Origin of the sequence: Lonepinella sp. BR2271 (assembly GCF_051851515.1) — a bacterium.
Classification (GTDB): domain Bacteria; phylum Pseudomonadota; class Gammaproteobacteria; order Enterobacterales; family Pasteurellaceae; genus Lonepinella.
This window is the reverse complement of the sequence record NZ_JBPDVF010000010.1, coordinates 1-108,594: the sequence shown is the minus strand read 5'-3', so window position 1 is coordinate 108,594 and position 108,594 is coordinate 1. Positions and strand designations below refer to the sequence as shown.

Genomic DNA, 108,594 nt, shown 5'->3' with positions numbered 1-108,594 from the left:
AGACTTCAAGTTTTATTTAATTTTTTAAAACAAGTCAATCAACAAGTGCCCACACAGATTGTCTGATAAATTGTTAAAGAACAAATCGCTATCTTTAAGCGAAAATAAAACGACGCACGTTAGAAAGTTTAAGGTTTCACAACAGTGCGTCGTTGTGTGGAGCGTATTATAGTGATCTAAAGATTCTTTGCAAGTATTTTTTGCAAAAAAATCTAAAATTTTAACTAACTGTTTATTTTTCCAACTTTACCGATTATTTTTACGTCAACTGCCGATATACTTTTAACGCATAAGCATCTGACATGCCTGCCATATAATCACAAATAATCCGTTTTTTGCCTTGCGGTTCGGCATTTAACCAACGATTTACTGTATTTCGTGGCAATAAACGTTCTGGATCACTGGCAAAAATTTGGAACATTTCAGTTAAAATGCGTTGCCCTTTATATTCAATGCGTTGAGTTTCCACATCACGAATCACATATTTAAACACAAAGGCTTTAAACACGTTTAACACGTCTTCCACTTCGGTGGGTAATTCGGCATTATAACGTAGCAACGGTTCGGCAAAATCCGCCGTTAATTTCCACCGTACATTGGTAATAAAGAAATTCACCAATGCCCCAATGGCATTTTTACGTTCATAATGGTATTCTGAAAATAATTTGGTCGTTAAGGCATCAATATTTTTGACAATCCATTCTGATGAACAGGCTTTTAACTCTTGTAACGCAATTTGCCACAGATTTTGATCAATCATGCCCACCACGATGGCATCTTCAAAATCATGTACGCCATAAGCAATGTCATCCGCCAACTCCATAATGCTACAATCTAAGGACTTAAAACATGTTTTCAAAAATTCGCTCGGTTCCGACCGCACTTTTTTTAATGAAGTAAATAACTGTTTATCTTGTGTAGATAAAGGTTGCAATAACCAATCAAACACTGGCAAATCATCACGAAAAATACCTTTCCCTGGTCGCCAATCAAAGGCCCTAAAATCTTGCTCCGAAGAAGAAAGTGCGGTGTATTTTGGTGAAGTTTCATCTAAAATCGCCGGATATTTCACGATCCCCAACAGCGTCCGGCGAGTCAAGTTCATTCCCGCATTTTGCGTATAAGGCTCTAATTTGGTTAATAAACGGAACGTTTGCGCATTGCCCTCAAAGCCCCCCACATCATACATCATTGAATTTAAAGCCGTTTCGCCACCATGCCCAAAAGGTGGGTGGCCAATATCATGAGCAAAACACAGACTTTCAATCAAATCTGCTGTAGGCAAAAGTGGCTTGATTTCTTGTTGTAACAAGGCTTTGTCTAGCTGTAATTGGTCCGCCAAGGCTTTGTAAGTATCAATTAATTTTAATTGAGAAACAAGGCTACTGCCAATTTGCGCCACCTCTAAAGAATGGGTTAATCTTGTACGGAAAAAATCATTTTCACCCACGGCGTGAATTTGCGTTTTCGCCTGTAAACAACGAAATGCCGCACTGTGCAAAATTCTCGCACGATCACGTCGAAAGGGGGGACGATGATCTTTCTCTCTGGGTTTATCATTAATAAAGCGTTCAAGCCAAATGGGATCTAACGTATTTTTTAACATTTATGCCACCATATACAATAAGTGAAAAACCAAAGGTGCAAGCACAGAACTCAAAATACCGCATAGCACCAACGCAATGGAGCTATACGTCGAGGCGGTCACATCATGTTCCATTAAAGCGGCCGTACCAATCGCATGGGAAGTGGCTCCCACCGCAATACCAATGCCCTCGGAACTGGTCAGGCGAAGTTTACGCAAAATAACATACCCCACCACGGCACCTTGCACCCCCGCCACTACTACGCCCACCGAGGCCATGGACGGAATGCCACCTAAATGGCCTGAAATCGCCATGGCAATCGGCATGGTGACCGATTTAGACATCACGGTTGCCACGATTTCTGGGTTAGCACCTAACCACAACGCAAACCCACCTGCCGTCAACATGGCAATTAATGAGGCCAATGTGGTCACAAATAAAATGCTTTTCCAAAACGCCGCAATGCGTCGTAATTGTTCATATAACGGCAAGGCTAACGCCACAATACTGACGGCCATTAAATTGTTTAAAGGGGCATTGCCGTCCATATAATTTTCATAAGGCACGTTGGCGAGCAACAAAGCACCAATCAAAATAGACGCCGTCAACACAAAGGTATTTAACAACACCGATTTTAAGCGTTTATTAATTTTCACCGCCAAAAAAAAGCTGGCAATGGTTAACAAAGAATAGGCGTAAATCATGCTTGCTCCTTAATTCGACGCTGTAATACTTTTTTGCGTAAGCGAGTAAAAGAACGTCGCATAAATAAATAATCCGTCAAGGTTCCCACAATAATCAAAGTAATTAATGAACTCAAAATATTCGGAATTAACAAGGCTTTTGCTTGTGAAATAAGCATATCAAAATGTTGCATAATCCCCACACTAATCGGCACAAACAGCACCATCATATACCGAATAAGTAAATTGGCCCCGAAAAAAATCCATTCTACTTTAATCACTTGCGTGGTTAAACCCAAGAAAAGTAACAATAATCCCACAATACTCCCCGGAATGCCAAGTGGAACCCAATAGACAATCCCATTTCCGAGCCAAAGAAAAGCATATAAAATCGCTAAAGAGCGAACTAAATCAATTATTTTTTGTTTCATCTTCTCTCTCGTTTTTATTCAACTTTTTTGATAAATTTTATCAATTTATTTTACGCTTATTTTTTTCACTTTTGTGTTTTTTTCGGTAAAATGTCATTCACCTTTGATTTATACCAAAAAATAATGAAAAAAATAACCTTTTTATTCACCGCACTTGTCTTTTTTCTATTCAGTCACAACGCCTTAAGTGCAGAACGTTGGGTCAACTGTCGTGCGGTTGGCATTAGTGACGGCGACACCATCACCTGTTTATTAGCCAATAATAAGCAACTCAAAGTACGTTTGGCCGAAATTGACGCCCCCGAAAAGGCCCAAGCCTTTGGCAATCGTGCTAAACAAATGCTAGCACAACTTATCCATAAAACCCAAGTCACCTTGCAAATTTCTGACTATGATCGTTACGGTCGCACCGTGGCAACGATCTACAAAGATCGGGAAAATATCAATCTTAAAATGGTACAATTAGGCATGGCTTGGGCTTATACAAAATATATGCGTCACCCAGAATATCTCCAAATGCAACAAATCGCTCAACAACAACGTATCGGCTTATGGCGTGATCCCAATCCCATGCCACCCAGTGAATTTCGCAAACTCAAACGACAAGGTAAAAAATAATGTTTAATGCGATCCCATTTCGTCAAGATTTCCCTTATTTTAACCAAACAGATGCCGTCGTCTATTTGGATAACGCCGCCACCGCTTTAAAACCGCAAGCGTTGATTGATGCCACCGTGGCATTTTATCAATCTGCAGGCTCCGTCCATCGCAGCCAATATGATGAAAAAAACACCGCACTTTATGAACAAGCTCGCAGCCAAGTGAAACAGCTCATTAATGCAGAAAGTGAACAAGCGGTGGTTTGGACATCCGGCACCACCCAAGCCATTAACACCGTGGCCAACGGCTTACTTCCCCATTTTCAACCTGATGATGAAATTATCATCAGCGAGGCCGATCACCACGCCAATTTTGTCACGTGGCACGCTATTGCCGAAAAGTGCGGTGCAAAATTACATATTTTACCGATCTTAGATAACTTTTTAATTGACGAACAAGCTCTCGTTTCCGCCCTAAACGCACGCACAAAATTGGTAGCCTTAAATTTCATATCTAACGTCACAGGCACACAACAGCCCATCCAACAACTGATTGAAAAAATTCGCCAATTTTCCACCGCACTGATTTTAGTGGATGCCGCTCAAGCCATTAGCCATCTCAAAATCGATCTGCAAAAATTGGATGCAGATTTTATCGCATTCTCCGCTCACAAAATTTACGGCCCAAGCGGCTTAGGCGTGTTAAGCGGCAAACTGTCCGCCTTAGAAAAACTGCAACCGCTACAATACGGCGGAAAAATGGTAGCCTTTGCCTCAAAACAAGAAATTCGCTATGCGGAACTCCCCTATCGTTTAGAGGCTGGCACGCCGAATATTGCCGCCGTAATCGGCTTTAATGCTGTGTTAACATGGTTAGAAAAATGGGATATTGAACAAGCAGAACAGTACGCTTTACATCTCGCCGAACAAACAAAAGTGCGGTTAAAAACTTACCCAAATTGTCGTTTATTTTCTGCCCCACAACCTAGCTCCGTAATTAGCTTTGTGTTTGACAATATCGCCTGCTCTGATCTTGCCACCCTGCTTGCCGAACAACATATCGCCTTACGCACTGGCGTACATTGTGCCATGCCTTATCTCGCTCGTTTAGGTGTACCTAGCACATTACGCCTCAGTTTTGCTCCTTACAACACCGAGCAAGATGTACAAGCCTTTTTTACTGCCTTAGATAAAGCACTGGAATTATTGGACTAAAAAATGGACATTATTGAACAAATTCAACAAGCTAACAACTGGGAAGAACGCTATCGCTTGCTGATTCAAGCAGGAAAAAACCTCACCAAACCCAGTGACGAAGAATTGGCCCAATGGCAAGAAATTCAAGGTTGCGAAATCAGATTATGGTGTAAAATCTCACCAAATTTAGACCGCACTTTACAGTTACAGGCTTATAGTGAGGCACGGATTATGAATGGTTTGCTGTATGTGTTGATTAACCACGTCAATAACAAACCGACAGAAGAAATTCAACAATTTGATTTAACGAGATTTTTCACCGACTTGGGAATTGCACAACGATTAAGTAGCACAAGGTTAAATGGCTTGAAACAAATTGAGCAAAAAATCCAAAATTTATGCTAAAGTGCGGTGTAAAAAATTCCAAAAGAATTTTCAACATGGCTTGCAACGAGGAAGCGACGCCCTAAACAATCTTGTCAGGGATGATGAGTAAATTCAGATAATTTTTAACTATAAGGAATAAATGATGGCTACAAGTATTCAACAACGTGCCGAACTACAACGCCGCATTTGGCAAATCGCCAACGAAGTGCGTGGCTCAGTCGATGGCTGGGATTTCAAACAATATGTACTCGGCACATTATTCTATCGTTTTATCAGTGAAAATTTTTCCGCTTATATTGAAAATGGCGATGACAGCATTTGCTATGCCGAATTATCCGACGATATTATCACGCCTGAATTAAAAGAGGACGCCATTAAAACCAAGGGCTATTTTATTTACCCGAGCAAATTATTTTGCAATATCGCTAAAAGCGCTTACCAAAACACTGAACTCAATACAGAATTAGCGGAAATATTTAACGAAATTGAGAGTTCTGCCAACGGCTATGAATCCGAGCGAGATATTAAAGGCTTATTTGCTGATTTTGATATTACCAGTAATCGCTTAGGCAATACGGTAGCGGATAAAAATAAAAGACTCGCTGCTGTATTAAAAGGTGTAGCAGATTTAAATTTTGGTCATTTTGAAGATAACCATATTGATTTATTTGGTGATGCCTACGAGTTTTTAATTTCGAATTATGCCGCCAATGCGGGCAAATCAGGCGGTGAATTTTTTACCCCACAAAATGTGTCTAAATTGATTGCACAACTTGCCTTACACAAACAAATTAGCGTAAATAAAATTTACGACCCTGCTTGCGGTTCGGGTTCACTTCTCTTACAAGCGAAAAAACACTTTGATAGCCATATTATTGAAGACGGTTTCTGGGGGCAGGAAATTAATCACACCACCTACAACCTTGCCCGTATGAATATGTTTTTGCATAACGTCAATTACAACAATTTTGATATTTCACTGGGCGATACCCTATTAAATCCGCAATTTAAAGACGACAAGCCTTTTGATGCCATTGTGTCTAATCCGCCTTATTCCATTAACTGGATAGGTTCGGACGACCCGACTTTAATTAACGATGAACGCTTTGCCCCAGCGGGCGTAGTTGCCCCAAAATCGAAAGCCGATTTTGCTTTCATTATGCACGCCCTGTCTTATTTATCACCTAAAGGAAAAGCAGCGATTGTTACCTTTCCCGGAATATTCTACCGTGGCGGTGCGGAGCAGAAAATCCGTCAATATTTGGTGGATAATAATTTTGTGGAAACCGTGATTTCCCTTGCCCCGAATTTATTTTTCGGCACAAGCATTGCGGTGAATATTTTGGTTCTAGCCAAAAATAAGCAGGAAAATAAAACCCAATTTATTGACGCCAGCGAATTATTTAAAAAAGAAACCAATAATAACGTATTAACCGATGAACATATCGCCCAAATTATTGCTGCTTTTGATGAGAAAAAAGACATCGCTCATTTCTCGCAACTCGTAGATAACAGCAAAATCGCCGAAAATGATTATAATTTGGCAGTAAGTAGTTATGTGGAAGCGAAAGATACCCGAGAAGTAATTGATATTCAGGTGTTAAATTCACAATTAAAAACGATTGTGGCGAATATTGATAGTTTGCGTGAGCAGATTGATGAAATTGTGGAGCAAATTGCGGCGTAAAATGACAAAATTTTTGAAATTTTTACCGCACTTTTGCAATCATTTCAGTTATTCGAGATTTTCGAATAACTGAAATGCAGCAATGAAAGGAGATGAAAATGACCGAACAAAATTTTTTAATTTACAGCTTGCCCGATGATAGTTTGCAAGTTAATGCCTTAATGCAAGATGAGACTATTTGGTTGACGCAAAAGGCGATGGGCGAGCTGTTTGACGTGGCAAAATCCACCATTAGCGAACACCTAAAAAATGTGTTTGAAAGCGGTGAGTTAGATGAAAATTCAGTTGTTCGGAATTTCCGAACAACTGCCGCAGACGGCAAAAATTACAGTACTAATTTTTATAATCTTGATACGATTATCTCCGTTGGCTATCGGGTTAATTCCAACCGTGCGACAAAATTCCGCATTTGGGCAACCAGCGTTTTGCGTGAATATATGATTAAAGGTTTCGCCCTTGATGATGACCGTTTGGCACAAGGCAAAACGCTGTTTAATCAGGATTATTTTAAAGAGCTGTTGGGGCGTGTTCGCTCCATTCGTGCCAGTGAACGGCGGATTTGGCTACAAATTACCGATATTTTTGCCGAATGTGCCAGCGATTATGTGGCAAACTCTGCCGAAGCCAAAGACTTTTTTGCCACCATACAAAACCGCTTTCACTATGCCATTTCAGGCAACACGGCTGCGGAAATTATTTATCAATCTGCCAATCACACCCAGCCAAATATGGGCCTAACCACTTGGAAAAACGCTCCAGACGGACGCATTTTACAAAGCGATACTTTAACAGCTAAAAATTATTTAAGCGAAACCGAAATCCGCCGTTTGGAACGTGCGGTATCTGGCTTTTTTGATTATGTGGAAGATTTAATCGAAAACCGCCACGCTTTTACAATGGCAGAATTTTCGCAATCGGTGAATAAATTTTTGGCGTTTAGAGAATACAAAATTTTAGACGGCAAAGGCAACATCTCGCACGAGCAAGCAGTAGAAAAAGCCAAAGCCGAATATGCGATTTTTAACAAAACCCAAAAAATTAATTCGGATTTTGAACGCTTTTTGCAAAAATCCTTGAAAAAATAACCGCACTTTCAAAAACCAGAGAAAACCAAAATGAGCAAACTGTTAGATCAAATTAGAAATTGTAATGTGGAATGGAAACCGTTGGGGGAAGTTATTCATTCTCTCAAAACGGGGCTTAATCCAAGAAATTTTTTCAAGCTGAATACTGATGACGCTAATAATTTTTATGTAACTATCCGAGAATTAAAAAGTCATACAATTATTTTTAACGAAAACACTGATAAAATAAACAATGAAGCATTAAGACTTTGCAATAATCGCTCAAATCTTGAAGTTGGGGATATATTGTTCTCAGGAACTGGAACTATTGGAAATGTTGCAATTATTGAAAAACAACCAATGAATTGGAATATAAAAGAAGGTGTTTACGCCATAAAACCCAAACAAGATATAATTGACTCTAAATTTTTACTTTATCTTTTTGAAAGTGAAAATATTCGCAAAGACTTTCTTTCTCGGTCTGCTGGCGGGACTGTTAAAAGTGTGCCAATGAAAGAGTTGGCAAAAATCTTAATCCCAATCCCCCCGTTTTCCCTACAATCCGAAATTGTGCGGATTTTAGACATATTTACCGCGATTACCAGCGAGCTTACCAACGAGCTTAGCCTACGCAAAAAGCAATATCAATACTATCGCGATAAATTGTTGTCTTTTGGCGATGATGTGGAATGGAAGACGTTGGGGGAAGTGGCGAAATACGAGCAACCGACAAAATATCTCGTACAATCATCAGATTATCACGATGATTTTGATACGCCTGTATTAACTGCTGGAAAGACCTTTATTTTGGGTTATACCGATGAAACCGATGGTATTTATAAAGCATCGCAAAATCCTGTTATTATTTTTGATGATTTTACCACTGCAAATAAATGGGTAGATTTTGATTTTAAAGCAAAATCATCAGCTATGAAAATGATTACATCAGCAGATGAAAACAAGGTTCTCTTAAAATTTATTTATTACTGGCTAAATACTTTACCGAGTGAATTAGCGAGTAACGATCATAAACGTCAATGGATTAGTAATTTTGCTAAAAAACTAATCCCAATCCCCCCACTTGCCGAACAACAACGCATTGTGGAAATTTTGGATAAATTCGATACGCTAGTAAACTCACTCACTGAAGGCTTGCCGAAAGAAATTGAGTTAAGACAGAAGCAGTATGAATATTATCGGGGATTGTTGTTGGATTTTCCGAAATCGTTTTGCTAATCAAAAATAAAGAAATATGATTGACAACATAATTTGTTGCTCATAAATGTGGGACAAACCACTTTGTTAATCACAAAATGAAAAATTTGATTGACAAACTTGTTTGTAAATCACAAAGTGCGTGTTTAATCATGAATTTAGGAGCGTAAATAATGACCACCGAAACCACCCCCATCGCCGAAACCAGCAATTTCATCGTGTTAGACAAATACGTCAATATTGAAAAAGGCACGAGCTATCAAACGGAAAAAGAACTGGAGCTAGAACTCATTGCAGATTTGAAAGCACAGGGCTATGAATATTGTCCTGAATTAAATCAGCCCGCAAAATTGCTCGCTAATTTGCGTGAACAGTTGAGCAAGCTGAACAATATTCGTTTTTCTGATGGGGAGTGGCAACGTTTTTTAACGGAATATTTGGATAAACCATCCGATGATTTGGTGGAAAAAAGTCGTAAAATTCACGATGATTATATTTATGATTTTGTGTTTGATGATGGGCGGATTCAGAATATTTATTTACTCGACAAACAACAAATTCAACGCAATTTTTTGCAAGTGATTCATCAGGTGACACAAAAAGGCACGCATAAAAATCGCTATGATGTGACGATTTTAGTGAATGGTTTGCCGTTGGTGCAAATTGAATTGAAAAAACGGGGCATTGCCATTGCCGAGGCGTTTAATCAAACTCATCGTTATAGCAAAGAAAGTTTTAATGCGGAACGCTCATTGTTTAAATATCTGCAAATTTTTGTGATTTCCAACGGCACGAATACTCGCTATTTTGCTAACACCACCAAACGAGAGAAAAATAGCTTTGATTTCACCATGAACTGGGCGAAATCCAATAATGAACAAATCAACGATTTAAAAGATTTTACCGCCACATTTTTACAAAAACATACCTTGCTGAATGTGCTGATTCATTATTCCGTATTTGATGCCAGCAATACCTTGCTCATTATGCGACCTTATCAAATTGCCGCCACCGAACGGATTTTGTGGAAAATCAAATCATCATTTAATGCAAAGAAATGGAGTACAACCCAAGGCGGTGGCTATATTTGGCACACCACAGGGTCAGGCAAAACCTTAACCAGTTTTAAAGCTGCTCGCTTGGCAACAGAACTGGAATTTATTGATAAAGTGTTTTTCGTGGTAGACCGAAAAGATCTGGATTATCAAACCATGAGAGAATATCAACGTTTTAGCCCTGATAGCGTAAACGGTTCGGAAAGCACCGCTGGATTGAAAAAGAATCTTGAAAAAGATGATAACAAAATTATTGTGACCACCATTCAAAAACTGAATAATCTGATTAAAAGCGAAGAAAATTTGCCCATTTATCAAAAGCAAGTGGTGTTTATTTTTGATGAATGTCACCGCAGTCAATTTGGTGAAGCGCAGAAAAATATCAAACGTAAATTTAAAAAATATTATCAATTTGGTTTCACCGGCACGCCAATTTTTGCGGGTGTCAATTCCCTTGGCGATAAAGGTACAGCGGATGTGTTTGGCGCGGAATTACATTCCTATGTGATCACCGATGCCATTCGGGACGAAAAAGTATTGAAATTTAAAGTGGATTACAATGATGTTCGCCCGACATTTAAAGCCATTGAAAACGAACAAGATCCGCAAAAATTGAATAATATCGACTTCAGCAAAGCCTTTTTACATCCAAATCGGATTGAAGAAATTGCTCAATATATTTTAGCCAATTTTGCTCGCAAAACCCACCGCACTTCGTCAAGTATGGGCTTTAATGCGATATTTGCGGTGAGTTCTATTGAGGCGGCGAGAAGCTATTACGACACCTTTAAGCGATTACAACAAAATAGCGAAAAACCGCTCAAAATTGCCACTATTTTCTCTTTCGCCGCCAATGAAGAACAAGATGCCATTGGCGAGATTGTGGATGAAACCTTTGATCCGAGTGCGATGAATGAGAGTGCCAAGGAATTTTTAGCGGGCGTGATTAACGATTACAACGCTTATTTTCACACCAATTACGGGGTAGAAAATCGTGAATTTCAAAATTATTACCGTGACTTAAGCCAACGGGTCAAAAACCGAGAAATTGATTTGCTGATTGTGGTCGGCATGTTCTTAACGGGATTTGATGCGCAACGGTTGAATACGCTGTTTGTGGATAAACATTTGCGTTATCACGGCTTAATTCAAGCCTACTCTCGCACCAATCGCATTTATGATAAAACCAAAACCTTTGGCAATATCGTCACGTTCCGCAATTTAGAAAAAAATACCGTGGATGCCTTAACGCTGTTTGGCAATGCGAATACGCAATCTGTGGTGTTAGAACGTCCGTATCGTGAGTATTTGTATGGTTTCACTGATGATAACGGCGAAACGCACCGTGGTTATGTGGATGTGGTGAAAGCCTTGCAAGAAACCTATCCTGACCCGAGCAAAATTAGCCGAGAAGCCGACAAAAAAGCCTTTGTAAAATTGTTTGGTGAATATTTGCGATTAGAAAATATTTTGCAGAATTATGATGAATTTGACACCTTAAAAGCCTTTCAGACATTGGATTTAAGCGATCCTGTGGCGGTAGAAAATTTTAAAGCCGATCACTATATCAAAGCAGAACAAGACATCACAGATATGGTCACCATTCCTGTCCCGACAGAGCGACAAATACAGGATTATCGTTCTACCTATAATGATATTCGTGATTGGCTACGCAGACAAAACGGTGGAGAAAGTGGCGGGAATGATACCCCCGTTGATTGGGGCGATGTGGTGTTTGAAGTGGATTTATTAAAATCCCAAGAAATTAATTTGGATTATATTTTGCAGCTTATTTTTGAGAAAAATAAACATAATCCTGACAAAACCGAAATGGCGGAAGAAATCCGCCGAGTCATTCGTTCCAGTGCCGAAAATCGTGCTAAAGAACATTTGGTGATGGATTTTATTCATCAAACGGATTTAAACCGTATTTCAGATAAAACCAATATTATTGAAACCTTTTTTACGTTTGCTCAAACCGAACAACGGCGAGAAATTCAAGATTTAATTGATAGCGAGCAATTAAATGAAGAGGCGTTAAAACGCTATTTGGCGGCATCGTTGAAAAATGGGCAAGCCGTTGAAAGTGGCACGGCATTAAATGATTTACTGCCAAAAATGAGTCCGCTCAATCCGCAATATTTAAGCCTAAAACATCGAATTTTACAGAAGATCAACGATTTTGTGGAAAAATTCAAAGGGGTTGGGGGAACACTCTAAAACAGCACGCCAAAAACCGCGGTGTAAAAAACTCGACTTTTTTACACCGCACTTTTTTCTACACAAACACCCCTTGCACCAACCCCATATACAATACCGTCCCCACCACCATAGAGAGAAACATATTTTTCTTCCAAAGGTGTAAGGCTAAGGTCACCATACCAGCGAGAAAGTCAGGGATGCCGTGATAGCCTTGCAAGAGATCAATGTTTTTATAGCAATACACCACCAACATACCAAACATAGCCGCAGGCAACACTTTGCCTAAATAACGAATATATTCAGGAATCGGGCGGTTGGCGGGGAAGATCCAAAAAGGGATTAATCGGCTCAACTGTACGCCAAGTACGCCCATAGCAATGGTGATAATTTGTTCGGTTAAGGTCATGGATTTTCTCCCGTTAAACGAATAATTTTGCTTTCCAGTTTCGCTCGGCGTAAGGTCAATACGCCCCAAATGGTGAACAAAGTCGGGATAAGAAAATGTTCCTTTCCAACGGTCACGAGGAAAAATAAGGTAATGCCTAAGCCCAATAAACTGCTTTCGTGGGATTTTTCTTTCAGCCAATTTTCCGCAAAAATCACGATAAATAAGGCGGTCATGGCAAATTCAATGCCTTTTAAACTAAGGGGAAGAATGTCCGTTGCCAAGTTGCCAGCCACTGCCCCAATCACCCAATAGACTTGTAAATAAAGGCTAACAAAGAAGTAATACCAACCCTTATCTAAATGTTCTGGCACCTTGGCCATATAATTTAATGAAAAGGCTTCGTCTGACATGGTTGAAATTAAATACCAACGTTTTTTACCCAACTGTTTGCCGTATTTTTCTAACATGGAAATGCTGTAAAACACTTGGCGACCGCTCACCATTAATGTCACCAACAGCACGGAAAGAGGGGAAAAAATAGCGGTCAAGGAGGTGGCAACAATAAATTCCACAGATCCCGCATAAATCAAGGCTGCCATAAAAAACGGAAACCATACGCCAAAGCCGAGCACTTTCATATAAATACCGTAAGCCACGCCGAGGAAAAGATAGCCGATAATCATGGGGACAGAATAAGGAAAAGCCGCTTTGGCAGCCGCCCAAACTGCGGTGCTTTTTGGCTGATTTTTCATGATTACTCCAAAATCGACAACCCAGGTAACGTAGAAAAACTTTGCGACTTCACCGTGTCATAAAAATCATCAATAAAGGCACTGTCGCCATCAATTTCTCGGTAAGCACAATAAAGATTGCTATAAAGTCGTTGTTCAGTGATTTGACGTGCCACCACATAACCCCGATCTAAATAAGGTTTCACCGCCCAAAATGGCAATGCGGCTATGCCTCGTTTACTGGCGACTAATTGAATAATCGCAATGGTCAATTCACTGGTACGGCGTGTGGGATTAATCCCCGCCGGACGCAAGACTTTTCGCAGTAAATCCAACATATCATCGGGTACAGGATAAGTAATCCACGTCTGATCAGCAAAATCTTCCGCTTGCCAGATTTCTTTTTGAGCTAAGGGGTGATCTTTGGCACACAGCCCCACCATTTCGTAGGAAAATAACGGCTTATAAATAATCCCGTCAGTGGGTTCAATTTCCGACACAATCGCCCAATCCGCACGGTGAGTAAGTAATAAGCCGACGGTGTCCGTATGAAAACCCGATACAATATCCAATTCAACCAACGGCCAATGGGTACGGAAACTGTCCATCGCCGGCATGAGCCAGTCAAAGCAAGTATGGCATTCTACCGCAATACGTAACTCCCCCGCCTCGCCCTGTTTGACGCGAGAAAGATCTCTTTCCGCCTCAATAACTTTAGGTAGCACATCGTTGGCTAATTTAATTAATCGTTCCCCTGCAGGCGTAAAATGTAAAGGGGTGGTTTTGCGTTCAAATAACGGCAAACCATATTGATCTTCCAATAATTTAATCTGATGCGATAAGGCGGATTGTGTGAGATAGACCCGTTTCGCTGCTAAAGAAACCGACCCCGTTTCTTTTAAGGCTAATAAGGTTTTGAGATGTCGTAGTTCAAGGAAAATGGGTTTCATGAGCGTAATTCATACAAAGCAACAAAAGAATGAATTATATTCTACATTAAAATGTACCACAGTTTAACTTAAAAATAGAGGATTCATTTCAAATCTTATTTTTCATCAAAAAAAATGCTTGCAAATTTCAGTAAATACAGTTATTTTTCTGCGCGAATTATTTATATAGGGAAATAACAATAATGAAATTGAAAAAAATAAGTTGGGCGATCATGCTCAGTTTGGGAATCATTCCCTCTGTCAGTGCGGTGGAAAAAACAGAAGTTTTAGAGATCATTCAAGTTACTGAAACAAACCAAAGCCCCATGAAAACGGTTCAGCAAACTGAACTCAAAAACGGGCCAACGTCGTTGGGGAATGCTTTAGCGAAACAAATGGGCATTCAATCTAATCACTTTGGTTCGGGGGCCTCGACGCCAGTTATTCGGGGACAAGAAAGTTACCGCAACAAGGTTGTGCAAAATGGCGGAGATGTGGTGGATATGGCCAATATGTCGCCCGATCATGCGATTATGGTGGATCCAACATTAGCAAAAGACATCAAAATTATTCAAGGTGTGGATACGCTATTATATGCCTCGGGAATTACGGGCGCCGTGGTGAATGTGGAAGATGATAAAATTCCTACACAACGTCCAACACGCACGGTGGAGGGCAGCTTAGATGCGCATTATAACGCCAATAATCAAGAGCAATTATATAATCTCGCCACCAATGTCAAATTATCTGACCATCTGGTTTTGCACCTTGAGGGCCTACACCGTCAGGCTAAAAATTACAAATCAGCGGGCTATACGGAACGATACACGGTGGAAAACCCTTGTAATAATTCCGATACACCAGAATGTATTGAGGCTATTTTCGCTGATGACTATGAAGAAAACATTGAAGAATCAAAAAATTATCGTTATATCAATAACTCTGAGGCCAAATCGAAACAAGGGGCGATTGGGTTATCTTGGATTGGTGAAAAAGGCTATTTGGGTATCGCTTACACCGACAGACGTGATCGCTATGGATTAACCGGACACGAACATAAAGCCCATTTTTGTCATATTCACACCCATGAAGAAAATGACGAATATTTGGAGGGGATTAACCTGCATTGTGAGCATACTAGCGTCAATATTGATGAAGATTTCCACAATCACGATCCAAGTCAACCAGAGCAATATGCCAAACTTAGATTACACTTGAAACGGGTCGATCTGCGTGGTGCATTAAATCAGCCAATAAAAGGCATTGAGCAAATTCGCTTTATGGCCAATGATAGTCGCTATGAACATAAGGAAATCGAGGGGCAATACACCATGTCGAGTTTCCGCCATAATGGTCAATCTTTGCGAATGGAAATGGATCATCAACCCACTGCACAATGGTCGGAAACCGTCGCTTTGCAATACAGTAAAGATCTGATCGACAGTGCCGGTTATGAGGGGATTTTAGATAAAAATACCACGCACTTATACGGCTTATCTGGCGTTGAACGCTATCAATGGCAAAATCTCACCTTTTCGTTATCAGGGCGAATTGATCATCAAAAAATTCAACTTGCCGACGATAAACAGCTACACCGAGGTAAACGCATGGATCCGTTACGCAGCATGCAATATGAAACCACCACGTATTCTTTTGCTACGGGAATAGACTGGCAACTCACCTCAGAATGGAAAAGTGGCTTGACCTTTTCACACCAAGAACGTGCGCCAAGTGTACAAGAACTCTATGCCCGAGGTACCCATGTGGCCACCAATTCCTATGAATTTGGCGATGAGCAATATGACCGTACCATTAATAATTTGTTGATTGATACCCAAGTTTACGATCAATTTGGCATTCATGAACGGCTGAAAAAAGAAAAATCCAATAATTTGGATATCAGCCTACAATTTAACAATGACCAATGGCAAAGCTATGTGGGCGTTTATTATAAACATTTTAGTAACTACATTTACGCCCACACCATGGATCGTTTTGCGCATTTCCGCCTCTTGCGTTATGCTCAACAACCGGCTCGTTTTTATGGCGCCGAGGGCAATATCAGTTATCGTTTTCACCCCAAATATCGCCTGAGCTTATTCGGTGATTATGTGCGAGGGAAATTGGACAATGGCAACGTGCCTCGTATGCCTGCCGCCCGTTTAGGCAGTCGCTTTAATGCGGATTTAACCGATAATTTATCCGCTAGCCTTGAATATACGCATACGTTCAACCAACACAAAACCGCACATAATGAATTACCCGTCGGCGGACATAATATGCTGAATGCAGCCTTGAGTTATGTCGGCGATTTGGGTCAACGGGTTAATTATCGCTTGACCCTTGATGTGAATAATATTCTTAATCAAAAAGTGTATGCGAGTACCTCGTATCTCTCGCATATTCCATTAATGGGACGAAATGTTGCCATGGGCGCCAGTGTGTTATTTTAAGCTGACAAAAAAATGCCCCGTTTTCAACAACGGGGCATTTTTTATTATCTTCTTTTTTTCTTCATTCCCTGACGGGCTTTAAAGCGAGGATTTTCCTTACAAATCACATACACCACGCCATGACGGCGGACGACTTTACAGCCTGGGTGACGTGTCTTAGCACTTTTTAATGAGGATAATACTTGCATGCTGACTCCTTATTTTGATTTTAATGCGCCGAATTTGCCATAACGGTTGGTAAAGTCACTGGCTCGGCCCTCATTACCAATTTGACGTGTTTTACCCGTGTAGAACGGGTGTGAGGCAGAAGATGTATCACACATAAATACAGGATATTCTTTGCCATCTTCCCATTTCATGGTATTGGTGGTTCTGGCACAAGAACGGATTAAAAAGCCTTGTTTGGCGTTGCTATCATAAAATAACACGGTACGATAATTATCGGGATGGATTCCTTTTTTCATATTTACACCTTATTTTTTATTGAAAAATAACTAGACTGCGAATATTACCCTAAATAGGCGTATTTCGCAAAACTTATTTTTCAAAAACAAAAAAGATTTTCACCGCACTTTTGTTTATCTATTTTTTATCCAATATTCAATCATTAAAATTATTCATACAAAAAATGAAAATTATGAGTTTGCTTAATAAACTAGAATTCGGCATTATCTCAATCAAGCGGACGTTTAGCCGTCTAAATAGAAATTTATTATTCCCATTATAATAGGAGCAAGATGATGACCACATTTCATGTATTAGGATTCCCTCGTGTTGGTGCAAAACGTGAACTTAAATTTGCACAGGAACGCTACTGGCGTAAAGAATTAAGCGAGCAAGATTTATTAGAGTTAGCCAAAGCCTTGCGTGAAAAAAATTGGCAACACCAAGCGGATGCCAATGCCGATTTCGTGGCAACCGGCGATTTCACGTTCTACGATCACATCTTAGATTTACAAGTGGCCACTGGCGCCATTCCTGCACGTTTCGGCTTTGATAGCCAGAATTTAACCTTAAGCCAATATTTTGAATTAGCACGGGGTAACAAAGATCAATTTGCGATTGAAATGACCAAATGGTTTGATACTAACTACCATTATTTAGTGCCTGAATTTGCCAAAAACACCCAATTCAAAGCAAATCCCGCCCATTATGTGAATCAATATCGTGAGGCAGTAGCGAAAGGACATAAAGCCAAACCTGTGATTGTTGGCCCATTGACATTCCTTTGGTTAGGGAAAGAAAAAGGTGAAACCTTTAATCGCTTTGATTTATTGAAAGATTTAGTACCAGTTTATCAACAAATTTTAACCGCACTTGCCAACGAGGGCGCCGAATGGATTCAAATTGATGAACCTGCGTTAGCCTTAGATTTACCACAAGCATGGATTAATGCGTTCCAATCTGTGTATGCGGAATTAAGCCAAGTTAAGGCGAAAATTTTATTAGCCACTTACTTCGGTTCTGTGGCAGAACATGCGCCATTATTGAAAGCCTTGCCAGTGGCAGGTTTACACCTTGATTTAGTACGTGCGCCAGAACAATTAGCCGCTTTCACCGATTATAACAAAGTGCTTTCTGCGGGCGTAATTGACGGTCGTAACATTTGGCGTGCGAACTTAAATAGCGTGCTTGATGTGTTAGAACCATTAAAAGCAAAATTAGCGGATCGTTTATGGATTGCCCCAAGCTGTTCATTATTGCACACGCCTTATGATTTAAGCGTAGAAACCCAATTACAAGCGAACAACCCTGATCTTTATTCTTGGTTAGCGTTCACGTTACAAAAAGTGGAAGAATTAAACGTATTAAAACAAGCGTTAAACCATGGCCGTGCGTCAGTGCAAGCCCAATTAGACGCTAGCCAAACGGCGGCTGATGCTCGTGCGAACAGCAAAGTGATCCACAAAGCGGAAGTGGCAGCACGTTTAGCCAACTTACCAACAGGCGCCGATCAACGTAAATCACCGTTTGCAGAACGTATCGCTAAACAAAATGCGTGGTTAAATTTACCCTTATTACCGACCACCAACATCGGTTCATTCCCACAAACTAGCGAAATCCGTCACGCACGTGCCAGTTTCAAAAAAGGCGAATTGTCTTTAGCCGATTATGAAACAGCAATGAAAAAAGAAATCGAATATGTGGTGCGTAAACAAGAAGAATTAGACTTAGATGTGTTGGTGCACGGTGAGGCAGAACGTAACGACATGGTGGAATACTTTGGCGAATTATTAGACGGTTTTGCATTCACTAAATTCGGTTGGGTGCAAAGCTACGGTTCACGTTGTGTGAAACCACCTGTAATTTTCGGTGATGTCACCCGTCCAGAGCCAATGACCGTGCGTTGGTCGCAATATGCGCAAAGCCTCACCAAAAAAGTGATGAAAGGCATGTTGACAGGTCCAGTTACCATTCTGCAATGGTCATTCGTGCGTAACGATATTCCACGTTCAACGGTATGTAAACAAATCGGCGTGGCGTTGTCTGATGAAGTGTTAGACCTAGAAAAAGCAGGCATCAAAGTGATTCAAATTGACGAACCTGCGATTCGTGAGGGCTTGCCACTCAAACGTGCGGACTGGGATGCCTATTTACAATGGGCAGGCGAGGCGTTCCGTTTAAGTTACATGGGTGTCGCAGATGATACGCAAATTCATACGCACATGTGTTACTCTGAATTTAACGACATCTTGCCAGCCATTGCCGGCTTAGATGCAGACGTGATCACCATTGAAACCTCACGCTCTGATATGGAATTATTAACCGCATTCGGCGATTTCCACTATCCGAACGACATTGGTCCGGGTGTATACGATATTCACAGCCCACGTGTGCCAACAGAGGCAGAAGTGGAACACTTGTTACGCAAAGCATTAAACGTAGTGCCAAAAGAACGTTTATGGGTCAATCCAGACTGCGGTTTAAAAACCCGTGGTTGGCCAGAAACTATCGCGCAATTAGAAGTGATGATGAACGTGACGAAAAAATTGCGTGCTGAATTAGCGTAATATGAAATAGGCTATTTAGCCCCGTATGCAAAATACGGGGCTTTTTTTATGGTTGATTTTTTGCTACACTCAAAAACCTAGTCGGGGTGCTTTTTCATCAAAAGCTGAGAAGATACCCGTTGAACCTGAAACAGATAAGGGGCTGAGAGTGTGTTATTATTTTCCTGCGTTGTTGCTTAAAAAAGCCACAGGCAAGGAAAAAAATGCAGAAAATAGTGGTTCTATTTTCAAATTTTTTGACGCAGAATGTGGCTTTTTTAAGCACAACCCCACGGGACGGGACAAATTTTAGCCTACTCTGCGTTGAAAGACGCTTGTTTAGAATGACTAAACTACTCGTCTTTCGCCTTGATTAGGCTAAAATTTGTCTCCGTCGCAGAAAAATAATAACACACTCTCAGCCCCCAACTGCCGTAGGAAACTAAATTATGATCTATAAAACTCATTTTATTCAAACCCTTATCCAACAAGCTCAACCTCACTGGCATGATTATGTTGAACACGATTTTGTGCAACAGCTCGGGCAAGGTACACTACCAATCAGCCGTTTTCAATATTATTTAAAGCAAGATTATTTATACCTTTTCCACTACAATCGTGCCTTAGCCTTAGCGATATTTAAAGCGGAAAATTTTGAGCAAATGCGAGAAATTCATCAGGCCATTACAGTTTTATTAGAAGAAATTCAATTACATATCGATTTCTGTCAAGAATGGGAAATTGCTGAACAAGACTTACAGAATCTTGCTGAAGATCCCGCTTGCGTGGCCTACACTCGCTATGTGTTAGATTGTGGTATTACAGGAGGACTTGCGGAACTTTATGCAGCGATTGCCCCTTGTGCCATTGGCTATGCGGAAATTGGCTTGCGTTTAAAACAGCAAAGCGCGCCCAATAATCCTTACCAAAAATGGATAGATGCTTACGCCGATGAAAGTTTTCAAACGGCGGTGGAAAAATATCAAGATTTTTTAACCGCACTTTGCCAAGATTTAAACCCAAAACAATTAGCCAATATTCAACATATTTTCACCACAGCGACCCGAATGGAAGTGGCATTTTGGCAAATGGGGTTAGATCATTAATTTTTTTATACTTTGCTGATGAAATTATTGCTATAATTCACACAATATTTTATTTCAGCACGGTTCATTCAATGAAATTTAAACTGATTTTAGGCTTATTATTAGGATTATTGCCCGCTGTTGTGTTGGCACAATGGAAATCTGTCGGCAAGGCAGATTATAACTGGGGGCCGTTTTTGGTGTATAGCATTACGCTGTCAACCGAAACGGGGCAATATCAAGAAAATCAACGCCCGTTAATGCTGACGTTTACTTTCGATAAGCAAGTTGAAGGGAAAAATTTCGCTGTGACGTTGGTGCGGGAAATGGAAAGTTTGAAACTGACGCAAACGGATACGTCCGTTTGGTTAAAAGCGTTGCAACGTATTTTCCCTGACTTTTCGCCACAAGACCAACTGAGCTTTATTGCGTTAAAGGATAAAAGCTATTTTGTGCTAAATGATACGGTGTTAGATTATGAATTTGAGCCCGAATTTGCCCCAATTTTAACCGCAGTTTGGCTGTCTGATAAAACGAATTTTAGTAAAATGCGTGACATGTTGTTAAATCAACAAAATCTCGACAACGAAGAACCCAAAATAGAACGAGAAAACATTCCGTTAGATGAAGAAAACATCAATCCGCAGTTGCCTCCGGAATACCCGTTAGATGAACAACCCGAAGTGGTGTCTTAATTTTGCTATCAGCCCTGTTTAACAGGGCTTTTTCATGGCATGATGATATTTTCGTTCTAACTGCATGATCATGGCTAGAGCAATATCCACACCGCTTGTTTTTTCAATTAATTCAAGGCCTGGGCTAGCATTGACTTCTAGCACCAATAAACCTTGTTCAGAACGAATTAAATCCACCCCTGCTACGTCTAACCCCAAGGCTTTGGTCGCTTGAATAGCGATACTTTGCTGTAGTGGTGTGAGGGTGATTTTTTCGGCCAGTCCACCACGGTGGAAGTTGGCCCGAAACTCGCCTTGTTGTCCTTGACGTTGCATGCTAGCAACGACGGCTTCGCCAACAACAAAACAACGGATATCCGCATTTTCTGCCTCTGACACAAAATCTTGTAACAACGCCACCACATTGGCCTCTTTCAATGTTTCCAAAATACTCACCGCACTTTGTGCTTTTTCCGCCAACATCACGCCGATCCCTTGTGAGCCAGTGAGGGTTTTTAAAATCGTTGGGCTGTCCATTTGTGCCACTGCTTGCTTGGCGGAAAATTCACAGCCAGCTAAACCGCTACTTGGTACTGCCACACCCGCTTGTTGCAATAATTGCAGACTTTGCCATTTATCTCTAGCACGTAAAAAGGCCTGATCCTCATTTAAACACACCGCCCCCTGTGCGGTAAAATGACGTAACACGGCACAACCCATTTGAGTGCTTGCAATACCAAAACGAGGTAACACCGCCTCATATTGAGGCAGTAAACGAGGGGAGGCTTGCGCTGAATCTTGATAGTAAATAGCAAAGTGCGGTGCATTTGCGCTGAGTTTTAATAAACAACGATTTGGGTCGAGAATATCCATGGTATGTCCTCGCTGTTCTGCGACTTCTTTTAAGCGTTGGCAACTGTATAAACGAGGTTCTCGGCATAGCATTAAAATATTCATAAGATTTTGGCGACTTAAGTGTTAGAAAAAAACAATTTATATTTTTACTTAATTTCACGTAAAATACCACCACATTTAGTCAAAAAGGAAAAAACGATGTTTGTTAAAATTTATGGTCGTATGACTTGCCCATTTTGTGTGCGTGCAAAAACCTTAGCCGATAAACTTTCAACGGAAGTTGAGGGATTTAGCTATGAATTTATTGATATTATCGAAAAAGACATGAGCAAAGAGGATATTGCCAAAGCCATTGGTGTCGCCGAAGTCAAAACCGTTCCACAAGTGGTAGTGGATAATCAACCGATTGGCGGTTGCACAGATTTCCAAGCCTTTGCGCAACAAAAATTTGCGATTAGCCTGTAATTTTTCCACAAAAAACCTAGTGCATTAACACCGCACTAGGTTTTTTATTTAAACAATTTGCGACTATTATTTAGATAACACTTTTTGTAGCGCTTGATACAAAGTTTGCGCTTTCTCGCCACTCAAGGCAAATTTATCTTCATCGCTGATTACCACGGCACTTTCATTGCCATAAGCACTGATTTGCATGGAATATTCGCCCTTTTCAAGATCAGGTTTCGTTAAGCCAAAACGTGCCCACTCGGTATCATCAAGCGGTTTATATTTTAACAACGCATAACCTTTACCTGCCGTGGATTCTTTATATTCAAAGCCAAGTTGCGGTAACGCTTGTTGTAATTTTTGCCATGCTTGACGGAAAGTAATATTCATTGCCAAAGCTGTATGTTGATTGCTGTCGGTCACAATAGCAGATTGCACTGCACCGGCGGCCACATCAGCGGTCGCAACTTGTTGCTGCTGTTGACGATAAGCCGCATTGAGTTCACCGACTAATTGATTTAAACGATCTGAAGTATAACGTTCTTTATCTTTTACGGTTGGGGTAAAAATCACTTCATCACGTTTCATTTGCGCCAATGCCACCACTAACGCATTGGAATCGCTCGTGCCGACTTCCTCAATGATATAACGTGCTTGTACATCACCGATATCATCAGCACGCCCCGTTTTCGCCCAATCAGTTTGCACCTGATTGCCCGAAGTGGTGAATGGAATGCCTTGCTCGGTTAACAAACGTTTCACTTGCTGAATATTATAAACCGTTTTTTTCTCGGCAGGATAAACAATAGAAGAACGCTCACCATCAAATTGTGCCACGGAATTGCCAATAATCGCCATCGGCGTAGATGGCGGACGAATATCCGTACCATCCGTTTTCACCGTCACATTGGTTGGCAGTTGATAAGTATTTTCTTGCCCTAAAATCGTGACGCCCCCCGTATCTAAGGTGGTGAACACGGGAATAATGCCACGTTTTTCATAACTGTCATTCGCCGTTTGCTTACTTTCATTACTGGTTGAGCAAGCTGTCACAGTGGCTAACACGGTGAATGCTAAAAGCCATTTTTTCATCATCAATCCCTTTAAAAAATTTTGTAAAATAGACCGCACTTATAGACCACAAAAACGGTAAAAAGTTTAGGGCTAATCAAATAGCCCTAAAGTGCGGTGAAAATTAAAGTAATTTTGCTTGTTGTAAGGCGGCTAATACTTTTGGTTGTGCCGTTTCACTCAATACGGTTAATGGTAAACGTAAAACAGGTTGACTAATCAAGCCTAATTTATAGGCCGCCCATTTCACAGGAATTGGGTTGCCCTCTACAAATAGATCATGATGTAAAGCCATTAAACGTTGATTAATTTGCTCCGCTTGTTCAAATTGGCCGGCTAATGCCAGTTCGCACATTTTCGCCATATCGGCAGCCGCCACGTTATTGGTCACGGAAATCACACCTTGACCACCTAATTTAATACTTTCTAAACCGGTCGCATCATCACCACTCAAGAAAATAAACTCTTCACCGGCTAATTCTTTAATTTTACGTACTCGGCTCACATCACCTGTGGCCTCTTTAATCCCGACGATATTTTTAATTTCCGCCAAACGTCCCACGGTTTCTGGTTTCAAATCGCTCCCCGTTCTGCCCGGTACGTTATACAAAATTTGCGGTAAATCCGTGCATTCAGCAATGGCTTTAAAATGTTGATACATCCCCTCTTGGGTCGGTTTATTATAATAAGGCACCACGGATAAACAACCGGCCACACCGCTGTTATTCAATAATTTGGTCATAGTGATGGCTTCTGCTGTGGCGTTGGCGCCAGCGCCCGCAATCACAGGAATACGGCCCGCAGCAAATTCGACGGTTTTCAAGATGGCTTTCAAATGTTCATCAGGAGTTAAGGTAGCAGATTCTCCGGTAGTCCCCACCGATACGATGCCATGGGTGCCTGCCGCCACATGAAAATCCACTAATTTTTTTAACTCAGGATAATCCACTTCGCCGTGGCTATTCATGGGGGTAATGAGTGCAACAATACTGCCGTGAAATAAAGGTGTTAAAGACATAAAAACCTCTCGTGATATTTTGTTGATGTTTGCTTGATAAATTTCCTTTATCATTGCTAAAATAATCACAATTTGCAAGTAAGTTTTATTATTTTTGTGCAAAAATAATAAAATGAATCAAGATAGTAGGAATTTATTGATGAATTTTTTAAAAATAGGTGCCATTGCACCGCAGTTTGCATTACAAAATCAACACGATGAAACCATTTGCCTGAGCGATTTTAAAGGTCAAAAAGTCTTGGTGTATTTTTATCCTAAAGCACTCACCCCAGGTTGTACCACGCAAGCCTGCGGTTTACGTGATGCAAAAGCAGAACTGGATAAACTCGGCGTGGTGATTTTTGGCATTAGCCCTGACAGCCCGAAAAAACTGGCGCAATTTGTGGAAAAGAAAGCACTTAATTTTGATCTGCTCGCCGATCCTGATCATCACATTGCTGAACAATTTGGCGTTTGGGGCGAGAAAAAATTTATGGGGCGGACCTATGATGGCATTCACCGCATTAGCTTTTTAATTGACGAACAAGGCAAGATTGAACAGGTGTTTGATAAATTCAAAACGGGGGAACATCATCAGGTGGTGTTGGATTATTTATTAGCACATTAATTGCCTAAAATGGGGTAAAAAAATGGATAACACATCATGAGGTTATCCATTTTTCTTTATTGCTATTTAAAAAACACTCTCGCATTTCTAAACAACCGCATCCAAGCACCGTCTTCGTTCCAGTCTTGTGGATACCAAGAGTTGCTCACGGCACGGAATACCCGTTCTGGGTGAGGCATCATAATCGCGACGCGTCCGTTGGCATTGGAAAGGGCGGTAATACCGTCTACTGATCCGTTCGGGTTGGCTGGATAGACTTCCGTTGGTTGAATATTGTTGTCCACATATTGGGCAATAATCAAGCCTTGATCACGCAAGCCTTGTAATTGGTTGGCGTGTTTAAATTCGACCCGACCTTCCCCGTGGGATACGGCAATTGGCATATGGGATCCTGCCATACCAGCAAACCAAGGGGAATTATTTTGGTTAATTCGCACTAATGCTGCACGAGCTTCAAAACGTTCAGAGGTGTTACGCACAAAACGTGGCCAGTTTTCTGTGCCTGGGATAATCTCGGAAAGCGTGGAAATCATTTGGCAACCGTTACAAATCCCTAATGCTAGTGTATCTTCACGTTCAAAGAAGGTTTGGAATTGATCACGAAGTGCGGTGTTAAATAGAATAGATTTTGCCCAGCCACCGCCTGCACCGAGAACATCACCATAAGAGAACCCACCACAAGCTACTAACGCATTGAAATCTTTGAGGTTATGGCGTGCATTATGCAGATCGCTCATGTGTACATCAATGGTCGCAAAGCCTGCACGATCAAAGGCGGCTGCCATTTCAACATGGCTATTCACCCCTTGTTCACGCAAAATTGCAATACGTGGTTTTAGTCCTTTCGCAATATAAGGTGCAGCCACATCTTTATTAACATCATAGCTTAAATGGGCTGAGAATCCTTTATTATCGGCATTTTTCTTGGCTGCAAATTCTTGATCCGCACATTCAGGGTTATCACGTAAACGTTGCATTTGGTGGGTTAATTCCGCCCAGATACCTCGTAATTCAGAGCGTTTTTCACTAAGTAATAGTTTATTGCCACGGTAAATCTCAAATTCATCATTTTCTGTCACATAGCCCAGTTCTTTGGTTAGATGAAGTAGCCCGTGTTGGTTTAACACATCACGTACGGCATTAAGCTCACTTTCTCGCACTTGAATAACCGCACCAAGTTCTTCATTAAATAGCACGCTAAGATCGTTATCGCCTAAAGTGCTAATATGCACTGATACACCACAATGTCCTGCGAACGCCATTTCAGCCAAAGTGACAATTAAACCACCGTCTGAACGGTCATGATAGGCTAACAAGTTACCCTTTTGAACCAGAGTTTGCATCGCATTAAAGAAGTTTTTCAATAAGCTCACATTGACTACGTCCGCTGGTTTGTCGCCTAATTGTTTATAAACTTGTGCTAATGCCGTTGCACCAAGGCGATTTTTCCCTTCACCTAAGTCAATTAACAATAAACGAGTTACCCCTTGATCGGTGCGTAATTGTGGGGTCACGGTTTTGCGTACATCTTCCACCCGAGCAAAAGCACTGATTACTAACGATAACGGAGCTGTCACGGATTTTTGTTCGCCGTCTTCCTGCCAAGTGGTTTTCATTGACATGGAGTCTTTGCCCACAGGAATGGTTAAGCCTAAAGCAGGGCAAAGTTCTTCACCCACGGCTTTGACTGCTTGATATAAACCTGCATCTTCGCCTTTGTGTCCTGCCGCTGACATCCAGTTGGCAGAGAGTTTAATGCGTTTAATATCGCCGATATTGGTGGCAGCGATATTGGTGATACTTTCCGCGACCGCTAAACGAGCAGAAGCGGCGAAATCTAATAATGCCACGGGAGCCCGTTCGCCAATGGTCATGGCTTCGCCGTGATAGCTGTCTAAGGAAGCTGTTGTGACTGCCACATCAGACACAGGAATTTGCCACGGACCGACCATTTGATCACGAGCCACCATTCCCGTGACAGAACGGTCACCAATAGTAATTAAGAAGGTTTTTTCTGCCACCACAGGTAAGCGTAAAACACGGTGCAATGCTTCTTTTAATGCAATATTGCTTTGCGAAACTGGCGAATTTTGCACCGCAGTTGACTGCACATCACGGGTCATTTTCGGGGTTTTGCCTAATAACACATTCATTGGCAAATCAATGGGTTTGTTACCAAAATGGCTGTCGTTAAGAGTTAAATGAAGTTCCTCGGTGGCTTCACCGATTACCGCATAAGGGGCACGTTCACGCTGACAAAGTGCTTCAAATAACGGTAATTTTTCAGGCGATACCGCTAACACATAGCGTTCTTGTGATTCGTTACACCAAATTTCTAACGGCGACATGCCCCGTTCATCACTTAAGATTTTGCGTAATTCAAAATTACCGCCACGACCGCCGTCATGTACAAGCTCAGGCATTGCATTAGACAAACCGCCAGCACCCACATCGTGAATAAACAAAATCGGGTTGTCATCCCCCAACTGCCAACAACGGTCAATCACTTCCTGACAACGGCGTTCCATTTCAGGGTTATCTCGTTGTACGGAGGCAAAATCTAAATCTTCTTTGGATTTACCTGATGCCATAGAAGATGCCGCACCGCCACCTAAACCGATATTCATGGCAGGACCGCCCAACACAATTAATTTTGAGCCAACGGCAATCTCGCCTTTTTGTACGTGTTCGGCACGGATATTACCGATCCCGCCTGCCAACATAATCGGCTTGTGATAACCACGCACTTCTTCACCTGCAAAGCTGTTCACTTTTTCTTCATAGGTACGGAAATAACCCAACAAGGCAGGGCGACCAAATTCATTGTTAAATGCCGCACCGCCTAAAGGTCCATCTATCATAATGTCTAACGCCGAAGCAATGCGATTTGGTTTGGATAACGGATTTTCCCAAGGTTGCTCAAAACCTGGGATCGCTAAGTTAGATACGGAAAAACCCACTAACCCTGCTTTTGGTTTGGCCCCCCGTCCCGTCGCCCCTTCATCACGAATTTCACCGCCCGAACCTGTTGCCGCCCCTGGGAATGGTGAAATGGCGGTTGGGTGGTTGTGGGTTTCCACTTTCATCAAAATATGAGCATCTTCATTGTGATAGCAATATTGCCCGTCTGCATCAGGGAAGAAACGCCCGACTTTTGAACCATTCATCACCGCCGCATTGTCTTTGTAAGCGGACAGCACATAATCGGGGGTTTTCTCAAAGGTATTTTTGATCATTTTAAACAAGGACTTTTCTTGTTTTTCGCCGTCAATCACCCAATCCGCATTAAAGATTTTATGGCGGCAATGTTCCGAGTTGGCTTGTGCGAACATATACAATTCAATGTCCACGGGGTTACGCCCAAGTGCGGTGAAATTTTCCACTAAATAATCAATTTCATCGTCCGCCAACGCCAAGCCTAAATTCACATTAGCCTGTTCTAAGGCGTGACGACCACCGCTTAAAATATCTACAGTAGTAAAGGCTTTCGGATCTTGCTGTTCAAATAATTTTGCTGCATCTTGTGGATCACGCACCACATTTTCCATCATTCGGTCGTGAATATGGGAAGTCAACGCAATTTGTTCATCTTCCGTTAAGCTACGCTCAAATGCAAAATAAAACGCTAAACCACGCTCTAACCGCAACACCTTATCTAAACCGCAATTATGAGCAATATCGGTAGCTTTCGATGACCAAGAAGAAATGGTGCCAACCCGAGGAATCACGACAAAGCATTCGCCCTGCGGTTCGTGTTGTGCCAGTGTTGGACCATAATGCAGAAGTTCTTCTAATTCTGTGGTTTCTTCGGCTGTCAATTCAGCAGACAAATGAGCAAAATGCACATACTCGGCATAGCAGGATTTGACAGGTAAATGGGCTTTTTGAAAGCGAGTCGCTAATTGATTTAAACGAAATTCAGATAAGGCTGGTGAGCCACGGAAAATTTGGAACATTGGTTTTTCCTTCGAAAATAGTGGGATAAATAAAACACGCTTATTATAAAGGAAAAAACGTTTAACGAAAACGTTTGCGTAAGAAATTCAAAGAAAAAGGGAGAAACGTAAAAACCGATGTCAATTAAAATAATCAATACCATCGGATTTCATTTCGCCAAAAAGCAAGATAATGTTATAATCCTCCCTTTCATTTTAAAGGAAAGACAAGATGACTGCACCATTAACCTACTGGCAACGTACCAAGATTGCCTTTCAATATGTCATGCCACAACTTTATTTAACCCAATTGGCGGGCTGGTTTGCCAAGCAAAAATGGGGCGCCGTGACGCATTTTGCCATTAAGTTATTTGCGAAAAAATATCAGGTGAATATGCAAGAAGCGGAAAAAACAGCGTTTACCGCTTATGCCAGTTTCAATGAATTTTTTATCCGCCCGTTAAAAGCAGACGCACGAGAAATTAATCAAGAAAGCACCGCACTTTGTCTGCCCGCAGACGGACGAATTAGTCAATGTGGGCAAATTGCCGACAATTTATTATTGCAGGCCAAAGGGCATTTTTTCAGCCTTGAAGATTTATTGGCTGGCGATCAGGCATTAGTGGCTGATTTCAAAAATGGTACCTTTGCCACCACTTACTTGTCGCCTCGGGATTATCACCGTGTGCATATGCCTTGTGATGGCACACTCACTAAAATGATTTATGTACCGGGCGAGCTGTTCTCGGTCAACCCATTTTTAAATACCCATGTGCCGAATTTGTTAGCACGCAATGAGCGGGTAATTTGTGTGTTTGATACCGCTTTTGGCAAGATGATTCAAATCTTAGTCGGCGCCACCATCACCGCCAGCATTAGCACCGCTTGGGCGGGCGTGATTAATCCACCTCGAGCCAAAGAAGTAAAAAGCTGGGATTATTCTGGTGGCAATGCACCAACCTTGCGTAAAGGGCAAGAAATGGGCGCTTTCCAGTTGGGGTCAACGGTGATTAATTTATTCCAAGCCAATCAAGTGCGTTTAGCAGATAATTTGGATGTCGATACGGTCACGCAAGTCGGCCAAGTATTGGCTTACAAAAAATAATTTATTAACCAAAAAGGAAAAATCATGTCAATTTTTGATACAGTAAAATTAGAAAGCACCGCCGAAAAAGGCGGTTACGGAATCGGTTTACAAATCGGTCAACAGCTCGCTGACAGCGGCATGCAAGTGTCCGCTGAAGCCGTGGCGAAAGGGATTTATGATGTATTAAACCAAAATAAACCCGCTATCGCCTTAGAAGAAGTGAGCAAAGCCTTACAACAAATTCAACAAGAGGCTCAAGCGGCGGCGCAAGCACAATTTCAACAAATTGAAGAAGAAGGCCGTGCGTTCTTAGTGGAAAATGCGAAAAAAGAGAGCGTGAAAGTCACTGAAAGCGGTTTGCAATATGAAATCATTACCACCGGAACAGGCAATAAACCAAGCCGTGACAGCAAAGTGCGTGTACATTATACGGGTAAACTGATTGACGGTACGACTTTTGACAGTTCTGTGGTGCGTGGCACGCCGGCTGAATTTCCAGTTAGCGGCGTGATTGCCGGTTGGACTGAGGCCTTACAATTAATGCCTGTGGGTTCCAAATGGCGTTTAACCATTCCACATAATTTAGCCTACGGCGAACGCGGTGCCGGTCAATCTATTCCGCCATTTAGCGTGTTAGTGTTTGACGTGGAATTGTTAGGTATTCTTTAATCACAAAAAAGTGCGGTGTTTTCCACCGCACTTTCTCTATCTTTTTTCTGAGTTAACTCACTTCTTTAATCCGTAACTCTTTCGGCACTTCAAACACAATATCTTCTTCTTGCCCTGCCAGTTCTTCGACGTCGGTCACGCCCAATGCTTTTAGGCGATCAATCACCGATTTCACTAATACTTCAGGAGCAGATGCACCCGCCGTTAAACCAATGGTTTCAACCCCATTTAACCATGCAGGATCAATATCTGCTGCATCGTCAAGCAATTTGGCTGGCGTTCCCATACGGTTAGAAAGTTCTGCCAAGCGATTTGAATTAGATGAATTTTTAGACCCCACTACAATGACTAAATCCGATTGTTCCGCTAAATCTCGCACCGCTTGTTGACGGTTAGTGGTGGCATAACAAATATCATTTTTGCGTGGCCCTTGGATACTTGGGTATTTCTGTTTCAAGGCTTCAATCACATCTGCCGTATCATCAATGGATAGCGTGGTTTGGGTCATAAAGGTGAGATCTTCGTCATCTCGTAATTTGAGTTTAGCAATATCTTCCACATCTTCCACTAAGAAAATACCGCCGTCATCATTACTATATTGCCCCATAGTACCCTGTACTTCAGGGTGACCATTATGACCAATTAAAATGGCTTTGGTGCCTTTTTTACTGGCTCGGGCCACCTGCATGTGGACTTTGGTCACCAATGGACAAGTGGCGTCAAATACTTTCAATTCCCGATCTTTGGCTTCTTGTCGCACCGCTTGTGACACACCGTGAGCAGAGAAAATCACAATCGCCCCATCAGGCACTTCGCTTAATTCTTCCACGAAAATTGCCCCACGTTCACGCAAACCATTCACTACAAAACGGTTATGCACCACTTCGTGACGCACGTAAATAGGGGCGCCATGAATTTCTAAGGCAAGCTCAACAATGCTAATAGCACGATCGACACCGGCACAAAATCCCCGAGGGTTGGCTAAAATAATTTTCACTATTTTTTCTCCACCTTATTTTTATCACCGTTTTTTAATGCGTCTAGCACTAATAAACCGGCGCCCACACAAATGGCAATATCGGCCACGTTAAACACCGGATAATGCCAATCTTGCCAATAAAAATCAAAAAAATCCACCACAAAACCGTGGTACATGCGATCCACCATATTACCTAATGCACCGCCGATAATTAAGGCATAAGCGGTGTTTTGTAGCTTTTGAAGTGCGGTGTTTTTTTTCAAAAAATAAATTAATACGGCGGAAATGGCCAAAGCTAAGATAATAAAAAAGTATTTTTGCCAACCGCCGTGATCAGCGAGAAAACTAAAGGCTGCGCCAGTGTTGCGGGCGTAGGTGAGGTTGAAAATGGGGAGGATGTTAATGCTTTCGTAGAGTTGGAAGTTTTCTACGATAAGGTATTTGGTCGCAAGATCGGCGATAAAGGCGATAAGGGCGAGCCAGAGGTAATGTAAGCCGTTTTTGTTTTGTTTTGATGTCATTTTTTGTTTTTTATAAAATGGGTTGATTTTAATTTAAATCGGGTTTCGCCGTTGGCGACTTACTTTTTCTTTGCTTTTAGTAAAATCGTATTTCGCCCAATGGGCGACCATACTTTCTTTTGCTTGTAGCTAGAACGTATTTCGCCGTTGGCGACTTACTTTTTCTTTACTTTTAGTAAGATCGTATTTCGCCCGATGGGCGACCATACTTTCTTTTGCTTGTGCAAAAGAAAGTAGGCAAAGAAAAGCACACCCCGACTTCACCGCTTTTCTTGGCTTGGTTGAAATTTTTTAACGGTAAAATCGCAACTCGCTACGCTCACAAACGCTTTAGCGTTTGAACGTTGCTTTAGCAACGACCCGTAGGGCGAACGCAGTGAGTAAACATGGCGATTTTACCTAAAAATTTCAAGTCGCCAAGGCGGTTCAGACGGGGCCCCGTTACGTCCGTATCTATTATATTTACTACAAAAATTATGCTCATTATTCCCTCTCCCTTTGGGAGAGGGTTAGGGTGAGGGTTTTCACCTACGCAAATTTCCGCACTTCGCCATTGCCATTGACATTTTCTTCGCAGCGTGAACACAAGGTGTTTTCTGCTGGGCTGTCGGAATAGTGCCAGCAACGTGGGCATTTGTGGTGAGCAGAGCGAATCACTTTGATCGCTAAGCCTTTTACTTCGCCCTCGGCCACGTCGGCTGTGGCCAATGGTTTTACATCCGCTTTGGATGTGATTGTCACAAAGCGTAATTCATTGCCTAATTTTTCTAATAAGGTTTGGTATTCTTGATTAGCAAAAATGGTGACTTCTGATTCTAAGCTACCACCAATCACTTTGTCATTACGTGCGGTTTCTAATACACGGTTGATCTCATCACGTACGGTTAACACTTGTTGCCAGTAAGCGTCATCAAATTGTGTATTTGAGTCTAAGGCAAATAAACCGTCGTAAAATTCTTCGGTAAACACAAATTCACTGCGTTCACCTGGGATATAATGCCAGATTTCATCGGCAGTAAAGGATAAAATCGGGGCGATCCAACGCACTAAGGCCTCGGCAATATGCCATAAAGCGGTCTGACAGCTACGGCGTGCAAGGCTGTCCGCTTTGGTGGTGTATTGACGGTCTTTGATAATATCTAAATAGAATGACCCCATTTCGATAGAACAGAATTTCATCAAACGTTGCACCACGGCGTGGAATTGATAGTTGTCGTAATTATCTTTAATTTCATTTTGTGCCTGTAATGCACAATCCACGGCCCAACGGTCTAAGGCGATCATGTCTTCTGGTTTGACAAGATCACGTGTCGGATCAAAACCGTTTAAGTTCGCCAATAAGAAACGTGCGGTGTTACGAATACGGCGATAGCTGTCAGCAGCACGTTTTAAGATTTCATCTGAAACCGTCATTTCACCGGTATAGTCTGTGGAGGCCACCCAAAGGCGTAAAATATCACCACCGAATTTATCCATCACCTGTTGTGGGGTGACGATATTGCCGATAGATTTTGACATTTTGCGACCTTGACCATCCACCGTGAAACCATGGGTCAGCACTTGTTTATAAGGGGCTTTATTGTCCGTTGCCGTGGAAAGCATTAACGATGACATAAACCAACCACGATGTTGATCGGAACCCTCTAAATACATATCCGGTTCATTACCACCAAATTCAGGACGATGTGGCGCTACCGCAGAATAGGTGGATCCCGAGTCAAACCACACATCAAGGGTGTCTGGTACTTTGTGGTAATGTGCTGAATCGTCACCAAGCAAGTCTTTTGGATCGAGATCCCACCAAGCCTGAATGCCGTTTTGTTCCACTAATTTTGCCACTTGTTCAATTAATTCTTGCGTGCGTGGGTGTAATTGTTCGGTTTCGTTATGAATAAACAACGCCACCGGCACACCCCAAGTACGTTGACGTGAGATACACCAGTCTGGGCGGTTTTCCACCATTTTTTCAATACGCGCTTGACCCCAATCTGGGATCCAACGGACTTTTTTAATTTCGCTTAATGCCTGTTGACGTAACCCTTTGGTTTCCATACCAATAAACCATTGTGGGGTGGCACGGAAAATCACTGGGGTTTTGTGTCGCCAGCAATGTGGGTAGCTGTGGCGGATTTTTTCTAATTTGAGTAATGCCCCCACTTCGTCTAATTTTTCTAACACTTTGCCGTTGGCTTCAAACACGCCAAGACCAGCAAAAAATTCTGTTGAACTGATAAATTTACCGTCATTGCCAACCAATCCAGCCATGCCAATATCATATTGACGCGCCACCACATAGTCGTCTTGACCATGATCTGGTGCAGTATGCACTAAACCCGTACCGCCGTCTAAGGTAACGTGATCGCCTAAAATAAACGGCACTTGATAGGCATAAAATGGGTGATTGAATGGCAATAATTCCAGATCGGCACCTTTGGCAGAACCAAGTACTTTCCAACTTTCTACGCCAATGGCTTTCGCCACTGATTCCACCAGTTCTTTGGCCAGAATCAAGCGTTCGTCACCGAATTGCACGATTTGATAGTCAAATTCTGCATTCAACGCAATGGCTTTATTAGACGGAATGGTCCAAGGGGTTGTGGTCCAAATCACTGCGGATAATTTGCCTTGCCCTTTTTCAGTTAAATTAAAGGCTTTTTCCACCGCACTTTCATCGGCGGCTTGGAATTTTACATAAATAGACGGTGAGGTTTTATCTTCATATTCGACTTCCGCCTCGGAAAGCGAAGAGGCACAATCTAAACACCAATATACCGGTTTTGCCCCTTTGTATAAGTGTCCATTCGCTACCGCTTTACCAAACGCACGGATAATATTCGCCTCGGTCGCAAAATTCATGGTTAAATAAGGATTATCCCAATCCCCAATCACGCCCAAACGGATAAAATCTTTTTTCTGACCTTCTACTTGTTCAGTGGCATATTTACGGCATTCCGCACGAAATTCAGCCGCCGTGACATTCTGATTCGGCTTACCCACCAAGCCCTCGACTTTCAACTCAATCGGCAAGCCGTGACAATCCCAACCCGGCACATAAGGCGAGTCATAACCTAATGCGGTTTTGGATTTGACAATCATATCTTTTAAGATTTTGTTCACCGCATGACCGATATGAATTGTGCCGTTTGCATAAGGAGGGCCGTCATGCAAAATAAAGGTTTTCTTGCCTTTGCCTGCTTGGCGAATTTTGCTATAAAGATGCTTATCGTACCAATTTTTTAACATAGCGGGTTCACGTTTCGCCAAATCCCCACGCATTGGAAAACCTGTTTCAGGTAGGTTTAAGGTATTTTTGTAATCAACTTGTTCTGACATATTTTTACCAATTTATAAATTTACATAAAAGAGAGCGTATTAACCAAAATTAATACAAAGGAATGCACGCATTATACGCTGAAATAAGGAAAGATTAAACCTAAATTACATACTTAAAAGAAAGGGATATAGTGCATTTACTTGCTAAGTAAACTGCAAATCTATGCGAAGATAACAACACATCAACTCGCCAGCAACATCACATTACGAATTAATTCATTAACCTGATGAATTTTAGTAGCTGGTTGACGCTGTAACCAATCGCTAACATCTTTCTCTAGTAACTGTGTTGGCAATGTAGTTTGTACTTTTGCCACTAAAGGGTGCTGAATAATAGTCGCATGTTCAATATCAAAGTCATCAAAATAGCCTTTATCTATTTCTGTATTTTTGCTCATATCTTTTATCTGCCTTTATTGCTGTAATTAAACGAATATGGTTTTCTCTTTCGGCCCAAGCTACCACTAATAATCGAGCCTTAACGCTTAATCCGATGGTGATATAACGGTTCTCATCATACTTAAAGCGGTTATCCTCAACCGTCACACAATTCACATCATTAAATACGGTGATACATTCTTCAAAGTGAATATCATGTTGGTTGAATACCAATTTTTCTTTATCGCTATCCCATTCAAAGACAACACCATTCACAATTTTCCTAACGGTAGCCACGGTTTGAAACCCTACAATTTATATTTATTCTGATTCTAAGTTATTTTCTTTAGTTTGACAAGCAGAGTAAAATCTAAACAATTTTTCTTAATTATCTAGTTGTAGCAATTTTTGCTGTTTTTTCTGCTCACGTCTTTGCTTAAAAAAATCACTCAATTTTTCACCGCACTTTTCCGCTAAAATGCCCCCTGTAATTTCTAAAACATGGTTCATTTTATAATCATCAAAGAAATGAAAACGTGAACCTACAGCCCCAGTTTTGTAATCGTATGCACCAAAAACAAGGCGTTTAATGCGACTGTGTAAAATGGCACCGGCACACATGGTACAGGGTTCGAGAGTGACATAGAGTGTGGTGTTGAGTAAGCGGTAATTTTGGATAGTTTCTGCCCCTTGACGTAATGCGATGATTTCGGCATGAGCGGTGGGATCGTTGTGGGTGATGGATTGATTCCAGCCCTCGCCGATGATGTGGTTGTTTTCGTCAACGAGGACGGCACCCACGGGGATTTCGCCGAGATCTTGGGCTTTTTGGGCGAGATCGAGGGCGTGTTGAATGAAATGTTGATCGAGTTGGTGTTGGGTTTGAATTTGATTTTCTTTCATCATTTGTCTTTGTATTTTAAATCGGGTTTCGCCGTTGGCGACTTACTTTTTCTTTACTCGCTACGCTCGCCCTTCGGGCCGTTGGCATAGCCAACGTTCAAAATCCTTTGGATTTTGTGCTCGTGCAAAGCAAAAGTAAGCAAAAAGAAAGCACGCCCCAACTTTGCCTTGTTTCCTGAAAATACTTTAATTTGCTTAACGGAAAATGGCTGAACTCGCTTCGCTCAGACAGACGCCATTTTCCTACAAATTAAAGTATTTTCAGGCGGCAAACATGGGGACCCCATTGGTGAAATAACAAAATTCAGTGCAAGCTACGGAGTAGCTTTACTGTATTTAACCTAGTACGCAAGGGCTAGGTGTATTTCGTGGTAGAACCTAGTACTCTCGTACTAGGTTAAGCATGGAAACGCTACTCCGTAGCCCGTAGCTTAAAAAATACCTATTTTCTCACCGCACTCTTACCTACGCTCGATCAAAAACTGGGGCCCCGTCTGAACCGCCTGAGCGTTTTGGTATTTTTAGCTAAATTTTGCCTGTCTGAGCGTAGCGAGTTCAAAATTTAGCGTGAAGAAAATACCAAATAAGCTCAGAAAAGCGGTGAAGTCGGGGTGTGCTTTTCTTTGCCTACTTTCTTTTGCACAAGCAAAAGAAAGTACGGTCGCCAACGGCGAAATCCGTTAAACACTGAACGGATATTTAATCGCCCCATGACTCTCATACCCCACCACTTTAAAATCATCCATCGTCACCCAAGTCTCTAAATCTTCAAGGCTTTTAATCTCTGGATTAATCTCTAACTTAGGTGATCGAAACGGCTCACGTTTTAGCTGCACATCACGCATTAATTCAAGCTGATCTTCATAAATATGCGCATTTACAATTTTATGATAGGCTTTGCCGGCTTTTTTACCGGTAATCTGTGCCATTAATGCTAAGAACGTAAACACTTGAATTTGATTAAAATTCAAACCCAATGGCACATCACAAGAACGCTGATAGCTAGTTAAATAAAGAGTATCCCCCAACAAAGAGAATGTGTGACTGTACATACAAGGACGTAAACAGCCAAGCTCAATTTCACCAGGGTTTAAAAAGGTCAAAATCTCACCACGGTCATCAATGCCTTTACTTAAATTATTGACGATTTTACGTAATTGATCCACAGTTTCGCCGTTTGGCTTTTGCCAACGTCTGCCTTGCACACCATAAACTCGGCCCATATCGTCGGTACCTTTACGATTCGGATTAGTTAACCAAGCCTGATTTTCATTGGCATTGGCGTCCCAAGTTTTTGTACCCAATTGACGAAAATCGGCGGCATTATCATAACCACGAATATAACCTAAAAATTCAGCAATGGCGGCTTTCCAATAGCTTTTTCTTGTGGTAATAATCGGAAATTGGTTATTCGCTACATCATATTCCAGATCGGCATTGATCACGGTTAAACAACGTTTGCCTGTTCGTTCGTTCTCAATCCAAGTGCCTTTATCAATGATACGTTGGCATAAATTTAAATATTGTCGCATAAAAATTCCTTACTTTTTCACCGCACTTTTACGGTACGCCCACCATATAATCATCAGCCCGCCGATAATCATCGGTAAACACAACAACTGACCACGGGTAATCAGATCTTGCGCCGTATTCACGTGATGATCGATTTCTCGCACATATTCCACCAAGAAACGGAAACAGCCATAACCAATCAAGAATAACCCTGACACGGCGCCCATTGGACGTGGCTTACGAATAAATAAATTTAAAATCACAAATAACACCACGCCCTCTAATATCGCCTCATATAATTGTGAGGGGTGCAAGGGAATGTCACCTTGATAGCCATAGGGGAACATGGCCCAAGGCACGGCGTCCAGATTTTCAACGGGGCGACCCCATAATTCATTGTTAATAAAATTGCCTAAACGGCCTAAGCCTAAACCAAATGGCACGAGCGGTGCAATCAGATCGGCGGTTTGCCAGAAGCTGCGTTTTTGGCGTATGGATATGAGTATCATGGCTACAATCACCCCGATTAATCCACCATGGAACGACATGCCGCCCTCCCAGATTCGGAATAAATACAGCGGATCTTGTAGGAATTTGTCAAAACTATAAAAGAACACGTCGCCAATACGACCACCTAAGATCACGCCGGCAAAACAGCCATAAAGCAGTTGATCGAATTGATCGGTATTCCACGTGTGTGGCGACTGTTTAACCCGTCGCATACCGAGCCAATAGGCAAAGCCAAAGCCCAATAAATACATCACACCGTACCAATGTAAATGGATCGGACCCAGTGAAAGGGCAACGGGGTCAATATAAGGTAAATGAATAAAATCGTGCATAAATTCCCTTTTGAATTAGCTAATTAACATTTTTAATGCCACAAAAATTAAAAATACCGCAAAACAACGTTTTAAGGTCGCCACCGGTAAGCGATTGGTCACCATCACACCTAATTTGGTGGTAAACATAGAGGTTAACGTAATGCCTAACACGGCGGGTAAATACACATAACCAAGTGACCAATCAGGCATATTCTCTAAGTGCCAACCACTGGAAATATAACTTAAGGATCCCGATGTTGCGAGCAACATACCACAAAAAGAGGAAGAGCCAATGGCTTGTTTCATTTCATAGCCTCTTGCATTTAAGAATGGCACAATAAAACCACCGCCACCAATGCCCGCAAAACTGGAGGCAATGCCAATCAGGCCACCGCCAATAATCGCAGATTGCGTGGTTAAGGGTTTATTTTGCATTTTGGATTTCGCAGACAAGATCATTTTGATCGCTAAATACACGACCAAACAAGCAAAAATTTTACTGGAATAGGCTTTAGGCAGCTGGCTCACAAAAAAGCTGGCTAAATAAGTGGCTACCATAATAGCGGGCGCAAAAATCTTTAAGGATGGCCACACAATGTTACCCGATTTGTAATGATTATAGGCGGAGGAAGCACCTGTAATAATGATCGTAGTGAATGATGTTCCCAAAGCCACTGACATCAACATCGGATCAGGAATCCCCATCATGGGCAATAAATACACCAACACCGGCACAATCACTAAGCCACCGCCAATCCCAAATAAGCCAGCGAGAAAGCCGACCACACAGCCCACGGCGAGGCAAATCAGTAAAAATGATAACATCTTAATATCTCCGTTTTTTCTTGGTTTTTTGTTGAGATTTATGGTAATAAGGCGACCGATTTGGCATGCCTTTTGCTCTCTCTTTCGGGTTGTCTTTTGCGGTTTCTTTCGGCATCTCTTGCACGCTGTCTGACGCCTTTTCTTTTGCTGTCACTTTAGAATTAACCAACAGCACATCCGTTTTATGTGGATCAAATAACGCCAAAGCAAATTCTTTCATGGCTTTACGATACACTTCACGCTTAAAAGACACCACTTGACGCACCGGATACCAAAAACTCACCCAACGCCAACCATCAAATTCAGGGGTTTTACTGCAATTCATATTAAGTGCTTGTTCATCACTCATTAACTGCAACAAAAACCACTTTTGTTTTTGTCCAATGCAAATCGGCTTACTGTCATGACGTAACAAACGTTTCGGTAGCTTATAACGTAACCAGTGCCGAGAGGAACAAACAATACGAACGTCTTTTTTGGTTAATCCCACTTCTTCATATAATTCACGGTACATGGCCTGCTCAGGCGTTTCATTATCATTGATCCCCCCTTGCGGAAACTGCCACGAATTTTGTCCGTACCTTTTTGCCCAAAGCACTTGCCCTTTTTGATTACAAATGACAATACCCACATTGGGACGGTAGCCATCGCTATCGATCACTATCGTTTATCCTTAAAATTAGCTAATCTGAATGTATTGTGTTGGATTATGGCACAATCTGTGATTTTAGCCAATACTCTATCTCTTTTTATCTTCATCAGCGCATTTTCTTGGCCTTGTGTATAACGCGGTGTATAACATGGGGAAAAGCCTTGAATAAAAAAAGATAAATTCATTTATCGCACAAAAACATTTTATTAGACAAGGCATTTGGGCTTTTTGCTTAAAGATCCAGCATAAAAAATCAGGCGTAAATGACACCGCACTTTTCCACAGAATCATACACAATTCCACCTGTACAGGTTGACAAAATCGGTTAAATTCAAAGAAGATGGCACATTTATTCTCTCTGGCTGTGGATAAAATTGTGACAGTTTCAATGATAACCTAAAAGAAAAATTAACTGCGGTGCAAAATAACAAAATTTATCTTTATTTATTAATCAGATAGAAAAACAATATGAAGAAAATAAAATACCGCACATCCCGCCGTCTATTTTTTAGACAAGACAATTCACCGATAAAAAGAGGCATAAACGAACATTTATGCCTCTTTTTCTTATCGGATACTCACCGAAAATGTTATACACATTCATTGACCTGACGATCGCCCAAGGTGCCATCATCAATAATCGCTTTTTCTACGCCAATAATTTCTTTCACTTTTGCGCCATCTTTGAAAAACACAAAACCGCCACTCAGCATTTTTGTCCATTTTTCATCTTTGGTTAATGGGAAAGTGGTAATAATTGTGACCTTATCGCCCTCTTTGGCGTAATCATTAAAGTCAATCACGCCCTCGTCATCAATACGTTGTGCCTTACCAAAAGGTGCTTGACGGGTCAAATAATGGAGGTTGGTAGAACAATGGCCAATCATCCATTCGCCATTCGACAGGATAAAGTTAAAGGTGCCGTGTTGAGATAAAAATTCCGTCACTTCTTGCACTGCTGAAAAAATTTCTTGTTCAGAGGGTTTACGCTGAAAACGTGTTTTTAACACTTCCGCCATATAACAAAACGCTGCTTCAGAATCAGTCGAACCTATCGGCTGACAAAAACTGCCCGTCATATCGGGCAAATCGTGCAAATTGCCGTTATGCGCAAACACCCAATTTTCGCCCCAAATTTCCCGAATAAACGGGTGCGTGTTTTCAATATCCACGCTGCCTTGGGTGGCTTTGCGAATATGGGCAATTACGTTTAATGACTTTATGTTATATTGTTTAACACAATCCCCAATCGGCGACAAGGCGGCGGGACGATTATCACGAAAAATGCGTACGCCTTTGCCCTCAAAAAAAGCAATCCCAAAACCGTCAGAATGACTGTCTGTCAGTCCCGCACGACGCCGAAATCCCTCAAAGGAAAACACGATATCCGTTGGCGTATTACAATTCATTCCCAACAATTGACACATAGAAAAAAACCTAAAAAATAAACCCTTACATTTAACAGTGATTTAACACGATAATTTGAACATTTACAATATTTTTTGAAAAAATTTTTTAGATCAAATTCGAATTAAAACACCGAAAAATACATAAGATCATGCTATCTTCATTTGAAATAACACCGCCTCCACTTCACAACAAAATTGCATTTGCATGGTTAACACCACCCCATTTTCATTAGGTTGAATGTTGCTTTGTATTTCACAAGGCTCGCTTTCTACCGCTCTCGCCTGTTGCGTGAAATAAGCTAAGGTTTGTTCTGCTGCTTGTTGATTAGTAAAATCTTGTGAAATTTTCACCGCACTTTCTGTACCATCAAAAAAGCCGTTGGCTTTTGTTTTTGAACCACAGCGACTGGTTTGTTCAATTCGTTGGGTTAAATTGTTCGACATTGTTTTTCCTCTTTATATTCACAAACATTAATCGTTTCAGCTAAGTTTATCACTAATGATTTACGCTGTAATGCGTTTTCTGACGACTGGTCGGAACAGCTACGTTATGGGCAAAAAAGATTGAACTATCTTGTTGAGTTAATTAGAATTCGACTAATTTTTACAGAAATGTTAACTATTTACTAGGAAAATCCATGAAAAATCTTTTTACTAAAACCTTATTATCCTCTGCTTTATTGGCCGCTACAGGCGCAGCCAATGCCGCAGCATTCCAATTAGCGGAAATTTCAACCTCTGGTTTAGGCCGTGCTTATGCGGGTGAAGCGGCGATTGCGGATAACGCGGGTGTGGTAGCCACCAACCCAGCATTAATGAGTTTATTTAAACGCACTGAACTCTCTTTAGGTGCAATTTATGTGGATCCAAATATTGATATTGAGGGTACTACATTATATGGCACAGGTGCCGATACTAATGCGAACGCAAAAGACATTGCGAAAGGTGCGCTCGTGCCTAACATTTATTTTGTTGCCCCGATCAACGATAAATTTGCAATCGGTGGGGGATTAAATGTGAACTATGGTTTAGCAACAGAATATGATGATAACTATTCTGCTGGCTTTATCGCAGGAAAAACCGATTTAACTGCCTTAAACTTTAATTTAAGCGGTTCTTATAAAGTATTAGATAGTTTAACCTTAGGTTTAGGTGTCAATGCCGTTTATGCAGATGCCATCATTGAGCGTCGTTTAGGCTCATTAACCGCTGCACCTTATCTTGTTGCGGCCCAAACCAATGCAGCCTACGCCACAGCCGCTGCACAAGGGGGCGATTACGCTGCGGCAGCAGGCTACAAATCGGCAGCACAGCAAGCCATTGCATCCGCCCAAACAGCTGCAGCCAATCCATCTTCTGCTACCTTACGTAAAATCGAAGGTGATAAATGGGGATTTGGTTGGAATGCCGGTTTAATGTGGCAAGTCACTGAAAATAGCCGTTTTGGTTTAGCTTACCATTCTAAAATCGATATTGATTTTACCGGTGAATATAGCGATGGTGGCGAAGCATTAAGAATTACACCAGATTACACGTTATCTCAAGGTAATCAATCAGGTTCATTAACTTTACCATTGCCAGCGTACTGGGAATTATCAGGTTTCCATCAAGTGACGGATAAATTTGCTTTCCACTATAGCTGGAAATACACTGAATGGTCTAAATTTAAAGAATTACGTGCGGTAGGTTCTTCTGGTAACGAATTATTCCAAAAAACCGAAAAATATCGTGATAGTTCTCGTTTAGCCTTGGGTGCCACCTATAACGCAACTGACGCATTAACTGTACGTGCGGGTATTGCCTATGATGAAACCGCGGCAAATGAACATCATTCTATCTCAATTCCAGATACTAACCGTGTATGGTACAGCCTAGGAGCAACCTATCGTTTTACCCCGGATCTTTCTGTTGATGTTGGTTTTGCTCACTTACGTGGTTCAAACAATAGCTTTAAAGAAGAACTTATCACTTCTGCTGGTAAAATCGTGACTGATGTGAAAGTAAAAGCCACTGCCAACCTTTACGGCTTAAACGTAAACTATCGTTTCTAATTGATCACAAATTAGCATATAATCGGGCGTAATTTTTACGCCCTTTTTTATTGAATCACCATGATCGACTATTGCTATTATGCTTCTCCCATTGGTAAGCTATTAATCTTAGCGGAAAATCATCAGCTCACTCATTTAGACTTTGAGCTTGAACAAATTGCCCCCAATCCACGTTGGCAATATCAACCTGATTTAGCGATTTTTCAACAAATTTGCACCGCACTTGACCGCTATTTTCAAGGCGAACCGGAAACCTTTGCGGATATTCCCTTTGCGCCACAAGGCACGCCATTTCAGCAACGGATTTGGCAAGCGTTACGTCAAGTTCCCTATGGTCAAACCTTAAGCTATGCGGAACTCGCACAACAAATCAATCAGCCTAAAGCGGTACGTGCCGTGGGCGGGGCTGTGGGGCGTAATCCGATTAGCATTATTATTCCTTGTCACCGAATCCTAGGCAAAAATCGCCAACTCACGGGGTTTGGTGGCGGTTTACCGACAAAACGTTATCTCTTAGATTTAGAACAGATCCCTTATGTGAATAAGGGCGTGGAATATGTGAAACAAAAATTATTGAAAAAATACACCGCACTTTGATATGAAAAAAATCAGCTCCCCACTCACCGAACAAGCCCTATTGCAACGTGCCAATGCCATTGCCGGCTTAACCTTTGCCGAATTGGCAGAGGAATTGGGCATAAGCGTGCCTGCAGATTTAAAACGGGATAAAGGTTGGGTTGGTCAGCTAATTGAAACCGCTTTAGGGGCCAAAGCTGGCAGTAAGCCCGAGCAAGATTTCGCACATTTGGGCATTGAGTTAAAAACCATTCCCATTAATGCACAAGGCTATCCGTTAGAAACCACTTTTGTTAGCCTTGCGCCGTTAGTACAAAATTCTGGTGTGGACTGGCAACATTCACATGTAAAACATAAACTCAGTAAAGTGTTATGGATTCCTGTGCAAGGCGAACGGTCTATTCCACTGGCCGAGCGTTATATTGGTCAGCCGATTCTATGGCAACCGAACCCACAACAAGAACAACGACTTCGACAAGATTGGGAAGAATTAATGGAATATATTGTTCTTGGTCAAGTCGAACAGATTAATGCCACCTTGGGTGAAGTGTTGCAGCTACGACCCAAAGGCGCCAATAGCCGAGCGCTCACAAAAGGCATTGGCAAACATGGCGAACTGATCGACACTTTGCCGTTAGGCTTTTATTTACGCAAAGCCTTTACTGCAGAAATTCTGCAGAATTTCTTACAAGCCAGATAAAAAAATGCCCTGTTATTCCACAGGGCATTGCTGTCGATTTCAGCTTAATTAACTGACTTTTTTCATGGCTTCCGCAATAAATTCTGCCTCTAAACCGAGAATCACTTGCAGACCATTTTCACCCAATTTAACCACACCTTTCGAACCTAGCGCTTTAAGTTGGTTTTCATTGATTTTTGTCATATCTTGCACGGTTAAACGTAATCGGGTGGTGCAATAATCAATATTGCTGAGATTTTCTTTACCCCCAAGGGCTTGCACGAACAATACGGCTTGTTGGTCATGATTCGCATGTTGATCCCCTGTTGTCACCACGTTTTCTGCCACCTCATCCTCTTCACGACCCGGCGTTTTGAGGTTAAACATTTTAATCACGGCACGGAATAACACATAGTAAATACCAGCAAAAACCAAACCTTGCACGATTAACATATACCAGTTCACCGCCAACGGATTGCGTGAAGAAAGCACCATATCCACTAACCCCGCACTGAAACCAAAACCGGCAATCCAGTGCATGCTAGCCGCGATATAGACCGACACGGCAGTTAATAAGGCATGCACCACATAAAGCACAGGCGCCACAAACATAAAGGCAAATTCAAGGGGTTCTGTGATACCGGTGAAGAAAGAAGCCAAAGCCGCCGCAAACATAATGGAGGCAATTTGTGCTTTTTTGGCCGGTTTAGCGCTGTGATAAATGGCCAAGGCAGCAGCAGGCAAACCGAACATCATCACAGGGAAGAAACCGGCTTGATACATCCCCGTTACCCCGACAACCGCTTTGCCGTCGGCTAAGGATTGTGCGCCACCTAAGAAATTCGGAATATCATTAATACCGGCCACATCAAACCAGAACACGGAATTTAACGCATGGTGTAAGCCCACAGGAATGAGCAAACGGTTAAAGAACGCATAAATACCCGCACCCGTTGCACCCATATCTTTAATGGATTCCCCGAAAGACACTAAACCACCGAAAATCACTGGCCAGACGTAAAGTAGCACAAAGGCCACCAGAATCATCACCAATGACACCACAATCGGCACTAAGCGTTTACCGCTAAAGAATGCCAAGGCTTTCGGCAATTCGACGGTGTGGAAACGATTATACAATTCCGCCGAAATGACCCCGACTAAAATCCCAATAAATTGGTTATTGATTTTATTAAAGGCGGCTGGCACTTGATCCGCTGGAATACCCTGTAATTGGGCCACCGCACCTGGGGAAAGCAAGGTCGTTACCACTAAGTAACCGACTAATCCTGACAATGCCGCTGAACCGTGTTTATCTTTTGACATACCAAAGGCCACACCAATGGCAAAGAGGAACGGCATTTGATCGATAATGGCGCCGCCCGATTTAATCAACAATGCCGCCAGTTGACTATTGCCGCCCCAACCATCAGGGTCAAGCCAATACCCCACGCCCATTAACAATGCTGCAGCTGGCAATGCCGCCACTGGCACCATTAAGGCACGTCCGATTTTTTGTAAATAATTGAGAGTACTCATAATAATCTCCTTAATATTTGAAGTTTTAATTTATTCCCTTACAGCAAAAGAAATTTTACTCCAAATTTTATTAAAAAAATGTGATCTCTGTCATATTTTTAAAAAAAGTTGGGCTATTTTTACAAAAAATTTACAAAAAAAGTGCGGTCAAAAATTGAAATATTTTTAACCGCACGCTCTTATCTTTAACAAAAAAGCGAAATACCCTAATCTCGGAAATTATTAAACTGGAACGGTTGTCCTAGCTCGGCCCCTTTGACTAATTGAATGGCAGATTGTAAATCATCACGAGATTTTCCGGTAACACGCACTTGTTCGCCCTGAATTTGGGTTTGTACTTTGATTTTGCTGTCTTTAATTAATTTCACCAGTTTCTTCGCCATGTCGGTTTCGATACCTTGTTTTAATTTAATCTCTTTGGAATACAATTTGCCGTGGTGTTCGCTTTCCGTTGGCACATCTAACGAAGTACTGTCAATATCTCGTTTCACGCAAGAACCGATAAGAATTTCTAACAACTGTTCCAGTTGGAAATCCGATTCTGAGGTAATTTTGATACTTTCGTTTTTTTCATTCAGTTCAATAACGGCCTCCACGCCACGGAAATCATAGCGTGAGCTTAATACACGGTTGGCATTTTCCACCGCATTACGCACTTCGTGCATAGTGAGTTCAGATACAATATCAAATGATGGCATTTTTTATTCTCCTATTGATTTAAATTAGCAATATGATCGTTGGCACTGAGTAAACACAGTAACCCTGTTAAATCCGCAAAGTTTACCACAACTTGCGCCTGTTGTTGTACTTTTGGTTTGGCATGAAATGCGGCGCCAAGATCCGCAACGCTCATCATGGCAAGATCGTTGGCACCATCACCAATGGCCACGGTATTTTGCGGATCAATCTGAAATTGTTGGGTTAATTGTTGTAACACATTGGCTTTATATTGGGCATGCACAATATCGCCTTTAACCTTGCCAGTCAGCACGCCATCCACAATCTCAAATTGATTCGAGACCGCATAATCTAAACCGAGCAAGTCTTTTAAATAATCCGCAAAATAAGTAAAGCCACCAGAGGCAATCGCTGTTTTCCAGCCCTGTTTTTGTAATTCAGTGAGGGTGGTTTTTAACCCCTCCATTAAGGGTAAATGGCGGCGAACTTCGCTTAAAATGCTTTCTTTGGTGCCTTTTAAGGTACCTACTCGACGGCGTAAACTTTGTTCAAAATCCAATTCACCTCGCATGGCGGCCGCCGTAATGGCAGAGACTTCTTCCCCCGTGCCGGCCAGTTTGGCAATTTCATCAATACATTCAATTTTAATCGCCGTGCTATCCATATCCATCACCAACAAGCCCGCTTGGCTTAATTTAGCATGAAAGTTGATCACCGCTGCGTCTAGTTGTAATTCATGGGCATAAGCAATAAATTCAGGCTTAAATTCGCCTTGAATTAACAGCACGCTATTGCCGGCGATTTCCCAACCGTCAAAAATCTGAAAATTTTCACCGCACTTTTGTTGCCATGCCAGTAATTTTTCATGGCGTAAATCAGGGCTAAATAAAATAGAATAACCGCTTTTTTCTGCCACCGGTTGATCGCTTAAAAGTGCGGTGGGAAAAGGCGACAATTTTTCAAGAACTGTTTGCATAAGAAATCCTGTTAATTTTTTATTGGAATGTTACAATCATACAATATTCTACATTATTTTGGGTAAATAACTTGCAAATCGTTAAACAGAAACTGGTCAAATCAAGTTTACTCTTGCTAATTGTTGGCTTGTGCCTCGGCGTGGTGGGGGTGATTTTATTTGGCGTGAAACAATTTCAAATCGGCTCACAATTAGCCAGTGTTAATCAAGTGGCCAATTTGTCGCATTTATTGGTTCGCCAACAAACCAACTTCTTTTCCATGCTGTTAGTCAATAATGCGAATACAGACAAATTAAGTGAAAATTTGGATAATCTCACCAAAGAAAATTTTGTCCTTGATGCCTCATTATACGCCACCAATGGCGCATTATTGGCGCAAAGTAACCATGGCCCAACCTTCACCGACAAATCGAATGATGACAAACTCACCCAACAAATCGTGGAACCCATTTATTCCGCCAATGGCTTAGAGGGCTTTTTACGGGTGACCTTTGATGCGAAATACAGACAAACCACGCAAAGCAAAATTAACCAGATTTTTCACCAATTATATGGCGAATTATTGATTATTTTCTTAGCCGGCGTGATTCTCGCTAGCTCCGTACATTATTTTTTAGGTCATTTTCGCCGTGTTAAACGCCTTGAACATTCTGCCGTGACGTTGCCTGTAAAAGCAACCAAAAGCAAGGCAAGCCAGAATTTCCACCGTCGTCGCAGAAGAATTTAATTCTTAATTATATTGTGATGATCAATACAATATATTATTAGCTTATCAATATTTAGCGATTAATTTCAGAATTTGTGATCTACTTCACATTAATTTCTCTTTTGACGTTTTATAATGTTACTCAGATGTTAAGAAAATATGACATCCTTATTTAAACTATTTGTCAGTAACATTCCGTTCAGGAGGAAATTATGATTATTGGTTGTCCAAAAGAAGTCAAAGTACAAGAATACCGTGTGGGCTTAACCCCCGCCAACGTACAAGCCTATGTAGAGGCGGGTCATACGGTTTACATTGAACATAATGCGGGGGCTGAAATTGGTTTTAGCGACGCAGATTATCAAGCTGCCGGTGCCACATTAACGGATAAAGCCACGCTCTTTGCCAAAAGTGAGATGATCATTAAGGTGAAAGAGCCGATTGAAAGTGAATTCCACTATTTCCGTGAAAATCAAATTCTTTATACCTATCTTCACCTTGCCGCAGATCGTCCGCTAACAGAAATGTTACTTGCGAAAAAAATTCAAGCCATTGCCTATGAAACCATTAAAACCCCAACCGGTTTGCCTTGTTTGGCGCCAATGAGTTCCATTGCAGGCCGTTTAGCCACCTTAGAATCCGCCAAATATAGCCAAAAAACCTTTGGCGGAAAAGGGATTTTATTAAGCGGTACGGCGGGTACGCCAAAAGCCAAAGTGGTGATCCTCGGTGGCGGCGTGGTGGGCTTAAATGCTGCTCAAATTGCCGTGGGCATTGGTGCAGATGTGACCATTTTAGATATAAATGCGGCGCGTTTAGCCTATATTGATCAAATTTTTTCCATGAAAATTAAAACATTGACCAGTTCTCGTGGTAATATTCTTAGTTTATTGCCAGAGGCAGACGTGGTAATTGGTGCGGTGTTAATTCCGGGGGCAAAAACACCGCACTTATTAACCCGTGACGATCTGAAATTAATGAAAAAAGGTTCTGTGTTAGTCGACGTTGCGATTGACCAAGGCGGTTGTTTTGAAACATCCAAAGCCACCACCCACGTTGATCCGATTTATGAAGTAGATGGCGTGATCCATTATTGCGTGGCCAATATGCCAGGTTGCGTCGCACGCACCTCTACGCTCGGTTTAACGGATTCCACCTTACAATACGGTTTAGAAATTGCCAAACTCGGTGTTGCGAAAGCCTGTCTTGCCGATCCCGCCTTGTTACAAGGCCTTAATACTTACGGCGGTCACTGTACTTTCAAAGGGGTGACGGATGCGTTAGATTTAGACTATGTGGATCCAAAAACAGCTTTAACCCATTAATTTTTAATTACATTTTAACCGCACTTTCCGCTATGTTTATCACATCGTGGAAAGTGTGCTTTATCTAGGAAAGAGGAATCTTATGTCGGTAAATGGAACAGAAAAACGTCAAACATGGTCAAGTCGTTTAACCTATGTGCTAACGGTGGCGGGCGCTACTGTGGGCTTTGGAGCGACTTGGCGTTTCCCGTATTTAGTCGGGGAAAACGGCGGTGGTGCTTATGTCTTGTTGTTTTGCATTGCCATGATTGTCATTGGTATTCCCATGATTTTAGTGGAAAATGTGATTGGTCGCCGCATGCACAAAAATGCGGTGGATGCGTTTAGTGGCACTGCGAATGGTAAACCCATTCATGCGGGTTGGAAAATCTTAGGCTATATGGGATTATTAGGCTCCTTTGGTATTTTGGCCTATTACATGGTATTAGGCGGTTGGGTACTCACTTACATTGGGAGCATTATTAACGGTTCCTTGGATTTATCCTCGCCTGTGACACCAGACACTACAGCACAATTTTTCACCACCTACATTCACAACAGCCCGTTGACCATTTTAGGTTATACCGCCCTGTTTGTGTTGGCGAACTATATCATTCTAGCCAAAGGGATTATGGACGGGATTGAACGTTCGGTGAAATATTTAATGCCCATCCTGTTTATTTTCTTGTTGGTCATGATTGTACGCAACATCACCTTGCCGGGCGCCGGACAAGGGATTGAATTCTATTTGGTGCCTGATTTTTCCAAAATCACCAAAGAATTATTTGTGTTTGTGTTAGGGCAAGTTTTCTTTGCCTTAAGCCTTGGTTTTGGTGTGCTAATTACCTTATCCAGCTACTTAGATAAAAAAGAAAATCTGGTCAAAACCGCCTCGATTACGGCAGTAATGAATACGCTGATTGCGTTAGCAGCGGGCTTTATGATTTTCCCCTCATTATTCACCTTTAACGTAGCGCCAAACTCAGGCCCAACCTTGGTATTCCAAAGTTTGCCAATCGTCTTTTCCCACATGTGGAGCGGTTCCATCTTTGCGGTGATTTTCTTTGGCTTATTAATCATTGCGGCATTAACCACCTCATTAACTATTTATGAAGTGCTAATCACCGCATTACAAGAAAAAACCCGCTTAGGCCGCAAAATATCCATTGCGTTAGTATTAGGCGGGACATTCTTATTGGGCAATGTTCCCTCTGTGTTAGGCGATAATGAATGGAACAATGTCACCATTATCGGACGCAGTATTTTTGACGCTTTCGATTATATCAGTGGCAATATTCTGTTTATTTTAACCGCACTTGGCTGTGCTTTATTTGTGGGTTTTGTGTTAAAAGACGAAGCCAAACAAGAGTTAAATGCCGGCGAAAAACTCACCACGATTTGGTTTAACTATGTGAAATATGTCATTCCAATTTTGATTTTGGTGATTTTTGTGTATTCCTTATAATCTCTGTTACGTGCTTTTCATCAAAGCACGTAAAAAATCACATAAAAAAACCGCACTTTTTAAAAGTGCGGTTTATTTTTCATTAATTTTTAAATCAACAATTACGCTAATTTTTTAATTTGAGCTGCTAATTTAGATTTGTGGTTAGCTGCTTTGTTAGCGTGAATTAAGCCTTTAGATGCCATACGATCTACGACTTTTTGCATCTCAACGAAAGCGGCTTCTGAAGCTGCTTTATCGCCAGTTGCTACTGCTGCATAAGTTTTTTTGATGTAAGTACGCATCATTGAGCGTTGACTTGCATTGTGTTGACGGCGTTTTTCAGATTGAACCGCACGTTTTTTTGCTGACTTGATATTAGCCAAGGTCAAACTCCTAAGAATTTCTGTTAATTAATCAATATTGCTCTTTCATTCAACATTAGAATGAGCTGTCTGTAAATTTGTTGTTTTCGGTGAGACACAACCGAATCTTGGCACCGTTTTTCGGTTGCTATAAGCCGTTAAGCAACGCTTTAAACAATGTAGGGCAAGATTTTATCAGTTTTTTTTGTTTTAATATAGCATTAATATGAAATTTCTATAAAATTAAGCTAATTTTTTCCGATTTCTACATTGAGAACACCTATTTTGAGTAAACGACTTTTAAAATCAGGCATTATCGTCAGCAGCATGACATTACTTTCACGGATACTCGGTTTAGTGCGAGATGTGGTGATTGCCAATATTATCGGGGCAGGAGCTGCCGCCGACGTGTTTTTATTTGCTAACCGTATTCCGAATTTTTTACGCCGTTTGTTCGCAGAAGGGGCGTTTTCGCAAGCCTTTGTGCCAGTGTTAGCGGAATATCAAAAATCAGGCGACATCAACAAAACTCGTGAATTTATTGCCAAAGTGTCGGGAACCTTAGGCGGTTTAGTGACTCTTGTTACTGTATTCGCTATGATTGCTTCGCCGATTGTCGCCGCCATTTTCGGGACAGGTTGGTTTGTGGATTGGCTTAACGATGGACCCAATGCGGAAAAATTTAGCCAAGCGTCATTATTGCTTAAAATTACTTTCCCTTATTTATGGTTTATTACGTTTGTGGCGTTATCAGGGGCGATTTTAAACACCATTGGCAAATTCGGCGTGATGTCTTTCTCGCCTGTATTGCTGAATATTGCCATGATTTGCACCGCACTTTTATTAGCGCCACATTTAGATAGCCCTGATCTTGCGTTGGCAATCGGTATTTTTGTCGGTGGTTTGCTACAATTTCTGTTTCAAATTCCCTTTTTGCGTCAAGCTGGCTTATTAGTTAAACCTCAATGGGCGTGGAATGATGTGGGTGTGAAAAAAATCCGTACCCTGATGATTCCTGCGTTATTCGGCGTTTCCGTCAGTCAAATTAATTTATTGCTTGATACCTTTATTGCCAGTTTTTTAATGACAGGATCGATTAGCTGGCTGTATTATTCCGACCGTTTACTGGAATTTCCGCTCGGTTTATTTGGCATTGCGATTTCTACCGTGATTTTGCCCACATTAGCTCGTCATCATGTGAATCGTAGTGATGATGCACAAAAAAGTGCGGTGGATTTTCGTCAAACTATGGATTGGGGCGTTCGTATGATTTTATTACTCGGCGTACCAGCCATGATCGGTATTACGGTATTAGCAGAACCCATGTTACTCACGTTATTTATGCGTGGGCAATTTTTGCTCAATGACGTGCAAGCCGCTGCCCTTTCATTGTGGGGATTTAATGCTGGTTTATTGAGTTTTATGCTAATCAAAATTCTGGCGAACGGTTACTACGCCAGACAAGACACCAAAACGCCGGTGAAAATTGGGATTATTGCCATGGTCAGTAATATGGGCTTTAATCTATTGGCTATTCCGTTTAGTTATGTGGGTTTAGCCATTGCGTCTGCCATGTCAGCTACGCTCAATGCTTATTTGCTTTATCGTGGTTTAGCCCAAGCCGATGTGTATCATTTTTCGAAAAAAAGTGCGGTATTTTTTAGCAAAGTTTTGCTTTCTGCCGTGGTAATGGGATCGTTGGTGTGGTATTTTAGTCCTAATTTAATGGAGTGGAATGCTATGAGCTTGTTTATGCGTATTCACTGGTTGATTTGGTTAATTGCCGTGGCAGCGGTGAGCTATTTTGCTATGTTAATGTTGTTTGGTGTGCGACAACGGGATATTTTGGTGAGAAATTAAGTTTTGACCCTCCCCCTAACCCTCTCCCAAAGGGAGAGGGGACTGGAACTGACATAGATTAATTAACACCCAAAATCGTTCCCTCTCCCTTTGGGAGAGGGCTAGGGTGAGGGTTCGAGGATTTAAGAAACATAATGATTTATTTACTATTAGCTGCCCTTATTTGGGGAAGTTCATTTATTGCAGGAAAATACAGTTATGACATGTTTGACCCTGCCATTACCGTGCAATTACGTTTAGCCATTGCCGCCATTTTTTCTTTGCCTGCGTTTTTTCCTGCTTATCGCAAAATTCCAAGCCATTTAGTCAAAAAAATGTGGCTAATTGCATGTTTGGTGTTTCCAACGGTATTTATGTTGCAATTTATCGGGCTGTCTTTCACCTCCGCCGCCAGTGCCGTCACAATGCTCGGAGCAGAACCCTTAATTACCGTGCTAGTTGGCGTATTATTCTTCAAACAACGGCTTAAATTAATTGATATTATTTTCGGCGTCATTGCCTTTATTGGAGTGGCTTTAGTGGTATTGGGATCAGAAGAACAGGGCGACGTCAGTTTATTAGGCTGTTTAATGGTGTTATCCGGTGGGTTTATTTTTGCGTTCTGTTTATATATGAGCAAAAGCGTAATGAGAGAACTTAAACCCGTTGAATTTACCAATATTTTAATCGTACTCGGTACGGTGACTTGTTTGCCAATGACGCTATTATTCACCCAAAACTGGCAAATCACCCCAAGTATTGAGGGTATTTGGGGAATTCTCTATTTATCTATCGGTTGCACATGGTTAGCCTATATTTTATGGAATAAAGGCTTACAAGATGTCAGTGCCAATATTTCCGCTATTTTCAGTGCCTTAGAACCTGTGTTTGGGGTTTTTCTTGCTTTGCTGATTTTAGGCGAACATCTTTCTTTGGTCACAGCAGTCGGTGTCGCTTTGGTTATTTTCTCCGCCATGGGATCCACGCTATTACCTGTTTGGTTTAGAAAATGGACAAGTCCGAAGTTACAATGAGCAAATGGGATATGTATAGAAAATAGCACTTTTCTATACATATTAAAAAAACATGTATAGAAAAGTGCTATTTTCTATATATATCGATTAATAAAAGAACAATTATTGACTAAAAAAGAGATAAACCATGCAATTTCTTCCCTTTCCAAATATAGAGCAACTTGAAACAAAGGCAGTATTAAAAAAAGCCATGTTAGCAAATCGTGCTTTGGCAGAGTTAAAAGGGGTGGTAGGGACAATTCCCAATGAAGCGATTTTAATTAATACCCTTGCACTACAAGAAGCTAAAAATAGTTCTGCTATTGAAAATATAGTGACAACACATGATGAATTATTTAAAGCCGAATTATCTGATGAACACTTTGTTAGTCTTGCCACAAAAGAAGTACAAAACTACAATCAGGCTTTAAAGGCAGCTTTTGAACATGTCCGCACACAAAGGATTATTTTATTACGGGATATTTTAGCCATTCAAGAAATTTTAGAGCAAAACAAAGCGGGCTTAAGACGATTACCAGGAACATCACTAAAAAACAACCTCGGTGAGATTATTTATACGCCTCCACAACATGCTGATGATGTACAAAATCTTATGAGTAACCTCGTTGAGTTTATTAATAACAATGCGCTTAGTGACCTTGATCCACTGGTTAAAATGGCAATTATTCATCATCAATTTGAAAGTATTCACCCATTTTATGATGGCAACGGTAGAACAGGGAGAATTTTAAATATTCTCTATCTGGTTGCACAAGATTTATTAGATCTTCCTGTACTGTATTTAAGCCACTATCTTATTAAAAATAAACAAGATTATTATCGTTATATACAAGAAGTACGTGATACTGGTAATTGGGAGAATTGGTTAATTTATATGCTAGACGGCGTTACTCAAACGGCTCAATCTAGTATCATATTAGTGAATGAAATTAAAAAATTAATGCAACATTATAAGCATAAAATCCGTACCGAGTTACCCAAAATCTATCAACAAGAATTACTCAATAATTTATTCAATCACCCCTATACCAAAATTGAATTTATTATGAATGAGTTAAATGTTTCTCGGCTCACTGCCACAAGTTACCTTAATGAATTAGTGAATATTGGTGTACTTGAAAAAGAAAAAATAGGACGGAGTAACTACTATATCAATCGCCCATTATTTGAGTTATTTTTAAATCGGGATTAGCGTCCATGAATATGTATAGAAAAGTGCATTTTTCTATACATATTCTTCAATCTCACCAGAAGAAATGCTTACCAACAACCCCAACACTTCATAATGACTAGTATGTGGAAACATATCAAATAGCTGAATTTTGCGAAGTTGGTAATGACTTAATTCGGCTAAATCTTTTCCCATACTCACCGCATTACAGCTGGAATATAAAATAAATGGCGGTTGCATTTGATTGAGAAATTGGGCTAACGGCTTGCCAATACCTCGTCTTGGGGGATTGATGATCACTAAATCAGGCTTTTCTTGTTGATCCTTTAAGGCAAAATTAGCGGCATCTAAGGATTGAAAATTGACATTTTTTAGACCGCACTTTTCCGCTGATTTTTTCGCCGCTTGAATGGCAGACGGTGAAATTTCAATACCAGTTAATTCAACATGCGGATTTTTCTCGCTAAGTGCTTTCGCACAATGTAAACCAAATCCGCCTACGCCACAAAACAAATCCCACAGCGAATTAACGGGGAAATCTTTTATCCACTGTTGAGCTGTCGCATAAAGGTTTTCTGCCACGGTTGGATTGGTTTGGAAAAAACCTTGTGGACGGATAAATAGCGGAATGTGGTTAAATTGCTCTTCTAACACTTGCTGTTCAGTAAGGAAAATTTCTTTTTCGCCCTCTAAAATCGCCGCATGCTGGGGTTGAATATTCGCGGTAATTACCTTTAACTGCGGTAATTTTGCTTGTAATTTCGCTAATTCTCGTTGAATTAACCCAATCTTGTTTTCAGATCGTAATACAAAACGCAACATCAATTCGCCGTTATAACGGCTTTCCGTGAGTAAAATAAATTTCAGTTCGCCTTTTTGTTTTGCTATGTTGTATGGCACTAACCCTGCACGTCCAATAAAGTCTTTGAGAATAGGGAAAACATCAGCGAAATGTGGGGGATAAAGTTCACAATCGGTTAAATCCACTGCTTGATTTTGCTCGTTGATAATACCTAAAATCGGGCGTTCCACCGCTCCCGACACCACCATTTTGGCTTTGTTGCGAAAAGCCGTCAATGGAGACGGAAAAGGATCAAACCACTGTAATTGCGATTGATCCAAGTGGGTGATTTGTTGTTTTAAATGAGCCTGCTTATCGACTAATTGCAACGGATAGGCTTTTTCTATCCATTGGCAAGATTGACACTGCAGGGTTTGATAATGTTGACAATTTATCATTAGGCGTTACGTGCTAACCACAGCTGTTGAACGGCCGTTAAGTCTTTATGATTTTTTAACCAACGTTCGCTTTTCATCAGTTCATTCCATGAAAAAGAACGGCGTTTAAACAAGGAACGTAAACGTCGTTGACGTTGCTCAAAGTGCGGTGCATTTTCTTGCAATTTTAAGTTATCCAACACTTGCACCACGCCATCAGGTTCGTTACATAACAAGAGTAAATCACAACCGGCTCGCAAGGCTTTTTCGCTACGCTCTACAAAATCGCCCATAAATCCGGCCCCTTTCATGCCAAGATCATCAGAGAAAATGGCGCCGTTAAAGCCGAATTGTTGGCGAAGAATAGTTTGTAACCAGTAACTTGACCCACTGGCTGGTTGGTCATCACATTGCGTATAGATCACATGAGCAGGCATAATCGCATCAAGCAAATTGTTGGCAATCAACTGTTGAAACGGCTGAATATCTTGCTCAAAAATCACCGCACTTGGACGCTCATCATAAGGCGTTTCTAAATGACTGTCGGCTATCACATGACCATGCCCTGGGAAATGTTTGCCTGTGGTCGCCATGCCTGCTTGTTTCATGCCTTGAATAAAGGCGGTGGCAAGACGAATGGTAGGTTCAATCTCGCAGTGAAAACTACGATCGCCAATGGCTTTACATTGATGACCCAAATCCAACACTGGAGCAAAACTGAGATCAATATCCAAAGCCGTCATTTCAGCGGCCATTTGCCAACCGCTTTCTAAGGCCAGATGTTGTTGGGTTTCCTGATTGAAACCGATTTCCGCAAAAGACTGCATAGCAGGCAGTTGGGTAAAACCGTCACGAAAACGTTGTACTCGACCGCCCTCTTGATCCACGGTGATCAATAAGGGCTTTTTCACTCGTTGCCGAACCGCTTTAATCAGGGCTTGAATTTGTTCCAGGTCGTAAAAATTGCGACTGAATAGAATTAAGCCTGCGACGAGGGGATGTGCTAATTTTTCGATTTCTTCTTGCTCGAGTTGTTGACCTTTAAGATCGATTAATAGGGTTGACATAATTTGCCTTATTCGTATGTGTAGGGGCGTATTGCATACGCCCTTAGTATTAACCTTTGAGTGAGATAGGGCGTATGCAATACGCCACTACGATAGTTTTGCGATAGTTTATTGTTTCAACTGCAAATACAACCGATAATTCACACTTTCCGGTGTTGGCTTACTCAAATGAATGGCTTGCTGTTGTTCAGATGCAAGCAATAAAGTTGCCCGATATTGATCTTGTTGTAAGCTCACCGGTTGCGTCACGCCATTTTGGTCGTACCAAAAAACATCATATTGCACATTAATCTGTTGGCTTGATTTATTTTTAACCCAAGCGGACTGTGCCGTCACACTGGCTTCAATCAGCGGATGGAGTTCCGCTGCAATATTTAAAATCGGCTTGTGCGTATAGGTTAACGACGGCACGGAGCTACATGCTGCCAGAAAAAGTGCGGTGCAAATAAGGAGAATTTTTTTCATATTATTTCGCCAACATTCTGCCTAAAGGTTCACCACCGACAAGGTGCATATGCAGATGAAACACTTCTTGTCCGCCGTGTTTATTGCAGTTCACAATCAAGCGGTAGCCGTCTTCTGCAATGCCCTCTTGTTGTGCGAGTTTAGCCGCCACAGTAAATAAACGGCCGAGCGTCTGTTCGTCTGCTGCGGTCACATCATTCACCGTGGGAATAATCTTATTTGGAATGATTAAAATATGGGTGTTGGCTTGCGGTGAAATATCACGAAATGCGGTCACCAAGTCATCTTGATACACTATATCGGCGGGAATTTCTTTACGGATAATGTTACTGAAAATGGTTTCTTGTGGCATGGCCTTGTCCTTTATAAAAATTGGAAAAATCTTACCGCACTTTTTAGCAGAAATTGAAAGAAATTGCAATTTTTAAGGGCATTTGTTAATGCCTTGTTACGGGTCTGTTATGCTTTTTGATCTAAAACAAGTTTTCTGCGGAGTTTGATGAAATTTCTTTGCTTTTGGGGCGAGTTTATCCGTATAATTAACAAAATTTGTAAATTTTCAAAAAATGTTTAGCTTATACGTCGCATAGCAAGAGACGTAGCATAGCAATATAAAAATTAAAAATGATGAAATCTGAAGAAAACAGCTCAACAGTTATGGCAAGCCCAACGCAAATGGCACAAATTGGTGAAGATGCAGGGGCCTATAAAGCCAGTAAAAATCAATTCTACTCTTTTCTATCGGCCATTTCTGCTGGGGCGTTTATTGCGTTGGCATTCGTTTTTTATACCACCACACAAACAGGCAGTGCCGGTGCTGCTTGGGGATTAACCAAATTAGTGGGCGGTTTAGTGTTTTCCGTGGGCGTGATTATGGTGGTGGTTTGTGGCTCAGAATTATTTACTTCCTCCACCATGACATTGGTCGCCCGTGTCGGGGGGCGGATTAACACCGCACAAATGCTACGTAACTGGGTGGTGGTGTATTTAGGCAATTTTGTTGGGGCGATTTTTATTGTCAGTTTAATCTGGTTTGGTGGTCAGTTAATGGCTGCAAACGGTCAATGGGGCTTAACCATTTTGCAAACCGCTCAACATAAAATTCATCACACTTGGAGCGAGGCGTTTTGCTTAGGTATCTTGTGTAACATTATGGTGTGCATTGCGATTTGGATGAGTTATGCCGGTAAAACCTTAACCGATAAAGCCTTTATTATGATTTTACCGATTGGCTTATTCGTGGCCTCGGGCTTTGAGCATAGCGTGGCCAATATGTTTATGATTCCGTTAGGTATTTTAACCGCACAGGGATCTTCGCCAGAATTTTGGCAATTAATTAATGTGGATCCGGCACGTTTTGCGGATTTAGATGTCTATCATTTTATCGTCAAAAATTTAATTCCCGTTACCTTAGGTAACATTGTGGGTGGTGGGGTTTGTATTGCGTTAATGCAATGGTTTACGAACCGACCGCACGCACATTAGGTTAGTCGTAAAAGCAAGTTCGCTTGTTTTTATATCGTGAAAAGTTTATTAATTAAAGAGGGGAAGTATCCAAATGACTCAATTAACAGAAACTCAACAACAAGCATGGCAAGGTTTCACTGCGGGTGATTGGCAAACTGAAGTCAACGTACGTGATTTTATCCAAAAAAACTATACGCCGTATGAAGGTGACGAATCTTTCTTAGCGGAAGTGACCCCTGCCACGGCGACCCTTTGGGCCGATGTAATGGAAAAAATCAAAGTGGAAAATGCCACGCACGAGCCGTATGATATCGACTGTGACACACCGTCCACCATTACTTCACACAAACCAGGTTATATTGACCAAAAATTAGAAAAAATCGTGGGTTTACAAACTGATGCACCTTTAAAACGTGCGATTATCCCTTACGGTGGGATTAAAATGGTGAAAGGTTCATGCCAAGTTTATCGCCGTGAATTAAACCCTGAAGTTGAACATATCTTTACGGAATACCGTAAAACCCACAACCAAGGGGTATTTGATGTTTACACACCAGATATTCTACGTTGCCGTAAATCAGGCGTGATTACGGGTTTACCAGATGCCTATGGTCGTGGTCGTATTATCGGTGACTATCGCCGTGTTGCCTTGTACGGTATTGATTTCTTAATGAAAGACAAATTTAAACAATTTGCCTCATTACAACCACGTTTAGAAGCAGGCGAAGATATTCAAGCAACGATTCAATTACGTGAAGAAATTGCTGAACAACATCGTGCCTTAGGCAAAATCAAAGAAATGGCAGCAAGTTATGGTTTTGATATTTCAAATCCAGCGACCAACGCACAAGAAGCTGTACAATGGACTTACTTCGCCTATTTAGCGGCGGTTAAATCGCAAAACGGTGCGGCAATGTCATTCGGTCGTGTCTCTTCATTCTTAGATATTTATATCGAACGTGATTTGCAAGCAGGTAAAATTACTGAACAAGAAGCACAAGAATTAATCGACCACTTAGTGATGAAATTGCGTATGGTGCGTTTCTTACGTACGCCAGAATACGATCAATTATTCTCTGGCGACCCAATGTGGGCAACTGAAACCTTAGCGGGTATGGGCTTAGACGGTCGTACCTTAGTAACAAAAAACAGCTTCCGTATTTTACACACTCTTTACACCATGGGACCGTCACCAGAACCAAACTTAACTATTCTTTGGTCTGAACAGTTACCAGAAGGCTTCAAACGCTATTGTGCCAAAGTGTCTATTGATACTTCTTCTGTGCAATACGAAAACGATGACTTAATGCGTCCTGACTTCAACAATGACGACTATGCGATTGCGTGCTGTGTATCACCAATGGTGGTGGGTAAACAAATGCAATTCTTTGGTGCGCGTGCAAACTTGGCGAAAACCATGCTTTATGCGATCAACGGTGGTATTGATGAAAAATCAGGTATGCAAGTCGGTCCTAAATCTACGCCGATTACGTCAGAATACTTAAACTTTGATGAAGTCATGGAACGTACCGATCACTTTATGGATTGGTTAGCGACTCAATATGTGACTGCATTAAATATCATTCACTTTATGCACGATAAATATGCGTATGAAGCCTCATTAATGGCATTACATGATCGTGATGTTTATCGTACCATGGCGTGCGGTATTGCTGGACTTTCTGTGGCTGCGGACTCTTTATCTGCGATTAAATATGCCAAAGTTAAACCAATTCGTGGCGATATTAAAGATAAAGACGGTAACGTGGTCGCAAGCAATGTGGCTATCGACTTTGAAATCGAAGGTGAATATCCACAATTCGGTAACAACGACAGTCGTGTAGATGATCTTGCGGTGGATTTAGTTGAACGTTTTATGAAGAAAATCCAAACCCATAAAACCTACCGTAATGCCGTACCAACACAATCTGTGTTAACCATTACTTCTAACGTGGTGTATGGTAAGAAAACCGGTAACACTCCAGACGGTCGCCGTTCAGGTGCGCCATTCGGACCGGGTGCAAACCCAATGCACGGACGTGACCAAAAAGGTGCGGTAGCCTCATTAACTTCTGTGGCGAAATTACCATTCGCTTATGCGAAAGATGGTATTTCCTATACTTTCTCTATCGTACCAAATGCGTTAGGTAAAGATTATGAGGCACAAAAACGTAACTTAGCGGGCTTAATGGACGGTTATTTCCACCACGAGGCTGAAGTGGAAGGCGGTCAGCACTTGAATGTGAACGTATTAAATCGTGAAACATTGCTAGATGCGGTTGAACACCCTGAAAAATACCCACAATTAACCATTCGTGTGTCAGGTTATGCGGTACGTTTCAACTCATTAACGCGTGAACAACAACAAGATGTGATTACTCGTACCTTTACGGAAGCGATGTAATTAGCAAAAAGCCCTGCACTTGCGTGTAGGGTTAAGCTACGGAGTAGCGACCACATATTTAGCCTAGTACGCCAGTGCTAGGCTTTTTTTGTATTTATGCGTATAATAAAACACAGAATCTAAAAAAATAAACCTAATTAACTATGCAACTTATTCGTAGCCTGAACCATTTTTCGACAAACTTTCCCCCTTGTGCCTTAACCATCGGCAATTTTGACGGCATTCATTTAGGACACCAAAAAATCTTAAGCCATTTAAAAGAAAAAGCGCAGGCATTAAATTTACCGACAGCGGTGATGATTTTTGAACCCCAACCGAGAGAATATTTTCAAGGCGAAAAAGCCCCTGCCAGATTAATGCGATTGCGAGATAAGTTACATTACTTTCAACAAGCCAACATAGATTATGTTATCTGTGTTAAATTTGACCGCACTTTTGCCGAACAAACTGCACAAGATTTTATTAGCGAATTATTAGTCAATAAACTCAACGTAAAATTCTTAAGCATTGGAGATGATTTCCACTTTGGACAAGCCCGACAAGGCAATTTTGCATTACTGCAACAATCCGGTCAGCAATATGGATTTGAAGTGGAAAATAACCGCACTTTTTGCTTAGATCAATTACGTATTAGCAGTACTGCCATTCGCCAAGCACTGGCAGAAGATCGACTGGTTGATGCTGAAAAATTATTGGGTCGCCCTTATCGAATTTGGGGCAAAGTGATTCATGGCAAAAAATTAGGGCGTACGCTTGGTTTCCCGACCGCCAATATTCATTTACATCGCCAAGTCAATCCCATTAAAGGTGTCTATGCCGTACGTGCAGAATTAAAAAATGGGCAAATTGTACAAGGTGTTGCGAATGTCGGACAACGACCCACCATTAATGGCACAATACAATTATTAGAAGTACATCTGTTTGATTTTAATCAGAATTTATATGGACAAAATATTCAAATTGAATTTTGCTATAAATTACGCAATGAAATAAAATTTGCTAGCCTTGAGGCGTTAAAACAGCAAATTCAACAAGATAAAGAAATTGCGAGAGCTTATTTTTCTGCCAAATAAACCCTATATAAAAAGTGCGAGAAAACACAAAAATTTTCACCGCACTTTTACGCTAAATATTAGCCAAATTAATAATAAGAATGCTCACCACGTTGGTGTTCGGTCACATCTTTTGCCCCTTTTAATTCATTCGGGAACATGTCGACTAATTGTTTTTCCACACCGTCTTTTAAGGTGACATCCACCATAGAACAACCATTACAGCCACCACCAAATTGTAAAATGGCATAGCCATCATCAGTCAGTTCAACTAAGGTAATACGCCCACCATGGCTAGCTAATTGTGGGTTAATTTGGGTCTGAATCACATAATCCACACGTTCGATTAGCGGTGCGTCATCTGATACCTTACGCATTTTGGCATTCGGTGCTTTTAAAGTTAATTGAGCCCCCAATTCTTCAGTCACATAGTCAATTTCCGCATCTTCCAAAAATGGCAAACTCACTTCATCTACAAAAGCAGAAAATGTGTCATATTGCATTTCGGTATCGGTTTCTTCCACCGCATTGGTCGGACAATAAGACACGCCACATTCCGCACTCGGTGTACCGGGGTTCACTACGAAAATACGAATATTGGTACCCTCTTCTTGTTGATCTAATAATTTACGAAAATGTGCCTGTGCAGCGGCTGAAATACTAATTTGTTGCATGTTTTTCCTTGCGTTTCTTTAATCTTACTTATTTAGTCGGGAATGATACGCTGAGATCGGCTTTTATGCAAATTTTATGTGCGAGCAAGCCCCCAAACTTGAATATGTTGTATCCCCATTTTGCGTAATTGTTTCGCTATTTCATTCATGGTTGAACCGGTGGTAATCACATCATCAAGAAGACAAACTGAACGATAATTGCATTTTTTTATCTTCTTTTGCACAATAAACGCATTTTTTAGATTATTACGCCGAGCTTTGGCGGTTAAACCACGCTGGCTAGGGGTATGTTTAGTGCGGAATAACAAATCTTCTCGCATAGGAATGTTTAACCAACGAGCCAACCATTTCGCCAATAATGCAGCTTGATTATAACCACGTCGCCAATGGCGAACATGATGCAGTGGCACCGGTAAAATCACATCTGGTAACGTTAACCCATGGGTTCGTCTGGCCTGTCGTACCGCCAAATACAACAAACGTGCCAAACTGCGATCTAACCAAAATTGCCCTTGGAATTTAAAACGGTGAATCAGCGTCGATAAGGGTTCCGCATAGCGTCCGATAATCACCATTTGTTGCCATGCCGGTTCCTGCTGTAAACATTTACCACAATGTAATTCATCACGGATTAATTCCGCCCCACAGCAACCGCAATAGGCAAAACGGCGAATCTCCGCATTACAACGGCTACATAACCCATGGGATCCTATGGCCAATTTTTGCTGACATTGCACACAACTCAAGCCAAACCAGTTCATTTTATCTTTTATCATTTAAGTGAATTTGTGATACTCTTACCGAAAAACCGAATGAACGCAATCATTGCTTGTTCAATTTGGAATCAAGATCACAAAATCAGGAGAATTATCATGGCTGATCCGCACATTAAATCCCCAATGGACGTTTTAGATAAACTGACCGTCTGTCTTTATCGTAGCGGTTTTGTTTTCGCCGCAATTTTTACCGCACTTTTACCCTATTATGAATTTGCGCAAATTGGCCTGTTAGCCGCAGCATTACTTTGTGCCTCATCCTTGCATATTTATCTCAAATCATTCCGTCTGTTATTACAATTTTCCACATGGTTAGCCTTATTTTTCCAAATTATCGGCCAAACAGAATTAGCTCTGGGTGCAGCCTTGGTGACCTTGGGCGGACTTTGCTTTAAAGAATATTTTTGTTTCCGTATTTTTGCCTTGAACCTGATGCCGATTTTTGTGGCCTTATTATGGGTCACCAAAGTCATGCAAATCACCTTAGGATTACAAATTTTATGCGTAATTTGCACCGCACTTTTTACGGTGTTAGCCATTCAAAAATGGCGTATGCCGTTGCATTTTGATATTGGGGATAAAGGGAAATATCAAATTTAGCCGGATTGCACCCTTTTTTCGGCCTTTTCATCTGGCAATCTGCAGATGAAAAGGCTATTATTATGACCTCTTTGATTAACATAACGTCGCACTTTACCCTATGCAGAAACTGAACATTATTTTCGCCGGCACACCCGATTTTGCCGCCCAACATTTACAAGCCCTATTAAATTCGCAACACAATGTGATTGCGGTGTACACGCAACCGGACAAGCCCGCTGGCCGAGGCAAGAAACTCCAAGCCAGTCCGGTCAAACAGCTGGCCGAGCAATATCAATTACCCATTTATCAACCAAAATCCCTGCGTCAAGCGGAGGCGCAAGCCGAATTAGCCAATCTCAAGGCGGATGTGATGGTAGTGGTGGCTTATGGTTTAATTTTACCCTTAGCGGTATTACAAGCGCCTAAGTTTGGTTGTTTAAACGTGCATGGTTCAATCTTGCCTCGTTGGCGTGGTGCCGCACCCATTCAACGGGCCATTTGGGCGGGCGATAAACAAACGGGTGTCACCATTATGCAAATGGACGTAGGGCTAGACACCGGTGATATGTTGCACAAAGTCTATTGTGATATTGCGCCTAATGAAACCGCCGCAACGCTCTATCATAAATTGGCAGAATTGGCGCCTCCCGCCTTGATTGAGGTGTTGGATAATTTAACTACGGAGAAATTCTCCCCAGAAAAACAACAAGATAGCCAAAGTAATTATGCAGAAAAACTGAGCAAAGAAGAGGCGCAATTAAATTGGACCTTGTCAGCGGAACAGTTAGAACGCAATATTCGTGCCTTTAATCCGGCCCCCATGGCGTTTCTCACACTCTCCTATCAGGGGCAAGAAGAACGTATTAAAATTCATCAAGCGACCTGTTTGCCACATCAGGATAAAACAGCGGGCAGCATTATTGCGGTGGATAAATATGGCATTCAAATCGCCACCGCCCAAGGCGTGCTCAATATTACCCAGTTACAGCCTGCGGGCAAAAAACCCATGTGGGTACAAGATTTTCTCAATGGGCGTGCCGATTGGTTTAAGGTAGGGGATGTGTTATGACCGACACAAAAAAACCGACCAAAAACACCGCACTTTCGCACCCCATGGAAGTCAGAGCCCCCGCCGCACAAATGATGTTACAAGTGCTGGATCAAGGCAAATCCCTCTCTGCGCTCATGCCAGAAAAACAAGGCCAAGTAAAAGCACAGGATTTGCCCCTATTACAAGAAATCTGCTTTGGTATTTGTCGTGTTTTGCCTCGTCTGGAATGGATTATTCGCTTGCTCGTGGATAAACCGCTAAAAGGCAAAACACGGATCGTCCATTGTTTATTATTGGTCGGCTTGTATCAGTTACTTTACACCCGCATTCCGCCCCATGCCGCCATTAATGAAGTAGTAAATGCCACCAAAGCATTGAAATCCGAGGGTTTTCGTGGCCTGATTAATGGCGTATTACGCCGTTTCTTACGTGAACAAGACAACCTATTGGCCGTGGTGGATAAACATTGGCAAACCTATCACCCTGAATGGTTCGTCAATAAACTGAAAAAGGCCTATCCAAACTGGCGGGACATTATCGAGGCAAATAACCAAAAACCGCCAATGTGGATTCGGGTGAATGCACAACATTGTTCAGCGCAAGATTACCACCAACAATTATTCACCAAAACAGATTTAACCAGTTTTACCGACAGCAATCCTTATGCGTTACGTTTAGCCAACCCTACCGCCGTACAAAATTTACCCCATTTTGCCGAGGGATGGCTAACCGTGCAAGATGTCCATGCACAATGGTCTGCTCTTCTCTTAGGAGGACAAAATGGCGAACTGATTTTAGATGCTTGTGCCGCCCCGGGGGGGAAAACCACGCATATTTTAGAATTGGCGCCACAAGCCAAGGTGGTGGCGTTGGATGTAGAACAAAGCCGCTTAAAACGGGTGGAAGAAAATCTGGCACGGTTACATCAAAAAGCCCTCGTTATTTGCGGTGATGCAAGCCAACCTAAACAATGGTTACCAACCGTGGCAAAAGCGATTATTGGCAAACAAAGTGCGGTGCAATTTGATCGTATTTTATTAGATGCGCCCTGTTCTGCGACTGGTGTGATCCGACGCCACCCTGATATCAAATGGTTACGTCAAGAAAGCGATATTACCCCATTAGTCCAATTACAACGGCAAATTCTCACCGCACTTTGGGCCACCTTAAAGCCCAATGGCGTGTTACTCTATGCGACTTGTTCGGTGTTGCCTGAAGAAAATGCGCAACAAATTGCCCGTTTTCTGGCGGAAAATAACAATGCGAAATTAGAAGATTTGCCCTTTGAACAGCAAAATATCGGCGTCCAGTTTTTTCCCTCAGAACAAGGGGGGGATGGGTTCTATTATGCGAAATTAAGAAAAGTGGCGCGGTAAGAAAAAACAAAAAAACGCGATATTTCCACCGCGTTTTTTCGTTAACTCAGATTAAGCAATCGTCAAGGTTTGATCAACGTAAATAAACAAGTTGTCATAACCTGTCACCGAATAAATATCGTAGGTGCCGTTATTTTTGCTGACTTCTTCTCTACCGGTATTGACAAAGGCTTCGTCCAAGGTGACTTCGTTGTCTGTACCTTCGTTGGCAATACGGAAGATGGCTCTGCCTTCTTGTCCGATTTCAACGTCGACGTTTACATTGCCTCCAGTGTCTAACAAGTCGCTTAATGCCACGGTCACCTTGTTGTTGTCACCGGCGATTCTCACGGTTTCAACCGACATTGGTGTGGTGGAAATATCCGCAAGCACATAGGTTTGGTTTGTACCTGTGAAGATTAACGTATCCACACCGTGTCCCATATTGATTTGGTTGCCTGTACTGCTGAACTCGCCGTTATCTGTACCATATTCAATGCTGATGGTGTCGTCATTGACAATGGTCGTTGATTCAGAATCAAGTCCGCTATACGAATCATCACCGCTATTGTAAGCCATACCAAATTCAACCACGCTGTCTTTCAAGCCTGTGGTGATAATGGTATTATCGCCTCTGAATGCGTATGTTCCGCCCGCTCCTTCGTTAGCATCATTGTCAAAATAGGTTTCATTATAGACATCAGCCACAACAATCTTAGAATTCAGAATCATCCCTGAATAGTCGGTTTCGCCTGTACCACTGCCAGTTAAAATGGTGTCATTACCTGCACCCAAGCTGATTAAGCTGTTGTAAATCGCCGCGTTTGTCGGATCTTGCGCAAGCGTTTTGTCGCTGGTGCCTTCCACAACCAATGTGTCATCACCACCAGCATCATTATCCCCCGCCCCATTGTCAAACACCACTTCAGCATAACGCATTGATCCACCGGTGGTTTCTTTGCTGGCTGCCGGCACACTTGGGGTCACCAGAGTTGCGCCTTCAGTTTGGGTAAAGCTATAACCTGTGGCGGGGTTAAAGTAGAGATCGACATTAGGATTAGAGGCACCGACCCAAAGCAAGTCCGCCCCTTCCATAAATCTCACCCCAGTACGCACGGTATAGCCGGTACCACCAGCTTGGGTGAAACCATTGGTGAAGTCAATTAAGCCCGTATCAACCGCACTATTTGGTGCACCGCTGATGTCGCCGTGTACGATAACCGCATTATTCGTCTGGACAGAGCCAATTTGAATATTAACATTGTCACTTGTACTGCTGCTGATCATATCGCCCGTTATCACATATTGGCTATCTTTTTCACCATTTTCTACTTTAAGTCTTTTTCCCGGCAACCACGTGTCATCTGATGCGGTACCACTAGTATCTTCAATCGTAACAGTTACACCGTTTGCCTCCCAAGTCGCCTTATATTTCAATAAGGTATCTAGTTTGTAATCCGCATAGACTTCATCAACTGCGCCTGTACTTTCCGACGTGAATGGATCGAAAAATTCTTGGTTAGGCGCGGCTTGAATGATACGGCTGTAATCTGACTTGGTGCCAACCGAGTTTTCAGAATGCGCTTTCACTTCGGAACCGTCTTGCACGGCCGTTGCATAAATAGTCGCATAGTCCCCCGCACTGAGGTCAACAATACTCGGCTCGCTTGATACCCAAGTGCCGTCATTGACGTTGGTGAAAGTGAGGGTTTTTGGTTCACCTGTCTTTTCATCCGTGTACTCCACAACGACTGTCACCATCTTCTCAGGCAAGTAAACCAACACCGCACCGGTGTTCAAATCACGCAATTCTGGCACGACAGGCTCATACTCTTTCAGCAACTGATCCAATGGAATGGTGTCCGTTGAGCCATCCAGATAAGTAATTAATAAGCCATCTGGCGTCCATTTTGGTGGATTTTCCTTATTGTCTAAGGCATCAATAACATCTTGTTTATCTTCGTTTTCAGAACGCGCTTTCAAGGCAGCCACCACGCGCTGAGTTTCTTCCTTGTTCACTTTGCTCCAGTCCTGTGGATAAACCGCTTCGACACGGGTGTCTACCTCGTTTTCCCAAAGGTCGGTTGGATCCACACTTTTCGTAATCTTCAGTTTCACCAATTGATCTAAGTCGATCTTGTCAGTTGAACCGTCTGTGTAGGTAATGATAAGTTCATCCCCTTCCCATTTTGGTGGATTTGTTGTGTTTTCTAAGGCCGCAATCACGTCTGGTTTCGCTGCGTTCTCTGCATTCGCTTTTAACGCCTCAATCACCGCGGCTTTTTCGTCGTCACTCGGCGCGGTTGTGCTATCAACCGGAACACGGGTATCTACCGCTGGATTTTCGCCATCTTCTTCTTGGTATAAGTCCGTCGGATCCACGCCCTTAGTGATAAAGTCTTTAACAGTCTTATCAGGAGAAATCTCGTCGGTTGAGTCGTCGGTATAGGTGACAGTAACGGTCCCATCATCTGCCACGACGACGGATTTGATTTTGTCCGCAATGCCCTTATTAGCATCTTCTACGGCTTTCTTAACAGCGGCTTTTTCGGCCTCAGTTAACTGCTCTTTGTTTTCCACTGGGGTGGCGACGGGATCCGTTGGATCCAAGTCAGTAGTGATTAACTCTTTAATCAATTGATCTAACGGAATAGTATCGGTTGAACCGTCCGCGTAAGTAATCACTAAGCCTTTATCTGTCCATTGTGGTGGGACATCTTCATTGCCTAACGCGCCCATCACATCTGGTTTCATTTGGTTTTCCAAGTTCTTGCTTAATGCGTCAAGCACCGCCGCTTTATCTTCGGGGGTTAAGTTTTTATCGTCTTGAACAACGATACGCGTATCCGTATTGGTCTTTTCATCCAACAGATCCGTTGGATCAACGTCATCCGTAATTTTCTTCGAGGCGGGTGTACTTGGCGTAGACGAGCTTCCGCCACCGCTACCACCCGCGGCAACAGCAATCGCGGCCATGGCTGCCGCGCCGGCAGCGGCCAGCCCCCAATGTGGCGCCCAACCGGTAAAAATGGCGTCACCACCTAAGACTTCGGTAGCAAGCATGCTGTCATTTAACGCCGCAATGGCACTGGTGGCTTCGCTGTTGGCTGGGATGTAAGGATAATATTGTCCGTTTTCGGCCAAGCCTTGGATTAAGGCGGGATCGTTATAATAATCCGCGATAATTAAATCTTCATCTTGTGAATCTTGGAAGATAATATGTAAATCGTTGCCAACACGTTTGCTGACGATCTGTTGTGGCGCGACGTTGGTGTCTAAATCGAGCAGTTCATAAACCGCGTTGCCACCGACGTGCTGAATTTTTACCGCCTGATTAGCGACATTTTTGGCAACCTCAATGGTTTGTGTGTTGCCTTGGGTTTTAATTTTGAGTAAGACTGTCATAAAAGTTTCCTAGTTTGGGTTGTTCATCATAAACATCATTTAACGTATTTTTTCAACAATTTATTAAAATCATGAAAAATGGAAAAACGCATTAACAGCGTTCGCTGCCAACGTGTTTTGGGGCATTGAAAAAGGGAGATTAAAAGGGAGATTTGTTGCTGGCAAGGCAAAGAAAGCACTTGCCCAAAGGGAAATGCTTTTTCTAGTCTTGCTTGCTTGCTTGCTTGCTTGCTTGCTTGCTTGCTTGCTTGCTTGCTTGCTTGCTTAGGATTTTGTCTTTCGATCATCAAGTTTGTCAACTGTTTTTCAACTAAATTTTATTAAATTGGGTTAAAGATCCGCCAATCATAATCCCCCCCCAACGTTGGACACAAACCAACGGATGAAGGAGCAATAAAAGAGATGTCGGGTCTTTGTTAATTTATGATTATTTTTTCAATAATTCACGAATATCGGTTAATAATTCTTCCGTTGTTGGGCCAGCTGGGGCTTCTTCTACTGGTTTTTTCATTTTGTTAATGCCTTTCACCATCATAAAGATCGCAAATGCAATAATAATGAAATCAAACACATTTTGAATAAAGACACCGTAGTTTAAGGTCACCGCAGGCGTTTCACCTACCGCTTCCGCTAACACGATTTTTAAATCTTTGAAATCCACGCCACCGGTCAAGATACCTAACACAGGCATCACCACATCACCGACCAATGAACTCACGATTTTACCAAATGCGCCACCGATAATCACACCGACTGCCATATCAACAACATTACCACGCATGGCAAATTCGCGAAATTCTTTCATAAAACTCATCATTTTTTCCTTTCTAAATAAATTGCTATTAAAGCCCGTGTATTATATAAATTTTATGCAATTTGTATAGCATTTTGTTTATTTTTTAGATAAAAAACGTCGTGGTTTGGAAAAGTTTCTCCATTTCGGAGACCTGTTTCTTATCCGCCAGATACACCACCACATGATCATTTTCTTCAATCACCAATTCTTTGCGCGCAATAATGACGTCCCCCGCACGTAACACCGCACCAATTAAGGCACTGTTAGGTAATTTTAGCTCACCCACTTTACGCCCAATAATATTTGAACTGGTTTTGTCACCATGTACCACCGCCTCCAAGGCCTCTGCGGTGCCGTGACGGAGAGAGGCCACGTTGATAATGTCCCCTTTTCGTACATGCCCTAATAACGCAGAAATCGTGGCTTGTTGCGGCGACACCACAATATCCACGGCGCCCCCTTGAATCAAGTTAATATAGGCCATGCGTTGAATCAAGACCATGACTTTTTTTGCCCCCAACCGTTTCGCCAATAGCGCTGACATAATATTGGCCTCGTCGTCACTGGTTAAGGAAATGAACACATCCATATTTTCAATTTGTTCTTCAAATAACAAACCATGATCGGAGGCGTCACCATGAAAAACCAAGGTATTGGATAATTTCTCTGCTAATTGTGCCGCCCGTTCTGCATTACGTTCAATCAGTTTGACGGTGCAATTATTTTCTAATTTTTGCGCCACGGTTAACCCAATATTGCCGCCACCCGCAATCATAATGCGCTTATAAGAACGCTCTAAACGTTGTAATTCAGACATCACCGCTTTAATATGTTCGGTCGCACAAATAAAAGTGACTTCATCCCCCGCCTCAATAATGGTCGAGGCTTGTGGGCGAATGGCTTTATCTTGTCGGAAAATCGATACCACACGGCAATCAATATGCGGTAAATGCTCACGCAAAGCAGAAATGGCATAACCTACCAATGGGCCACCGTAATAGGCTTTACACACCACCACGCTAATTTGTTTATCGGCAAAATGCGCCACTTGCAAGGCGCCAGGGTAATTAATTAAGCGAACAATATCTTCCGTCACCAAGTTTTCTGGCGAAATAATATGGTCAATGGGGATCACATCCGAGGTAAATAATTTCTCTTTTTCACGTAAATATTCGGCATTGCGAATGCGCGCAATTTTGGTCGGCGTACGAAATAACGTATAAGCAATTTGGCTGGCCACCATATTGGTTTCATCGGAATTCGTGACCGCCACTAATAAATCTGCATCCGTGGCGCCCGCCTCACGTAAAACACGTGGCGAGGAGGCAGAACCAATCACCACGCGCAAATCAAACTTATCTTGTAAATTGCTCGTATTCGTTTCGTCGTTATCGACTAGGGTAATATCGTTATCTTCACTGACTAAATTTTCCGCCAATGTCGCCCCTACTTGCCCTGCGCCAAGAATAATTATTTTCACACTCGTTCCTATTTTCGTTCTAACACTAAAAGTTGTATGCCTATATTAACAGAATTTAGACCGCACTTTAACTGTTGAATTGGGGGGAAGTTCATAAAAAAACGCTCTCAATCGAGAGCGTCTATTATATTATTTTTTCGCTTTAAGTACACGCTGCGCGAAAATCGTGACCCCAGCGGCAAAGACGATCAGCCCGAGAATCTCAGCGGTACCGCCCCAGTTCTCAAGATCGAGTGCGAGCGGTGCGTCAGATCCACCGGAAGTGACCGAGCCTGCGATAATAAAGGCAAGAAGTACCCCGATTAAACTTTCACCCACGATTAAACCCGCAGCAAATAACGTCCCTGAGCGTTCCGCTTTTTTCTTGAGTTCATCGGCATTCTTGCCAGAACGTTTCGCATAGCTGTCTAAATGACGATTCGTCAACCAAGCCAATATCGCCCCAATAATTAAGGGTGCATTAATTGACGGCGGTAAATAAATCCCCATACCAATCGCTAAAGCAGGTAAAGCAAAACGGTTGTTAGATGATTTTTTCAATAACGCATCAATAATAATCACCACCACACCTAAACCAATACCAAAGAAGATATAACCCCATTCTAAGTTATGGGAGAAAATACCGTTAGCAATAGTCATCATTAAGGTCGCTTGCGGTGCAGAAAGCACTTGACTTGGATCCATTCCCTCACGTGGTACAGCACCCGTAAATCCATAAGAATAATAGAGAATATCAAGCACCGGTGCAATCACTAACGCCCCAACAATGACCCCGATAATTAAGGCAACCTGTTGACGCCAAGGGGTCGCTTGAATCAGATAACCGGTTTTTAAATCTTGTAAGTTATCGTTCGAAATCGCTGCCGTACAGATCACGATAGAACAGCTAAATAAGGTCAACGCCGTTAAGAATTTTTGACCGTCAGCGGTATCTAATAAGCCAGCAGATGAACCAATTAACATCAACACAATGGCTGTGATAACCACGGAAATAATACCGATACCGGAAATTGGGCTAGAGGATGAACCCACCAAACCGGCCATATAACCACAAGCGGCGGCGACTAAGAAACCGATCACAAAGGCCAATAAGGTACAAACCACAATTAACGTAATGGCGACCGCAGGTTCAATACCAACGGGTTCTAAGAAACTATATAAGGCTAATACAATCAAGATCACGGAAACCAAGCTAATATAAATCATGGCTTTCGGTGATAAATCTTGCGTAGTGCGGTCATTATTTTTGAAGTTTGGATCCTTTAACGCACGGAATGATTGAATCATCCCTTGTGCCATCGGTTTCATTAACACCAATAATGTCCAAATCGCCGCAATACCGATAGTCCCGACCCCGATAAAGCGGACTTTGCTTTTCCAAATACTCACCGCATAGCCGACCATGTCCGCATCCACTGGCATTGGCGCAGCAGAGGTAAAGTATGGCACCGCAATGCCCCATGCAATGAAGATGCCGAGTAGAATTGCAATACCGCCCACGATACCAACCAAATAACCGGCCCCTAACAAGGCGAGTGAAAAGCCCATTGGCACTTGGAAAATCGCATTGCCGCCTTTAAACCAAAGGCTTGCACTGTCCGCAATCACTCGTAATCCGTTGGTCGCAAATCCCACTACCGCGGCAATCACACCACCAGTGGCAATTTCTTTAATGCCACTGTCGCCAGAATGATCATCACCGGCTTTTAGAATTTCAGCCGCTGCGACGCCCTCTGGATAAGGTAAATCACTTTTGACCACCATCACATGACGTAATGGCACGGTGAAAATTACCCCAAGCACCCCACCAGAGATACAGATCAATAAGGTTTGCCAAAATGGAAAGCCTTGCCAGTAACCCATCATTAACATGGCTGGCAACACGAAGATCACCGAAGATAAGGTGCCCGCAGAGGAGGCTTGGGTTTGCACCATGTTATTTTCAAGAATATTGGCATCTTTGAAAAATTTTAACACTGCCATAGAAATCACGGCAGCCGGAATAGAAGAAGCGAACGTTAAGCCCACTTTCAGCCCTAAATAAACGTTTGACGCCGTAAACACGACGGTAATTAACGCCCCGAGAATCGTTCCTCGCAGTGTTAATTCTTTTAATGAAAGATCATTGCTTGACATATAAATTATCCCTTAATATAAAAAAACCTCGGTATCTTACTGTAATTTACGCCGTAAAAAAAGCATAAATATCGTTATATAACAATTAATCAATTTTATTTAATAAAATTTAATTAATTTAACGAATTTTTATATTTTTTCTAAATAATCACGCAAAGCATAAATAGCAACTAAATTACGACTCTCACAAAAATCAGGATTGTTCAGTAATTCATCTAATTTTGCCAAAGGGAAACGCAGAATGTCTAACGGTTCTGGCTCATCACCCTCTAATTTTGATGGATAAAAATCTCGTGCCACTAAAATGTGCATTGGGCTGTTCATAAAAGTTAAATTAGAATTGACCGTGCGTAAATGAATAAACTGTTTGGCGCCCAAGCCCAGTTCTTCTTGCATTTCACGGTTGGCACTTTGTTCAATGGTTTCACCTTTTTCCATCAACCCTTTACAGAAACCCAACTCATAACGCTCGGTTCCCATGGCATATTCTCGCACCATTAACAGATCATCGCCATCAATCGGCAACACCATCACCGCCGCCCGACTGGCAGGCTTAAAACGCTCATAAGTGCGGTGGATTCCATTAGAGAATTTGAGATCCACCGATTGAATGGTAAAAATGCGGGATTGACAAGCAGTTTGAATGTTCAAAATTTGTGGTAAAGTTTTTTCAGAAAATAGGGGCATTTTGTGATCTCTCGTTTTACAAAAAATAAGAATAACGATACCATAAACAGCGAACAGATTTAAGGGAAAATCATGGCAAAAGGTAAATCAAATAAATCACAGGCACAACCAGACGATAATGATGTTCGTCTTGATAAATGGTTATGGGCAGCACGCTTTTATAAAACTCGCACCATTGCCAAAGAAATGATTGACGGCGGCAAAGTGCATTACAATGGACAACGCACGAAGCCAAATAAAAGCGTAGAAATTGGGGCAAGCATTAAATTACGTCAAGGCAATGATGAAAAAGAGATAAAAGTCACCGCGCTTTCCACACAACGCCGTGGCGCCCCCGAGGCACAATTACTGTATTGCGAAACGGCGCAAAGTATTGAAACACGTGAAAAAATCGCCTTAGCTCGCAAAATGAATGCCATGCCACATCCTGATCGCCGACCGAATAAAAAAGAACGGCGAGAACTCATTCAATTTAAACATCAGTAACCAAATCACAAAAAGTGCGGTAAAATACACCGCAGTTTTTACAAGGAACCACAAAAGAACATGACCGATTACTTAAAAGACCCTCACAAAGATAACGACAAACTGTATCGTTACCTCTTCCAAAACCGTGCTGTACGTGGCGAATGGGTGCGGATTAACCAAAGTTTTATCGATACCTTAAATACCCATCATTACCCAAAAGCCGTACAAAATTTACTCGGTGAAATGCTGGTCGCCACCACCTTACTCACCGCTACGCTAAAATTTAACGGCAATATTACCGTGCAAATTCAAGGCGACGGCCCGTTAAAATTAGCCTTAGTCAATGGTTCCGACAGCCAACAAATCCGTGCGTTAGCTCGCTTGCAAGGCGAAATTAGCGACCAAATGAGCTTGCAACAAATGATTGGCAAAGGCGTGTTAGTGATCACCATTGCGCCAAATGAGGGCGAGCGCTATCAAGGTGTGGTCGCCTTAGACAAACCGACCATTACCGAATGCCTAGAAGATTATTTCATGCGTTCCGAACAGCTACAAACGCAATTAATTATTCACACCGGTGAATTTGAGGGTAACCCCGTTGCGGCTGGCATGTTGTTACAAATTATGCCAGATGGTCAGGGTTCACCGGAAGATTTTGAGCATTTAGCCACGCTCACCACCACCGTCAAACCCGAAGAAATTTTCGGTTTATCGGCGGAAGAAATGTTGTATCGTTTATATCACGAAGAAAGTGTTGAAGTTTACCCTGCTCAACCTATCGCCTTTCATTGCGGTTGTTCCGCCGAACGTTCAGGCTCTGCCTTAATGTTAATTTCAGAGGCTGAGATAGATGAAATCCTAGCAGAACATAATGGCAGCATTGATATGCAATGTGAATGTTGCGGCACCCATTATTTCTTTAATAAAGAAAAAATTGCGCAACTTAAAGCGCAATAATTGACTCATTTAAAAGGATAACCATGTCAGAACAAATTTATGGCATTCATGCCGTGAGTGCCTTTTTACAACGTACACCTGAACGTATTATTGAAGTGTTAGTACTTAAAGGCCGTGAAGATAAACGCTTACAGCCTTTACTCAATGACTTGCACAAATTAGGCATTACAGTGCAATTTCTCAATCGTCAAAGTTTGGATAACAAAGCCAACGGTGAAGTACATCAAGGCATTATTGCCCGAGTGCAAGCAGCCAAAGAGTTAAATGAAAACGATCTGGATCAGATTTTGCAAAACAAACAAAGCCCGTTTTTATTGGTACTAGACGGCGTGACCGATCCACATAATCTCGGGGCTTGTTTACGGACCGCCGATGCCGCAGGTGTAGATGCGGTGATTGTACCAAAAGATAAATCCGCACAATTAACCTCAGTCGCTCGTAAAGTCGCTTGCGGCGCAGCGGAAACTATGCCCTTAGTTCGGGTGACAAATTTAGCACGCACCTTGCGAGAACTGCAGCAAGATCACAATATCTGGGTGATTGGTACGGCGGGCGAAGCCACAGAAACCCTATATCAAACCAAATTAACAGGCGCTATTGCGTTAGTGATGGGCGCCGAGGGTGAGGGCATGCGACGCTTAACTCGTGAATGTTGTGATCAGTTAGTGAGCATTCCCATGGCAGGATCGGTTTCATCCCTTAACGTTTCCGTCGCTACGGGCGTGTGTTTGTTTGAGATTGTGAGACAGCGATTAGGTTAACCCACCAAAATTCTAAACAACGGCATATCCCAACTTTCTACGGGAAGTTGCTCAACTTGTTGACATTGATGTGCCAAGCCCACGGGGATAAACGATTTCTGTTGCCAATCTTGTAGCGTGCGGTCATAAAAGCCGCCGCCCATGCCTAAACGATTACCTTGTTGGTCAAAAGCGACCAGTGGGGTAAAAATCATATCCAGTTGCGCCACGGGCAACACATTTTGTACGTTTAACTGCGGTTCAAAAATGCCGAATTTATTGGTAATTAACGGCGTGTCAGGGCGATGTTGTAAAAAAAGCAGATGCCCCGCACAGAAAGGGTGCAACACGGGCAGATAGACGTTTTTGCCTTGCTGCCATAAGGTTTCAATTAATAATTGCGTGGAAATTTCACCGTCAAAAGACAAATATAACGCAATGTTTTGCGCTTGGCGTTGTTCAATTAAAGTCAAGGCCTGTGCGGTAATACGTTGCGCAGCTTGCGCTTGTTCAAGTGCGGTTAAATTTTTTCGTGTTTTTCGCATGTGTTGACGAAGATCTTGACGAAGTTGAGCGATATTTTGTGATGGCATAAGCAATATTGATATGAGGTTTGGAAGGCCCCGAGATGCCGTTGCGGGTGGTCGGTCCTTGAACCCGACGGTTCAAGGGAGTCAGTTTTAGTCATTTTTAGGCTTCTTAACTTTGTTACAAGAACAAATTAAGCCTGCACACCAATAACACAGAGAACCAACTCGAAGTATGTAAGTATCGGCTCAGGGACGTAACCCTTTGGCGAACATCTCAGGTAATCTTTGAATTATACTAACGCAAATTCCGCCGCTTGACTAGCATTTATTTCAGCTAAAAAAGCAGATTTATTGAATTTCATACGCAGGCTGTTGATTTGTTGTGCGAGTTAAAATATTTTCTAAAGAGGCAGATAACTGCTGAATCTGATCGTGCAACACTTTCTCCATCAAATTGTTTTTTTGCTTTTCTTGTAACAATTCAAAACTTAAATTTAACGCCACAATATTTACCGCACGATCCACTTGCACGGTTTGCATGCGTTCTTTCATTTCGCTGACACGTACATCCAGCAATCTGGCCGCCTCACGCAAATCATCATGCTGTTCTTCAGGGACATTTAATAAGAAAACTTGCCCTAACAAATTTAATTCAATCTTTTTTAATGCCATATTCTCACCATTCATTGAAATTTTTGTTATTATGCCACAGAGAAAGATTTTATGTCATGAATAATCTGTTAGAATTAACGGATATTCATTAACGGGGAAAAATATGATCGACTATTTTCAACTGAACCAAAAACTTAAATCTGCCAGTATCGCCCTGTCTGCTGCGGAATTGCACGGATTTCTCAGTGGGCTGATTTGTGGTGGATTAGATGATCAAAGTTGGCAACCCTTGCTTTATCAATTTACCAACGATAATCACGCCTATCCTACCGCCTTATTAAATGACGTTACCGAAATCTATGCCAAAATTAACCGCACTTTAAGCGATATTGACGGCTTTAATTTTGAATTATTATTGCCAGACGAAGACGCGGATATTTTTGCACAAGCCGATGCCCTATGCGAATGGGCGAATCACTTTTTATTGGGCTTAGGTTTGGTGCAAACCCAATTAGACAAAGAAAAAGGCGAAATTGGTGAGGCCATTGATGATTTGCATGACATCTGCCAATTAGGCTATGATGAACAAGATGATCCGGAAGAATTAGCCGAAGCCTTAGAAGAAATTATTGAATATGTTCGGACGATTGCTGCTTTGTTTTATACGCATTTTCGTCCGTTCGAGAAAACCAAACCCACGATTCACTAGGAGGAAAATGATGGATTTAGCCTATATGCACGCCATTCCCAAAGAAGAATTTATTCAACGCCGTGCAACCTTATTTGCAAAAATGGAAGATGACTCAAGTGCGGTGATTTTTTCATCAAAAGAAGTATTTCGTAATAGCCATTGTACTTATCCATTCCGTCAAGATAGCTATTTTTGGTATCTTACTGGATTTAATGAGCCTGATGCGGTTTTAGTGTTAAGTAAAAAAAATCAGCAAGTTTCCACCGCACTTTTTCTCCGTCCGTCTGATCCTGAACGAGAAACTTGGGACGGCAGACGATTAGGGATTGAAAAAGCTCCGCAAACCTTACAAATCGATCAGGCGTTTAATATCAGTGAATTAAAACAACAACTTCCTAGCTTATTGTCTGGTGCCAAAACCGTTTATTTTTTACAAGGATTAGATGGTCGCTCCGCTGACGATGCGTTTATGCAAAATTTATTGCCTGAATTAAGCGTGACAAAATTTACCCCATTACAACCAATATTAGATGAAATGCGTTTATTCAAATCTGAAAATGAAATTCGCATTATGCAACAAGCAGGACAAATCACTGCACTCGCCCATATTCGTGCCATGAAAGAAGCCCGTGCCAATTGTTTTGAATATGAAATTGAAGGTGAAATATTGCATGAATTTAGTCGATTTGGGGCGAGAGGGGCATCTTATAATAGTATTATCGGTGGTGGCGAAAACGCTTGTATTTTGCACTACGTTGAAAACGATCACCCGCTCAAAGACGGCGATTTATTGCTCATTGATGCAGGCTGTGAGTTTGCCATGTATGCAGGCGATATTACCAGAACATTCCCAATCAACGGCAAATTTAGCCCAGCACAACGGGAAATTTATGAGATCGTGCTAAAAGCTCAAAAACGGGCACTTGAAATCTTAGTGGCAGGCAATTCTATTCAACAAGCCAATGATGAAGTGGTGCGAATTAAAACCGAGGGTTTAGTCCGTTTAGGTATTTTAAAAGGCAACGTGGACGAACTCATTGCCAATCAGGCTTACAAAGAATTTTATATGCACGGCTTAGGGCATTGGTTAGGGTTAGATGTGCATGATGTCGGCAGTTATAGCAACGGCACACACAATGTGGATAGAAATTCCAAAATCAGAGACCGCACGTTACAACCTGGCATGGTGTTAACGGTTGAACCAGGTTTATATATTTCGTCAAAATCGGATGTACCTGAACAATATAAAGGTATTGGCGTACGCATTGAAGATAATATTTTAATTACCGAAACAGGGAATAAAATCTTTACTTCTGCTGTGCCAAAAGAGATTGATGAGATTGAGGCATTAATGGCGGAAAGATAATTGAAACTAAAACAAAGGCTTGCAATCGCAAGCCTTTTTGTTATCTATTTACCATTATTGCAAAACAGAAATATCCGCCACTTGCAAGAATAAATCTTGTAACGCTTTCAAAATAGCTAAACGGTTTTGGCGAAGTTTTTGATCATCCGCATTCACCATCACATTATCAAAGAAATTATCTACTGGCTGACGAAGATTGGCTAATTCATCTAACACCGCACTGTAATCACCTTTGGCAATTAATGGCTGTACTGCTTGTTGCAAGGCGACCACGTTTTCTGCTAAGGCTTTTTCCGCAGGTTCAACGCAGGCAGAAAGATCGATACAGCCGATTTCAATATCCGCTTTAGCCAGAATATTGCTTACCCGTTTATTCGCCGCTGCTAAGGCTTCCGCTGAATCCAACGTGCGGAAATGCGACACTGCACGCACTCGGGCATCAAAATCCGCAGGACGAGTTGGACGGCGAGCCAGAACGGCTTGAATTTCGTCCACCGCAATACCTTCGTCTTGATACCACGCACGGAAACGACCGAGCATAAAGTCCACAACGTCATTCACCACATTTTTGTTGGTCAATTTGTCACCAAAAAGTGCGGTAGATTTTTCCACTAAATCGGTTAAATCAAGCGGAAGATTTTTTTCTACAATAATCCGCAATGAACCAAGAGCCGCACGGCGTAATGCAAATGGGTCGGCACTGCCTTTTGGTGCTTGTCCAATGCCGAAAATGCCTGTTAGCGTATCAATTTTATCCGCCAACGCCACCGAACAAGCCACTAAGGAATTTGGCAAATTATCCCCAGCAAAACGTGGCATATATTGCTCGTTTAATGCCACCGCCACGTCTTCATCTTCGCCATCGTGACGAGCATAGTGCATTCCCATTACGCCTTGCGTGTCGGTAAATTCAAACACCATATTGGTCATTAAATCGCATTTTGACAGCAAGCCCGCACGTTTAGCCTTTGCCACATCAGCCCCAATTTGAGCCGCAATTTCACCTGCCAACTGCTCAATACGAGCGGTTTTATCACGCAATGTACCCAGTTGTTGTTGGAACAACACGGTTTCTAAACGTGGCAAACGATCTTCCAAACGTTGTTTTAAATCGGTTTTGAAGAAAAATTCCGCATCGGTCAAACGTGGACGCACTACTTTTTCATTACCTTCAATAATCGCGGTTGGATCCGCTGGATTAATGTTAGAAACAAAAATAAAGTGCGGTAATAATTTGCCGTCTTTGCTGTAAATTGGGAAATATTTTTGGTCGCCTTTCATCGTATAAACCAAGGCTTCCGCAGGCACAGCCAAGAAACGCTCTTCAAATTTTGCAGTCAACACATTTGGATATTCCACCAGTGAAGTGACTTCATCTAATAAGTCTTCATCAATATCCGCCACACCTCCAAGTGCGGTGGCTTTTTCTTGCGATTTTGCCAAAATAATCGCTTTACGCTCATTGAAATCCGCAATCACTTGACCACGATCCGCCAAGATTTGCGGATACTCATCAGCGTGTTGAATTTCAAATTCACGTTCGCCTAAAAAACGGTGTCCACGAATGGTGCGACCGCTTTTCACGCCTAAAATTTCACCGTCAATGAGTTCGTTACCTAACAACATTGTTACGGTGTGCACAGGACGAATAAATTGCACGGACTTATCCGCCCAACGCATTGGTTTTGGAATCGGCAATTTCGCCAGTGCGTTAGCCACAAGATCGCTTAGCAAGGCTTTGGTTGGTTGACCTTGTTGCACCGCACAATGTACCAGCCATTCGCCTTTGTCAGTCGCCACACGTTCCGCTTGATCCACAGTAATACCACAACCTCTCGCCCAGCCTTCAGCGGCTTTGGTCGGATTGCCATTGGCATCAAAGGCTGCTGCAACCGCTGGACCTCGTTTTTCAATTTGCTTACTTGGCTGCTCGGTGGCAAGATCCGCCACTTTCAACGCCAAACGGCGTGGAGCGGCGAACCATTTTACTTGGCTGAATGTTAAACCTGCTTGATTAAGCTCGGCGGTGAAATTCTCCGCAAAAGCCGTGGCAAGGTTTTTTAACGCTTTCGGTGGCAACTCTTCAGTGCCGATTTCTATTAGGAAGTTTTGGGTCATTTTAAAATCTCTGATTAATATAAACTATTTATTTTTTAAAAATATCTTTTATTTTGCCAAAAACAAATGAACCAACAAATAAAATTATGATTAACAATATACTGCCCATAATATTACAGTTTCCATTTGCAGCGCATTCTACACCTGGTTTTGCAAAAACTTCTAATGGTAATATTGAAAGTATCAGAATAATTATATTTTTCATTTTTTACTCCTTAGTATAAAAATGCTTTAGTTTTTAGAAGCATATTGCGATTTTGCTTTCTCAACCGCCAAATACAACCACTTTTCCAACTCTTTCTCCGTTGGCAAATCTTCAAATCTCCCCCTAGCCCCCTCTTTTTCAAAGAGGGGGGATTGTAGAGGTGGGGAAATTTTTTACAATTTTATCAATCACCGTATCAAGTTCGCATAAAACTTCTTGATTATCAAATCTTAACACTTGTAATCCTATTGAATTAAGTTCGGCATCCCGAATACGATCATTTTCCCAATGATCATGTTCATAATGCTGACGACCATCTAATTCAATCACCAAATTTGCTTTGGGGCAATAAAAATCAACAATATAGCTTAATAATGGCTTTTGTCGATAAAAACGAAATCCTAATAACTGATCATTTCTAATTCTTTCCCATAGTCGCTTTTCAGGTTCAGTTTGTGCTGAACGCAATTTTTGTGAATTTAATTTTAATGACGCATTATAAGGTTTCATTTTTTAATTCCCCCTCTTTGAAAAAGAGGGGGTTAGGGGGAGATTTTTTCTCGCTTTTTTAATCTGCAATTCTAATTCTCTCTCCGTTGGTAAAAATGGCAAATACTTGGCACTAAATAACTGCTTGCGATCTGCCAAAACTGAATATTTCGCCACTGCTTCGCTTTTTTCGCTACATAATACTAAGCCGATAGTTGGATTATCATCCGCTCCTTTAATTTCTTGATCAAATAAGCGAACATAAGTATCCATTTGCCCTATGTCTTGATGTTTTAATTTGCCGATTTTTAAATCAATCAACAAAAAGCATTTGAGTTTGAAATTGTAAAACACCAAATCAATATAAAAATCTTCATCATCAAAACGAATGCGTTTTTGGCGTTCCACAAAAGCAAAACCTTTGCCCAATTCCAGCAAAAACAGTTGCAAATTGTTAATAATGGCTTGCTCAACGTCATCTTCTTGATAACTACCATCTTGTAAATTTAAGAAATCCAAAATATAAGGATCACGCAAATAATCTTCAATAGTTTCTTTTAGTTCTTCGGTTTTCTGTTCCGCTTCGATCATCACTGGCGTTTTGTTTTGGCTTGCTAATAAACGTTCGTAATACAACACAGAAATTTGGCGATCTAAGGCTCGAGCTGACCAATGTTGCTCAATAGCTTCATTCATATACCACAGACGAGCCTGCTCATTTTCCACTCGAAGTAAGCGGCGATAGTGAGTCCAACCTAATTCGGGTCTCACTGAGTCCCGAATTGGAAAGGCCATAAAAAATTGTCGCATTTTGCGTAAATTTCGCTCATCAAATCCTTTGCCAAACATCTCCGTTAAGCGTTCAGAAAGATCTTTTAGTACATATTTTCCGTACTCCGCACGGCTTTCGCCCTGTTGTTCATCTTCCACAATCAAACGCCCAATATGCCAATAGGATTGCACCATCGCTACGTTGACCGTTTGGCGAACTTGGTTTCTTGCCTGATGAATAATCTCGGCAATTTGATTTAGCAAAACTTGGTTTGGTTGTGGCAAGTTAGACATTATATTTTCCCTGTTCTTGCCCAAAATATCGCAGCCGCAGTGGCTTGGCCCCTTTAATGCCTTCAGGGTAGTTGTGCATAATTTCTACTGAACGTTGTGCATAATCAAGAGTTTCCGCCAATGAATTAAATGCCCATCCTACGGCTGAAACACGCATTGCAGAACCATTTCCCCAACTATTATAGGCTTCACGCCATTCATCCACTAACCAGCGATGAAAGGAATCCCCATAACCCACCATATAACGTCTGCATAGGGAGCGCATAATTTTAACCAAATCCCCTCCTTGGTTCATTAGCCATTGAGCAATCGCTACGTTACAAACAGTGTCATCTGTAAATAAACTATCAGGATGAAAGATCTCAAAATCCGTATCTCTATAATTATCAAATTCAAATCTTGATCCCGCAATATCGCCGATAACTGCACCTAACATATCTTTTTCCTTTTTATTAATTCGGAACACAATGTGTACCAAATTCGAGAAACACTGTCTATTGAATTAATAAATCAACCATAACTTGTTTTAATATAAAATTAATTTTTGATTTCTTTCGTCCAAGATAAAATGCGTTGATTGCCAATATAAAAATGACGCATTGCATAATCAAAGCCATATAAGTTACTTTCGCTACTGATTCTACTTTGAATATCTTTTTCTAATTTACTTTTTAAACGTTTAACATAATTTGCTGGAATATCATAAAAATGTCGTTCATATTCCTGATCTAAATAAAAATTAATTTGTTCTACTTTTCCTGTTTCAGGACTAATTTCAATATATAAATATTGCAACAAATCATCCACTTTCTGTAATTCTGATGTTGCATTATCAGTCACTTCTCTTACTTTTTCTACACCTTTCTGAACAACTATCTTTGAAACCTTAAATACCCCAATTGCACTCAATATCACAAAAATGGCAATCCCAGCAAGCACAACCTGACCAAGAGCATGGCCAACATTCGCATAAGCTAGAGAAGTTGTTGATAAATAAAATAATATCAAGAGAATAAATTTTTTCATTTTTAATTCCGTTCACTTCGAAGTCTATACAATTTAATATTCTTTATCACCGCATTTCCTTCGTAATAATTAATATGCGGATCGCCGATAATAAAATAATCGGGATATGCCGAGCCAGCTTTCCATATATCTTGGGAAGTATAACTCCCCGCAAAACCTTGATGAATTAGATGCTGATTAAATCTCCCGTCATATTCTTCTGCATGTTGATTATAGTGCCAAATGGGTACACCATTTTCAATAAAGGCATGAGAATAACGTAATCGCTGATACCCAACTCGTGCAAATTTGCCAGACATTTCAAGGGTATAACCTGATTTATTTCTTTCCACCGCAAATTGATAAGTTTCATCAGGCAATAATTCTACCGCACTAACAATGTCATTATTATAATTTACGCCTGTGATTTTTTCTGCGGAATTAAAATTGCCACATTCCGTTTTAAAAATATATTCATTGCCCATGTTATTATTGCTGGCTTTAAATTTATTGCCCTGAATAAAAATCGCATTCACCATATTATAAGGGCTTTCTGGCATAGGAATAATTTGTTTGGTCGCCAAATTACACACTCCATCTCGTTGCGACCAAGCCGCACCACTATTATAGCTATCCATAACCACCTTACGATGAAAATGGATGACTGGATTGCTATGTGGTGCTGGATTGGGGTAATCTAAAATAGCTAAATAATAAAAGCCGTTTTCTTGACTGACATCATAATAATCGCAACGACTTTTATTTTCTAACGCTCCCCTAAATGTCCAAGGATAGCCTGTTTTACAGGGAACAATATCATAGCCATTGCGTTTTCCATCATAATCCCATTGGTGGTTTCGCTTTCCACCAAAATTTACCGCGGTCACGGTCGTTTCTATTCGATAATATTGTGGTAATGGCTGACTGGAACGAAGAATAATGCCACTATCCCATTCAGGCTCATTTAACTTTATTCCCGTAGAACCATCAGCGAATTTCACATTATTCAAATAAGGAATGGCATCAGGTTTTCCATCCAAATTTTTATCTACCGCTGCAATTTCCGCGGTCAACCAACCATCTTGCCCCAAACTAAAACGTTGCCGATAAATGGCAAATTCTTTCATGGCTTGAGAAAATCTGGGATCACTTATAGCCTTAAAGGCTTCTCCGTCATCACCAAACTGATCCACATACCACGGACTTTCTTTTCCTAACGGATCTTTCACCCAATCATAGGTTTGACTATTGATCTCGCGATCAAAATTCTCAGAATACAACAAAATCCAATCTTCTGCCTGAGCAACAGATAGAAAAAAGAACAAGAAAAGAAATACGCTATGTTTCAGCCATGCCATAAGCTACCCTTGGGGTGATTTGCTGGGTTACTTCTTACACCCCGGAAACCCTAAGGCTTCACGACTTGCATAATAAGCCTCTGCCACACCTTTGGTTAAGGTGCGAATCCGCAAAATATACCGTTGACGTTCCGTCACCGAAATCGCTTTGCGTGCATCTAGCATATTAAAGCTATGTGCCGCTTTTAAAATGCGTTCGTAAGCAGGCAATGGCAACGGTTTTTCTAATTCTAACAAGGCTTTGGCTTCTTTTTCGTAATGATCGAAACATTGGAATAAGAAATCCGTGTCGGCATATTCAAAGTTATAAGTAGATTGCTCCACTTCGTTTTGATGGAACACATCGCCGTAAGTGGTTTTGCCGAGTGGACCGTCTGAATAAACTAAATCGTACACAGAGTCCACACCTTGAATATACATCGCCAAACGCTCTAAACCGTAGGTGATTTCGCCTGTGACAGGACGACATTCTAAACCGCCGACTTGTTGGAAATAGGTAAATTGGGTCACTTCCATACCGTTAAGCCACACTTCCCAGCCTAAGCCCCACGCCCCTAAAGTTGGGTTTTCCCAGTTGTCTTCCACAAAGCGAATGTCATTTTGGGTTGGGTCAAAACCGAGCATTTTTAGGCTATCAAGGTAAAGTTCTTGAATATTATCAGGGGACGGTTTAATCACCACTTGGAATTGATAATAATGTTGCAAACGGTTTGGGTTTTCGCCGTAACGACCGTCTGTTGGGCGGCGTGATGGTTGTACATAAGCGAATGCCATTGGCTCAGGTCCTAAAGCACGCAGTGCCGTCATTGGGTGAGAAGTCCCTGCCCCCACTTCCATATCAAAAGGCTGTACAATGGTTGCCCCTTGTTTCGCCCAGTAATCTTGCAGGGCTAAAATCATCCCTTGGAATGTTTTTACGTTAAATGTCGTTGTCATAAGTTATCTCAAAAAAATAATGAAAATTTGCACCGCATTATACGGGAAAATTGATGAATATAAAACGGTTATAAATCACCAAAACACACTTGCAATGCAGTAATCGCCGTTAATGCGGCGGTTTCGGTGCGTAATACACGTTTGCCGAGCAAAATGTCGGTAAAGCCTTGTTGTTCGGTTTGGCTGATTTCTTGTGGCGACAAACCGCCCTCCGAGCCAATCAACAACCGCACGCCAGCCGCAGGAATTTGCGGCAAAGTTTTAATGGAATAATTGGCTCTTGGGTGCAAATTGAGCTTTAACGTGCCATCTTGCTCCGCACACCAATCTTGCAACTTCATCATCGGACGAATTTCAGGCACCACATTTCGCCCACATTGTTCACAAGCCGCAATAGCAATTCTCTGCCATTGCTGAATTTTTTTCTCCATCCGTTCTGCATCTAATTTTACGCCACAACGTTCTGACCAAAGTGGCGTAATTACATTCACGCCCAATTCCACGGATTTTTGAATAGTAAATTCCATTCGCTCGCCACGAGAAATCACTTGTCCTAAATGGATTTTTAACGGGCTTTCTCGGTTATCAAGTTGACGATCTAAAATTTCTACACTGACCGTTTTTTTACTGCTTTCAGTAATTTGAGCGGAATAACTATAATTTGAACCATCAAACAGCTCTAATTTTTCGCCCACTTGCATCCGCAATACTCGCCCAACGTGATTGGCAGCCTCTTCACTCAGTTGGCATTGCGTTTGATTTTCTAAAGGTTCGGGGTGATAGATTCTGGGTATTCTCATGGCTATTTCATATTTTTCATCAAGTCTCGCTATAATAAAGCAAAATGCGGTGAAAAAAAACAAGGTTTTTTAAGGTTATTCGTAATTCAAATAAAAAAGTTCTGCACAAGACAGAACTTCTTTTTGAATAAGGAATTGCAAAATTGAGAGCAAATGCCGACGGTGATTATTCCACGTAACGACTAATTGCCCCCGCAATTTCCGTATCTTTATATAAGGCAGACACAACATCTTTTAAGGTGGCATCTAAGGATTTTTGAATATCGTTATTGTTCACACCTAATGCGCCTTCATCAATGCGACTTGCGCCGAAGTTTTTGGTGAAGTTGCCTTTGATACCTTGCACATGCACTTCTAACTGCACTCTGGAACTGATTTTATGGCGAATATTGCCTTCTTCGACTTTGGCATAAAATTCTTTCACCGTCACAAGCACATTGGTATTCACGCCATTTGTGGCTAAACGGAAACCTTTTGCGTTCAAGTCTTGTTGTACCACTTGTTGAAATAATTTTTCCACTGCTGGCGAAGAATAAAGTTTAAATAATGCACTATTAAGGGTGTAACTTGACACCTCGGCTTGACTCCGTCCATCTTTACTCACCACATTTACAATGGCTTTTTGATTTTGCGTATTAAATGCGGTTGTGGCCGTTGGGGACTGAGGATTAAAGGTTAAGGTATTGCTCGGCGTGGAAGAACAGCCGGCTAATAAAAGGGCCCCTAATGCGAATGCCCCCCATGAGAATTTTTTAATCAATGTCATAATTGCTCCTTTTAGTAAGATGAAATTTATATGCACATATTCTTGCAAACTTCGTCAATAATGTATAGCCTTTGCGTAAAATTTTATGATAGGAAAGCCATTATGTCAAAACAACAAGAATTAGAGCAACGTTTAATTAACGAATTTCAACCGCACTTTGTGAAAGTGGAAAATGAAAGCTACATGCACAGCTCAGGAAAAGGGGCCGATTCGCATTTTAAAATTGTATTAGTCAGCGACAAATTTAATGGACTTCGCCAAGTGGCAAGGCACCGTTTACTGTATCAACTTTTTGCACAAGATTTAGCCCAAGGCATTCATGCCTTAGCATTGCACACTTATACGCTATCGGAGTGGCAAGCCTTACAAGGAAATTATCCAATGTCGCCCAAATGTGTCGGGGTGGGACAATAACGCTTTTGGGGTAGTTGAAAAACATCTTTACTTTTTTTTAACAAAAATAGGGAAAAAAATACGGTTAAACTGGAAGAATAATCAAATTTTGGTTAAAATACCTTGTTATTATTGTTTTTTATGAACAACAACACCGAATTTGAGTTTTTTATTTTTATGATTTCTTGGGGGACTGTCTTGATTCTCCCTATGTTATCGCTCAAAGTGCGGTCATTATTTTGGAATTTTTCTAAAATAATGGCTTAATTTTCAACCCTAACGAAAAAGTAGTGCAAATAATGATTACGATTAAAAAAGGCTTGGATCTTCCTATTGCAGGAAAACCAGAACAAGTCATCCGTGACGGTAATGCCGTAACTGAAGTTGCTATGCTTGGCGAAGAGTATGTGGGTATGCGTCCTTCGATGAAGGTACGTGAAGGTGATGTGGTGAAAAAAGGTCAGGTACTTTTTGAAGATAAAAAGAACCCTGGCGTGGTTTTCACTGCTCCTGCAAGTGGTACTGTCACGACGATTCATCGTGGTGCCAAGCGTGTATTGCAATCTGTGGTGATTGCTCTGGATGGTAACGAACAAGAAACTTTTGCTAAATACGAAGTTTCTGCGTTAAATCAATTAAGCGAACAAGAAGTTCGTCAAAATCTACAATCTTCTGGTTTATGGACCGCATTTCGTACCCGTCCATTCAGTAAAATTCCAGCGGTTGATGCGGTTCCATCGTCTATCTTTGTGAACACCATGGATACCAATCCATTGGCAGCGGATCCTGCGGTAATTATTGAGCAATATGCCGATGATTTCGCTCATGGTTTAACCGTGCTAGGTCGTTTACACAACAAAATTAATTTGGTAAAAGCTGCTGGTGTTACCCTACCAAGTGTAGGAACCGCAACCGTTCACGAAGTGAAAGGCGTTCATCCTGCAGGATTAGTGGGAACACACATTCACTTTATTGATCCTGTCAGTTTCACCAAACATGTGTGGCATTTGAATTATCAAGATGTGATTGCGATGGGTAAATTATTTACCACCGGTGAATTGTTTACCGACCGTATCGTGTCTTTAGCCGGTCCACAAGTGAAAAATCCACGTTTAGTGCGGACCCGTTTAGGAGCGAATTTATCGCAATTAACCGCTAATGAGCTAAATGCCGGTAACAACCGTGTGATTTCAGGTTCCGTGTTAAACGGTGTCACCGCACAAGGCCCACATGATTACTTAGGTCGTTACGCCCTACAAGTCTCCGTGTTAGCCGAAGGTGACGAAAAAGAATTTATGGGTTGGATTACGCCACAAGCAGGCAAATATTCCATTACTCGTACCGTATTAGGTCACTTTAGCCGTAAATTATTCAATTTTACCACCGCAGTTAACGGTGGCGATCGTGCCATGGTGCCAATTGGTTCTTATGAACGTGTGATGCCGTTGGATATTTTACCCACCTTATTATTGCGTGATTTAGCCGCAGGTGATACGGATTCTGCCCAAACCCTAGGTTGCTTAGAGTTAGATGAAGAAGATTTAGCCCTTTGTACCTATGTTTGCCCAGGTAAAACCGATTACGGTGTCCTGTTACGTCAAGCATTAGAAAAAATTGAGAAGGAAGGTTAAAAATGGGGTTAAAACATCTTTTTGAAAAAATGGAACCCGCATTCCTACCTGGTGGTAAATTTGCCAAACTTTACCCTGTGTTTGAAGCAATGTTTACTTTGCTTTACACGCCAGGTACGGTAACAAAAAATGGGACACACGTACGTGATGCGATTGACTCAAAACGTATGATGATCACCGTTTGGTTAGCGTTGTTCCCTGCGGTATTCTATGGTATGTACAATGTGGGTCATCAATCCATTCATGCCATTGCTAGCCTTGGCACCACGGTTGATGCCTTAGCGGCTCATGACTGGCATTATGCCATTGTTCAGTTATTAGGTTTAGACGTTTCTGCAGATGCCGGCATTGGTAGCAAAATGGCACTGGGTGCGGTCTTTTTCTTACCAATTTACTTAACCGTTTTCTTGTTAGGTTCAGCGATTGAAGTGGGCTTTGCGGTCGTGCGTGGCCACGAAGTTAACGAAGGGTTATTCGTTACTACGATTCTGTTCGCTTTAGTGGTGCCACCAACTTTACCACTATGGCAAGCAGCGTTAGGGATTACTTTCGGTTTAGTCGTAGCGAAAGAAGTCTTCGGCGGTGTCGGTAAAAACTTTATGAACCCTGCTCTCGCTGGTCGTGCATTCTTGTTCTTCGCTTACCCTGCTCAAATTTCAGGTGATGCGGTGTGGACAGCAGCGGATGGTTTCTCAGGTGCAACAGCGTTATCCCAATGGGCACAAGGTGGTGAAGCGGCATTAAAACACATCTCTACTGGTCAACCAATTACGTGGATGGATGCGTTTTTAGGCAATATCCCAGGTTCCATGGGTGAAGTTTCTACCCTTGCCTTAATTATCGGTGGATTGATTATTTTATTCGCTCGCATTGCGTCTTGGCGGATTATTGCCGGTACGTTCTTAGGTATGGTGATTACAGCGACAGCCTTTAACTTAATCGGTTCTTCAACCAACGCCATGTTCTCCATGCCTTGGCACTGGCACTTAGTGTTAGGTGGTTTTGCGATTGGTATGATCTTTATGGCGACTGACCCTGTTTCAGCGTCATTTACTGAAAAAGGTAAATGGTGGTACGGTGCGTTAATCGGCTTTATGGCCGTGTTAATTCGTGTCGTCAACCCAGCTTACCCAGAAGGGATGATGTTGGCTATTTTATTCGCTAACTTATTTGCTCCATTGTTCGACTACTTAGTGGTGCAAGCAAATATCAAACGTCGGAGAGCTCGCAATGTCTAAATTTAATAAAGATAGCGTCGGCGGCACATTAACCGTCGTGGTGTTATTGAGCTTAGTCTGTTCTCTTGTGGTAGCCGGTGCGGCAGTGCTGTTAAAACCTACGCAAGATATTCAGAAACAACTTGATAAACAAAAAAATATTTTACAAGCGGCTGGTTTAATGCAGCCCAACATTAATGTGCAAGAAGTCTTTGCCAAATCCGTTGAGCCTAAAATCGTGGATTTAGCCACTGGTGACTATGTAGATGGCGTGAAGAACTTTGACGCGAAAGTGGCGGCTAAAGATCCAGCGACCAGTATTGCCATCAGCCCTGATGACGATAAAGCACACATTAAAGTGCGGGCAAAATATGCCGAAGTTTATTTAGTCAAAGATGATGCAGGCAATACTACTCAGGTCGTATTACCAATGTATGGTAATGGCTTATGGTCAGTGATGTATGGCTTTGTTTCGGTAGCCACTGATGCCAATACGGTAAAAGGTATCACCTACTATGAACAAGGTGAAACCGCTGGTCTGGGTGGTGAAATTGCGAATCCGCTTTGGCAGAAAAAATTTGAAAATAAGAAAATCTTCAACCCGCAAGGTGACGTTGCTTTAGGTGTACACAAAGGTGGTTCTGCTGATGTAGAACATGGTGTGGATGCTTTATCTGGTGCAACCTTAACCTCTAATGGTGTAGATGGTTCAATTAAATATTGGTTCGGTCCAAATGGTTTCGGTCCATATTTGACCAAATTCAAAGCAGCAATGGGGGCAAACTAATGGCTAGCTCTAATTACAAAAAACTGTTGTTATCCCCAATTGCGGATAGCAACCCGATTGCATTACAAATCCTCGGGATCTGTTCTGCATTGGCGGTAACGACCCAATTACAAACAGCGGTCGTGATGGCTATTGCGGTAAGTTTAGTAACGGCTTTTTCAAGTTTATTTATTTCACTTATCCGTAATTACATTCCAAACAGCATTCGTATTATCGTACAAATGGCGATCATTGCCTCCTTGGTAATCTTGGTTGACCAAATTTTACGTGCTTATGCCTATGATTTATCCAAACAACTTTCGGTATTCGTTGGCTTAATTATCACCAACTGTATCGTCATGGGACGTGCGGAAGCCTTTGCGATGAAATCTGCTCCATTAGAAAGTTTTGTGGACGGTATCGGTAACGGTTTAGGTTATGGTGCCATTTTAGTCACCGTGGCATTTTTACGTGAATTAATTGGTTCAGGTAAACTTTTCGGTGTGACTATCTTCCAAACCATCAATGATGGCGGTTGGTATCAAACCAATGGGTTATTCCTATTAGCACCAAGTGCATTCTTTATTATCGGTTTCCTAATCTGGGGTTTAAGAACCTGGAAACCTGAGCAAGTGGAGAAATAAAATGGAACATTATTTAAGTCTATTTGTAAAGTCTGTATTCGTTGAGAATATGGCACTTTCTTTCTTCCTTGGTATGTGTACATTCCTTGCGGTGTCAAAGAAAGTTTCAACCGCCTTTGGTTTAGGGATTGCGGTTATCGTGGTATTAGGTATTGCGGTGCCTGCTAACCAATTAGTGTTTACTCACATCCTAAAAGATGGGGCTTTAGTGGAAGGGGTAGATTTAACCTTCTTAAACTTCATCACCTTTATCGGTGTGATTGCGGCACTGGTACAGATCCTTGAAATGGTATTAGATAAATTCTTCCCAGCCCTTTATAGTGCGTTAGGGATCTTCTTACCATTAATCACGGTAAACTGTGCGATCTTCGGTGGCGTATCTTTCATGGTGCAACGTGAATACAACTTCCCTGAATCCGTGGTTTATGGTATCGGTGCAGGGACTGGCTGGATGTTAGCGATTGTTGCATTAGCGGGTTTAACTGAAAAAATGAAATATGCTGACGTACCAGCAGGTCTCCGTGGTTTAGGGATTACCTTTATCACCGTTGGCTTAATGGCGTTAGGCTTTATGTCATTCTCAGGCATTCAATTATAAGGAGCGTATCGTGGATAGTAATTTTATTTTCGGTATCGGCATTTTTACAGCCCTTGTATTAGTGCTTGCAGTAGTTATTTTATTCGCTAAATCTAAATTAGTGGATTCGGGCGATATTACCATTTCTATCAATGATGATCCTGAAAAAGCGATCACCTTGCCAGCCGGTGGTAAATTATTAGGTGCTTTAGCCAGCAAAGGGATTTTCGTCTCCTCCGCTTGTGGTGGCGGTGGCTCTTGTGGTCAATGTGTGGTAAAAGTGAAATCAGGCGGTGGTGAAATTCTGCCAACCGAACTTTCGCATATTACCAAACGTGAAGCAAAAGAAGGCTATCGTTTATCTTGCCAAGTGAACGTCAAATCTTCTATGGATATTGAATTGCCAGAAGAAATCTTTGGTGTGAAAAAATGGGAATGTACCGTTATTTCTAACGATAACAAAGCCACGTTCATCAAAGAACTTAAATTGGCCATCCCTGAAGGTGAAGAAGTGCCATTCCGTGCTGGTGGCTATATTCAGATTGAAGCAGAACCACATACTGTGGCATACAAAGACTTCGATATTCCAAAAGAATACCATGAAGACTGGGATAAATTTAATCTCTGGCGTTATGTGTCAAAAGTCGATGAACATATTATTCGTGCGTACTCTATGGCATCTTATCCAGAAGAAAAAGGCATTATTATGCTTAACGTACGTATTGCCACACCGCCACCACGCAATCCAGACGTACCACCAGGTCAGATGTCCTCTTATATTTGGTCATTAAAACCAGGTGATAAAGTCACGATTTCAGGGCCATTTGGTGAATTCTTTGCCAAAGAAACCGATAATGAAATGGTCTTTATTGGTGGTGGTGCGGGTATGGCACCAATGCGTTCGCATATCTTCGACCAATTAAAACGCTTACACAGTAAACGTAAAATGACTTTCTGGTACGGTGCACGTTCTAAACGTGAAATTTTCTATGAAGAAGATTTCGATATGTTAGCACGTGAAAACGACAACTTTGAATGGCATATTGCCTTATCTGATGCGTTACCAGAAGATAACTGGACAGGTTACACCGGCTTTATTCACAACGTGCTTTATGAAAACTATCTGAAAAATCATGAAGCCCCAGAAGATTGTGAATACTATATGTGTGGACCACCGGTGATGAATGCAGCGGTAATCAAAATGCTAGAAGGCTTAGGCGTTGAACACGAAAACATCTTATTAGATGACTTTGGTGGTTAACCTTTATCCCCATACTTGCGTATGGGGAGCAGCATGGTGTCGCTACTCCGTAGCTTTGTAAAAAAGATTCGGAGCATCGTTACTTTTTATAACCCTGTACGCAAGTGCAGGGTTAAAAACATAATAAAACAAGAACATGAGATATTCTATAAAATATTTATTCATACTCGCCCTAAGCCTTTTTCTCGTTGCTTGTGGCAAAGATCCCGAAATTATCACCCTATCAGGCAAAACCATGGGCACCACCTACCATATCAAATATATTGATAATGGCAATGTAAGCCAACAAGCAGAACAAACCCATGAACAAATTGAAGTGATATTGAAAAAGGTGAATGACCAAATGTCCACCTATATTCCGACATCGGAATTAAGCCGTTTTAATCAAAATACACAAGTCAATCAATCCATTGAAATTTCCCCTGAATTGGGCAAAGTAATGGCGGAATCTATCCGTTTAAACAAATTAACAGACGGTGCATTAGATGTCACAGTGGGGCCTTTAGTCAATTTATGGGGATTTGGTCCTGATAAACGGTTGAATAAACAACCTAGTCAGCAACAATTAAATGAACGTCTCGCACAAGTGGGTATTGATAAATTAAAACTAAGCAAAAGTGCGGATAAATTTAGCCTAGAAAAAAGTATTCCAGAGCTTTATGTAGATTTATCTTCTATTGCCAAAGGCTACGGCGTGGATCAAGTGGCAGATTATTTAGATCAGCTCCATATTGCCAATTATCTGGTCGAAATCGGGGGAGAAATCCGAGCCAAGGGCAAAAATGCGGAAAACAAAGACTGGCAAATTGCCATTGAACAACCGAATGCTGATGGTTCTCGTTCCGCCCAAAAAATTGTCGGCTTGAAAAATTTAGGCATGGCGACATCTGGAGATTACCGTAATTATTTTGAACAAAATGGTATTCGTTATAGCCATGAAATCGATCCTAAAACAGGTTACCCAGTGCAACATAATCTCGCCTCGATCACGGTATTACATCCTTCTGCCATGACTGCAGACGGCTTATCCACGGGATTATTCGTACTAGGCGAACAAAAAGCACTGGAGATAGCAGAACAACAAGGCATTGCCATTTATATGATTATTAAAACCGATAAAGGTTTTGAAACCAAAATGTCATCAAAATTTACCGCACTTTTAGCGGAACAACATCAATAAGGAAATATTATGCAAGTTTTTTTAGTTACCTTTGGCATTTTTATGCTGGTTATTTTCGGCATGGCGTTAGGGTATATTGTTAAACGTAAATCTATTCAAGGAAGTTGTGGGGGCATTTCTGCGTTAGGCATGAAAAAAGTTTGTGACTGTGATGAACCTTGTGATAATTTGAAAAATAAAGTAGCCAAAGGTGAAGCCGATCCAAAAGAATTAGAACGCTTTGCAAAACCGACGTTTTATGAAGTGAAGTAATGTAGAATCCTCACCCTAGCCCTCTCCCAAGGGGAGAGGGAACGATTTTTAGGGCGAAGATTAAAATAAAATTATTCCTCATTCTGTCCCCTCTCCCTTTGGGAGAGGGCTAGAGTGAGGGTAAAAAAAGAGATACCCTATGCAATCAAAAACCTATAACGATCATTTCCCAACCCTAACCCCCGATCAACTCGCCCAAAACCAAACCAAAAAAGTTATTGTGGGGATGTCAGGTGGTGTAGATTCCTCGGTTTCCGCCTTTATCTTGCAACAACAAGGCTACCAAGTGGAAGGCTTGTTTATGAAAAACTGGGAAGAAGATGATGACACCGATTATTGCACCGCAGCTGCTGATTTGGCGGATGCACAAGCGGTGGCGGATAAATTGGGGATGAAATTACATAAAATCAATTTTGCAGCGGAATATTGGGATAATGTCTTTGAGCATTTTCTTAGCGAATATAAAGCAGGCCGTACGCCAAATCCTGATATTCTCTGTAATAAAGAAATCAAATTTAAAGCCTTTTTAGAATATGCGGCAGAAGATTTAGGTGCGGATTATATCGCCACAGGGCATTATGTTCGCCGTTCAGGTGATGATGAGCATGCTCAATTATTACGTGGTTTAGATAGCAATAAAGATCAAAGCTACTTTCTTTATACCTTAAGTCATCAACAAGTTGGGCAAAGTCTATTCCCCGTAGGCGATATTGAAAAGCCCATTGTTCGAGCCATTGCCGAAGATTTAGGTTTAGTCACTGCCAAGAAAAAAGATTCCACCGGCATTTGCTTTATCGGTGAACGCAAATTCAAAGATTTCTTAGCACGTTATTTGCCTGCTCAACCGGGTGAAATCCGTACCGTAGAGGGTAAGTTAGTAGGTCATCACGACGGTTTAATGTATCACACCTTAGGACAACGTAAAGGCTTGGGTATTGGTGGCGTACAAGGATTAAGCGAAGAACCTTTTTATGTAGTGGAAAAAGATTTAATCAATAATGTGCTTATTGTGGCACAAGGTCATGATAATTCAGCCTTACTTTCAACCGGTTTAACCGCAAGCCAACTGCATTGGATCGATCGCCAACCTATTCGCCAAAATCTACGCTGTACCGTAAAAACACGTTATCGTCAGGAAGATATTGCTTGTGAAATTATCCCACTAGATGATGATAATATCCGTGTCGTTTTTGATGAACCCCAAATCGCTGTCACTCCTGGGCAAAGTGCGGTGTTTTATCTGGGAGAAATTTGTTTGGGTGGCGGGGTGATTGAAACGCAAGTGAAATAATTCTGTTTTTGAATGTTGAGCTATGACTTGATAAATGAATGTAACCCATAAAAAAAAGAGGCATAATGGACAAAATGGTTGCTAATTTCTGATCAATGATGCCTATTGGACAAAATGGTTGCTATTTAGTATTTTCTTTGAGCCTATCCCATATTTTGTGTAAACACCAATTTCACTTAAAGGTGATCATTTAAGCGATCACCAAATTCTAGCACAAAATGGTTCAATGCTGCTCGCCAATTTCGGATTGGCATTGACCATTTTTTAGACGCATCTTTAATCGCAAGCCAAACTATTTTAATCACGGATTCGTCAGTCGGAAAGACATTTCGTTTTTTAATCACTCGTCAAATCACGCTATTTAACGATTCTATCGCATTCGTCGTGTAAATTGCATTACGAATATCGTCAGGATAGTTGAAAATCGTGGCTAAATTCGCCCAATGCGTTCGCCAGCTTTTGGCGATTAATGGGTATTTTGCTTGCCATTTTTGCTCAAAATTAGCCAGTGCCTGTAGGGCTACCTGCTCCGTAGGTGCTTGATAAATCAGCTTTAAATCCGCTGTGACGGCTTTGTAATCTTTCCAAGTGACATATTTCAAACTATTACGAACCATATGTACGATACAAAGCTGAATTTTCGTGTCAGGAAAGACCGTATTAATCGCTTCAGGAAAGCCTTTTAAGCCGTCAATACAGGCTATCAGAATATCCTGTACGCCACGATTTTTAAGCTCGGTTAGTACGTTTAACCAAAATTTTGCCCCTTCATTTTCGGCAATCCAAAGCCCCAAAAGCTCTTTACGCCCTTCCAAATTCACGCCAAGAGCGACAAACACGGCTTTATTGATAATCCTTCCATCTTGGCGAACTTTCACCACAATGCAATCCAAATAAACAATGGCATACACCGCATCAAGCGGTTGATTTTGCCACTCAATAATGCGTTCTTTGACCGAATCTGTCACCCGAGAAATCAGGCTCGGTGAAACATCGGCATCGTAAAATTCCTTAAAGGAATCAACGATTTCCTGATTACTTAACCCTTTGGCATATAAGGCAATAATTTGCTCATCCATACCCGTGATGCGAGTCTGATTTTTCTTAATAATCTGGGGCTCAAAGGTGCTATCACGATCTCGTGGAATGTTGAGTTCAATATCCCCCTCATCGGTGAGCAATGTTTTTTGACTATAACCATTTCGGCTATTTTTAGCCCTTCTTGGCTGATTTTTCTCATAACCAAGATGTTCAGTAAGCTCAGTATTGAGAGCAGTTTCCACGGTGATTTTTTTCAGCATTCGAGAAAGCTGATTGAGATCTTCTGGCGTTTTGAGGTTTTTAGCTAATTCATTAGCCAATGCTTTAATTTGTTGTTCGTTCATCATAAAAATACCTGTTTTTGGTTATTATCTCAGAAACAGGTATTTACACAAATTTTGTTATAGGCTCTTTTCTTTCACTGAATAGCAACTTTTCTTATTCAAAAAGTTGTTTTATATCAATCTAACCCTTATATAAATTAGAACCTATCAATTACAGTAATATATTTGGTTACCAAATTGGTTACTATAATAAAATGTATCATCATAAAATGAACAATAAATGATCTTGTTTCGATCACCTAGTTTAACTGCTGATAAATTATACAAAAGATTGTCAAAAAGTTAAATATGAAGTTATAAAAATCTCTTTCTCATCTAGTCTAGTGTAACAATATTGTATCTGTCTAGTTGTCAAACAATGTTGTTCAAATTAGGCTCAACTAAGCCAAGTAAGAAATAACGGTCTGTAATAATATGTTAGTTACCATTGATTCTAATTACACTTTTAGTGATTAATATCTGATATGGGATAATACGTTGTTACTGCTTAAATTAATCATTAATATACTCAATGATTATCTGATATGGCTTGATATTGTGTTACTCAATGGAGAAAGAGAATGTTTACTCAAAATAATTACACCTTAAATGATTTTAATCGCAGTTTAGCAAACAAGATAAAATCAACCGATAATTTTGATAATGGTGTACGTTTAAACGAAAAAGATATTGCGTTAAGTCATAAGTATATTCAGTTTAATGATTTATTCATTAAATTTATGGTCTTTGATTTAGATAGAGAAAATTCAGCAATGGACTGGGATTTTGTTGGGTTACCACCACCAAATATAGTGGTTAAAAATAAGCTCAATGGTCGTTGCCATTACATTTATGCGCTTGAATCACCAATTTGTAATACCAGTAAAGCTCGATTTAAACCGATTGCCTATTTTAAGAAAATTCAACGAGCCTATGTTGAAAAATTAGGTTAGGACAAGCATTATGTGGGTGTTTTTACAAAAAATCCGAATTCTGATTTTTGGCAAACAATTGTTTTCAATGTGCCTGCATACAGTTTAGATTATTTGGCAGATTTTGTTGAATTATCAGATAAACCTGTATGTTATAATGATGATGAAGTAGTCGAAGGTAGAAATTGCGATTTGTTTAGACAAATAACAAGAATTGGTTATCGTGAAGTTTTAGGTTTCAAAAAAGAACATCAACAACAAGAACAATTTAATCAGTATTTGTTGTCCATTTTAGAGCAGTTAAATCAATCGCAGCAACCGCCATTGAATTATCGTGAATTAAAATCGATTGCAAAAAGTGCAACACATTGGATTTGGGAGCGATTTTCTGAATCTGAATTTAAGCAAATTCAGTCTAATCGGTCTAAACTGCGGTGGAAAAATCAACAAATTGCTAAAGATGAATTGATTAACAAATATGGTAAAAATAAACCTGAGATACCTTTGAAAAAATTAGCTGAATATTTTAATGTTAGTTTAGCGACGATTAATCGTTGGGCAAAAGAATTTGGTTGGGTTAAATCAAATACGGATTCAATCAAACAATCGCAATTAAAATATCAACAGATTTTAGATTTCAGAAATCAAGGTGTTAAATGGCGAGATATTGCACAGAAATTAAGTATTTCAGAGCATAATGCAAAAATGTGTTTCAAGCGTTATCATCAAGCCCGTACCTAAATGAAAGCCGTCAAGATTATTTTTTGACGGCTTATTTTTTATGCTTTACAAGTTTCAAGATAGCTTAAAACCTATGTTTCAGGGATTCGCACTTGTCGCCCAAGTTTAATGGATAATAATTTTTTTGATTCAATTAAGCGTAAAATGGTGGAGCGACTCACCCGAAAGCGATCTTGTAATTCTTTAATAGTGAAATAATAACCAATATTATCTTGTAGTAACATATAAAGCCCTTTTGATTCTCTTGTTATAATGGATTTTTAAAGAGCTTAACACTCATTTTTTCAAAATAACTTCATATTGATAATTTTTTTAATTGTTCTTGCGAGTAAGAATTTTGCTTGCTAACTGCGTTGGAACATTCTAAGCAAAAAGATAAGTTCATCAAGATCAAGTTTGATTAGTATTGTTTCAAGGAGCTTTTGAGTATCTGAATCAAAGTGCGGTGGAAATTTTGGAATATTTTTCATCATTTTTTATTCTCTATGTACATAATTTAATGAATCTAAAATATTTATGTAAGCTAAAATGTGCCTAAATGATCCGTAGCAACATTTTAACAAGAGAAATGTGTTGCCCTATTAGGGTTGATGAAAAGATCTGCTATGGATCATTTAGATACAATTTACGTTAATTCTTCAGTTCGTTCAATGTAATATTTGTAATTGCAACTACGGCAACAATAGACATATTTTTTAACCACTTTAGTACATTTTATATGACGTTCTCGTCTTTTTCCTGTAGCCGTTCGCTCATCAACTTTTTTACTTGTATTGTAACGATCTATAATCTTTGTACTATCTAATTTGAAACTATCTTTTGCATTACATTTAGGGCATATTTCACAAAAGAAACCAAATAATTTAAGAAATCTTTTTATTAATTTACAAATAAATTCTATGATAATAACAAAAAAACCAAGACCTAATATAATCCCAATGATTGTAATAATAGCGTCCAAAATTTACTCTCCATCATCAATTTCGTAATCAATATCCCCTATATTATCGGGATCTGTGTTTGTCAATTGTAAACATGTTCTACCTATTGTTTCCATTTTGAAATCATCTGGGCAACCAAAAGTTGTCTGATCTTTAGCATATTTTACTAAACATTGAGCAAATTGTTTTGGTGTATCTTTGAATGTCAATATGCACGTTTCTTTTGGGGGTGTTTCACCATTAATAGTCACACCTCGAGCATTAAATTTTATTGTGTCACTATAGGAATATACTTGTGTGGAAAGCACTAGACATAAAAGAGAAAATATCTTTTTCATTTTATTCTCCGTTATTCAAAGTATTAATAATTTTTCCTTTTGAGTCATAAATATAATATTGGAGTTCTCCAACATCATCAGGAAACACTCGACTTTTTAGTAAACAATTATCAGCAATATAGTTCATTTTTTCATCTGATGGACAGGCACCATTACTGGCTAATATTTTGAAATCATCAGAAACACATTTCGCAAATCGCCCATTAGTATTTTTGAAAGTTAATTTGCACTTTTGATTCTGAGAGGGTGTATTCCCTTTTAGATTAATTTCTACTTTGTCTGTAACAGCATAGACATTTGTGGCGAATAAAGCTACAATCAACAGATATAAGGGCTTGATAGAGAATGACATAAAAATCTCCTAACATATTGAATAAGTGTATTTTATAGTCCATCTATCTTTAATTACAGTAACCCTAAAGGAATGTTACTACTATTTTTACGGTATATAAAACCCACAAATTATGGTGATTGTATGAAATTAAATCAAAAAGTAAGAACAATACGAGAAATGAATCATTGGACTCAAGAACAAATGGCTGAAAAATTAGATATGTCAGTTAATGGCTATGCAAAAATTGAACGTGGTGAAAGTAAGTTAAGTTTGGAAAAGCTAGAGCAAATTGCTAATCTTTTTAATATGGATGCCTTGGAATTTATGAATGCCACCCAAAAGGGAGTATATTTCTTACACAATGATAGTGTTGATAATAATGTTGTTTATTATGGTCAAAATGATGAATCGTTACTCGCTGAAATTGAAAAATTAAAATTAATGTTAAAACATAAAGATGACTTGTTAGAACAAAGACAGCAAGAAATCAATAGGTTAGATAGAATTGTTAATTTGTTAGAACAAAAATAAATAAAAATCCATTATTGGGTATTATGCTATAAATTGAAACTACCTTTGATACAACTTTCAACAAAATCCCCCCAATCATTCATCAATGGTTTTCGTTGTTCAAGGAATGTTGAACGATTATAGGCATTACGCACTTGATTTGCACTTCGGTGTGATAAACAGGCTTCAATGATTTCAACATTCACATCAATAAATTTTTCACTCAAATAGGTGTTAGCGATAGAACGCAAACCGTGTGATGTTAACTGCCCCTTATACCCCATTTGTTTAATCGTATTATTAGCAATCTGTGAACCTATTGGTTGCGATGGTTTCTTCATACTTTGAAAAATATAAGGACTACGACCTGTCATTTTTTGCAATTTTTGTAAAATCTTCACCGCTTGTGGAGATAATGGAATGGTAAATGCTCGTTTCATTTTCATGCGTTCAGAGGGGATATGCCACAAGGCTTGTTCAAAATCAATTTCAGTCCATTTGGCATTAGACGCTTCTTTAGGTCTTGCCATTGTCAACAATGAAAATTCAATCAAGGATTTGATAACTAAATCGGCGTGTGAATCACGCAATGCGGCAAAGAATTCAGGTAAATCTTCGGGGCGAATAGTAGGGTGATGTGTTACTTTAGAACGCACAAATGTGTCAGCAATATCAGCACATTTATTGAACTCAATAATACCACGATTAACCGCAAACCGCATAATTTCATTGATTGTTTGCAAAAGAGATATACCTGTTGAATTGACACCACGGTTAAACAAGGGTTTAACCATTTCAGTGACTTGTAATGGTTTAATACTTGCAATCGGTAAATGAGCGAGTTCAGGAAAAGCATAAAGTTCTAATCTACGCCAATGGTTATTCAGGGTTACTTGTTTAATTTCAGCGGATTTCTTTTGTTTCCATTGTTCGGCAATAGCTAAAAAGGTGTGTTGTGTCGCTTGTAACTTCTCTTGTTTTTCAGCTTTGATATGTTCTTGTGGATCAATATGATTAGCAAGCAGTTGTTTGTATTCATCTCGCAACGTACGAGCTTTTAATAACCCGATTGCTGGGTACATACCCAATGCCATTTTTGTTCTTTTTTTGGTCACTGGGTGATAATAGTTAAAACGCCAAGATTTAGAACCTGTGGTTGAAATCAGTAAAAACAATCCACCACCATCAGTTAATGTATATGGTTTATCGCTTGCCTTTGCCTTTTTGATTTCCGTATCAACAAGCTGATGAACTTTCTTAGCCATAAAATCCCCATTATTATTGTTGTTTAATGTTTAATCATTAAACAATATTTTGACCTTGTTTAGTAACCAAAAAATTAAGCCATCTTGCATTTAGATACCAAAATGGTTACTAAAAAACTGAATTTTGATGATATATTCTGAATTATAATGAGTTACTGGAATTATGTAAATCCATTGATATACAAGGTATTATGGTATTTCCTGATATATGGTGAAATATCATAGCAATTTATATTCAAAAAATCCTTTATAAACATAATCTTAATAAAGCTACTGTTCAAAAAACTGAATGGTTTCTTTAGAAATATTGCCTCTTTTTTCATATCCCACACTGTCACAGCTCAGTTTCTTTTTAGAAAATTTCAGATATGTTTGAGCACTAGCATTACCTGAACCTAAGTCTTCAACCAGATATAAGTTTTTTCCGCTTTTCAATGTCAATTTATAAAAAAATGCTGAGCGTCGATATGCATAACAAGTTTGTTTTAAAATCTCAATTTTGACATCATTTGGGCTGAGTTCTAATAGTTTATAAAAATTTGTACGTGTAAAATTTAGCACTGAACTAAACTTCAAACGTAATATTGGACGAGTTTTATCATCAGTATCAACACTCCCGATGACCTCAGAATAACGATTTTTATCACTGAACAATTCTTTATTATACCAAGAAAAAATATCACTGTTGACCAAATTAACATCCAACTTAAGGTTAGGCCAATCATCTGTATATTGTCTTTTAAAATATTGCTCAAATTCTACACTATTATTGCTAGTTGCTAATTTTTCATAGGTTTCATAATCCGGCATCTTGGAATCCTTTAAAGCCGATGTTAAAAATTGGCTCGCTTCAGCACAACTACTTAATAACATAGGCAAGGCAAGCCATAAAACAGATTTTTTCATAAAACACTCCTTTATCAATCACGTTTATTTATATTTCGAATAATATAGTTTTAAACAACTTTTAATACCTTGTTTAAACCCACCAATATCATCAATCAGGCATTTATTGCTTGTGCAAGAAAGCGCATATTCGACTTTATTAAGTTCATTAAAATTACGGAAAGAGACTTGAACATTGCCATTGGGTAAGGTTCGGTATTCAATCGTACGTTTGATTTCCTGCTTATCATAATCTTGCGCACTAATAATAGGATCAAAATCAATACAACTTTCACCAATTTTCTTTGCTACTCGGTCATCCCAATCTATTACTTTTTTAAAGTCAGCTGTCGCCAATTTATAATAATTCGGCCATTTATCACTAAATAAAGGCTGATAAATTTTCTTAACTGTTGCAATTTTTAGATCATCGATGGAGGCTTGAGCAGAAATTGCCAATCCCGCCAATGCTAATGCAATCATAGCTTTCTTCATGTTGAAACTCCTATTAATTATTTTTATATACAGAGGTGTTTTAGTTGTTATGTCAATAACAACTAAAAGGATTATAATCCTTGCGAAAATTGACTATTTTTCAATCTAATGTAGG

Annotated in this window: 108 protein-coding genes, 1 other RNA gene and 1 pseudogene; 49 read left to right on the top strand and 61 right to left on the bottom strand. The window is 41.0% G+C overall.

The features are described from left to right. Positions 1-259 precede the first annotated feature (259 nt). Genes ACTG7X_RS09000 through ACTG7X_RS08990 form a run of 3 tightly spaced genes read right to left on the bottom strand, consistent with a single transcriptional unit; the run spans position 260 to position 2,700 of the window. Entirely contained in the window at positions 260-1,606 is a 1,347-nt protein-coding gene (locus ACTG7X_RS09000) for an anti-phage deoxyguanosine triphosphatase (protein WP_439258141.1), read from the bottom strand. Next, positions 1,607-2,290 carry a CidB/LrgB family autolysis modulator gene (locus ACTG7X_RS08995; RefSeq protein ID WP_439258140.1) on the bottom strand — a complete coding sequence of 228 codons (684 nt, stop codon included), beginning with the start codon at positions 2,288-2,290 and terminating at the stop codon, positions 1,607-1,609. After that, the gene (locus ACTG7X_RS08990) at positions 2,287-2,700 is read right to left on the bottom strand and encodes a CidA/LrgA family protein (protein ID WP_439258139.1); all 414 of its coding nucleotides are present in this window, start codon (positions 2,698-2,700) and stop codon (positions 2,287-2,289) included. The genes ACTG7X_RS08995 and ACTG7X_RS08990 overlap by 4 nt, the downstream gene beginning before the upstream one ends. 123 nt (positions 2,701-2,823) lie before the next feature. On the opposite strand from ACTG7X_RS08990, the gene ACTG7X_RS08985 reads away from it, so the two are divergent. The 7 genes from ACTG7X_RS08985 (at position 2,824) to ACTG7X_RS08955 (ending at position 12,124) form a co-directional block, all read left to right on the top strand. Beyond that, the gene (locus tag ACTG7X_RS08985; RefSeq protein ID WP_439258138.1) at positions 2,824-3,318 is read left to right on the top strand and encodes a thermonuclease family protein; all 495 of its coding nucleotides are present in this window, start codon (positions 2,824-2,826) and stop codon (positions 3,316-3,318) included. Beyond that, positions 3,318-4,514, top strand: coding sequence for a cysteine desulfurase (locus ACTG7X_RS08980; RefSeq protein ID WP_439258137.1), 1,197 nt, complete (start codon positions 3,318-3,320; stop codon positions 4,512-4,514). Before ACTG7X_RS08985 ends, ACTG7X_RS08980 begins: the two co-directional genes overlap by 1 nt. Positions 4,515-4,523: 9 nt before the next feature. Beyond that, positions 4,524-4,901, top strand: a complete 378-nt coding sequence (locus ACTG7X_RS08975; RefSeq protein WP_439258146.1) for a SufE family protein — start codon at positions 4,524-4,526, stop codon at positions 4,899-4,901. A 124-nt stretch (positions 4,902-5,025) separates the two neighbouring features. Next, positions 5,026-6,570 carry a type I restriction-modification system subunit M gene (locus tag ACTG7X_RS08970; RefSeq protein ID WP_439258136.1) on the top strand — a complete coding sequence of 515 codons (1,545 nt, stop codon included), beginning with the start codon at positions 5,026-5,028 and terminating at the stop codon, positions 6,568-6,570. Positions 6,571-6,668: 98 nt separating this feature from the next. Continuing rightward, a complete protein-coding gene (gene rhuM / locus ACTG7X_RS08965) occupies positions 6,669-7,655 on the top strand; it encodes a RhuM family protein (protein WP_439258135.1) in 987 nt (328 codons plus the stop codon). 30 nt (positions 7,656-7,685) lie between these two features. Next, complete coding sequence (locus ACTG7X_RS08960; protein ID WP_439258134.1) at positions 7,686-8,870, top strand: restriction endonuclease subunit S; 1,185 nt, start codon at positions 7,686-7,688, stop codon at positions 8,868-8,870. A 152-nt stretch (positions 8,871-9,022) separates the two neighbouring features. After that, positions 9,023-12,124 carry a type I restriction endonuclease subunit R gene (locus tag ACTG7X_RS08955; protein ID WP_439258133.1) on the top strand — a complete coding sequence of 1,034 codons (3,102 nt, stop codon included), beginning with the start codon at positions 9,023-9,025 and terminating at the stop codon, positions 12,122-12,124. Positions 12,125-12,182: 58 nt separating this feature from the next. Here the strand turns inward: ACTG7X_RS08955 and ACTG7X_RS08950 are convergent, their stop codons facing one another. The 3 genes from ACTG7X_RS08950 to ACTG7X_RS08940 are packed head-to-tail and all read right to left on the bottom strand — an operon-like array spanning position 12,183 to position 14,175. Next, a complete protein-coding gene (locus ACTG7X_RS08950; RefSeq protein ID WP_439258132.1) occupies positions 12,183-12,512 on the bottom strand; it encodes a branched-chain amino acid transporter permease in 330 nt (109 codons plus the stop codon). Continuing rightward, positions 12,509-13,246, bottom strand: coding sequence for an AzlC family ABC transporter permease (locus ACTG7X_RS08945; RefSeq protein WP_439258131.1), 738 nt, complete (start codon positions 13,244-13,246; stop codon positions 12,509-12,511). The genes ACTG7X_RS08950 and ACTG7X_RS08945 overlap by 4 nt, the downstream gene beginning before the upstream one ends. A gap of 2 nt (positions 13,247-13,248) precedes the next feature. Beyond that, on the bottom strand, positions 13,249-14,175 hold the full coding sequence (locus ACTG7X_RS08940) for a LysR family transcriptional regulator (protein WP_439258130.1): 927 nt from the start codon (positions 14,173-14,175) through the stop codon (positions 13,249-13,251). A 182-nt stretch (positions 14,176-14,357) separates the two neighbouring features. On the opposite strand from ACTG7X_RS08940, the gene ACTG7X_RS08935 reads away from it, so the two are divergent. Continuing rightward, entirely contained in the window at positions 14,358-16,607 is a 2,250-nt protein-coding gene (locus ACTG7X_RS08935; protein ID WP_439258129.1) for a TonB-dependent receptor, read from the top strand. 44 nt (positions 16,608-16,651) lie between these two features. Here ACTG7X_RS08935 and ykgO read toward each other — a convergent pair whose 3' ends face one another. Together ykgO and ACTG7X_RS08925 are read right to left on the bottom strand one after the other, a co-directional pair. Continuing rightward, positions 16,652-16,795: a type B 50S ribosomal protein L36 gene (gene ykgO / locus ACTG7X_RS08930; RefSeq protein ID WP_386690910.1), complete on the bottom strand. Its 144-nt coding sequence runs from the start codon at positions 16,793-16,795 to the stop codon at positions 16,652-16,654. Positions 16,796-16,804: 9 nt separating this feature from the next. Continuing rightward, positions 16,805-17,071: a type B 50S ribosomal protein L31 gene (locus ACTG7X_RS08925; RefSeq protein ID WP_386687186.1), complete on the bottom strand. Its 267-nt coding sequence runs from the start codon at positions 17,069-17,071 to the stop codon at positions 16,805-16,807. A 276-nt stretch (positions 17,072-17,347) separates the two neighbouring features. On the opposite strand from ACTG7X_RS08925, the gene metE reads away from it, so the two are divergent. The 4 genes from metE to ACTG7X_RS08905 all read left to right on the top strand — a co-directional run bounded on the left by metE (position 17,348) and on the right by ACTG7X_RS08905 (position 21,377). Next, positions 17,348-19,618, top strand: a complete 2,271-nt coding sequence (gene metE, locus ACTG7X_RS08920) for a 5-methyltetrahydropteroyltriglutamate--homocysteine S-methyltransferase (RefSeq protein ID WP_439258145.1) — start codon at positions 17,348-17,350, stop codon at positions 19,616-19,618. Positions 19,619-19,643: 25 nt separating this feature from the next. Continuing rightward, positions 19,644-19,910, top strand: coding sequence for a hypothetical protein (locus ACTG7X_RS08915; protein WP_439258128.1), 267 nt, complete (start codon positions 19,644-19,646; stop codon positions 19,908-19,910). A 136-nt stretch (positions 19,911-20,046) separates the two neighbouring features. Next, a complete protein-coding gene (gene tenA / locus ACTG7X_RS08910; protein ID WP_439258127.1) occupies positions 20,047-20,703 on the top strand; it encodes a thiaminase II in 657 nt (218 codons plus the stop codon). Between the two features lie 71 nt (positions 20,704-20,774). Then, on the top strand, positions 20,775-21,377 hold the full coding sequence (locus tag ACTG7X_RS08905; RefSeq protein ID WP_439258126.1) for a hypothetical protein: 603 nt from the start codon (positions 20,775-20,777) through the stop codon (positions 21,375-21,377). A gap of 18 nt (positions 21,378-21,395) precedes the next feature. Here ACTG7X_RS08905 and ACTG7X_RS08900 read toward each other — a convergent pair whose 3' ends face one another. Then, positions 21,396-22,313 carry a RimK family alpha-L-glutamate ligase gene (locus ACTG7X_RS08900; RefSeq protein WP_439258125.1) on the bottom strand — a complete coding sequence of 306 codons (918 nt, stop codon included), beginning with the start codon at positions 22,311-22,313 and terminating at the stop codon, positions 21,396-21,398. A gap of 96 nt (positions 22,314-22,409) precedes the next feature. On the opposite strand from ACTG7X_RS08900, the gene ACTG7X_RS08895 reads away from it, so the two are divergent. Continuing rightward, entirely contained in the window at positions 22,410-22,676 is a 267-nt protein-coding gene (locus ACTG7X_RS08895) for a GrxA family glutaredoxin (protein WP_439258124.1), read from the top strand. 66 nt (positions 22,677-22,742) lie between these two features. Here ACTG7X_RS08895 and bamC read toward each other — a convergent pair whose 3' ends face one another. Further along, positions 22,743-23,750, bottom strand: a complete 1,008-nt coding sequence (gene bamC, locus ACTG7X_RS08890; RefSeq protein ID WP_439258123.1) for an outer membrane protein assembly factor BamC — start codon at positions 23,748-23,750, stop codon at positions 22,743-22,745. A 103-nt stretch (positions 23,751-23,853) separates the two neighbouring features. Then, entirely contained in the window at positions 23,854-24,747 is an 894-nt protein-coding gene (dapA, locus tag ACTG7X_RS08885) for a 4-hydroxy-tetrahydrodipicolinate synthase (protein WP_439258122.1), read from the bottom strand. Positions 24,748-24,886: 139 nt separating this feature from the next. On the opposite strand from dapA, the gene bcp reads away from it, so the two are divergent. Next, the gene (gene bcp, locus ACTG7X_RS08880) at positions 24,887-25,354 is read left to right on the top strand and encodes a thioredoxin-dependent thiol peroxidase (protein ID WP_439258121.1); all 468 of its coding nucleotides are present in this window, start codon (positions 24,887-24,889) and stop codon (positions 25,352-25,354) included. A gap of 62 nt (positions 25,355-25,416) precedes the next feature. Here bcp and purL read toward each other — a convergent pair whose 3' ends face one another. After that, positions 25,417-29,310, bottom strand: coding sequence for a phosphoribosylformylglycinamidine synthase (gene purL / locus ACTG7X_RS08875; RefSeq protein ID WP_439258120.1), 3,894 nt, complete (start codon positions 29,308-29,310; stop codon positions 25,417-25,419). 211 nt (positions 29,311-29,521) lie between these two features. On the opposite strand from purL, the gene asd reads away from it, so the two are divergent. Both asd and ACTG7X_RS08865 read left to right on the top strand, forming a co-directional pair. After that, entirely contained in the window at positions 29,522-30,394 is an 873-nt protein-coding gene (gene asd, locus ACTG7X_RS08870; protein ID WP_439258119.1) for an archaetidylserine decarboxylase, read from the top strand. 24 nt (positions 30,395-30,418) lie between these two features. Continuing rightward, a complete protein-coding gene (locus tag ACTG7X_RS08865; protein WP_439258118.1) occupies positions 30,419-31,045 on the top strand; it encodes an FKBP-type peptidyl-prolyl cis-trans isomerase in 627 nt (208 codons plus the stop codon). Positions 31,046-31,097: 52 nt separating this feature from the next. Here the strand turns inward: ACTG7X_RS08865 and ispH are convergent, their stop codons facing one another. The 12 genes from ispH to ACTG7X_RS08805 form a co-directional block, all read right to left on the bottom strand. Next, positions 31,098-32,042, bottom strand: a complete 945-nt coding sequence (gene ispH, locus ACTG7X_RS08860) for a 4-hydroxy-3-methylbut-2-enyl diphosphate reductase (protein ID WP_439258117.1) — start codon at positions 32,040-32,042, stop codon at positions 31,098-31,100. Continuing rightward, positions 32,042-32,545: a signal peptidase II gene (gene lspA, locus ACTG7X_RS08855; protein ID WP_439258116.1), complete on the bottom strand. Its 504-nt coding sequence runs from the start codon at positions 32,543-32,545 to the stop codon at positions 32,042-32,044. The genes ispH and lspA overlap by 1 nt, the downstream gene beginning before the upstream one ends. A gap of 528 nt (positions 32,546-33,073) precedes the next feature. After that, a complete protein-coding gene (ileS, locus tag ACTG7X_RS08850; RefSeq protein ID WP_439258115.1) occupies positions 33,074-35,878 on the bottom strand; it encodes an isoleucine--tRNA ligase in 2,805 nt (934 codons plus the stop codon). Between the two features lie 182 nt (positions 35,879-36,060). Beyond that, a complete protein-coding gene (locus ACTG7X_RS08845) occupies positions 36,061-36,276 on the bottom strand; it encodes a hypothetical protein (RefSeq protein ID WP_439258114.1) in 216 nt (71 codons plus the stop codon). Then, complete coding sequence (locus ACTG7X_RS08840) at positions 36,251-36,553, bottom strand: BrnT family toxin (RefSeq protein ID WP_439258113.1); 303 nt, start codon at positions 36,551-36,553, stop codon at positions 36,251-36,253. The genes ACTG7X_RS08845 and ACTG7X_RS08840 overlap by 26 nt, the downstream gene beginning before the upstream one ends. 87 nt (positions 36,554-36,640) lie before the next feature. After that, positions 36,641-37,159: a tRNA adenosine(34) deaminase TadA gene (tadA, locus tag ACTG7X_RS08835; protein ID WP_439258112.1), complete on the bottom strand. Its 519-nt coding sequence runs from the start codon at positions 37,157-37,159 to the stop codon at positions 36,641-36,643. A gap of 680 nt (positions 37,160-37,839) precedes the next feature. Beyond that, complete coding sequence (locus tag ACTG7X_RS08830) at positions 37,840-38,691, bottom strand: thymidylate synthase (RefSeq protein ID WP_439258111.1); 852 nt, start codon at positions 38,689-38,691, stop codon at positions 37,840-37,842. Between the two features lie 9 nt (positions 38,692-38,700). Next, positions 38,701-39,513, bottom strand: a complete 813-nt coding sequence (lgt, locus tag ACTG7X_RS08825; protein ID WP_439258110.1) for a prolipoprotein diacylglyceryl transferase — start codon at positions 39,511-39,513, stop codon at positions 38,701-38,703. Positions 39,514-39,528: 15 nt separating this feature from the next. Beyond that, positions 39,529-40,320 (bottom strand): sulfite exporter TauE/SafE family protein, encoded by a 792-nt coding sequence (locus tag ACTG7X_RS08820; protein ID WP_439243665.1) that lies wholly within the window; start codon positions 40,318-40,320, stop codon positions 39,529-39,531. 1 nt (position 40,321) lies between these two features. Continuing rightward, positions 40,322-40,981 (bottom strand): RNA pyrophosphohydrolase, encoded by a 660-nt coding sequence (gene rppH / locus ACTG7X_RS08815; protein ID WP_439258109.1) that lies wholly within the window; start codon positions 40,979-40,981, stop codon positions 40,322-40,324. Positions 40,982-41,562: 581 nt separating this feature from the next. Further along, positions 41,563-42,399 (bottom strand): class II glutamine amidotransferase, encoded by an 837-nt coding sequence (locus ACTG7X_RS08810; RefSeq protein ID WP_439258108.1) that lies wholly within the window; start codon positions 42,397-42,399, stop codon positions 41,563-41,565. 129 nt (positions 42,400-42,528) lie between these two features. After that, complete coding sequence (locus ACTG7X_RS08805; protein ID WP_439258107.1) at positions 42,529-42,825, bottom strand: YfcZ/YiiS family protein; 297 nt, start codon at positions 42,823-42,825, stop codon at positions 42,529-42,531. A gap of 194 nt (positions 42,826-43,019) precedes the next feature. On the opposite strand from ACTG7X_RS08805, the gene ACTG7X_RS08800 reads away from it, so the two are divergent. Genes ACTG7X_RS08800 through mutH form a run of 3 tightly spaced genes read left to right on the top strand, consistent with a single transcriptional unit; the run spans position 43,020 to position 45,708 of the window. Continuing rightward, a complete protein-coding gene (locus ACTG7X_RS08800; RefSeq protein WP_439258106.1) occupies positions 43,020-44,432 on the top strand; it encodes an outer membrane protein transport protein in 1,413 nt (470 codons plus the stop codon). 54 nt (positions 44,433-44,486) lie between these two features. Then, complete coding sequence (locus ACTG7X_RS08795; protein ID WP_439258144.1) at positions 44,487-45,029, top strand: methylated-DNA--[protein]-cysteine S-methyltransferase; 543 nt, start codon at positions 44,487-44,489, stop codon at positions 45,027-45,029. A gap of 1 nt (position 45,030) precedes the next feature. Continuing rightward, a complete protein-coding gene (mutH, locus tag ACTG7X_RS08790) occupies positions 45,031-45,708 on the top strand; it encodes a DNA mismatch repair endonuclease MutH (RefSeq protein WP_439258105.1) in 678 nt (225 codons plus the stop codon). Positions 45,709-45,756: 48 nt separating this feature from the next. On the opposite strand, the gene nagE is transcribed toward mutH, so the two are convergent. The 3 genes from nagE to serB all read right to left on the bottom strand — a co-directional run bounded on the left by nagE (position 45,757) and on the right by serB (position 48,877). After that, positions 45,757-47,223, bottom strand: coding sequence for an N-acetylglucosamine-specific PTS transporter subunit IIBC (gene nagE, locus ACTG7X_RS08785; protein ID WP_439258104.1), 1,467 nt, complete (start codon positions 47,221-47,223; stop codon positions 45,757-45,759). 206 nt (positions 47,224-47,429) lie between these two features. Beyond that, entirely contained in the window at positions 47,430-47,921 is a 492-nt protein-coding gene (locus tag ACTG7X_RS08780; RefSeq protein WP_439258103.1) for a YajQ family cyclic di-GMP-binding protein, read from the bottom strand. 11 nt (positions 47,922-47,932) lie between these two features. After that, positions 47,933-48,877: a phosphoserine phosphatase gene (gene serB, locus ACTG7X_RS08775; protein ID WP_439258102.1), complete on the bottom strand. Its 945-nt coding sequence runs from the start codon at positions 48,875-48,877 to the stop codon at positions 47,933-47,935. 71 nt (positions 48,878-48,948) lie between these two features. Here serB and ACTG7X_RS08770 point away from each other — a divergent pair, with 71 nt between their 5' ends. From ACTG7X_RS08770 to ACTG7X_RS08760, 3 genes are all read left to right on the top strand, one after another. Further along, positions 48,949-49,605, top strand: coding sequence for a YtjB family periplasmic protein (locus tag ACTG7X_RS08770; RefSeq protein WP_439258101.1), 657 nt, complete (start codon positions 48,949-48,951; stop codon positions 49,603-49,605). 191 nt (positions 49,606-49,796) lie between these two features. After that, positions 49,797-50,909 (top strand): alanine dehydrogenase, encoded by a 1,113-nt coding sequence (gene ald / locus ACTG7X_RS08765; protein WP_439239791.1) that lies wholly within the window; start codon positions 49,797-49,799, stop codon positions 50,907-50,909. A gap of 82 nt (positions 50,910-50,991) precedes the next feature. Next, positions 50,992-52,353 carry a sodium-dependent transporter gene (locus tag ACTG7X_RS08760; protein WP_439258100.1) on the top strand — a complete coding sequence of 454 codons (1,362 nt, stop codon included), beginning with the start codon at positions 50,992-50,994 and terminating at the stop codon, positions 52,351-52,353. 101 nt (positions 52,354-52,454) lie between these two features. Here ACTG7X_RS08760 and rpsT read toward each other — a convergent pair whose 3' ends face one another. Next, positions 52,455-52,718 (bottom strand): 30S ribosomal protein S20, encoded by a 264-nt coding sequence (rpsT, locus tag ACTG7X_RS08755; RefSeq protein WP_386689482.1) that lies wholly within the window; start codon positions 52,716-52,718, stop codon positions 52,455-52,457. A gap of 264 nt (positions 52,719-52,982) precedes the next feature. Between rpsT and murJ the strand changes: the two genes are divergently transcribed. The 3 genes from murJ to ACTG7X_RS08740 all read left to right on the top strand — a co-directional run bounded on the left by murJ (position 52,983) and on the right by ACTG7X_RS08740 (position 56,762). Next, on the top strand, positions 52,983-54,557 hold the full coding sequence (gene murJ / locus ACTG7X_RS08750; RefSeq protein WP_439258099.1) for a murein biosynthesis integral membrane protein MurJ: 1,575 nt from the start codon (positions 52,983-52,985) through the stop codon (positions 54,555-54,557). Between the two features lie 134 nt (positions 54,558-54,691). Further along, positions 54,692-55,570, top strand: a complete 879-nt coding sequence (locus ACTG7X_RS08745) for a DMT family transporter (RefSeq protein WP_439258098.1) — start codon at positions 54,692-54,694, stop codon at positions 55,568-55,570. A 127-nt stretch (positions 55,571-55,697) separates the two neighbouring features. Continuing rightward, complete coding sequence (locus ACTG7X_RS08740; RefSeq protein ID WP_439258097.1) at positions 55,698-56,762, top strand: Fic family protein; 1,065 nt, start codon at positions 55,698-55,700, stop codon at positions 56,760-56,762. A gap of 33 nt (positions 56,763-56,795) precedes the next feature. Here the strand turns inward: ACTG7X_RS08740 and rlmC are convergent, their stop codons facing one another. The 4 genes from rlmC to hinT form a co-directional block, all read right to left on the bottom strand. Next, positions 56,796-57,980 (bottom strand): 23S rRNA (uracil(747)-C(5))-methyltransferase RlmC, encoded by a 1,185-nt coding sequence (gene rlmC, locus ACTG7X_RS08735; RefSeq protein WP_439258096.1) that lies wholly within the window; start codon positions 57,978-57,980, stop codon positions 56,796-56,798. After that, positions 57,980-59,026, bottom strand: a complete 1,047-nt coding sequence (gene nagZ / locus ACTG7X_RS08730; RefSeq protein ID WP_439258095.1) for a beta-N-acetylhexosaminidase — start codon at positions 59,024-59,026, stop codon at positions 57,980-57,982. Before nagZ ends, rlmC begins: the two co-directional genes overlap by 1 nt. Before the next feature lie 108 nt (positions 59,027-59,134). Next, positions 59,135-59,491: a YcfL family protein gene (locus tag ACTG7X_RS08725; protein WP_439258094.1), complete on the bottom strand. Its 357-nt coding sequence runs from the start codon at positions 59,489-59,491 to the stop codon at positions 59,135-59,137. Between the two features lies 1 nt (position 59,492). Further along, positions 59,493-59,843 carry a purine nucleoside phosphoramidase gene (hinT, locus tag ACTG7X_RS08720; protein ID WP_439258093.1) on the bottom strand — a complete coding sequence of 117 codons (351 nt, stop codon included), beginning with the start codon at positions 59,841-59,843 and terminating at the stop codon, positions 59,493-59,495. 275 nt (positions 59,844-60,118) lie between these two features. On the opposite strand from hinT, the gene focA reads away from it, so the two are divergent. From focA to ribF, 3 genes are all read left to right on the top strand, one after another. Next, a complete protein-coding gene (gene focA, locus ACTG7X_RS08715) occupies positions 60,119-60,976 on the top strand; it encodes a formate transporter FocA (RefSeq protein ID WP_439258143.1) in 858 nt (285 codons plus the stop codon). Positions 60,977-61,049: 73 nt separating this feature from the next. Beyond that, complete coding sequence (gene pflB / locus ACTG7X_RS08710) at positions 61,050-63,362, top strand: formate C-acetyltransferase (RefSeq protein WP_439258092.1); 2,313 nt, start codon at positions 61,050-61,052, stop codon at positions 63,360-63,362. 143 nt (positions 63,363-63,505) lie between these two features. Further along, a complete protein-coding gene (gene ribF / locus ACTG7X_RS08705) occupies positions 63,506-64,435 on the top strand; it encodes a bifunctional riboflavin kinase/FAD synthetase (protein ID WP_439258091.1) in 930 nt (309 codons plus the stop codon). Positions 64,436-64,503: 68 nt separating this feature from the next. Here the strand turns inward: ribF and nfuA are convergent, their stop codons facing one another. Beyond that, entirely contained in the window at positions 64,504-65,088 is a 585-nt protein-coding gene (gene nfuA / locus ACTG7X_RS08700; RefSeq protein ID WP_439258090.1) for a Fe-S biogenesis protein NfuA, read from the bottom strand. A 74-nt stretch (positions 65,089-65,162) separates the two neighbouring features. Then, positions 65,163-65,849, bottom strand: coding sequence for an amidophosphoribosyltransferase (locus ACTG7X_RS08695; protein WP_439258089.1), 687 nt, complete (start codon positions 65,847-65,849; stop codon positions 65,163-65,165). 111 nt (positions 65,850-65,960) lie between these two features. Between ACTG7X_RS08695 and ACTG7X_RS08690 the strand changes: the two genes are divergently transcribed. From ACTG7X_RS08690 to rsmB, 3 genes are all read left to right on the top strand, one after another. After that, on the top strand, positions 65,961-66,464 hold the full coding sequence (locus ACTG7X_RS08690; RefSeq protein ID WP_439258088.1) for a DUF2301 domain-containing membrane protein: 504 nt from the start codon (positions 65,961-65,963) through the stop codon (positions 66,462-66,464). A 100-nt stretch (positions 66,465-66,564) separates the two neighbouring features. Continuing rightward, positions 66,565-67,515: a methionyl-tRNA formyltransferase gene (gene fmt / locus ACTG7X_RS08685; protein WP_439258087.1), complete on the top strand. Its 951-nt coding sequence runs from the start codon at positions 66,565-66,567 to the stop codon at positions 67,513-67,515. Beyond that, positions 67,512-68,873 (top strand): 16S rRNA (cytosine(967)-C(5))-methyltransferase RsmB, encoded by a 1,362-nt coding sequence (rsmB, locus tag ACTG7X_RS08680; RefSeq protein WP_439258086.1) that lies wholly within the window; start codon positions 67,512-67,514, stop codon positions 68,871-68,873. Before fmt ends, rsmB begins: the two co-directional genes overlap by 4 nt. A gap of 51 nt (positions 68,874-68,924) precedes the next feature. Here the strand turns inward: rsmB and ACTG7X_RS08675 are convergent, their stop codons facing one another. From ACTG7X_RS08675 to nudE, 6 genes are all read right to left on the bottom strand, one after another. Then, positions 68,925-72,257 carry a hypothetical protein gene (locus ACTG7X_RS08675; RefSeq protein WP_439258085.1) on the bottom strand — a complete coding sequence of 1,111 codons (3,333 nt, stop codon included), beginning with the start codon at positions 72,255-72,257 and terminating at the stop codon, positions 68,925-68,927. A 35-nt stretch (positions 72,258-72,292) separates the two neighbouring features. Further along, a complete protein-coding gene (locus tag ACTG7X_RS08670; RefSeq protein ID WP_439258084.1) occupies positions 72,293-72,544 on the bottom strand; it encodes a hypothetical protein in 252 nt (83 codons plus the stop codon). Positions 72,545-72,684: 140 nt separating this feature from the next. Beyond that, positions 72,685-73,071, bottom strand: coding sequence for a large-conductance mechanosensitive channel protein MscL (gene mscL / locus ACTG7X_RS08665; protein WP_439258083.1), 387 nt, complete (start codon positions 73,069-73,071; stop codon positions 72,685-72,687). A gap of 85 nt (positions 73,072-73,156) precedes the next feature. Continuing rightward, positions 73,157-74,533, bottom strand: a complete 1,377-nt coding sequence (trkA, locus tag ACTG7X_RS08660; protein WP_439258082.1) for a Trk system potassium transporter TrkA — start codon at positions 74,531-74,533, stop codon at positions 73,157-73,159. A gap of 129 nt (positions 74,534-74,662) precedes the next feature. Next, positions 74,663-76,669 (bottom strand): OPT family oligopeptide transporter, encoded by a 2,007-nt coding sequence (locus ACTG7X_RS08655; RefSeq protein ID WP_439258081.1) that lies wholly within the window; start codon positions 76,667-76,669, stop codon positions 74,663-74,665. A 129-nt stretch (positions 76,670-76,798) separates the two neighbouring features. Then, entirely contained in the window at positions 76,799-77,356 is a 558-nt protein-coding gene (nudE, locus tag ACTG7X_RS08650; protein ID WP_439258080.1) for an ADP compounds hydrolase NudE, read from the bottom strand. Positions 77,357-77,428: 72 nt separating this feature from the next. On the opposite strand from nudE, the gene hslR reads away from it, so the two are divergent. The 3 genes from hslR to rlmB are packed head-to-tail and all read left to right on the top strand — an operon-like array spanning position 77,429 to position 79,542. Continuing rightward, positions 77,429-77,842 (top strand): ribosome-associated heat shock protein Hsp15, encoded by a 414-nt coding sequence (gene hslR / locus ACTG7X_RS08645; protein WP_439258079.1) that lies wholly within the window; start codon positions 77,429-77,431, stop codon positions 77,840-77,842. A 60-nt stretch (positions 77,843-77,902) separates the two neighbouring features. Continuing rightward, positions 77,903-78,781: an Hsp33 family molecular chaperone HslO gene (gene hslO, locus ACTG7X_RS08640; RefSeq protein WP_439258078.1), complete on the top strand. Its 879-nt coding sequence runs from the start codon at positions 77,903-77,905 to the stop codon at positions 78,779-78,781. 23 nt (positions 78,782-78,804) lie between these two features. Beyond that, on the top strand, positions 78,805-79,542 hold the full coding sequence (gene rlmB, locus ACTG7X_RS08635) for a 23S rRNA (guanosine(2251)-2'-O)-methyltransferase RlmB (protein WP_439239932.1): 738 nt from the start codon (positions 78,805-78,807) through the stop codon (positions 79,540-79,542). Here the strand turns inward: rlmB and ACTG7X_RS08630 are convergent. The 3 genes from ACTG7X_RS08630 to ACTG7X_RS08620 form a co-directional block, all read right to left on the bottom strand. Beyond that, positions 79,539-80,114 (bottom strand): 5-formyltetrahydrofolate cyclo-ligase, encoded by a 576-nt coding sequence (locus ACTG7X_RS08630; protein ID WP_439258077.1) that lies wholly within the window; start codon positions 80,112-80,114, stop codon positions 79,539-79,541. The genes rlmB and ACTG7X_RS08630 overlap by 4 nt on opposite strands. Before the next feature lie 23 nt (positions 80,115-80,137). Next, positions 80,138-80,335, bottom strand: a non-coding RNA gene (gene ssrS / locus ACTG7X_RS08625) — 6S RNA. A gap of 64 nt (positions 80,336-80,399) precedes the next feature. Further along, the gene (locus ACTG7X_RS08620; protein WP_439258076.1) at positions 80,400-80,723 is read right to left on the bottom strand and encodes a cell division protein ZapA; all 324 of its coding nucleotides are present in this window, start codon (positions 80,721-80,723) and stop codon (positions 80,400-80,402) included. A 103-nt stretch (positions 80,724-80,826) separates the two neighbouring features. Between ACTG7X_RS08620 and ACTG7X_RS08615 the strand changes: the two genes are divergently transcribed. Together ACTG7X_RS08615 and pepP are read left to right on the top strand one after the other, a co-directional pair. After that, entirely contained in the window at positions 80,827-81,372 is a 546-nt protein-coding gene (locus tag ACTG7X_RS08615; protein ID WP_386691458.1) for a YecA/YgfB family protein, read from the top strand. 10 nt (positions 81,373-81,382) lie between these two features. Further along, entirely contained in the window at positions 81,383-82,720 is a 1,338-nt protein-coding gene (gene pepP, locus ACTG7X_RS08610) for a Xaa-Pro aminopeptidase (protein ID WP_439258142.1), read from the top strand. 54 nt (positions 82,721-82,774) lie between these two features. On the opposite strand, the gene glyS is transcribed toward pepP, so the two are convergent. The 10 genes from glyS to ACTG7X_RS08560 all read right to left on the bottom strand — a co-directional run bounded on the left by glyS (position 82,775) and on the right by ACTG7X_RS08560 (position 91,462). Further along, entirely contained in the window at positions 82,775-84,838 is a 2,064-nt protein-coding gene (gene glyS / locus ACTG7X_RS08605) for a glycine--tRNA ligase subunit beta (RefSeq protein WP_439258075.1), read from the bottom strand. 28 nt (positions 84,839-84,866) lie between these two features. Next, complete coding sequence (locus ACTG7X_RS08600; RefSeq protein ID WP_439258074.1) at positions 84,867-85,043, bottom strand: hypothetical protein; 177 nt, start codon at positions 85,041-85,043, stop codon at positions 84,867-84,869. A 138-nt stretch (positions 85,044-85,181) separates the two neighbouring features. Then, the gene (locus ACTG7X_RS08595) at positions 85,182-85,553 is read right to left on the bottom strand and encodes an endonuclease domain-containing protein (RefSeq protein ID WP_439258073.1); all 372 of its coding nucleotides are present in this window, start codon (positions 85,551-85,553) and stop codon (positions 85,182-85,184) included. A gap of 3 nt (positions 85,554-85,556) precedes the next feature. Beyond that, positions 85,557-86,597, bottom strand: coding sequence for a PDDEXK nuclease domain-containing protein (locus ACTG7X_RS08590; protein ID WP_439258072.1), 1,041 nt, complete (start codon positions 86,595-86,597; stop codon positions 85,557-85,559). Continuing rightward, positions 86,590-87,033 (bottom strand): ADP-ribosylglycohydrolase family protein, encoded by a 444-nt coding sequence (locus tag ACTG7X_RS08585; protein WP_439258071.1) that lies wholly within the window; start codon positions 87,031-87,033, stop codon positions 86,590-86,592. The genes ACTG7X_RS08590 and ACTG7X_RS08585 overlap by 8 nt, the downstream gene beginning before the upstream one ends. Before the next feature lie 101 nt (positions 87,034-87,134). Continuing rightward, positions 87,135-87,623: a hypothetical protein gene (locus ACTG7X_RS08580; protein ID WP_439258070.1), complete on the bottom strand. Its 489-nt coding sequence runs from the start codon at positions 87,621-87,623 to the stop codon at positions 87,135-87,137. A gap of 2 nt (positions 87,624-87,625) precedes the next feature. After that, entirely contained in the window at positions 87,626-88,960 is a 1,335-nt protein-coding gene (locus ACTG7X_RS08575) for a hypothetical protein (protein WP_439258069.1), read from the bottom strand. 27 nt (positions 88,961-88,987) lie between these two features. Beyond that, positions 88,988-89,896 (bottom strand): glycine--tRNA ligase subunit alpha, encoded by a 909-nt coding sequence (gene glyQ, locus ACTG7X_RS08570; protein ID WP_386689237.1) that lies wholly within the window; start codon positions 89,894-89,896, stop codon positions 88,988-88,990. 68 nt (positions 89,897-89,964) lie between these two features. Further along, positions 89,965-90,696, bottom strand: a complete 732-nt coding sequence (gene rsmE / locus ACTG7X_RS08565) for a 16S rRNA (uracil(1498)-N(3))-methyltransferase (RefSeq protein WP_439258068.1) — start codon at positions 90,694-90,696, stop codon at positions 89,965-89,967. Between the two features lie 166 nt (positions 90,697-90,862). Further along, positions 90,863-91,462 (bottom strand): YajG family lipoprotein, encoded by a 600-nt coding sequence (locus ACTG7X_RS08560; protein WP_439258067.1) that lies wholly within the window; start codon positions 91,460-91,462, stop codon positions 90,863-90,865. A 102-nt stretch (positions 91,463-91,564) separates the two neighbouring features. On the opposite strand from ACTG7X_RS08560, the gene ACTG7X_RS08555 reads away from it, so the two are divergent. The 10 genes from ACTG7X_RS08555 (at position 91,565) to mnmA (ending at position 100,674) form a co-directional block, all read left to right on the top strand. Further along, on the top strand, positions 91,565-91,876 hold the full coding sequence (locus ACTG7X_RS08555) for a BolA family protein (protein ID WP_439258066.1): 312 nt from the start codon (positions 91,565-91,567) through the stop codon (positions 91,874-91,876). A 278-nt stretch (positions 91,877-92,154) separates the two neighbouring features. Next, a complete protein-coding gene (locus ACTG7X_RS08550; protein WP_439258065.1) occupies positions 92,155-93,486 on the top strand; it encodes a Na(+)-translocating NADH-quinone reductase subunit A in 1,332 nt (443 codons plus the stop codon). A 2-nt stretch (positions 93,487-93,488) separates the two neighbouring features. Next, the gene (locus tag ACTG7X_RS08545; protein WP_439258064.1) at positions 93,489-94,724 is read left to right on the top strand and encodes an NADH:ubiquinone reductase (Na(+)-transporting) subunit B; all 1,236 of its coding nucleotides are present in this window, start codon (positions 93,489-93,491) and stop codon (positions 94,722-94,724) included. Continuing rightward, positions 94,717-95,490, top strand: coding sequence for a Na(+)-translocating NADH-quinone reductase subunit C (locus ACTG7X_RS08540; protein WP_439258063.1), 774 nt, complete (start codon positions 94,717-94,719; stop codon positions 95,488-95,490). The genes ACTG7X_RS08545 and ACTG7X_RS08540 overlap by 8 nt, the downstream gene beginning before the upstream one ends. Then, complete coding sequence (locus ACTG7X_RS08535) at positions 95,490-96,113, top strand: NADH:ubiquinone reductase (Na(+)-transporting) subunit D (protein WP_439243711.1); 624 nt, start codon at positions 95,490-95,492, stop codon at positions 96,111-96,113. The genes ACTG7X_RS08540 and ACTG7X_RS08535 overlap by 1 nt, the downstream gene beginning before the upstream one ends. 1 nt (position 96,114) lies before the next feature. Next, on the top strand, positions 96,115-96,711 hold the full coding sequence (gene nqrE / locus ACTG7X_RS08530) for an NADH:ubiquinone reductase (Na(+)-transporting) subunit E (RefSeq protein ID WP_439243713.1): 597 nt from the start codon (positions 96,115-96,117) through the stop codon (positions 96,709-96,711). 10 nt (positions 96,712-96,721) lie between these two features. Then, on the top strand, positions 96,722-97,951 hold the full coding sequence (gene nqrF, locus ACTG7X_RS08525; RefSeq protein ID WP_439243716.1) for an NADH:ubiquinone reductase (Na(+)-transporting) subunit F: 1,230 nt from the start codon (positions 96,722-96,724) through the stop codon (positions 97,949-97,951). A 136-nt stretch (positions 97,952-98,087) separates the two neighbouring features. After that, positions 98,088-99,131 (top strand): FAD:protein FMN transferase, encoded by a 1,044-nt coding sequence (locus ACTG7X_RS08520; protein ID WP_439258062.1) that lies wholly within the window; start codon positions 98,088-98,090, stop codon positions 99,129-99,131. A gap of 9 nt (positions 99,132-99,140) precedes the next feature. Further along, entirely contained in the window at positions 99,141-99,383 is a 243-nt protein-coding gene (nqrM, locus tag ACTG7X_RS08515) for a (Na+)-NQR maturation NqrM (RefSeq protein ID WP_439258061.1), read from the top strand. Between the two features lie 139 nt (positions 99,384-99,522). Then, positions 99,523-100,674, top strand: a complete 1,152-nt coding sequence (gene mnmA / locus ACTG7X_RS08510) for a tRNA 2-thiouridine(34) synthase MnmA (protein ID WP_439258060.1) — start codon at positions 99,523-99,525, stop codon at positions 100,672-100,674. A 176-nt stretch (positions 100,675-100,850) separates the two neighbouring features. Here the strand turns inward: mnmA and ACTG7X_RS08505 are convergent. Then, positions 100,851-102,059 (bottom strand): annotated as a pseudogene (locus ACTG7X_RS08505) (IS256 family transposase). Positions 102,060-102,619: 560 nt separating this feature from the next. On the opposite strand from ACTG7X_RS08505, the gene ACTG7X_RS08500 reads away from it, so the two are divergent. Further along, entirely contained in the window at positions 102,620-102,991 is a 372-nt protein-coding gene (locus ACTG7X_RS08500) for a replication initiation protein (RefSeq protein WP_439258059.1), read from the top strand. Between the two features lie 12 nt (positions 102,992-103,003). Continuing rightward, positions 103,004-103,711, top strand: a complete 708-nt coding sequence (locus tag ACTG7X_RS08495; RefSeq protein WP_439258058.1) for a primase C-terminal domain-containing protein — start codon at positions 103,004-103,006, stop codon at positions 103,709-103,711. Between the two features lie 71 nt (positions 103,712-103,782). On the opposite strand, the gene ACTG7X_RS08490 is transcribed toward ACTG7X_RS08495, so the two are convergent. From ACTG7X_RS08490 to ACTG7X_RS08475, 4 genes are all read right to left on the bottom strand, one after another. Beyond that, entirely contained in the window at positions 103,783-103,935 is a 153-nt protein-coding gene (locus ACTG7X_RS08490) for a helix-turn-helix domain-containing protein (protein WP_439258057.1), read from the bottom strand. A gap of 401 nt (positions 103,936-104,336) precedes the next feature. Continuing rightward, a complete protein-coding gene (locus ACTG7X_RS08485; protein ID WP_439258056.1) occupies positions 104,337-104,672 on the bottom strand; it encodes a hypothetical protein in 336 nt (111 codons plus the stop codon). 3 nt (positions 104,673-104,675) lie between these two features. Then, the gene (locus ACTG7X_RS08480; protein WP_439258055.1) at positions 104,676-104,990 is read right to left on the bottom strand and encodes a hypothetical protein; all 315 of its coding nucleotides are present in this window, start codon (positions 104,988-104,990) and stop codon (positions 104,676-104,678) included. 1 nt (position 104,991) lies between these two features. Then, positions 104,992-105,342: a hypothetical protein gene (locus ACTG7X_RS08475; protein ID WP_439258054.1), complete on the bottom strand. Its 351-nt coding sequence runs from the start codon at positions 105,340-105,342 to the stop codon at positions 104,992-104,994. Between the two features lie 123 nt (positions 105,343-105,465). Here ACTG7X_RS08475 and ACTG7X_RS08470 point away from each other — a divergent pair, with 123 nt between their 5' ends. Further along, complete coding sequence (locus ACTG7X_RS08470; protein ID WP_439258053.1) at positions 105,466-105,855, top strand: helix-turn-helix domain-containing protein; 390 nt, start codon at positions 105,466-105,468, stop codon at positions 105,853-105,855. Positions 105,856-105,881: 26 nt separating this feature from the next. Here ACTG7X_RS08470 and ACTG7X_RS08465 read toward each other — a convergent pair whose 3' ends face one another. The 3 genes from ACTG7X_RS08465 to ACTG7X_RS08455 all read right to left on the bottom strand — a co-directional run bounded on the left by ACTG7X_RS08465 (position 105,882) and on the right by ACTG7X_RS08455 (position 108,479). Next, positions 105,882-107,099: a tyrosine-type recombinase/integrase gene (locus ACTG7X_RS08465; protein ID WP_439258052.1), complete on the bottom strand. Its 1,218-nt coding sequence runs from the start codon at positions 107,097-107,099 to the stop codon at positions 105,882-105,884. Positions 107,100-107,369: 270 nt separating this feature from the next. Then, positions 107,370-108,005: a hypothetical protein gene (locus ACTG7X_RS08460; protein WP_439258051.1), complete on the bottom strand. Its 636-nt coding sequence runs from the start codon at positions 108,003-108,005 to the stop codon at positions 107,370-107,372. 24 nt (positions 108,006-108,029) lie between these two features. Further along, positions 108,030-108,479, bottom strand: a complete 450-nt coding sequence (locus tag ACTG7X_RS08455) for a hypothetical protein (protein WP_439258050.1) — start codon at positions 108,477-108,479, stop codon at positions 108,030-108,032. Between the last annotated feature and the right edge of the window lie 115 nt (positions 108,480-108,594).

Excerpts from the sequence above, each read along its gene's own strand:
- tadA (WP_439258112.1), bottom strand. The coding sequence starts at position 37,159 with ATGAAAGAAAATCAAATTCAAACCCAACACCAACTCGATCAACATTTC.
- ACTG7X_RS08780 (WP_439258103.1), bottom strand. The coding sequence starts at position 47,921 with ATGCCATCATTTGATATTGTATCTGAACTCACTATGCACGAAGTGCGT.
- hslR (WP_439258079.1), top strand. The coding sequence starts at position 77,429 with ATGGCAAAAGGTAAATCAAATAAATCACAGGCACAACCAGACGATAAT.
- ACTG7X_RS08630 (WP_439258077.1), bottom strand. The coding sequence starts at position 80,114 with ATGCCATCACAAAATATCGCTCAACTTCGTCAAGATCTTCGTCAACAC.
- ACTG7X_RS08620 (WP_439258076.1), bottom strand. The coding sequence starts at position 80,723 with ATGGCATTAAAAAAGATTGAATTAAATTTGTTAGGGCAAGTTTTCTTA.
- nfuA (WP_439258090.1), bottom strand. The coding sequence starts at position 65,088 with ATGCAACAAATTAGTATTTCAGCCGCTGCACAGGCACATTTTCGTAAA.
- ACTG7X_RS08475 (WP_439258054.1), bottom strand. The coding sequence starts at position 105,342 with ATGTCATTCTCTATCAAGCCCTTATATCTGTTGATTGTAGCTTTATTC.
- ald (WP_439239791.1), top strand. The coding sequence starts at position 49,797 with ATGATTATTGGTTGTCCAAAAGAAGTCAAAGTACAAGAATACCGTGTG.
- asd (WP_439258119.1), top strand. The coding sequence starts at position 29,522 with ATGACTGCACCATTAACCTACTGGCAACGTACCAAGATTGCCTTTCAA.
- ACTG7X_RS09000 (WP_439258141.1), bottom strand. The coding sequence starts at position 1,606 with ATGTTAAAAAATACGTTAGATCCCATTTGGCTTGAACGCTTTATTAAT.
- ACTG7X_RS08925 (WP_386687186.1), bottom strand. The coding sequence starts at position 17,071 with ATGAAAAAAGGAATCCATCCCGATAATTATCGTACCGTGTTATTTTAT.
- ACTG7X_RS08805 (WP_439258107.1), bottom strand. The coding sequence starts at position 42,825 with ATGTCGAACAATTTAACCCAACGAATTGAACAAACCAGTCGCTGTGGT.
- ACTG7X_RS08595 (WP_439258073.1), bottom strand. The coding sequence starts at position 85,553 with ATGAAACCTTATAATGCGTCATTAAAATTAAATTCACAAAAATTGCGT.
- ACTG7X_RS08670 (WP_439258084.1), bottom strand. The coding sequence starts at position 72,544 with ATGATCGAAAGACAAAATCCTAAGCAAGCAAGCAAGCAAGCAAGCAAG.
- ACTG7X_RS08520 (WP_439258062.1), top strand. The coding sequence starts at position 98,088 with ATGAGATATTCTATAAAATATTTATTCATACTCGCCCTAAGCCTTTTT.
- ACTG7X_RS08535 (WP_439243711.1), top strand. The coding sequence starts at position 95,490 with ATGGCTAGCTCTAATTACAAAAAACTGTTGTTATCCCCAATTGCGGAT.
- hslO (WP_439258078.1), top strand. The coding sequence starts at position 77,903 with ATGACCGATTACTTAAAAGACCCTCACAAAGATAACGACAAACTGTAT.
- ACTG7X_RS08550 (WP_439258065.1), top strand. The coding sequence starts at position 92,155 with ATGATTACGATTAAAAAAGGCTTGGATCTTCCTATTGCAGGAAAACCA.
- glyQ (WP_386689237.1), bottom strand. The coding sequence starts at position 89,896 with ATGACAACGACATTTAACGTAAAAACATTCCAAGGGATGATTTTAGCC.
- ACTG7X_RS08470 (WP_439258053.1), top strand. The coding sequence starts at position 105,466 with ATGAAATTAAATCAAAAAGTAAGAACAATACGAGAAATGAATCATTGG.
- ACTG7X_RS08690 (WP_439258088.1), top strand. The coding sequence starts at position 65,961 with ATGGCTGATCCGCACATTAAATCCCCAATGGACGTTTTAGATAAACTG.
- metE (WP_439258145.1), top strand. The coding sequence starts at position 17,348 with ATGACCACATTTCATGTATTAGGATTCCCTCGTGTTGGTGCAAAACGT.
- ACTG7X_RS08460 (WP_439258051.1), bottom strand. The coding sequence starts at position 108,005 with ATGAAAAAATCTGTTTTATGGCTTGCCTTGCCTATGTTATTAAGTAGT.
- ACTG7X_RS08490 (WP_439258057.1), bottom strand. The coding sequence starts at position 103,935 with ATGTTACTACAAGATAATATTGGTTATTATTTCACTATTAAAGAATTA.
- rlmB (WP_439239932.1), top strand. The coding sequence starts at position 78,805 with ATGTCAGAACAAATTTATGGCATTCATGCCGTGAGTGCCTTTTTACAA.
- ACTG7X_RS08745 (WP_439258098.1), top strand. The coding sequence starts at position 54,692 with ATGATTTATTTACTATTAGCTGCCCTTATTTGGGGAAGTTCATTTATT.
- ACTG7X_RS08995 (WP_439258140.1), bottom strand. The coding sequence starts at position 2,290 with ATGATTTACGCCTATTCTTTGTTAACCATTGCCAGCTTTTTTTTGGCG.
- ACTG7X_RS08945 (WP_439258131.1), bottom strand. The coding sequence starts at position 13,246 with ATGAAAAATCAGCCAAAAAGCACCGCAGTTTGGGCGGCTGCCAAAGCG.
- ACTG7X_RS08970 (WP_439258136.1), top strand. The coding sequence starts at position 5,026 with ATGGCTACAAGTATTCAACAACGTGCCGAACTACAACGCCGCATTTGG.
- ACTG7X_RS08820 (WP_439243665.1), bottom strand. The coding sequence starts at position 40,320 with ATGTTATCATTTTTACTGATTTGCCTCGCCGTGGGCTGTGTGGTCGGC.
- pepP (WP_439258142.1), top strand. The coding sequence starts at position 81,383 with ATGGATTTAGCCTATATGCACGCCATTCCCAAAGAAGAATTTATTCAA.
- ACTG7X_RS08915 (WP_439258128.1), top strand. The coding sequence starts at position 19,644 with ATGCAAAATACGGGGCTTTTTTTATGGTTGATTTTTTGCTACACTCAA.
- rsmE (WP_439258068.1), bottom strand. The coding sequence starts at position 90,696 with ATGAGAATACCCAGAATCTATCACCCCGAACCTTTAGAAAATCAAACG.
- ACTG7X_RS08545 (WP_439258064.1), top strand. The coding sequence starts at position 93,489 with ATGGGGTTAAAACATCTTTTTGAAAAAATGGAACCCGCATTCCTACCT.
- ACTG7X_RS08455 (WP_439258050.1), bottom strand. The coding sequence starts at position 108,479 with ATGAAGAAAGCTATGATTGCATTAGCATTGGCGGGATTGGCAATTTCT.
- ACTG7X_RS08725 (WP_439258094.1), bottom strand. The coding sequence starts at position 59,491 with ATGAAAAAAATTCTCCTTATTTGCACCGCACTTTTTCTGGCAGCATGT.
- lgt (WP_439258110.1), bottom strand. The coding sequence starts at position 39,513 with ATGCACGATTTTATTCATTTACCTTATATTGACCCCGTTGCCCTTTCA.
- ACTG7X_RS08465 (WP_439258052.1), bottom strand. The coding sequence starts at position 107,099 with ATGGCTAAGAAAGTTCATCAGCTTGTTGATACGGAAATCAAAAAGGCA.
- ACTG7X_RS08830 (WP_439258111.1), bottom strand. The coding sequence starts at position 38,691 with ATGCGACAATATTTAAATTTATGCCAACGTATCATTGATAAAGGCACT.
- tenA (WP_439258127.1), top strand. The coding sequence starts at position 20,047 with ATGATCTATAAAACTCATTTTATTCAAACCCTTATCCAACAAGCTCAA.
- ribF (WP_439258091.1), top strand. The coding sequence starts at position 63,506 with ATGCAACTTATTCGTAGCCTGAACCATTTTTCGACAAACTTTCCCCCT.
- hinT (WP_439258093.1), bottom strand. The coding sequence starts at position 59,843 with ATGCCACAAGAAACCATTTTCAGTAACATTATCCGTAAAGAAATTCCC.
- focA (WP_439258143.1), top strand. The coding sequence starts at position 60,119 with ATGAAATCTGAAGAAAACAGCTCAACAGTTATGGCAAGCCCAACGCAA.
- dapA (WP_439258122.1), bottom strand. The coding sequence starts at position 24,747 with ATGTCTTTAACACCTTTATTTCACGGCAGTATTGTTGCACTCATTACC.
- ACTG7X_RS08695 (WP_439258089.1), bottom strand. The coding sequence starts at position 65,849 with ATGAACTGGTTTGGCTTGAGTTGTGTGCAATGTCAGCAAAAATTGGCC.
- ACTG7X_RS08960 (WP_439258134.1), top strand. The coding sequence starts at position 7,686 with ATGAGCAAACTGTTAGATCAAATTAGAAATTGTAATGTGGAATGGAAA.
- fmt (WP_439258087.1), top strand. The coding sequence starts at position 66,565 with ATGCAGAAACTGAACATTATTTTCGCCGGCACACCCGATTTTGCCGCC.
- rhuM (WP_439258135.1), top strand. The coding sequence starts at position 6,669 with ATGACCGAACAAAATTTTTTAATTTACAGCTTGCCCGATGATAGTTTG.
- ACTG7X_RS08590 (WP_439258072.1), bottom strand. The coding sequence starts at position 86,597 with ATGTCTAACTTGCCACAACCAAACCAAGTTTTGCTAAATCAAATTGCC.
- ykgO (WP_386690910.1), bottom strand. The coding sequence starts at position 16,795 with ATGCAAGTATTATCCTCATTAAAAAGTGCTAAGACACGTCACCCAGGC.
- ACTG7X_RS08895 (WP_439258124.1), top strand. The coding sequence starts at position 22,410 with ATGTTTGTTAAAATTTATGGTCGTATGACTTGCCCATTTTGTGTGCGT.
- ACTG7X_RS08600 (WP_439258074.1), bottom strand. The coding sequence starts at position 85,043 with ATGAAAAATATAATTATTCTGATACTTTCAATATTACCATTAGAAGTT.
- ACTG7X_RS08900 (WP_439258125.1), bottom strand. The coding sequence starts at position 22,313 with ATGAATATTTTAATGCTATGCCGAGAACCTCGTTTATACAGTTGCCAA.
- ACTG7X_RS08940 (WP_439258130.1), bottom strand. The coding sequence starts at position 14,175 with ATGAAACCCATTTTCCTTGAACTACGACATCTCAAAACCTTATTAGCC.
- nudE (WP_439258080.1), bottom strand. The coding sequence starts at position 77,356 with ATGCCCCTATTTTCTGAAAAAACTTTACCACAAATTTTGAACATTCAA.
- ACTG7X_RS08800 (WP_439258106.1), top strand. The coding sequence starts at position 43,020 with ATGAAAAATCTTTTTACTAAAACCTTATTATCCTCTGCTTTATTGGCC.
- ACTG7X_RS08500 (WP_439258059.1), top strand. The coding sequence starts at position 102,620 with ATGTTTACTCAAAATAATTACACCTTAAATGATTTTAATCGCAGTTTA.
- ACTG7X_RS08540 (WP_439258063.1), top strand. The coding sequence starts at position 94,717 with ATGTCTAAATTTAATAAAGATAGCGTCGGCGGCACATTAACCGTCGTG.
- ACTG7X_RS08585 (WP_439258071.1), bottom strand. The coding sequence starts at position 87,033 with ATGTTAGGTGCAGTTATCGGCGATATTGCGGGATCAAGATTTGAATTT.
- ACTG7X_RS08955 (WP_439258133.1), top strand. The coding sequence starts at position 9,023 with ATGACCACCGAAACCACCCCCATCGCCGAAACCAGCAATTTCATCGTG.
- ACTG7X_RS08980 (WP_439258137.1), top strand. The coding sequence starts at position 3,318 with ATGTTTAATGCGATCCCATTTCGTCAAGATTTCCCTTATTTTAACCAA.
- rsmB (WP_439258086.1), top strand. The coding sequence starts at position 67,512 with ATGACCGACACAAAAAAACCGACCAAAAACACCGCACTTTCGCACCCC.
- ACTG7X_RS08865 (WP_439258118.1), top strand. The coding sequence starts at position 30,419 with ATGTCAATTTTTGATACAGTAAAATTAGAAAGCACCGCCGAAAAAGGC.
- ACTG7X_RS08615 (WP_386691458.1), top strand. The coding sequence starts at position 80,827 with ATGATCGACTATTTTCAACTGAACCAAAAACTTAAATCTGCCAGTATC.
- ACTG7X_RS08480 (WP_439258055.1), bottom strand. The coding sequence starts at position 104,990 with ATGAAAAAGATATTTTCTCTTTTATGTCTAGTGCTTTCCACACAAGTA.
- ACTG7X_RS08655 (WP_439258081.1), bottom strand. The coding sequence starts at position 76,669 with ATGTCAAGCAATGATCTTTCATTAAAAGAATTAACACTGCGAGGAACG.
- serB (WP_439258102.1), bottom strand. The coding sequence starts at position 48,877 with ATGCAAACAGTTCTTGAAAAATTGTCGCCTTTTCCCACCGCACTTTTA.
- lspA (WP_439258116.1), bottom strand. The coding sequence starts at position 32,545 with ATGACATCAAAACAAAACAAAAACGGCTTACATTACCTCTGGCTCGCC.
- ACTG7X_RS08740 (WP_439258097.1), top strand. The coding sequence starts at position 55,698 with ATGCAATTTCTTCCCTTTCCAAATATAGAGCAACTTGAAACAAAGGCA.
- nagE (WP_439258104.1), bottom strand. The coding sequence starts at position 47,223 with ATGAGTACTCTCAATTATTTACAAAAAATCGGACGTGCCTTAATGGTG.
- nqrM (WP_439258061.1), top strand. The coding sequence starts at position 99,141 with ATGCAAGTTTTTTTAGTTACCTTTGGCATTTTTATGCTGGTTATTTTC.
- rlmC (WP_439258096.1), bottom strand. The coding sequence starts at position 57,980 with ATGATAAATTGTCAACATTATCAAACCCTGCAGTGTCAATCTTGCCAA.
- mnmA (WP_439258060.1), top strand. The coding sequence starts at position 99,523 with ATGCAATCAAAAACCTATAACGATCATTTCCCAACCCTAACCCCCGAT.
- pflB (WP_439258092.1), top strand. The coding sequence starts at position 61,050 with ATGACTCAATTAACAGAAACTCAACAACAAGCATGGCAAGGTTTCACT.
- ACTG7X_RS08935 (WP_439258129.1), top strand. The coding sequence starts at position 14,358 with ATGAAATTGAAAAAAATAAGTTGGGCGATCATGCTCAGTTTGGGAATC.
- ACTG7X_RS08560 (WP_439258067.1), bottom strand. The coding sequence starts at position 91,462 with ATGACATTGATTAAAAAATTCTCATGGGGGGCATTCGCATTAGGGGCC.
- mscL (WP_439258083.1), bottom strand. The coding sequence starts at position 73,071 with ATGAGTTTTATGAAAGAATTTCGCGAATTTGCCATGCGTGGTAATGTT.
- ACTG7X_RS08810 (WP_439258108.1), bottom strand. The coding sequence starts at position 42,399 with ATGTGTCAATTGTTGGGAATGAATTGTAATACGCCAACGGATATCGTG.
- bamC (WP_439258123.1), bottom strand. The coding sequence starts at position 23,750 with ATGAAAAAATGGCTTTTAGCATTCACCGTGTTAGCCACTGTGACAGCT.
- ACTG7X_RS08950 (WP_439258132.1), bottom strand. The coding sequence starts at position 12,512 with ATGACCTTAACCGAACAAATTATCACCATTGCTATGGGCGTACTTGGC.
- ACTG7X_RS08575 (WP_439258069.1), bottom strand. The coding sequence starts at position 88,960 with ATGGCATGGCTGAAACATAGCGTATTTCTTTTCTTGTTCTTTTTTCTA.
- ACTG7X_RS08555 (WP_439258066.1), top strand. The coding sequence starts at position 91,565 with ATGTCAAAACAACAAGAATTAGAGCAACGTTTAATTAACGAATTTCAA.
- bcp (WP_439258121.1), top strand. The coding sequence starts at position 24,887 with ATGAATTTTTTAAAAATAGGTGCCATTGCACCGCAGTTTGCATTACAA.
- ACTG7X_RS08760 (WP_439258100.1), top strand. The coding sequence starts at position 50,992 with ATGTCGGTAAATGGAACAGAAAAACGTCAAACATGGTCAAGTCGTTTA.
- purL (WP_439258120.1), bottom strand. The coding sequence starts at position 29,310 with ATGTTCCAAATTTTCCGTGGCTCACCAGCCTTATCTGAATTTCGTTTA.
- nqrE (WP_439243713.1), top strand. The coding sequence starts at position 96,115 with ATGGAACATTATTTAAGTCTATTTGTAAAGTCTGTATTCGTTGAGAAT.
- glyS (WP_439258075.1), bottom strand. The coding sequence starts at position 84,838 with ATGACCCAAAACTTCCTAATAGAAATCGGCACTGAAGAGTTGCCACCG.
- ACTG7X_RS08905 (WP_439258126.1), top strand. The coding sequence starts at position 20,775 with ATGAAATTTAAACTGATTTTAGGCTTATTATTAGGATTATTGCCCGCT.
- nagZ (WP_439258095.1), bottom strand. The coding sequence starts at position 59,026 with ATGTCAACCCTATTAATCGATCTTAAAGGTCAACAACTCGAGCAAGAA.
- ACTG7X_RS08580 (WP_439258070.1), bottom strand. The coding sequence starts at position 87,623 with ATGAAAAAATTTATTCTCTTGATATTATTTTATTTATCAACAACTTCT.
- ileS (WP_439258115.1), bottom strand. The coding sequence starts at position 35,878 with ATGTCAGAACAAGTTGATTACAAAAATACCTTAAACCTACCTGAAACA.
- ACTG7X_RS08845 (WP_439258114.1), bottom strand. The coding sequence starts at position 36,276 with ATGAGCAAAAATACAGAAATAGATAAAGGCTATTTTGATGACTTTGAT.
- ACTG7X_RS08675 (WP_439258085.1), bottom strand. The coding sequence starts at position 72,257 with ATGACAGTCTTACTCAAAATTAAAACCCAAGGCAACACACAAACCATT.
- ACTG7X_RS08990 (WP_439258139.1), bottom strand. The coding sequence starts at position 2,700 with ATGAAACAAAAAATAATTGATTTAGTTCGCTCTTTAGCGATTTTATAT.
- ACTG7X_RS08985 (WP_439258138.1), top strand. The coding sequence starts at position 2,824 with ATGAAAAAAATAACCTTTTTATTCACCGCACTTGTCTTTTTTCTATTC.
- mutH (WP_439258105.1), top strand. The coding sequence starts at position 45,031 with ATGAAAAAAATCAGCTCCCCACTCACCGAACAAGCCCTATTGCAACGT.